We start from the raw sequence: 112015 nt of genomic DNA on the forward strand, positions 1-112015 counted from the left end.
ATCCGCAATCTTCAGACCCTGGTCCTCAACGCCGACATGCAGCCTCTCAGTTGGGGCCCGTTATCGGTCTGGTCCTGGCAGGATGCCCTCGTCGCGGTGCTGCAGGAACGCGTCAACCCGGTGATCAACTACGATGTCGAGGTGCATTCGACGCGCCAGTCGTTCCCGATCCCATCGGTGGTAGCGCTGAAGCGCTTCCACAAGCGCCGCAAGGTGGCGTTCACCCGTTACCACGTGTTCTTGCGCGACCGCTTCAGTTGTCAGTACTGCGGTGACACCCTGCCGGCCAAGGACCTCACTTTCGATCACATCGTGCCGCGCTCGAAGGGCGGGATCACGACCTGGAACAACGTCGTGACCTGCTGCCAAGCGGATAATCTGTTCAAGGGCAGCCGCTCGTTGAAACAAACCGGCCTGCGCCTGCGCTGCGCCCCGTCCGAACCGACCCCACACCAGATCGATGAGGCTGCGAAGTGGCACGTCTCGCGGGAGAACCTGCATCGCACCTGGCTCGACTTCCTGTATTGGGATGCCGACCTGGAAGCGTAGCCGGCGCGGGCCGCCAGGGCCGGCCATTTCTGCTATCCCCGTCTGCTACGTTCTTCTCGGCACGTTCATGTTCACTGTCACATTCTTGCGCTGGGTGAAGCTGTCCAGCATCCCCTCCAGCGAGAACTCGCGGCCGATGCCACTTTGCTTGTAACCACCATAGGAATGCCCGGGCTGCTGCCCCATCCCTTGGTTGACCTGCACCCAACCGGATTCGATCGCATGCGCGGCACGCAGCGCGCTGCCGATCTCGTGCGTCCAGACATAGGCGGCGAGACCATAATGGCTGTCGTTCGCCATACGGATCGCGTCGTCCTCCTGCTTCCACGGGATCGCCACCAGCACCGGGCCGAAGATTTCCTCCCGCGCCAGGCGCCAGTCGTTGGAGGTATCGGCGAACACCGTGGGAAGCGCGAAGTAGCCCGCGCTGAGAGGACCGTCCTTCGGCGGCAGGCCGCCAAATACCAGCCTGGCGTCCTTGCGTTGCAGACCTTCGTCGACGTAGCCGCACACCTTGCGGAATTGCTTCTCGTTGATGATGGCGCCGATATCAGTGGCCTCGTCCAGCGGATCGCCCATTCTTAACGCCTGGGTCTTCGCGGTCAGCTTATCCAGGAAACTGTCAAAGATGTCCTGATGCAGGAACAGTCGCGATCCTGCGGTGCAGGACTGGCTTTGCCGGGTAAAGCGCATGCCGGCGATCACCCCGTCCACCACCCAGTCTTCGTCCGCATCGGGATACACGATCGACGGACTCTTGCCGCCAAGTTCCAGCGAGACCGGAACGATCCGTTCGGCCGCCGCATACATGATGATCTTGCCGACCTCGGTGGACCGGGTGAACGAAAGTTTCCCGATGGTCGGATTCTGCGCCAGCGGACCGCCGCATTCCTCGCCTAGACCGGTCAATACGTTCAACACTCCAGGCGGCAGGAACTCCTGGCAGATTTCGGCCATCAGCAGAACACCCAGAGGCGCGTCCTCGGCGGCCTTCAGCACCAGCGTGTTGCCCGCGCAAAGCGCCGGGGCGATCTTCAGCGCGCCCAGCAGCACCGGCGCGTTCCATGGGATGATGGCGCCCACAACGCCAAGCGGCTCGCGCCTGGTGTAGCTAAGCACGTGTTCACCAAGCGGGATCGTTTCGCCTTTCAACTCACCGCCCAGGCCGCTGAAATAGCGGAAGATATCCGCCGATAGCGTGGCCTCCGCCCGCGCCTGGGTGCGCAGCGCGTTACCGGTCTCCTCGGCGATGATGCGCGCGATCTCCTCGATCCGCGCCTCCATCGCCTCGGCAATGCGTCCCAGCAAGCGTCCGCGCTGGCGGGGCGGAACCTTGCTCCACCCAGCGAACGCCTTGTCAGCGGAGCGCACCGCGCGATCGACATCTTCCTTGGCGCCACGCGGAATCGAGGCGATCGGAGTGCGGCGGCCCGGGTTCTCCACCGTCAGCGTCGCACCCGAGGCGCTGTCCACCCAGGCGCCATCGATCAGCATGCGCGCCTGCCTCGATTTGTCCGTGGTGGCGGGACGGCTCTGCTCGGTGATCGACATCGGGTGCTCCGTTATCTGTATCTCGCGGACATAGCGATCCAAACGCTCGGGTTCCAGGTGCACACGCTGTCGATCGAATTCACAACCCATGGCATCAATGAACCGTCGTGCCCAAGGTCCGCCCCGAACCTCCATACGTGGCGATCGTCGCCATCCCCTCGACCTGCCACGGCTTCATTGCAAATGAAACTGCCTGCCCGTCCGGGGTGCGCAGTGTCAGCACCAGGTCCTGACCCGAGCGATCCATGCTCCAGCTATCAAGCGGGTGCACCCGATCGGCGTCCGATGACCGAGGCAGCGCGTTCCGCATGCTGTTCAGCCAACACGCCGGAAACGTGAACGAGACCGTCCGGCCATCCTGGTCACGAACCCGCAGCCGGAGCCGGGTGCCGTCGGGTGACGCCAGCACGCTGATCAATTCCGTTGCCTCGATCATGGCCGTGCCGCCTGAATGGCCTGCCATACGGCGTGCGGTGTCGCCGGCATGTCGATATGGCTGATGCCGAATTCCGCCAAGGCATCGACAACCGCGTTCATCACCGCCGGCAAGGACCCGGCACATCCAGCCTCACCGCACCCCTTGACCCCCAACCGATTGGTGCGCGCCGGAACCGGATGGCTCTCGAAGCCAAGGCCGGGAAAATCGTTCGCTCGGGGCAGCGCGTAGTCCATGTAGGATCCGGTGATCAACTGACCGTCGTCGTCGTAGGCGACCCTCTCCATCAACGCCTGACCGATCCCCTGTGCAATGCCGCCATGCGCCTGACCTTCCACCAGCATCGGATTGACCAGCACGCCGAAGTCGTTGACCGTCGCGTAGCCGACAACCTCCACCACGCCGGTATCGGGATCCAGCTCGATCTCGGCGATATGGCACCCGTTCGGGAACGCCGACGGCACCCCCTTGAAGACGTGACTGATATCCAGCGTCCGCGGAATCTCATCCGGCAACCCGACCTCCCGCCGCAGCCGTTCCGCAAGGTCCATGATCCCGATGCTCCGATCCGTGCCGACGATGCTGAATCGCCCGCGAGAAAATTCCCCGCGGGAAAATTCGATATCGGCGACCGCCGCCTCCAGAAAATGCGCCGCCGCCTGCCGGCCGCGTTCGATCACCAACTCGCTCGCCGCGACGATGGCCCCGCCGCTCTGCATGATCGAACGCGAACCGCCGGTTCCCCCGCCAGCCACAAGTTGATCTGAATCGCCTTGCAGCAACTTGATCCTTTCGAACGGAACGCCGAGCTGGGCGGCCAGCACCTGGGCAAACGGCGAGGCATGGCCCTGGCCGTAGTCGAGCGTCCCGGTGACGATCGTCACGCTGCCGTCGTCCTCGAAGCGGATGCCGCCCATCTCGTTCCCCGCGTCCGCTGTGACCTCCAGGTAATGGCCGATGCCGCGGCCGCGGGTCCTGCCGCGCGCCCGAGATTCAGCCTGGCGGTCCGCGTAGCCGTCCCAATCCGCGGCAAGCAGCGCGCGTTCCATGATCGCTGGAAATTCGCCACCGTCGTAGACCATTCCCGACGGTGCCTTGTAGGGCATTTGCTCCGGCCGGATGTGGTTACGCCGTCGTAACTCCAGCCGATCGATCCGCAGTTCGCGTGCCGCGGTTTCGACCAGCCGCTCCATGTAGTAGTTGCCCTCCGGCCGCCCCGCGCCGCGATAAGCGCCCACCGGCGTCGTATTGGTGAACATGCACTTGGTGGTTACCTGGATCAGCGGCGTGGCATAGACACCGACGATGTTCTTGACCGCGTTCATGGTTGGCGGAATCTTCGTCGCGTTGCTCAGCCAGGCGCCGAGGTTGCCGTGGCCGGTTACCCGGACCGCGAGGAACTTCCCGCTCGCATCCAGTGCCAACTCAGCCACCATTTCATGGTCTCGCCCATGGCTGTCGGACATGAAGCTTTCGGACCGTTCATCGGTCCATTTGACCGGCCGACCCAGCGAATGCGCCGCATGCAGCAAGCAGACATACTCGGGATAAGCCGAGGCCTTCATCCCGAACGACCCGCCTACGTTGCCGGTCAGGATGTGCAGTTTTTCGACCGGCACGCCCATGATGCCGCTTAGCAGCGCGCGCTGTCCGAACACCCCCTGGCATCCCAGGCGTAGAACCAGGCGATCCTGTTCGGCGTGGTATTCCGCGATTGCCGATCGCGGTTCCATCGGACACACCACCACCCGATTGTTGCGCAGCGACAGTCGCGTGACATGGGCTGCCTCGGCGAATGCGGCGGTTACCTTCTCAATGTCACCGAAATGAAAATCCAAACATACATTTCCTGGCGCATCGTCATGCACCAACGGTGCTCCGGCCGCGGCCGCCTCTGCCGCTGTCGTCACTGCGGGCAACGGGTCGATGTCGGCAAACACCGTTTCCGCCGCGTCCTTCGCCAACTTGCTGGTTTCCGCCACCACCATCGCGATCGGCTCTCCGACATAGCGTACCCGGCCGGTGGCAAGCGGTCGTTGTGCCGGGCGCGGTGTCGGCGAACCATCGCGATTCTTCGCCGCCGCCGCCGGCATGTCGCGCACACCGGCCGCGTCGAGGTCCTCGGCGAGGATCACCGCGCGCACGCCCGGCAATTCGCGGGCCGCCGTGGCATCGATGCCGCGGATGATCCCGTGCGCCAAACGGCTGCGCACCATCACCGCGAAAAGCTGGTCCGGCCGGTTCAGATCATCGGCGTATCGGCCCTCGCCGCGCAACAGCACCGGATCTTCCTTGCGCGATACCGGTTGGCCGACAGCAAACTTCTGGGCCGTCAGCAACGACGGATCGAATGGCGCATTCATCAGGGCAAAGCTTCCACATCAGCCACGTCGCGATATCCAATCGGATATAGCGACCCAGCGCAACCTACAGCCCCAAGACCTCGATCGATGTCGATTTGATCAGCGCCAGCACCGGTTGCCCCGGCGCCAGCCCCAATCGCACCACCGCATCCGCCGTCACCCTCGACAACAGTCCGCCGTTTGGCAGACCGATCTCGACGATTACCGAGCGGCGCACCACGTCCTCGGCGATCTTTCGTACTATACCCGGAACGATATTGTGCAGGCTAATCGCCTCCGGCGGCCGCGCCGCCAGGATCACCTCGCGCGCCGGGATTCGCGCGCGGCATTCCGCCCCCAGCGGCAGATCGAGCAAAGTCACCCACAGCTCCACGCCGCCGCCCTGCAGCCGGGTCAGCCCGCGCGCTGCGTCATGTTGGTCCACCCGGCACAGCAGCAAGCCGCCGGCATCGTCACGCCGAGCCAACGGCAGATCGGCGCGCGACGCGACCTCCGACACCGAACCGAAGCCGATCACAGACCCCGCCTCGATCAGTACCAGGGAATCCGCCAGCCCGGCAACCTCGTCCAGGGAATGGGTCACGTACAGCGCCGGTAGCCGCAACGCCGTCTTCAGCCGCGTCAGGAACGGCAGGATTTCCGCCTTGCGCTCGCTATCCAGACTTGCCAAAGGCTCATCCAGCAGCAGCAGATGCGGCTGCGCCAGCAAGGCCCGTCCGATCGCCACCCGCTGACGCTCGCCGCCGGACAGCGTGTTCGGACGACGGTCCAGCAACCGCCCGATCCCCAGTAGTTCGACGACCTCATCGAAGCGAATCGCCCCCGGCTCGACCCGGCGCATGCCGAACCGCAGATTGGTCGCCACCGACATGTGCGGGAATAGCCGCGAGTCCTGGAACACCAGCCCGACACGGCGTCGCTCCGGTGCCAGCCATACCCCCGAACGGGTGTCGGCCAGCATCGTGCCATCGACCGAGATGCGACAGTTGTCTGGTCGTAACAAGCCTGCGGCGGCATTGATGATGGTCGATTTGCCGGAACCGGACGGGCCGAACAGTGCCGTCACGCCGGGCGATGGAACCTCGAATGCGACGTCCATCTGGATCGAGGGGAAACGATGCCGCAACGCGACCGAGAACGTCATCGTCCCAGCACGGCATTCAAGCGCTTGTTGATCCACTCCGACAGCAGCAGCCCGACCAGTGCCAGCAGCACCGAGACCATCGACAGTTCCGCCGCCTTGGACTCCCCGCCCGGCACCTGCAGCGCGGAGTAGATCGCCAGCGGCAAAGTCTGTGTCTGTCCCGGAATGTTGGCGGCGAAGGTGATGACCGCGCCGAACTCACCAAGGCATGTGGCATAGCCGACGACGCCGCCGACCAGGATGCCGGGCGAGGCCAGCGGCAAGGTCACGTTTATCAGCCGGTCCAGCCACCCCGCCCCCAGCGTCCGAGCTGCCTGTTCCAGTCCACGATCCATCGATTCGAGTGACAGTCGGATCGACCGCACCATGATCGGAAACGTCATCACCGCGCATGCCAGGCTGGCCCCCGCCGTGGTGAAAACCAGCCTGATGCCAAACCAATCCTGCAGCAACGACCCGATCGGGCCACGAACACCGAAGGCGATCAGCAGCAGCCAACCAGTGACCACCGGCGGCAGCACCATCGGCAGATGCACCAGCGCGTTCAGCACCGCCCGTCCAGGGAAACGCCAGCGGGTCAACACCCAGGCTGACATCACCGCCACCGGCAATCCGAAGCCGACCGCGCGCGCGGCAACCGCCAGCGTCAGCCGGACCGCCTCCCACTCCTCCGCCGACAGCATCCTCATGGCCACGGTATAGCCGCGAAGACACAGCGGTCACAATCACTCGGCGGCTTCGGCGATTCTGGCCAGAGCCGGGGCTTGCAGCGCCGCCAGCAGAGACGTCACGCTGGCCGACCGGAGGGGGACGAATCGCTTGGCCGCCTGGCGACACGATGCCTTAACGATGTTGGCTGCGTCGTGGCTGATGCAATCCACCGGAAACAGTGCGGAGTCGCAACGGCTCACCAGTCCGGGCAGCAGATTTTGATGGTTCTCTACCCCGCCGTCGTGGTGGAGAAACTCCGCGCCCAATTGCTCGACCATCGCCCGCATGTGCGCGACCTGGTTGGGACGGCCGCCAACATACAGCAGGACCATGCCATCCAGCCGCAATGCCGGCGCGCTTTCCGGGGGCGCCGCCAGCGAGGCTTCGATCGCATCGACCTCTTGGCGCAGCGCCGCGCCGATCCGCTCCGCCGCAACCCGGCCCGCGCGTTCGCCATCGCGCTCGGCCTGCATCGCAGACAGCCTTTCCTGCAGCGCGATCCGCCGGCGGGTCTCGACTGCCAGGCGCCGTCCGGCGTCAGCGATAAGACCCTGCAACGCGGTTTCGTCGGTCGGCACATCGGTCCCCGCTGCCGAAACGATCCGTTCGGTCAGCGCCTGCCGCAATTGCCGGATCTGCTCATCACGGGTCACCACCGCGTCGTGCAGCGCCTGCTGCTGACGCCCGAGCTTGGCCTCCAGCGTCGCCTTCTCCGCCTCCAACTGGCACAGCCGCCTGATGTCCGCTCGATTTGCCGATCCGATGAGGTGCGAAAGCATGTGCACCTCGCCGAAAGCCTCGCGCACGATCTCCTGACTGGTCAGTGGATGCGTCAGCACCGCCCAATAGGCACCTGGAATGTCGCCACGCCGCACCGCGTCGCGCCACAATGCACGCACCGCGTCCTCGGTGCTGGCTTTGGCGAACTGGCTGACCGCCAGCTTGTGGCGATGATCCAGTGCCTTGTGCAACTGCCTGGCGGCGTCGGCGTGCCGTCCCGCAAGTCCGACCGCGATGCCGTGCAGCTCATGATCGCCGGACCCGGCGGGCGCCATGCCGAACTTCCTCAACACCTGCCGCAGTTCCGCGGTCGACAGACATGTGCCGATGATCGAGCAGTGCAGATTGGTATTGAATTCCCAAATCTTCGTGCGCCGGGGCGCCACCTCACGCTTGACCAGCGTCGGCGGGATGGCGCCGAGGTCAAACGGCCGCGACAGCACCGGGCTGGTCTTGATCGCGATCGACGGCGCGGGTCCCCTCATACGCTAATCCCATTCGGATATAACGACTCGCGTTCGCCCGAGCCGCATCGTAGTATCTAACTGGCTACAACGATATTGGCTCACCGCGCCGCATCTGCCAAGCACGGAGCGGCCGAAACAAGCAGGAGAGGCAATCATTGATACAATCGCGCTTGATCAGCGGTTGCGGTACGCCACCGAATTCCTCGGTCGCCGCGCCGGCATGCTGATCGACGGCAAGCTGGTGCAGGCCGCATCCGGCAAGACCTTTCCGGTCTACAATCCCGCCACCGGAACCGTCATCGCCAACGTGCCGGAGGCCGACAACGCCGACGTCGATCTGGCCGTCACCGCCGCGCGCGGCGCCTTCGATGATGGTGTCTGGGCAAAGGTCGGCCCATCCGGCCGCGGCAAGATGCTGTGGAAGATGGCGGACCTGATCGAGCGCGACCTGGAGCAACTGGCCGAGCTGGAATCAGTCGACAACGACAAGCCTTATGCGGTCGCGCGTGCGGCCGACCTGCCGCTGGCGGCCGATATGTTCCGCTACATGGCGGGCTGGGCAACCAAGATCACCGGCACACAGTTGCCGTTGTCGCTGCCGGGCGAATATCTGTCCTACACGGTGCGCGAGCCGGTAGGTGTCGTCGGCCAGATCATCCCGTGGAATTTCCCGCTGTTGATGGCGGCTTGGAAGCTGGCGCCGGCCCTGGCCGCGGGCTGCACCGTGGTCTTGAAGGCCGCCGAACAGACCCCGATGACCGCGCTGCGCCTGGCCGAGCTGTTCCTGGAAGCCGGCTTCCCGCCCGGCGTGGTCAACATCCTGACGGGCTTCGGCGAAACCGCCGGGGCGGCATTGGCGGCGCACCCCGATGTCGACAAGGTGGCATTTACCGGATCGACCGAAGTGGGCAAATTGATCGTTCACGCCGCCGCGGGCAACCTGAAGAAGGTGTCGCTGGAACTCGGCGGTAAGTCGCCGGCGATCATCCTGCCGGATGCCGATCTCGACATGGCCATAGCCGGCGCAGCAAACGCAATCTTCTTCAATCACGGACAATGTTGCTGCGCCGGGTCGCGGCTCTACGCCCACAAGTCGATCTACGACAAGGTCGTCGCCGGCGTGTCCGACATCGCCGGCAAGATCAAGGTGGGACCCGGCCTTGATCCGACCACGGAGATGGGACCGCTGGTTTCGGACGAGCAGTTCTCTCGCGTCACCAGCTACATCGAGGATGGCCGTCGGTCCGGCGCCCAGGTCGCCACCGGCGGCAACCGGGTGGGCAATCTGGGCTACTTCGTCGCACCAACCGTACTTGAAAAAACCACCCCCGACATGAAAGTGATCCGCGAGGAGATCTTCGGTCCGGTGGTCTGCGCCGAACCGTTCGACGATAACGACCTGGAGCTGATCGCCAAGCGCGCCAACGACACGATCTATGGCCTGGCAGCCAGTGTGTGGACCGCAGACGGAGGCAAGGCGCATAAACTGGCCAGCCGCATTCGTTCCGGCACCGTCTGGATCAACTGCCACAACGTGTTCGATGCCTCGCTGCCGTTCGGCGGCTACAAGCAGTCCGGCTGGGGCCGCGAGATGGGCGCCGAGGTGTTTCACAACTACACTGAAGTAAAAGCCGTCACCGCCGCGTTGTAGGCCCCGCGCCCCTGGACGGGACCCGCCGCGGATGCCACCGTTGGCGCATGTCCGGCCCAGATGACGACAACCAGCTTCGCCAGGGGGAAGTCGCGGTCGCGCTTCCCCCGAACGCCGATGCCGGGGTGTTTTTCATCGGCACCATCCATACCCCCTGGCGCGTCCGCGGCGAGTGCCCGAAACGTGGCACGCTTGATGGCCCGCTCTGCTCGATCGTCGTCGACCCGCGCTGGCAGCAGGCGCTGACCGACATCGCCGAGCACCCCCGCATTCAGGTGCTGTATTGGATGCACCGCGCCCGCCGCGACCTGGTGCTGCAAACGCCGATCCGCACCGGACAGACCACCGGAAGTTTCGCCCTGCGATCCCCGGTGCGACCCAATCCGATCGCATCCTCCGTCGTCGCGCTGGTTGCCATCGATGGCGCCACACTGAAAGTCCGAGGCCTGGACTGCCTCGACGGCACTCCGCTGATCGATCTGAAGCCGGATCGCAGACCCCCCGGATAGACTCGTCGCACCGCCCACGCTATATTCATTTGGGAATAGCGTCTGACACGATGAACGTCATGACACAGGTCCATCCGTTCCTGGATGGCAAGGCCAAGCGCATGCTGATCGGCGGCAAATGGCTGGAAGCCGCCTCCGGCAAGACCTTCGAAACCCACAATCCGGCCACCGGCGAAGTCCTCGCCCGCGTTGCCGAAGGCGACGCCGAAGACATCGACCGCGCGGTCGCCGCCGCCCGCGACGCCTTCAACGGCCCATGGAGCAAATTCAAGCCCGCCCAGCGCCAGGCCATCCTGCTGAAAGTCGCCGACCTGGTGGAACGCGACATCGAGGAATTCGCCGCGCTCGACACGCTCGACATGGGTGCCCCGATCACCCGCACCCGCGCCAACAGGGCACGCGCCATCGGCATGCTGCGGTTCTACGCCGGCATGGCGACAGCGCTGCACGGCGAAACCATCGAGAACTCGCTGCCCGGCGAAATGGTGTCCTTCACCTTGAAGGAACCGGTCGGCGTAGTCGGCGCGATCATCCCCTGGAACGGCCCGCTGACTGCCGCGATCTGGAAGATCGGCCCGGCGCTGGCGACCGGTTGCACCGTGGTGCTGAAACCCGCCGAGGAAGCCCCACTGACCCCGCTGCGCCTCGCCGAACTGTGCCTGGAGGCAGGCGTCCCACCCGGCGTCGTGAACGTCGTGACCGGGTTCGGCGAAACCGCCGGCGCCGCGCTGGCAGGCCATCCCGATGTTGACAAGGTCGCTTTCACCGGATCGCATCTCACCGGGCAGTCCATCATCCGCGCCTCGGCGGGAAATCTAAAGCGCGTGTCGCTGGAACTCGGCGGCAAATCGCCCGACATCGTGTTTGCCGATGCCGACCTGGCGCAGGCCGTGCCGGGTGCGGGAATGGCGGTGTTCGCCAATTCCGGGCAGATCTGCTCAGCAGGCACCCGGCTGTTCGTGGAAAAAAAGATCTACGACGAATTTGTCGGCCGCGTCGCCGATTTCTCCAAGACGCTGCGCGTCGGCGACGGTATCGACCCGCAAACCCAGGTCGGCCCATTGGTCTCGCAAGAGCAACTGACGCGGGTCACCAACTACCTCAACATCGGTCGGCAAGAGGGCGCACGTCCGCTGGCCGGCGGTGACCGGTTGACCGAAGGCGCGATGGCCAAAGGCTTCTTCGTCCCGCCGACAGTGTTCGCCGACGTGCGCGACGACATGCGCATCGCGCAGGAGGAAATCTTTGGCCCGGTGATCTCCGCCATCCCGTTCACCGACATCGAGGAGGTCATCCAGCGCGGCAACCAGACACAGTTCGGCCTAGGCAGCGGCGTATGGACGCGCGATGTCGGCAAGGCACACCGTCTGGCCAAAGCCATCCGCGCCGGATCGGTCTGGATCAACTGCTACCAAGCGATGGACCCGGCAGTACCGTTCGGCGGCTATAAAATGAGCGGCTACGGCCGCGAATCCGGCGTCCAGCACCTGGAAGAATACCTCAACGTAAAAGCGGTCTGGATCAAGACCGACTAGACCCGGAACGCCGTGTCGGGTCGGAACGTTGAAGCCAGGCGATCAACAGGAGGCTGCTGATGAAGTTCGGCATCCATAACCCATCGTTCGTCTTCGGCTCCGACCCGGCCGACGCGTTCGACGCCCTCAAGGCCAAGGCGCAATGGGCCGAGAACCACGGCTTCACCTGGTTCTCGGTGATGGACCATCTGATCCAGATCCCGCCGGTCGGCGCGGCGGACGAACCCTTCATCGAAGGTTGGACCGCACTGTCCGCGTTGGCCGCGGTGACCAACCGAATCCGCCTCGCCACCCTGGCGTCCTCGGTCGCCTACCGCAATCCGGCGCATCTCGCCAAGATCGCCGCCGGGGTCGACCTGATCTCCCGCGGGCGGCTGACGCTGGGGATCGGTGCCGGCTGGTTCGAAACCGAATATCGCCAATACGGTTGGGAATTCCCCGAACGACCGGCGGTCCGCATCCGCCAGTTGGAGGAAGCCGTCCGGCTGATCCTGGAGATGTGGACGGATCGGCGCACCAGCTTCGACGGCAAGTATTTCCACGCCCAGGACGCGATCCTGGAGCCGAAGCCGATACAGCAGCCGCATCCGCCGATCATGATCGCCGGCGGCGGCGAGCAACTCACCCTACGCGTTGTCGCGCGGTTGGCCGACGCCTGCAACGTGTTCGGCGATCCAGCCGGCGTGAAGCGCAAGTTCGACATCCTCCACCGCCATTGCGACGCCGAGCAGCGGCCCTATCAGGCGATCGAGAAAACCAACATCCTCGGCTTGCTGGTGGCACGCGACGAAGCGGCGCTGACCGCGAAACGCCGCCGCCTGAACGTCGCCGAATCGTTTCCCGGTTTCGCCGGCACGATAGCCGGCATCACCGATCTGATCGGGCAATATCAGGACGCCGGCGTCGACCTGATGATCAGCAGTGCCTTCAAGAACGACACTGAAACTCTTGAACTGCTCGCATCGGACGTCATCCCGCATTTCAAGTGATCCGTCGGTCAGGCCGCCGGCAGATAGCCGAAATCGGCGAAAATGCGCAGTGATTCGACGGACCGCAGAAACGCCAGCGCCGCAGCGGCATTCTTGCCGCGGGCGGTACTGGCCAACGCCACCGGATAAACGATCGGCGCGTGCGAGTCCGGCGGGAACACCCCCGCCGCCACCGCTCGCTCATCGCCGTGCAGATCGGTCTTGAAACAAACCGCTGCCTTGGCCTCGCCGTGATCCACCAGCACAACGGCGGCCAGCGAACTCTCGGCGATAGCGATATTACCCTCCACCATCGGCCAGAAGCCCAGCGACTGCAGACTCTGCTTGCCGTAACGCCCAGCCGGGTCGTGCTCGGGATCGCACATCGCCAGCCGGCCACCGGCCAACAGCCCGGCCAGCGCAAAGCCGCTTGTGATCGTCCCGACGGTCGGACTGCCCGCGGCGGCAGCTAGCACAAGCTCGTTGCGTAACAGATCGGACCGCGTCAGCGGCTGCACCAGCTTTTGCCGCACCGCCTCATCCATCCATGCCGGATCGGCGGTCAACAGAATGTCGGCCAGAGCCCCGCCGGCAAGCTGACGGATCAATACCGGCGTCGGGGCATAAGCCGCGACCGCCGACCCGCCGGCGTCACGATAGGCCTGCAGAACGCGTTCCAGCACCGGGCGGAACGTCATCGCGGCATAGATCCGGACCGCCGGGTCCGGCGACGCGGCGACGACCGTCGCGGCCAGGCCGCTGAGCAGAAAACGTCGCGACACCATCCCCGGCCCGCCCTCTCAACGGCGCTGTAGCCATTGCTACATCGCGACCCACCTGCCGGATAACCGAGCCGCCGGCCGCTTGTAGCGCCCATATGTCGAACCGATGTAGCGTCGGTCAGCCACAGGAGACCGAAGATGCTGGAGAAAACCTATCCCGTCACCCATAGCGACGCAGAGTGGCGCCGCCTGCTGACCCCGGAACAATACTACGTGATGCGCTCCCACGGCACCGAGGCACCCGGAAGCTGCGCGCTGCTGGCCGAAAAACGCCCCGGCCGCTTCACCTGCGCCGGCTGCGATACCCCGTTGTTCGAAACCAAACTGAAATTCGAGAGCGGCACCGGTTGGCCCAGCTTCAACGATCCGATCGAGGGTTCGGTCGAAAACACGGTTGACCGCAGCCAGGGCATGATCCGCACCGAGGTCCATTGCGCCACCTGCGGCAGCCATCTCGGCCACGTCTTCCCCGACGGGCCGCCGCCAACCCATCAGCGCTACTGCATCAACGGAGTCGCAATGAACTTCGCAGCGGACCCGGCATGATGCAGCACCCTGCCCTCACCCGCGGCCGCGTCGCGGTCATCACTGGCGCTGCCAGCGGCATCGGACTCGCCGCCGCCACCCGTTTCGCCGGCATGGGCCTGAAGGTCTGCCTCGCCGACCTGTCGCCCGAGGCACTGCGTCGCGCCGCCGACCAGGTAGCCGCCGCCGCGCCCGGCGGCCCCGACGCGGTGCTGACCGTGCCCACCGACGTCAGCCGCCTCGAGTCCGTGCAGGCTCTTCGCGACGCCGCCTATGCCCGCTTCGGTGAGGTCGCGCTGCTGATGAACAACGCCGGCACCGCCCCCGGCGGCGGCCCGTACGATCACATCGACCGCTGGCGGACCGTGCTGGAGGTCAACCTCTGGGGCGTGATCAATGGCGTGCAGACCTTCACCCCACCGATGCTGGCGCAACGAAACCCATGCGCCATCGTCAACACCGGGTCAAAACAAGGCATCACCTGTCCGCCCGGCGACACCGCCTACAACGTTAGCAAGGCGGGCATAAAGGTCATCACCGAGGCGCTCGCCCACAGCCTGCGCAATGAGCAAGTCGCCCGCATCAGCGCCCATCTGCTGGTGCCCGGTTCGACCTTCACCGGCATGACCAGCCGCGGCGAAACCGAGAAGCCGCCCGGCGCATGGACCCCCGACCAGGTCGTGGACATGCTGGTGCAAGGCATGAGCAACGGCGACTTCTACATCATCTGCCCAGACAACGACGTCACCCGCGCCATCGACAACAAGCGCATGCTGTGGGCCACCCATGACATCACCCAGAATCGCCCGCCGCTGTCCCGCTGGCACCCCGACTACCAAGCCGCATTCGAAACATTCTTGCGGCTCTAGCTAATCCCCTGACGCCAGCTTGCCTACCTTGACCGGCGCCGGCTGCCACCACTCGGGAAACAACGTCCGCAACGCCTGCACCTTCGGCAGGTCGTTAATCACGATGTAGGCTGCGTCCGGATGCAGGTCGAGGTAATCCTGATGATACGCCTCGGCAGGATAGAACGGGCCGGCAGGATCGATGCGAGTGGCGATCGGACGGCCGAACGTGTGCGCCGCGTCAAGTTGCGCCACGTAGGCCGTCGCGATCCGCTTCTGCTCCGGCCCATCCACGAACAGCTCGGATCGGTACTGGGTGCCCCAGTCAGGGCCTTGCCGATCCTTCTGCGTCGGATCCAGTGCCACCGAGAAGAAGATCCGCAGCAGCGTGCCATAGCTCACCTGGGCCGGATCAAACGTCACACGAACCGATTCCGCATGGCCAGTGTCGCCCGAACTGACCTGCTCATAATCAGGGTTCACGACATGACCGCCGGCGTAACCCGACACCGCCCGCGTCACCCCCTTCACGTGCTCGAACACGCCCTGCACGCCCCAGAAACAGCCGCCAGAAAACACCGCCGTCTGCTCTCCCGGAGTATGAACCGCTGGCGCATCCACCACCGGGGCCGGCAAGGCGTGCGGCGCGTCCGCTGCCTGGGCCAGACCCATGCTCAGCATCAACCCCAGCGGACCGGCAGCCAGAACTTTCAGCATGCTTGCTCTCCTTTACTCCGGCAGTATCTCATCCTTCGTCTCCCGGCCCAACAGTGCTGCGATGATGCTCAGCCCCGCGAAACACGTGATCACCGCGGTGGCCTTGGTGAACGACCCGCCCATCGCACCGACCAGCAGTCCGGCGACCAGCGGCCCGAAGCTGGTGATCACCCGACCGGTTCCGTTGCAGAACGACACCGCCGTCGCCCGCACATGCGTCGGGAACAGTTCAGGCAGATAGACCGCATGACCCGAGAACACACCGAACACGAAATACCCAAACACCGGCAGCAGGTACGGATACAGGTCGTACGTATCGACCCACAGATACATATACAGACCGACCGCGATAGTCCCGACGTTATAGAATATGATCGTGGTTCGCCTGCCTATCACATCCGCGATGAAGCCGAAGGTGGCGTAGCCAATGATCCCGCCCAGTCCCCACAACATCATGCCATGGCCAATGAACGGGGCCGCCGCCGGCCCGGTGATGCCCTGAAGCGCCAGCAACTGGCCCTGGATGGTCGGCAACCATATCGCGCTGGTCCAAATCGCCAGCAGAGTGCCCAGACAAAACAGCACCCCGATAAAGGTGCTGTAGCGCAACGCCGGCGAAAACAACTGCGCCGGAGTGAACCGCATGTAATCCTGATCCGCCACCGATTGTTCACGTTGCGCTCGGATCGCCTTGCGCCGAGCCTCGACGACCTGAAAGCGCTCGGGCTCGTCTAGCCCGCGGCGCAGCAGCACCAGGATGATCGCAGGCAGCACGCCAGCGAACATGACGTAGCGCCAGCCGTACGGTCCGACCAAGGCATAAAGCTGGCCACCGATCAGGCTACCGAAGCCGCCACCGGTCATCATGATGCCCAGCACTTTCGCGCGATGAACGTCGGCGAACGCCTCGGCCACCAGCGGGATGCCCAGAATGACCTCCGCACCGGTGCCGACGCCGGTCATGAACCGGCAGATGCCGAAGGTCAGGGTGCTTTGGCTGAAGCCTTGCAGCGCGGTGAACACCGCAACCACGGCGACGCTGACCATCAGTGTTCGCACGCGGCCAAAGTAATCGCCGATAATGCCGAACGCGAAGCCACCGAATGCCCAGCCCAGCAGCCCGACCATGCTCAGCAGGCCGCCAACCCGCCCGATATCGGCCGCGGTCGGATGGCCGCCCAACAGCTCGATCGTCGCCGGCCGCAAGACCAGGGCAAACAGGCCGAAATCGGTGTTGTCCAGCGACCACCCTAGCCAGGCAACCAGGAAGACCATCCACTGATAGCGCGAAATGTTGCGAACCCACCCCCACCCGGCAGCCGCAGCGGTCTGTCCCATTCCCATCCTCCGTGCCGGCGCTGCTCTCGACGGCGCGCTCAACAGCGAGCTTACCTAGTATTCCAACCCTTTGGATATAGCGACAAAGTCAATGTCCGTGCCGCACAGGCCCTACTTGATCCGCCCCATCTCGCGCAGCTTCTCCACCACGTTGCCCATCATGCCGAAATACGGCTTCGCACCGGAAAGGTCGCGGATCTGGCCCAGTGCCTCACGCACCATTTCGATCGTGACCGGTTCCGCCGGATCGAACTGCTTGCCCTCAGTGACGAAATACTGCACCCGAGCATAGCCGCCCGCCGTGGCGGCGATGATCTCACCGTTCTGGTCGCACTCCTCGCTGCACAGCCACGCCACCGCCGGCGACACCAACTCCGGCTTCATCCACGGCGCGATATCTGGCGGCAGCAGCGATTCGGTCATCCGCGTATAGGCCGAGGGCGAGATCGCATTGCAGCGGATGTTGTATTTCGCACCCTCGTGCCGCAGCACGTTGATGAGCCCGTTCACCGCCATCTTCGCCGCGCCGTAGTTGGCCTGGCCGAAATTGCCCACCGTGCCGGAGCCGGAGGTGGTCACCACCACCCGCCCATAAGACTGCTTGCGCATGATCGGCCACGCCGCCTTGATACAATAAACGGTACCGAAATGATGGACCTGGTTGACGAATTCGTAGTCTTCGATTGCCATGTTGTTGAATGCCTTGTCACGCAGGATGCCGGCGTTGTTCACCAGGATATCCAGCCGCCCCCAGGCGCCCATGGCCGTATCGATAATGCTCTGCGCCGCCTTTTCATCCGCCACCGAGGCATAGCTGGCCACGGCTTCTCCTCCCGCCGCCTTGATCTCGGCCACCACTGCGTCCGCCGCGGCGTTGGCCCCGCCGGTTCCATCCACCGCTCCGCCCGGATCATTCACCACAACCTTGGCACCGCGCGACGCCAGCAGCAGCGCATGTTGACGGCCCAGTCCGGCTCCGGCACCGGTGACGATCGCCACCCGGTCATCAAAACGAACATCCATCGGTCGGTTCCTCTCTTGTCAGCAGGCAATCCGCGATAGCGCGCCGCACCACGCACGGCAACCCGCCGTCCGGCCGTGCCGCTTTCGTCCGCCCGCACCGCGTGTCATCATCGCCACAACTGGGCGCAACCAAGACACCGTCAGGATACGCCGATGTATATGCATCCAAACGTCAAGACCGCGGCCGACTTCCCGGTTCCCGACACGATGCGGGCCTGGGTCCTAGGCGATCCCGGCCAACTCACACTCGGCGAAAAACCGACCCCGGTGCCGGCCCGCGCCGAGGTGCTGGTGCGCATCGACGCGGTGGCGATCTGCGCCACCGACCTGGAAATCATCCATCACGGGCCGCCGGCGATGATCCAGGGTGGCCTGCGGTTCAACAAACGATTCACCCCTGGCCACGAATACATGGGAACCGTCGCAGCCCTGGGCGCCGGCGTCGACGAATACGCCATCGGTGACCGGGTAACGGTCGAGATCCACGCTGGCTGCGGCCAGTGCAAGCGTTGCCGCGAGGGCATGTACACCTCCTGCCATAACTACGGCCTGAACTATGGCAACGTGAACAAGGGCCACCGCGCCAACGGCTTCACCACCGATGGCGGCTTTGCAGAATACGCCATCAACCACATCAACACGTTAATTCATATCGATGACGATGTGTCAGACGAGGAAGCCACGCTGGTCGTCACCGCCGGCACCGCGATGTACGGCCTGACCGAACTCGGCGGACTGGTGGCGGGCGAAAGCGTGGTGGTCACCGGCCCCGGCCCGATCGGCCTGATGGCCGTAGCCGTCGCCAAGGCACTCGGCGCATCCCCGGTCCTGCTCACCGGCACCCGCGAAAACCGCCTGAAAATGGCCACCGAACTCGGCGCCGACCACGTCATTAACGCCCGCACCGAAGACGCCGTCGCCGCAGTGCGCCGGCTGAACGGCGGCCGCGGCGTCGATTACGTGGTCGAGTGTTCCGGCGCGCCGAACGCGGTGAATGAGGCAGCCCAGATGCTTAACCGCGGCGGCCGCATCTGCCTCGCCGCCTTCCCGCACGAACCGGCGGCGATCGACATCGCCAGTATCGTGCGCAACAACATCACTCTGCACGGCATCCGCGGCGAAGGCAAAAGCGCCACTCACCGCGCAGAGGCCTTCATGCGACAGAAGCGTTTCGACGCCACCAAGATCCACACTCACACTTTCCCACTGGCGGACCTGCCAACGGCGCTGCGCTACGCCAAGGACCGTGTCGACGACGCCATCAAGGTCGTGGTAAAAGCCAACGCCGCCCAAAAATCCCGCATCGCCGCCGAGTAGCCCGCAATCACGCCCCGCGAATAACGTTCCGCACGAACGACCCACCCGAGGCAATCGCGCGCCTCCCCGCGGCCAGCATCGGGAAGTAAATGTGCCAAATGTGGATCATTTCCGGCCAGATCTGCAACTCGACCGGCACGTCCGCCACACCGGCGCGACGCGCCAGGGCAATCGAGTCATCCAACAGCGTCTCCGCCGCCCCGACCTGGATCAGCAACGGCGGCAGCCCGCGCAGGTCGGCATACATCGGCGAGGCATGCGGATGGCGCGGGTCGGCACCGCCGAGATACCACTGCGCCATCATTTCAATGGTCGCCTTCTGCACCGTCGGATCGGTTTCCGCGCGATCGACGAATGACGCGCCCAGCGCCTGCATGTCCACCCACGGCGAGATGCACCAGCCGCACCCCGGCATCGGCAAGCCGGACTCGCGGATCGCCAGCATGGCGGCCACCACCAGCCCCCCGCCCGCGCTGTCGCCCGCCAGGGCGATGCGGTTCGGCTTGATCCCGCTGTCCAGCAGAAACCGATACGCCGCCAGGCTGTCTTCCACCGGGGCGGGAAACGGATGCTCCGGCGCCAGCCGATAATCGATCCCCAGGGTTCGCGCACCAGCCGCGCGCCCGATCTCGGCGATCAGGTGCCGATGACTCTGCAACGAACAGATGACGTAGCCGCCGCCGTGCAGATACAGGACCACGCTCGATGAATCCGCGCCCGGCGTCGACGTCCATTCCGCTTTCACACCATTGGCGTTCACCGGCTGCACCGTCACATCGCTGGGCAGAACGAACGCCTTGGAACGTTCATCGGCATCGATGCGCATCTGTGCGACTTCAGTCGCCCGAGGCCGAGCCGCCAGCATCTGACGCACTTTGATGATTTCGGAATCAGCCATGGCTCTCTCTTTCCAGACCCCTCAGGCTGTCTTTGCGTGTTTGCCGGTCAATTGATGCGTCGGACCTTCCTCGTTCCTCTTCTGCCGATCCAGTCGAGTCTCGCGCGACCAGGTCCGCTTCAATTCGTCGCGGATGTTGAACCGCAGCCGCCCAAGACCCTGGGTTTCCAGTTCCACCACGTCGCCGTCCATGAAACTGGACAGGCCGCGATGGTTGGTGCCGGTGGCCAGAATGTCGCCCGGTTCAAGCGTATGGATCGACGTCACCCACTCGATGCACCGGGCAATGTTGTGGGCCATGTCATCGGTATTGAACGATTGTTTCAGATCGCCATTGACCCACAACTTGATCGGCAGCTTCTGCGGGTCCTCGATCTCTTCCTTGGTCACCAGATAGGGACCGATCGGAGCAAACGTATCGCGCGATTTCATCTGGAAGAACACGTTGCCCGGCGGCGGCAGGCCGCGCGCCGATCCGTCGATGAAATTGATATAGCCGAACACATGCCTCATCGCATCGGCGGCCGACACCGCGGAGGCGCGCTTGCCGATCACCACCGCCATCTCCGCCTCGCCCTCGAAGATAATCGCCGGCACATCCGGCAGCACCATCGTATCTCCGGGCCCGATGATTGCGCTCGGTGCCTTGTGAAACGCGTTGATCGGCGCCGGCTTCGCCAGCGTGCCGTCCTCCATGTAGTTCACCGCCATGCAGACAATATTGCCCGGCTTCGGCAGCGGCGCCCGGATGCGGACACTGCCAAGCTTCGCGCCGGACCCGGTCGCCGCCGCCTCCAGCTTGGACCGATACAGGTCGAACCCTCCGATCAGGCTATTCATCAGATCGCCCGGTCCCGCGTGCGGGATATCCTTCACCACCGCGGACACGTCATGGATCGTGTCGCCCTTGACCACGCCAAGCTTGAACTCGTCAAAAAATGCCAGCTTCATGACCGTCCTCCCGACCTTTGCAGGCTACCCTAAACCACCCCCAGGCTACCGCGCCAGACCGCGCATCGACGCCGGTTGACCGGGCAGCTTGATCGCCGGTCCCACCTGGGTCGGCTTGCCACCGGCCAGCCGGAACACCTGCAGGTCCTGGTCGATGTAGTTACCGACGTAGACATACGCGCTGTCGGGACTGTAAGCGATGCCCTCGGGCAACGCCCCAAGCGGTGCGAAGCCGGAAGCCGCCAGACCGCCGTTCGGCTCGATCGACATGATCGCCAATTCGCCACCCTTGGTCTTGAACCAGTCGCCTTGCTTCGCGCCCGACCCCTGCGCCATCGCCGCCGCGGCCGTCTTGCCGTCAGGGGCAATGGCGAAACCCTCGGGTGAGGTGCCAGGCGACGTGATGCCGACGACGTGCGGATGCGCACCGGTGGCCTCGATCACCACCTCGGCGTCAGCGTTGTTCTTCATCGCACCGATATTGGACGCAATGACATATTTTCCGTCCGGCGTGACATCGATGTTGTACGGAAAGATCGCCGACGGAATGTCCATCGTCTTGTCATAGGTCACCTTCTGGCCGTCGATACTCAGCACGGCAATCTTGTTGACCAGGTTCAGGCAGACGAACGCGCGTTTGCCGTCGGGCGTGATCGCCACCGCGGCCGCTTCCTGCTCCAGCGGCACATCGCCCCGTGACTTCACCGCCCCGTTCTCGATCGATAACACCGAGACGCTCTTGCCCGCTCGGTTTGCAATCAGCGCCAGGTCGCCTTGACGGGAAATCGCCAGCCCCGACGGTTGTTTCCCGACCGTTACGGTATCCGCCAGCCTGGGCGGATTGGCATCCAGGTCGATGACGAACAGCTTGTCGTCCGGCGCGGTCTTCCAAGCGCTGCCCTCTTGTTTCGTCACCACCGAGTTCGCCACCAGCCCCAACTTGCCGTCCGGCGTGATCTGCAGATTGGTCGGCGGTCCGAGCAGCGAATTCATCAGCGGCAACGACGCTCGGATACGCGGCTTTGCAGGATCGGAGACGTCCATCACCAGCACCGCGTCCTTGCCGGGCGCCCCGGTCACCGGGCCATTCGCCTCATAGGTCACCTTCTGGTCCAACCCGATCAGCAAATCATGGACACTGGCAACCGATGGCGTCGGCGCCGTCAAGCAATAGAAGATTAGCTCACCGGACAACATCAGCGCCGCGCGCGTCTTCATTGTTCGCTTCCCCCACTCTATCGTTCCGCGAACGCTAGACGCGCGCCGATTGCAGCGCAACCTGTCCGTGACGCGTGAAGATGTCCGCCTGATAAAACAAATCAAATGTCCATCTCGGTGGTTTTTGATGCGCCGGTGGAGTTGTGTGTAACGCGCTTGCGTTATGCACAAATCCACCGGTGTCTTTCGCCGGAGTGTTGAATGGCATGGTCATGCGGCGGCCCTCGGAACGGTTGGTTGGATGGCTACGGCGTCGCGGTCATAGCGGCCCAAGCAGCGCGGCCCATCGAAGATCGCCAGACCGCCATCAGGGTATTCATGCACCCGGATCGTCGCCCGGACGTAGTGATGGCGGTGTGTCTGCTCGGGGATCTGCAGCGTTTTGCCGCGCCATGACACGCAGTTGTCCCGCCCGACACGGCGATCCTCTTGCAGGCACAGCGTATCCGCCAACGGAGCGCCGACATAGGCGACAAAGGCGGATCCTGCCTCGGATGCCGCGACGCCGAAGCGGGCATTGAAGTCGGGCATGAAGACCTCTCGTAGATACACGTTCGCAACCTCGGCGCTGGCCAGCCCGCGGATCCGCAGTTGCTGAGGAAGACGACCTTGCAGCGTGCCGAAAGCCCGCTCCATGCGACCGCGCGCTTCGGGCGAATAGGACGGGATGTGGCGGATGCCGAGCTGTGCCAGGGCGCGGCCGACCTGGGTGAGGTTCTGTTTGTCGACTTTGCCACTGGCCTCCGGCGTCAGGAAATAATGCGAGCCGCGATCGGTGTAGAACGCCCCGAAAAGCCCGTGCCGCTGGATCGTTTCAGCCAGTCCCCGCAGGCTCGACATGGTGCCTTCTTGCTCGGTCAGGAAGATCGAGGTGATGTGCCCGGTGGCATCATCGAGGGTGACGATCAGGTCCTGCTGGGCGGCGGTGCCGGGTAGCCAGCAATGCGTCGAGCCGTCCTGAAACAGCAGCATGCCAGGCAGCGGCCGCCGCTCGCGCTTCTTGCGGTGCTTGCCCCGCAGCGTCGCCTTTTGCACCAGTCCAGCCGATTGCAGCGCCAGCCGGGTGACCGTGTAACAGAGCTTGTAGTTGTGCTCGCGGCGCGCTGTCTCGTGGAAGTGCTTGACCGAGAAATCCCGATATCGGTCACGATACAGCGCGCACATCCGACCGATCTCCGTGGTGTCAGCACGCCGCGGCGACGCCGTCCGTAGGCGCCGGTCGCGCAGTCCCTCGACGCCTTCGTCGTCAAACCGGACGCACATACGGCGGAACTGCCGACCCGATACACCAAGCAGGTCCCCGGCCTGATCGGCGCTCAGACGCCGATGGCAAAAGCGCTCCAGCGCGGCCTCGAACCGGCTCACGAAAACACCCCACAAAGCCCGTTGTCGCCGCATGTCCTACCTCTCGAACAGGCGGCGAACATTCCGGACATTTCACGCGCTAACAAACACGGACAGATCACGCGCTCCCAACACGATTGCAGCGCAACCTTGACGCTCGCCTGGTCGGGTGCAAGCGTCGGGAAGCAGCGCCATAGGGAGAAGTCTAATGAAATTCGGGGTCTTCTACGAACACCAGTTGCCCCGCCCATGGACGGCGGACAGCGAATATCAGCTATTGCAGGACTCCCTGTTGCAGGTCGAATTGGCCGATCACCTCGGCTACGACTACATGTGGGAAGTCGAGCATCACTTCCTGGAAGAATACTCCCACTCCCCGGCCCCCGAAGTGTTCCTCGCCGCCGCCAGTCAACGCACCAAACAGATCCGCCTCGGCCACGGCATCGTCCAACTAACCACCAATCAACCACACCGCGTCGCCGAAAGAGTGGCAACGCTCGACCTGATCTCCGGCGGACGGGTGGAACTCGGCATGGGTGAAGGCGCCGGCCCCGCCGAACTGCACCCGTTCGGCGTCCGCGTCCGCGACAAACGCGACCGCTGGGAGGAAGCGGTGCAGGCCATCATCCCGATGTTCACAAAGGACAGTTGGGAATTTCACGGCAGATACCACGAATTCCCGGCCCGCAATGTCGTGCCGAAACCGTATCAGAAACCCCACCCTCCGCTATGGGTCGCATGCTCCAACATCCGCACCATCGGCGAGGCCGGCCAGTGGGGCATGGGCGCGCTCGGTTTCAGCTTCGTCTCCCCCGACGCCGCCAAGGCCTGGGTGCACAAATACTACAACATGTTCCTGCACCAGCCGCGCCGCCTTGCCGACTACGCAACCAATCCCAACGTCGCCATCGTCAACGGCTTCATGTGCGCCCCCACCGATCAGGAAGCGCTGGACAAGGCCGCCGGCTGGACCTTCTTCATATTCGCGCTGTCGTATTACGGACGAAAAGGTGTCGATGCACCCGGCAAGGGCGATCTGTGGCGTGAATACCAGGACTGGCGCCACACCGAGAAAGCGCAGGCCGCATTGCGCAACGGCCTGATCGGATCGCCCGAAACCATCCGCCAACGCCTGCGCCAATTCGAAGCCGCCCACGTCGATCAGGTGATCCTGCTGAACCAGGCCGGCAAGACCAGCCATCAGGACATCTGCGAAAGCCTCGACCTGTTCGCCCGCGAGGTGATGCCGGAATTCCACGCCCGGCACGACGCCCAGGACGAACGGAAACAGGACGTGCTGTCCGGCCGCATCGTGCTCCAGGATCTGGACACCGACCGATACGACCTCTACGCCCACCAGAACGAAGACATCGTCCGGATGACTCCGGAACAACTTAAGCAGCGCATGGCGGAAAAAGAGCGAATCGCAGCCGCCGGCTGATCAGGAGTTCGCCATGAAGCTGGGCCTCTCGATCGGATATTCCAAAGCCAAAATGGATCTACCGGTGTCGCTCGTCCAGCGCGCCGAGGAACTCGGCTACGACTCGGTCTGGTCGGCCGAAGCATACGGATCGGATGCCGTGACCCCGCTGGCATTCCTCGCCGCGGTGACCCGGAAAATCCACCTGGGAACCGGCATCATGCAATTGGCCGCGCGCACTCCAGCCAACGCCGCGATGTCGGCGGCAACCATCGATGCGATGGCCGGCGGCGGCCGCTTCATCGCCGGCCTCGGCGTCTCCGGACCGCAGATCGTCGAGGGTTGGTATGGACAGCCGTGGGGACGGCCGTATTACCGCCTGAAGGACTACGTCGCCATCATGCGCAAGATCTTCCGGCGCCAGGAACCGCTGACCCATACAGGGCACGAAATCACCCTGCCATACACCGGCGAAGGCGCCGCCGGCGTCGGCAAACCGCTGAAATCCATCCTGCACATGAACCCCGATATCCCGATCTATCTCGCAACCGGCAGCGAATCGACCGTGAAGCTGACAGCGGAAATCGCCGACGGCTGGCTGCCGATGGGCTTCGTCCCCGGCTGCATGGAAGAATACGGACCCTGGCTGCAGGAAGGCTTCCGCCGCGCCGGCAACGGCAAGAGCCTGAAGGACTTCGAAATCCAGGCCTCGATCCACGTCGAGATCGCCGACGACGTGAAATCCGCCTTGGCCAGGCTGAAGCCCGAGGTCGCGCTGTACGTCGGCGGCATGGGCCACAAGGACAAGAATTTCCACAAGGACCAGATGATCCGCCGCGGCTTTGGCGAAGCCGCCGACCGTATCCAGGAACTCTACCTCGCCCATCGCAAGGAAGAAGCCATCGCCGCGGTGCCCGACGAATGGGTCGATATGAAATCATTGGTCGGGCCACCGGTGCGCATCCGCGACCGTTTCCGCGCCTGGGAATCATCCGGCGCGACCAGCCTCACGGTCCGCTCGCGTCAGCCCGAGGCCATCGAAGTGATGGCGCAAGCCGCCCGGTTGAATTGAAAAACCCAAGGCTACATCATGCGATTTGAAAACAAGATCGCCCTGATCACGGCCGCCGCCAGCGGCATCGGCCGAGCAACCGCTGAGATCATGGTGCGAGAGGGCGCGACTGTGATTTGTATCGACAATCATCCGCAACGACTCGACGCTGCCATCGCTGCGCTCGGTGATCGTGCACATCCCCGCCTCTGCGACGCGCTGGACCAGACCCAGGTCGACGCCTTCGTCGCCGACACCGTCAAGCACTTCTCCCGCATCGATATCCTGGTGAACGCGGTCGGCGGCAGCACCATCATCGCCAAGCCATCGGCCAACGTCGAGGAACATTCGCTGGATGACTGGCAACTGGTGATAAAATTCAACCTCGATGGCACCTTCCTATTCACCCACGCTGTCGTGCCGGTAATGAAACAACAGCGGTCTGGAAAAATCGTCAACCTCGCCTCGATCGCCGGCCGCGGCGTCAGCGTGGCCAGCGGCAGCGCCTATGCCGCCGCCAAGGGCGGCATCATCGCCTTCACCCGCAAGCTGTCCTTCGAACTCGGGCCCCACAGCATCAACATCAACGCCATCGCGCCAAGCCTGACGCTGACCGAACGCATCCGCCCGCACTGGAATCAGCGCTCGCCCCAAGCGCAGACCGCTCAACTCGAGGCTACCCCGCTGCGCCGCGTGGCGGAAGCGTCCGACCAGGCCAAGGTGATCTGCTTCCTGGCCTCGTCGGACGCCGATTTCGTCACCGGACTGACGATCGACGTCACCGGCGGTCAGTCAGGCTGATTTGGCATCCACCAATCGCGGCAGATGCGCCGCCAGTTCGCCATACGCCTCGTCATCGGTCCGATCATATCGCAACGGAGTGACAACGATCTTGCCCGCCCGCATCGCCCGATAGTCACTCTCCGGCCCCTGCTGGATGTTGCCGCGCTTGAAATTCAGCCAGTGATAGGTCATCCCACGCGGATCGACCCGCGTTTCAACGTCCATCCCGGCCACCGCGCCCTCGCCTTGCCGAGCCAACGTCATCGGCCCCGCCTCGGTCGCCGGAACCGGTGGAAAGTTGATGTTCAGTACAGCGCTTTTGCCCCATCCCATCGCCCACAGCCGGCGGATCGTGTCAGGCCCCAGCGTCCGCGCGGTGTCCCACGGCACTGCGTCGCGGTTGCTGAACGCCTGGCTCAGCGCCAGCGCCGGGCAGCCCAGCATCATCGCCGTCATCGCACCGCCCACCGTCCCGGAAAACACCGTCTCCATCCCCAGGTTCAATCCGCGGTTGACCCCCGACAGTAGCAGTTGCGGCGGCGTATCCTTCATCAGATGACACAGCCCGATCGCCGCGCAATCGCCCGGCGTGCCGGTCACCCCGAAGCGCCGCTCGCCACGCTCGCTGATGCGCAGCGCGTGATGCAGGCTGATCGCGTGCGACTGCCCGCTCTGGTCGTGTTCCGGCGCAACCACCCAGACCTCGCGCGCGACCTGCGCCGCGATCTCCTGCATCACCGCCATGCCCGGCGCGTCGATCCCGTCGTCATTGGTCAGCAGTACCCGATCCAGCACACGACACACTCCCTGTTGTCGTCCCTGTGTGGCCCGGTTGCATCCCGCCCGGCAAGGGGCGAACATCTGTCGCAACAACGGAGCAACGCCCGTGCGCATCATCGACGCCCAGGTTCATATCTGGGGCAGCGGCAAACCCAGCGGCCAACACCGCCAGACCTCGGTCTATACCGCCGCCGAACTGATCGGCGAAATGGACGCAGCCGGCGTCGACAGCGCGGTGCTGCATCCGCCAAGCTGGGACCCGCACTCGAACGAAATGGCGATCGACGCGGCGGTCAAATACCCCGAAAAATTCTGCAGCCTCGGCTGGTTTCCGCTCGACGACCCGTCCCAGCGCAAACGGATCGAGACCTGGAAACAGCAGCCCGGCATGGTCGGCCTGCGCTGGTCGCTGACCCGCGACGGCCAGGAAACCTGGCACCAGGACGGCACCATGGATTGGCTATGGCCGGCGGCCGAAAAAGCCGGCACCCCGATCGCCACCATGGCCTGGCGCTTCCTGCCGCGATTCAAGCAGATCGCCGAGCGCCATCCGAATCTGAAACTGATCGTCGATCACCTCGGCCTGGTGCGGTCCGCCCAAGGCCAGGACGCCTTCGCCACCCTCGATGACCTGCTGCCGCTAGCCAAGCTGCCCAACGTCGCCATAAAGGCGACCGGAGCGCCCGGATATTCGCAACAGTCCTACCCGTTCCGTGACATCCAGGATGGCCTGCATCGCATCTTCGACGCTTTCGGCCCCGACCGCTTCTTCTGGGGCACCGACCTCACCCGCATGCCATGCAGCTATCGTCAATGCGTGACGTTCTTCACCGAGGAACTGCCCTGGCTCAACCCCAAAGACCAGGAAAAGGTCATGGGACAGGCCGTCACCAACTGGTTGCAATGGCAACAACCATGACCGCGATCACCACGCCGTCTGATAACCCCGGAACGGCGTCGCGATCCGCTTGATCTCCCCAATCACATCCGTCGGCACATCGCCACCGGCAGCCGACGAATCCGCCCGCAAATTCAACGCGTCGCTCAAGCCCCCGAACCGTTCATCGATACGCGCCGCGATTTCCTGGTGCGTCCCGACGGCGGCAAACAGATGCACCAGATCGTCCGACACCCGACCGGCCATCTCGCCCCATTTTCCCGCCTTCGACATGGCGTTCAGTTCGCGCCCCAGATCGCCGTATCCGTGCAGCTCCAGCACCCCCCAATAGCCCGGCGTCGAGCCATAGAACGCCACCCGACCGCGCACGATCTCGAACGCCTTCGCCACCGCCTCGGCGTCCTTGCCGGTGGCAACGAACCCGCCGCCGGTTATCTCGAAATGCTCCCGCACCCGTCCGGTCCGAACCATACCCTCGCGCACCCTGGGGACGATCGCCTCCTCGATGTAGCGCCTTGTGCAGAACCCGTGCAGGCGCACCCCATCGGCCACTTCCCCAGCCAGTCGCAACGAATGCTCGCCCACCGCCGCCAAGGTAATCGGCACCATCCGCTGACCGGTGGACGGCGGTACGAAATACGGCGGCATCAGCGTGAACGTGTAATGCTTACCGCGAAAATCCAGCTTCTCGCCCTGCCGCCACGAAGTCCAGATCGCCCGCAGCGCCTGCACATATTCGCGGAGCCTCGGCGCCGGCGCGGTCCAATTTACACTGAACCGCTTTTCGTTATGCGGGCGTATCTGCGGCCCGATCCCCAGCACGAACCGCCCCAGCGATGCGTTCTGCAAGTCCCAGCACGCATTCGCCACCACCATCGGGCTGCGCGGAAACGCGATCGCAACCGACGTCCCCAATTCCACCCGCCTCGTGTTCACCGCGGCGATCGCGTGCGCCAGAAACGGATCGTGCTTGTTCTCCATCGTCAGCAGACCGTCATAACCGGCCGCCTCCGACGCGATCGCCGACGCCGCCGTCAGCCGCAGATCCGCCTGCGGCAGCGTATTCAACACCCGCATCGCTTATCGCCCGGTGAACACCGGCCGCCGCTTTTCCTTGAACGCCGCCACCGCCTCGCGATGATCCTCCAACTGCGAGCACCGCGCCTGGTTGAACGCCTCGATGTCCATGCAGCCGACGAAATTGCCGGTCTCCGCCGCCGCCAGGTTCCGTTTGGTGTAACCCAGCGCGACATGCGGCATCGAAGCGATCCGCCGCGCCATCGCCATCGTCGTCGTCATCAGCTCGGCGTCGTCAACAACCTTGTTCACCAACCCAATCCGCAACGCCTCATCCGCGTCGATCATGTCGCCGGTGAAGAACAACTCCCTGGCCTTGGCAGTGCCGACCAGCCGGGTCAGCGTCCATGTCGCGCCCCAATCGCCCGACAAACCAATCTTGATAAATCCGGTCCCAAAACGAGCCGACCGCCCCGCCACCCGCACATCGCACGCAGTCGCCATCCCCAATCCCGCGCCGACCGCGACTCCATTTATCATGCCGATGATCGGCTTCGCGGTGTTGTGCATCAGCATCGGCACCCGGCCCGATTGCAGGATGCCCCCCGCGCGTTCCTCGAACGGCCTGGCTGACCGGCTGCCCATCGTCTTGACGTCGCCGCCGGCACAGAACCCCCGCCCCGCCCCAGTCAGCACGATACAGCCGATTGCCGTGTCCGCGCCCAGCCGCGCGATCGACTCGAGCAGCCCCAGCCGGATCTCGTCCGACAACGCGTTCAAATTCTCCGGCCGATTCAAAGTCAGCGTGGCGACGCCGTCTTCAACGGTCTCGATCAGATCGGCCATCAGCTTCCTCCGCACCATTCCACTCCAGCTTGGCGTGGCAGGTCGTCACCTGCAACACTCCACCCAACAGCGACGGAGCGACCGCATGACCCTGACCCTCGATAGCCGCCTGCGCGTCGGCATCCAGACCATCCATCGCCGCACCGAACCCGCCGACGCGCCCTGGTTGCCGCGGATCGACGAACTGGCCGACCTGGTCAAGCTGGTCGATGACTGCGGCTACGATTCACTCTGGACCGGCGACCACATCTCGTTCCCGGTCGCGATCCTCGATCCGCTGCTGCAACTGGCGCAGGCCGCCGTCGTCAGCCGCCGCCTTACCCTAGGCACCTCGGTGCTGCTGCTGCCGCTGCGTCACCCCACACCGGTGGCCAAGCAAATCACCACGCTGGATCATCTGACCGAGGGCCGCCTCATTCTCGGTGTCGGCGTTGGCGGCGAGTTCCCCCGCGAATACGAAGCCTGCGACGTCCCCCACAACGAACGCGGCGCCCGTCTGGCCGAGGGCGTAACGGTGCTGCGCAAATTCTTCACCGGCACCCCGGTCACCCACCACGGCAAGTTCTACGGCCCGTTCCAGGACGTTGCAATGAACCCGCCGCCACGCCAACCGGGCGGCCCGCCGATCTGGTTCGGCGGCCGCCAAGCCCCCGCCCTGCGCCGCACCGGCCGACTCGGCGACGGCTACCTGGCCTATGTCATCTCACCCGAGATGTATCGCACCGCCCTCGAAACGATAGACCAGGCCGCAACCCAGGCCGGCCGAGGCACGATCCCGTTCGGCACCGGCCATCTGCTGTTCACCCGCCTCGATCAGACCTACCAGGCAGCCTTGGACCACGCCACCGAGACCCTCAGCGTCCGCTACGCCATGGACTTCCGCAAAGCAGCGCAGCGCTACTGCGCGCTCGGCACTCCGGCGATGGTCGCCGAACGCATCCGCGAATTCCACTCAGCCGGCGTCCGCCACGTCATCCTGGATATGCTCGGTCCGTACGAACAAAAAACCGAGCAGATCACCTGGTTCGCGCAACAGGCGCTTCCGCTGCTGGCCGACCTCACCGCCGGCTAAAGCAACTGCCCGCCATCGACCACGATAGTCTGTCCGGTCACCCAGGACGCCAACGGCGATGCCAGGAACATCACCACGTTCGCCACCTCTTCCGGCAACCCCATCCGCCCGAACGGGATCGAGCCCAACGCCGCAGCGTAAAGCTTCGGGTTCTCCGTCTTGCGCCGGTCCCACACCCCGCCGGGAAACTCGATCGACCCCGGCGCAACCCCGTTCACCCGGATCCCGCTCTTCGCATACATCGCCGCCTGCGTGTTGGTATAATGGATCACCGCCGCCTTGATCGCGCCATAGGGCGGCTGCCGCGCCGCCGCCCGCAACGCCGAAATCGAGGACGTGTTCACCACGCTCCCCTTCGACTGCGCCAGAAACGGCAACGCCGCCTGCGTGGCATGAACGATCGCCAGCATGTCGATCGCCAGGCTGGCGACCCATGCCGCCTCGTCATCCGCCGCGCCAAATGCCGAGGCATTGTTCACCAGCACGTCAATCCCGCCCAACGCGGCGCCCGCCTCGGCGATATAGGCCTTGACCGAGCCCTCATCGCCCAGATCGACCGAGGCGGCGTGCGCGGTCCGCCCATGCGCGGCGATCTCCGCCCGCGTCTGCTCCAGCCCCTCGGCCCCGCGCGCGCAGATCGACACGTCAGCGCCGCTGGCCGCCAGCCCCAACGCGATGGCGCGCCCGATGCCTCGGCTGCCGCCGCAGACGATGGCTTTGCGGCCGCTGAAGTCGATGTTCATCGCGATCCTCCGGTTGCGTCGGCCGGATCGAACACTGCTTTGGCGTCGCCGCGCAATGCGGTGGTGACATCACCATGCAATGCGGCGCACGAGGCGTTATCGAAATACGACATGTGCCCACCCGGATAGACCCGCAACGCGATCCGCGCCGACCCGGGCATCCGCTCCGCCAGCCCGAGCATTTGGTGCGTCGTCACCTACTCCGGCAAACCTGTGCCGTCCGCCTCGTGCCCCCCGTCTGCCAGTTGCGCCCAAACCAAATCGGAAAATCCGAACACCATGCCGGTCAAAACCGCATCTATATATTTTGTTGTCAAACTAAAGACCGGCGTTAACCCACTACGGCTGCTGTTACCGTAAACTACAAACTACACATACCCGCGTACTGCGACCCAACACGCGATTGTAGCCCTTAAACTCTCAGACGAATCCGCTAGTTAAGCCATGGCTCACGTAAGTCCCCCCTCGTCCCGACGGAGCATAGGCAAATCATGCGGGGAACTGTTTCCGCCGGAACAGATAAATTTAACTTAACAAGCGAGTATAATTTTCGCGATACACGGGCCGGTAGTGATGAATGGCTGCGGCTCGCCAAATCGGCGATACTTGTCATCGGCGCCGCCCGCTCCGGAACTTCTTGGCTAGCCAAGATATTCGATAGTCATCCCAACATCCTCTACCGCCACGAACCCGATGAGGTAATGCCCCCGGTTCCAGGGCTTGACCCGGCGGAGCAAATCAGAATCTGGCTCCGACAACGCGCACGCCGCGCCGCCGACAAACGTCCGGTGTTCAGAAAAGCCTGGCGTCCACCACCCCTGGACGCAACCCGAGAGACAATATCCGCGGTCATCGCGGCTTCGCAGCGGATTCCTGGCCTCGCCCGCATCGCCCAGCGAGCCGGTGTCCCCGATCTGGTCGCCCCGGCCCGCTGGGGAACGGTCCGAGCCGCCGTCAAGATCGTCAACTGGGATCCCAGTCACGTCGCCCGCTGCATGCCGGAGACACGCTGTGTATTCATCCTGCGCCATCCCTGCGGCCAGGTCGCCTCTGTCATGGCTGGCTTCGCCAAGCGGCAGTTCGACGCCATGCCAAAACACCCAGGTGCCCCGCAAGACCTGATCGCCGCCAACTGGGCCGAACGCCACGGCGTCGATCGCCGCAGCTTCCAGGCGCTGCCCGAACCAGCCAGGCATGCCTGGGCCTGGCGCGCCTTCAACGACCCGGCCGTCGAGGCGCTGCGCGATCTGCCTAATGCGCGTATCGTCATCTACGAAGACCTGTGCCGCCAGCCGGAACACACCGCACGTGACCTGTTCGCCTTCGCCGGCCTCGACTGGCAATCGCAAACCAACGACTTTCTCGGCACCAGCACCCAGCTTGACCGGTCGAACGGCTACTTCGACGTGTTCCGATCGACCAGCCTCATCGCCGACCGCTGGCGCCAGACCATGAAGCCGCCTGATCAGGACGCCGTGCGCGCCGTCATCGCCACCTCCTCGCTCTGCAGGTTCTGGCCGGACCTGACGCCCCCGGCAGCATAAAATTTGGGCCGCCGGGCCGGCCGGCGCGGCATCGCCTCGGACACCTCCGCCGATGCATGCCCGAACCGCCAGGCAATGTCCTCCTGGAACCGCGTCAGGTTCGCCAACCGCGCGCGGCGATCATTCTGCAGCGCCTGCAGCAGGCGGTTGGTCAGCGGTGCGCTCGACAACCGGGGCAACCGCTCCGGCGTCAGCATGTCCACCAACTCCCGCAACAGCATGCGCGCCCGGTTCGCCGGGGAAAAACCGCCATGCACCCGCACCCGGCCCTGGCGATCGGCACGCGCCTGATACAACAGCGCATCGTCGGCCAGCCAACTGACGACACCGTTCGCCGCCGGCGCGAGCCTGGACGTGATCGAGCCGGCAAAGCTGAACGGCCGACCCGCCTCGCCGAAAAACGCCTGGGTGCAAAAATCCGACACCACCACGCCGTCGATCACATACGCCGCCGACACGTCTGGGCACGCCGCGCAGACATCGATCAGATACTCCACGGTGCCCTGTCCCGGCAAGCAAGAAGGCCCCGATCGGCGCGCCGAACCACTAGGATTGACTAAAAGGCGCAACAACTCGTGACTGGCCGCCAGCGACCAGTTCGGGCCATACGGCACCAGCACATAGGGCGTGTCGTCAGTACGCGTGCGATGAAAGCCGTTGGCGTCGTCCGCCTCCAGCGTGTCATGCACGATCAGCGGGATGTAGCCAGCCGGAATAGCCTCGAACCGAGCCGCGACAACCAGCGCCGAGACACCCCATTCCGCCGCGAAATCACGCAGCACCTGACACTGCAACGCCGCCGCGACCGCGGCTAACTCCTCTGGGCAAATTCGATCGGTCAATGTAGTCACCGCGACGTAATGATGTATCATGTTTCGCCCCCGGCCCCAGCACTCAGTCGGGCAGGCATGTATCATTCAGCGTCATGGCAACGTGATTTGGCCTCCTCCAGATCGGTTCGGCATTATTGAAATCGTCCCGCACGGAAGCTTTTCGTATTGGTTTTTTTTGCATTGAACTTTCCGCCCTCGCGAGCGTAGTGACCGACTCGCCCAACCATTAGTAGTATTATCGGCCGAAAATATCGTCGGCCCGATCACCGTTATTCGCGAGGCTGTCAAACCGTGTACCGCCAGATCATCGGCTATATCCCGTCAAACGTGATCCCGGCGCTTGTCTCGGTTGTGATGGTCTACGCCTACACACGGTTGCTCTCGCCGGCGGCATTCGGCGGCTACAGCTACGTGTTTTCCGCCGTACTCATCCTGCAGACCTCGCTGTTTTACGCCCTGCCGATTGCGGTGATGCGGTTCTTTCCCGCCGCCGCGATCGCCGACCGCCAGGATGGCCTGCTGAAAGAAGCCTACTCCGTCTTCTACCTGATGGCTCTCGCCGTCGCAGCGATCTGCGTCGCGGCAGGCCTGATGATCAACCTGCCGGCGGACTATCGCATTGCCGCCTGGCTCGCCCTGCCGCTGCTGCTGTTCCGCTCGCTGGTGCAACTGAACCAGTCGGTCAACCGCTCCGCCAACCATATGCGGCACTACAACACCATCGAATGTATCCACGCCCTGCTCGGCCTCGGGCTGGGCCTCGCAGCCATGTCAGTGCTGGGCCGCGGCGCCGAGGCGATCGTCGTCGGCCTCCTGATCGCCGCCGTGCTGTGCTCCTCGATCGATCTGCGTCTGCTCGCCTCACCGATCCGCCGCACCGCCGGCACCCTGGACAAGACCGAACTGGTCCGGCTGGTCGCATACGCCTGGCCGCTGGTCGCGGTCGCCGCCACCGCGGTCATCCTGCAAAGCAGCGACCGCTTCCTGATCGGATCGCTCGCCGGTACGAGCGCGCTGGGAATCTACGCCGTCGCCTATAATCTGGTGGAGCGCCCAACCACGCTGATCTGCTCCTCGATCTCCACCGCAACCTTCCCCCTCGTCGTCCAGGTGCTGGAAAACCAAGGCATTGATGCGGCCCGCTTGCAAAATGGCCGCAACGGCATCGCCCTGCTCGTGGTCACCTTGCCGGCCTGTGCCGGCCTCGCCCTGACGGCCGATTATATCGCCGCCTCCCTGGTCGGACAGGACTTCCGCGCCGGTGTCGCCGCGCTGCTGCCGATCATGAGCTTCACGGCGCTGGCGCGCGGACTGCGCTCCCATTTCATCGATCACGCCTTCCATCTCTCCGGCCGACCGCTGCAGATGCTGTGGACTTATCTGCCCGCCACGGTGGTGAACATCGCACTCAATCTCTACGTCGTGCCGCGCTATGGTATGTTCGGCGCGGCCTGGACCGCGCTGCTCTGCCAGGGTGCCACGGTGGTCGGCGGCTGGTTCCTCGGCACCTCGCTGTTCCCGGTCTGGCTGCCGATCGGACAAGCGCTGCGCTGCCTGCTCGCGGTCGTACCGATGGCCGTCGCGCTGACCTGGATCCGCTTCCCGCTGAATTGGTTCGGCCTGTTCGAAGCCATCCTGCTCGGCGGCTCTATATATCTCGTCACCGCCATCGCCCTCGATGTCGGCGACGTCCGTTCGATCGGCCGCAAGGCCCTGCGCAAGCGGCTCGCCCCAAATGTCCCGGCACTCACTGACTAGCAAGGCCTAGGCAAGTTACCATCGCGGCCAACGCCATGAACCGCCGCTTTCGCGGGCCGTCCGCTTAAGCCCCGCAAGTTCGCGCAGAGCGGCTCCATCCCGCAGTCGGGAATCAGCCACAACGCGGCCAAGCCGCGACCGCGTAGGAAGCGAGCAGCATGACGAAGGCGAGAATCATGCCCGCAAGATAAGGGAAATGGCGACAGTGGGTGCTTGTCCATCCATGCCGTCGTGAACGGAATCAGCAACAACCAAAACAGCAGAAACCGCACCCTTCACACGCGGCACCAGCTTGAAGAAGGAGTGATGATTGTTGCTTTAGTTCGCGACATGGATGAAGCCCATAGTTCGCGACATGGATGAAGCCCATGAGGCCCAGGAACACAGCCCGGCCAGACTCCCCAGGTCCACCCCGTGCGGCGACTTCATGGTGACAACGACCGCCGACCACCCCATCGGTCAGCGCGATCGGTCGCTCCAAACCTCCTTTCGGGCGGGCATGGATGCAACGGCCGCCCATCGGCCCGCGTCGCCAGCTCCTGATGAAGCCAAGCAACTCCGCGTTGATCTGCTTCGGCGCGCGTGGTGGGCATGCCGTGCGGCAGGCCAGGCTAGGCTTTCAGCGCGGCACCCGGAGCCAAGCGGCCGAGAGTGGACCGGCGTCGGCGACTAATCGGATATTTCCGTGCCCCCCGCGTGGCGATCGAGGGCATTCCCCCCAGTGGATGCGAATGTCAGCCGATGAAGCCAGACTCTGTTGCCTGCGAACTTCGCCGCACTAGGCGGCGTCGACCAGGACGATTTCCGCGTCGTTGAGCGCGGTGACCCGCAGCACGTCCTCCTCGGCGATGGCCGCACCATCCCGGGCGTCAATATGCACGCCGTTGACCGTGACCGAACCCTTGGCCGGGACCAGGTAGGCGTGCCGTGCCTCACCAAGCCGATACTCGGCGGTCTCGCCCGCCTCCAGCGTCGCACCGAGCACGCGGGCGTCGGCGCGGATCGGCAACGCGTCCCCATCGTCGGCGAAGCCGCTGGCCAGGGTGACGAAGCGGCCCGACCGTTCACCCTTCGGAAACGGCTTGGCGCCCCAGGCGGGCGCGACTCCGTGCGTTGTCGGCTCGATCCAGATCTGAAAGATCGTGGTCGACCCCAGCTCGCGGTTGTATTCAGAGTGGCGCACGCCCGACCCCGCGCTCATCACCTGCACGTCGCCCGCCTCAGTGCGCCCGAGGTTCCCGAGGCTGTCCTGGTGGGTGATCGCGCCCTCCCGCACATAGGTGACGATCTCCATGTCGGCGTGCGGATGGGGCGGAAAGCCCGTGCCGGCGGCGATCGTGTCGTCGTTCCAGACCCGGATCGGGCCCCAGCCCATCCTGGCGGGGTCGTGGTAGCTGGCGAAAGAAAAGTGGTGCTTGGCATTCAGCCAGCCGTGGTCGGCACCGCCAAGTTCCAAAAAGGGTCTGCGTTCAATCATCCGGATTCTCCCAGGAGCGTTCATCGCTCGACCCACGAAACATGCAGACGCGGGACGGGCAATGAAATAGAAACGTCCGCACCTGACCGATGCCGGAATTTATGCGACGCCTGCCCGACTTCGAAGCTTGGGCCATCTTCGCCAAGGTAGCCGAACTTGGCTCGTTCGCCCGCGCGGCCGACCAGCTCGGGCTTTCCAAGCCAACCGTCTCAAAGGCGATCACCCGCCTTGAGGCGCACCTCGGCACCTCGCTCCTGAGCCGCACCTCCCGTCGGCTCTCCCTGACCGAAAGCGGACGCACCTCGCTCGAGCGAGCCACCCGCATCCTGACCGACGGCGAGGCGGCGGAAGCAGAGGCCTTCGCCCAGTCCTCAGCGCCCCGGGGGCGGGTGCGGGTCAGCGCGCCGCTATCGTTCGGTATCGCCTATCTCGGCGCCACGCTGCCCGATTTCCTGCAAACCTACCCCGAGGTCGTGCTCGACCTGGCGCTGAGCGACCGTCAGGTCGACGTGGTCGCCGACGGTTTTGACCTGGCGATCAGGATCGCCAGCCTCCAGGCTTCGACCCTGCTGGTTCGCCGGCTTTGCACCGTGCGCATCCTGCTCGTCGGGGCACCATCCTATTTTCAGCGGCACGGCCGCCCCACCCACCCAGGCCAACTCGTCCAGCACCGGTGCCTGGTCTATTCAGGCGGCGCAACGGGCGGGGTCTGGCGCTTCACTCACCCCGCCATCGGCGAAGTGGTGGTCGAGCCGCCCGCGCAACTATGGGCGGACAACGCTGATCTGCTGACCCCGTCACTTGTCGCCGGACAAGCACTCGCCCTTCAGCCGTAGTTCCTGGTCTGGCGAGAACTGCGCCAAGGCGTGCTCGAGGTCGCGATGCCCGACTGGTCGACCGCAGCGCCCGGGCTACACCTGCTGATGCCGCCCAGCCCGCTGCGCCCCTTGCGGGTACAGGTGCTGGTCGAATACTTGGCGCGATCACTCGCCCTGCCACCCTGGGCCGCCGCTCACGACTGAGTGGCAACGCCGCCCACGACTTTGACGGAACGACCGGGAACGTCCCAGATGATATCCACTCGAGCGTCGCTGGCCGGCTCGCCCATCCGTCGCCCGACAGGGAGAGAAACCGCACCATGCCTATCGACCTGACTGTCAATGAATGTCTCGTGTCCGTTGACGCCGACCCCACCACGCCGCTGCTCGACGTATTGCGCAACCATCTCGATCTGAAAGGCACCCGCTACGGCTGCGGACTGGAACAATGCGGCACCTGCATGGTGTTGATCGACGGCGAAGCGCAGCCGTCCTGCGCCCGCGAGCTCAGTTCCCTCGCCCACCGCCACGTCACCACCATCGAGGGCCTTGGCACCGCGCAAGCCCCGCACAAGCTGCAACGCGCCTTCCTGCAGCAGCAGGCCGGCCAGTGCGGTTACTGCCTGTCCGGCATCATCATCAGCGCCAAGGCGCTGCTCGACCGCAACCCCCGACCCAGCCGAGTCGACATCACCGCCGCGCTAAACCGCAACCTGTGCCGCTGCGGCACCCACACCCGCATCATCGCCGCCGTCCAGCAAGCCGCTGAAATGCCATGAGCGACACCCTGCCACTCAGCATCCTCAACAACCGCCGCATGGACAAATGGCTGCGCTTTCAGCCCGGGGGCACCGTCAAACTCGCCGTCGGCAAGGTGGAGATCGGCCAGGGCGTGCTCACTGCGCTGTCGCAGATCGCCGCCGAGGAACTCGACGTCGCCATCGAGCGCATCGACATCCTGTCCGGCGACACCGACGACGCGCCCGACGAGGGCTCCACCAGCTCCAGCCAGTCGATCGAGGTGTCCGGCCGCTCCGTCCGCCTGGTCAGCGCCGAACTGCGCGCCCGTGTGCTGACCCGCCTGGCCCAGCGGCTGAACTGCTCGCCCGACCAAATCTCGGTCGACGACGGCACCTTCCTGCAGGACGGCAACCCCACCGGCCACGACTACTGGAGTTTCGCCGCGCCCGAGGACTTCGCCGCCGACATCGAAGGTTCGGCGCAGCCAAAGCCCCACACCGCCTACAAACTGGTCGGCCAGCCGGTGCCGCGGCGCGACCTGATCGCCAAAACCACCGGTGCCGCCTTCATCCACGACATCGTCCGCCCCGACATGCTGCACGCCCGCACCCTGCGCCAGCCGTCGCGCGACGCCCGGCTGCGTTCGCTGAACGAAGCGGCGATCCAGAAGGCCGGCGGCGGCCCCATCCGCATCGTCCGCGTCGGTGACTTCGTCGCCTTCGTCTGCTGGGATGAAACCGCCGTCCAGCGCGCCGCCACCGCCGCCCCGGCGCACGCCGAGTGGACCGGGGTGCGCGTGCTGACCCCGGCGCAGCAGGAAGCCGCCTGGTTGCGCGACCAGCCGGCCGACGACCGCCACCTCGGCGATCCCATGCCGCGGTCCGCGACCGGCACGATCGTCAGCGAGATCTACTCCCGTCCCTTCGTCGCGCACGCGGCGCTGGCGCCGTCCTGCGCGCTGGCCGAATATCGCGCCGGCCATCTGTCGATCTGGTCGCACACCCAGGGGGTCTACCCGCTGCGCAACGCTGTCGCCGACATCATCGGCCTGCCGCGCGACCAGGTCAGCGTCCGCCACGCCCACGGCGCCGGCTGCTACGGCCATAACGGCGCCGACGACGCCGCGCTCGACGCCGCGGTGATCGCCCTGCAGATCCCCGATCACTGCATCCGGCTGCAATGGCGCCGCGAGGAGGAATTCGGCTTCGAACCGGTCAGCACCGCCCACATGACGCGCCTGTCGGCCGCGCTCGACGAGGGTGGCCGCCCGACCGACTGGACCGCCGAGGTCTGGGCCGGCTCCCACGTGCAACGCCCAGTGTTCGGCGGCACCATGCTGGCGCATGAGGCGATGCCCAACCCGCCACCGCCGCCCAAGGCCAACGATCCCACCGAGGCCAATGGCGGCGGCGGCACCCGCAACGCCTTCCCGTTATACGACTTCCCGGCCAAGCGGGTGATCCACCACCTCGCACTGACCACGCCGGTGCGCACCTCGTCACTGCGCGGCCTCGGCGCATTGCCCAACGTTTTCGCGCTGGAATGCTTCATCGACGAACTGGCTGAACGCGCCGGCATCGACCCGGTCGACTACCGCCTGTCACTGCTGTCCGACCCCAGGGCCCGACGCTTGATCGAGAATGTCACCGAACGTTGCAACTGGACCAGCCGCGGCCCCGCCGGCAACGGCCGCGGCTTGGGCCTGGCCTGGAGCCGATACAAGAACAAAGCCGCCTACGCCTGCGTCGCGGTCGAACTCGATGTCGACCAGGACATCATCTTGCGTCGCGTCTGGTGCGCCGCCGACGCCGGCCTGGTCATCAACCCCGACGGCGCCCGCAACCAACTGGAGGGCGGCATCGTCCACGCCGCCAGCATGACCCTGAAGGAACAGGTGACGCTGGACGGCGACGGCATCACCTCCCTGGATTGGGACAGCTATCCGATCCTGAAATTCTCCGAGGTGCCGGAAATCGACGTCGCCATCCTGCCCAACCCCGATCTGCCCACGCTGGGAATGGGCGAATGCACCTTCGGGCCCACCGCCGCCGCCATCGGCAACGCCGTCGCCCACGCCCTAGGCGCGCGCATCCGCGACATGCCGCTGACCCGCGAACGGATCGCCGCAGCACTGGTGCGCTGACCCACGATGTTGTCGCCGAGATAACGCGCACCAGCATTCTCACCCGCGGCGGTGCGGCCTCGATCCTCGCATAACTCCGTGATCCTCCGCCTGCTCCGTGTGCAACCATAACAAACCCGAAACGGCTCCGCCGTCACCGAGGTGGCTCCGATCAAGCCCTGGGGAGCTCACAAGCCCCCACCAAAACCATCGACCACCCCGTTGCGCCGGCAGTTGACGCGCCACACCATGCCGGTGTTGCGTTGCGTCAAACAGGAGCACCATCGATGTCGAGCGACCTCATCACCCTGTCCGCAGTCGCCGCCGCACGCATGATCCAGGATGGGCGGCTTAGCATGTCGGACTTGCTGGATGCCTACCTCGACCGCATCGCCAGCCGCGATCCCACCGTCCGCGCCTTCGCCCACTTCGATCCCGCCCAGGCCCGAGCCGCGGCAGCCGCGACGAAACCCGGCCCCCTCCAAGGGATCCCCATCGGCGTCAAGGACGTGCTCGACACCGCCGACATGCCCAGCCAGTACGGCTCCCCGATCTGGGCCAACCACCGCCCGAAAGCCGACGCCGCCCCCGTCGCCTGGGCCCGCGCCGCCGGCGCCATCGTCATCGGCAAAACCGTCACCACCGAGTTCGCCACGCGCAAACCCGGCGCCACCACCAACCCGGTTAATCCCGCCCATACCCCGGGCGGCTCCTCCTCGGGGTCGGCCGCCGGTGTCGCCGCAGGGATGTTCCCGCTGGCCTACGGCACGCAGACCGCCGGCAGCGTCATTCGCCCCGCCGCCTATTGCGGAGTCGTCGGCTACAAACCGACCTACGGCCTGATCAACCGCAATGGCATGAAGATCATGTCCGACAGCCTAGACACGGTCGGAGTCATCGCTCGCGGCGTCGCCGACTGCGCGCTGTTCGCCGCCGCCGTGTCCGGCCGAGACCTGGGCGATCCCGACGCCAGGCCGGCAACGACGCCGCGCATCGGCATCTGCCATTCCCCGGCCTGGGACCTCGCCGCGCCGGAAACCCAGGCGCTGCTGGCCCGCGTCACCGAGGCCCTCAGCCGAGCCGGCGCCCAGGTCAGCCAACGCGAACTGCCCGCCAGGTTCAACCAACTTGTCGAAGCCCATCCCATCATCATGAACAGCGAAAGCGCCCGCGCCCTGGGCTGGGAACTGGCGCGCCACCCCGACCAGATCAGCGAAGGCCTGCGCGAACGGCTGGCATTCGGCCTCAATCAGCCGCCGGCGGCACTCGAACAAGCCTACCATGTGTTCGAAACCACCCAGCGCGGCTTCCCCGACGCGATCGAGGGACTAGACGTACTGGTCACGCCGTCCGCACCCGGCGAGGCTCCAAGCGGCCTGGAATGGACCGGTGACCCAGCGTTCAACCTGATCTGGACCTCGCTGCACGTCCCCTGCGTCACCGTCCCCGCCGGCAGCGGCCCGAACGGCCTGCCGCTGGGGATCCAGATCGTCGGCCGCCAGGGCGGCGACAAAGCCGTGCTGGCCTGGGCGCGCTGGGTGGAGGCGGCGATTGCATGACCCGGCGACGATCCTGTTCGCCGGCGACCCGCACCGCAATTTCACCCCGATCCTGCGCGCCTGCCTGGAGCATTCCCCCAGCACCCTGATCCTGGTCGGCGACTGCGACTGCCCGGCGCCGCTATCGCGCTTGCTGGCGCCGGCGATCGAACGCGGCTGGGACGCGCGCTGGATCCTCGGCAATCATGATACCGAGACCGAGGCCGCCTACGACAACCTGACCAGCCATCAAGGCGATCTAGGTCTCTGTGTGACCAGCATCGAGGGCCTGCGCATCGGCGGCCTGCCCGGAGTGTTCAAACCCAGGGTCTGGCAACCCGACGAACCGCCAAGCTACCCAACCCGAGCCGCGTTCCAGGCGGCCTTGCGGCCGAACGAAGCGTGGCGCGGCGGCCTGCCGCTGTTCCACCGCGATACGATATTTCCTGAGGATTTCGACCGCCTCGCCGCCCTCGGCTGCGACATCCTGGTGTCGCACGAAGCGCCATCCAGCCATCCGAATGGGTTCGCCGTCATCGATGCCCTCGCCGCGGCGTGCGGCGCCACGCTGATTGTGCACGGTCATCACCACCAGTCCTACCGTGCCGTGCTGCCGAACGCGGTCCATGTCCGCGGCCTGGGGCTGGCGGAGCCGTGGCTGCTTGGGGGCAGACGGAACAAGTCGAACCGAAACGCGGGATCAGGAATGTGACAAAGCCTGGCTTACGTTCACGATCCCTTGTTCATCCGAGAACTCCGCTGGGCGACCGGCTTAGGTCATCAGGCATCGCTTTGCGTTTCCAGGGCACGCACGCGGTTGGCAAGGCGGCTGTGTTGTGAGTGGATCGCACGCACCTCGGTCAGCAGTGCGGTCTGCGTGCCGTCAAGGCGCATGGTGATGGCGGTCAGCACAGTTATGTCGTCACGCAAGCCGCCGACATCGGTCAGAAGCTGCTTGAGCTGGTGGCCAATTAGACTGAGGTCTGGGCCCGGTGTGTCGCTCATGGCGGGAATTGCTTATTTGGCACCGGCTGAGCATAAACTGACCATACCGGATTAGCAACTGGTTCTTCGCTCAGCCGTTTCCGCTCCCGTCTGGCCGGCGTGGACGCCGACGCATGGCGGGCGATCAAACCGGGCATTGGTTTTCACCGTCATGGTATCGTAGTGTTCGGCCGCTCGACCCGTCCCCCCCACCTACGAGACAGACGTGAACCAGATCGCAATTACCCGAACCGCCGCCCCCCAGCAGACCCCGGCCGACGAAACGCTGGCGTTCGGCAGGGTGTTCTCCGACCACATGTTCCTGATGAACTACGAAACTGGCAAGGGCTGGCACAACCCCCGGATCGAGCCGTATCGCCCGTTCACCCTCGACCCCGCGACCTGCGTGCTGCACTACGGCCAGGCGATCTTCGACGGGCTGAAGGCGTTCCGCGGCGCCGACGGCCGCGTCCGGCTGTTCCGCCTGCCCGATCACGCCCGCCGGCTCAACACCTCGGCGCGCTATCTCTGCATCCCCGAACTCGACCCGGCGATGGTCGAGCAATCGATCCGCGCCCTGGTCGAGGTCGACCAGCGCTGGGTGCCGTCGCTGCCGGGCACCTCGCTCTATATCCGCCCGACGGTGATCGCCACCGAGACCTTTCTGGGGGTGCATCCGTCGGACAGCTATTTGTACTACGTGATCGTCGGCCCGGTCGGCGCGTATTACAAAGAGGGCATGAATCCGGTCAGCATCCTGGCCTCCGACACCCATGTCCGAGCCGTGCAGGGCGGTCTGGGCGCGGCCAAGACGATGGCCAATTATGCGGCCTCGCTGTTCGGCGCCCAAGCGGCCGACAAGGCCGGCTACACCCAGGTGCTGTGGCTCGACGGAGCCGAACACAAATACCTCGATGAGGTCGGCACCATGAACATCATGCTGAAGATCGGCGACGAGGTGATCACCCCGGCACTCAACGGCGCCATCCTGGCCGGCATCACCCGCGATTCGGTGTTGACGCTGCTGCGCGACTGGGGCCTGCCTGTGTCGGAACGCCCGATCGCCATCGATGAGGTGCTGGCCGCCGCCCGCGCCGGCACGCTGGAGATGTGGGGCACCGGCACCGCGGCGGTGATCTCTCCGGTCGGCGAACTGGGTCACAAGGGTGAGCGCTACACCATCAACGGCGGGCGCACCGGGGCGCTGACCCAGAAGCTATACGACACCATCGTCGGTATCCAATACGGCACCGCCGCCGACCCGCACGGCTGGGCCCGCCCGCTTGGCAACCGGCTGGGCGGATAGGCGACCGCGAGCCCGGCATCGCAGATGACCTGGCGTCGTTTGTCATTCGCTGGCTGGGCAGCCAGTCGTTTGTCACTCGCTGGCTGAGCAGTTATCTGTGGCCGAAGCCTGCGACGCCCGACCTCGCGGTGCCGAAACGGCGGCAAATGTGGCCGCTTCTAAGGGCTGCCACTGACACGATGGTCACAAACGATCAGTCGTCGGCAGTCGCGCCGACCAATGCCCATAGTTCCATGTCACCGTCCGCGGTCCCGTGGCGTTCGGGTGGCAACCCGTCCCGATCATCATTCTCGACCAAGCCATCCGGATCGAGGGGAAGCGGTTCGCTGGCGACGCCAAAGTGTGTTTTCCGCTTGATGGCCTCGACGACCCGCCATTCCTTCACGCTGAGGCCGACGACCGGGCCGCCTAACCTGCGCCTCAGATTAGCCATGACGTTCTCTTCCAGCGAGGAAACCCTCCCATCGCCGGTGGCGTAACGAATGACTGCGGCCAACTCCGCGATCTCCGCGCCTCGCAAATATACGAACGGCGCATCTGAGAATGCTCTCTCAAGGATTGCTTCGGTCGTATCGCGCTGCTTTTTCGACAGCCGGACCATGGGCGCTCGGAGAATGCTCCGAATACTTTGCAGGAAGTCGACCGCTTCGATTCTGAGACGCCACCGCCGCTCACCGGTGAGCACGTAATCAATCTGTCCGCGCAGTTGTCCCGCGGCCTTCTTTGTCAAAGTCGCCTTGCGAACGCCGCGCGGCTTGGCCGGCTCTAATTCGATCGTGATCATCCACAACCCCTTGTGGACGATGCGGGCTGTTTTTCTCGATTCGTCAAGACATTGGATTGGTTGGCCCAGCTTTGCCCACAGAGTTATGCCGATTCCGGCCGGCGCACCGCCGAACTGCAATCCCACACTGCGTCCAAATGTAGATGCTCGTGATGCGTCCCCGATCGAACGACGCGTATCGACAGGCGCCAGTCTTCACCTAGAACCACCCCATGCTCCGCCTGACCGAACTCAAGCTACCGCTCGACCATCCTGCCGACGCGCTGCGCAACGCGGTGCTGAGCCGCCTCGCCATCCCGCCAGATGACCTGCTGAGCCTGGCCACCGCCCGCCGGGGCTACGACGCCCGGCGCCGCTCCCGCATCAGCTTGGTCTACGCCGTCGATGTGGCCCTACGCGACGAAGCGGCCAGCCTGGCTCACCACGCCGCCGACCCCCGGGTCCGTCGCACTCCCGATACCTCCTACCGCCCCCCAGTCACCGCCGCACCCAAACGCTTCCTACCCAAACGCCCGGTCGTCATCGGCACCGGCCCGTGCGGCCTGCTCGCAGGTCTCACCCTGGCTCAGCTTGGCTTCAACCCCCTCATCCTGGAACGCGGCAAGCCGGTCCGCGAGCGCACCGGCGACACCTGGGGCCTGTGGCGCCGCGGCAGCCTCGATCCCGAATCCAATGTGCAGTTCGGCGAGGGCGGCGCCGGCACCTTCTCGGACGGCAAGCTGTATTCCGGCATCAAGGACCCCCGCCACCTCGGCCGCCGCCTGCTCCAGGCTTTCGTCGAGGCCGGCGCGCCGGAAGACATCCTCACTGCCAGCAAACCCCATATCGGCACCTTCCGCCTGGTCACCGTGGTGGAAGGGTTGCGCGCCAAGATCCAGGCGCTTGGCGGCGAATACCGTTTCTCGGCCCGCGTCGAGGACATCCAGCTTGACCGCCACCGCCAGATTCGCGGCCTGACGCTGGCCGGTGGGGAGCAGATCGAGGCCGACGCCGTCATCCTGGCGATCGGGCACAGCGCCCGCGACAGCTTCGCCATGTTGCACCGACGCGGCGTCCGCATCGAGGCCAAGCCGTTCTCCATCGGCGCCCGCATCGAGCATCCCCAGGCGCTGATCGATCGCGCCCGGTTTGGTGCATTCGCCGGCCACAAACAACTGGGTCCGGCCGACTACAAGCTGGTGCATCATGCCGCCAATGGCCGCTCGGTTTACAGCTTCTGCATGTGCCCCGGCGGGCGGGTGGTCGCGGCAACCTCCGAACCCGGCTGCGTCGCCACCAACGGCATGAGCCAATATTCCCGCGCCGAGTTCAACGCCAATGCCGGCATCGTGGTCGGCCTCACCCCAAGGGACTGCGCAACGGACTATGCGGCGGACCATGGCGCGGAAGGCGACCCGCTGGCCGGCATCGGGTTTCAGCGCCACTGGGAACGCCGGGCGTTCGACGCCGGCGGCGCCGCCTATGCCGCGCCGGCCCAACTTGTCGGCGACCTGCTGGCCGGCCGAGCCTCGGTGCAATTAGGCGAGGTGGCACCGTCATACCAACCCGGCATAAAACCGGCCGACCTCGCCGCCTGCCTGCCCGGCTTCGCCATCGAGGCGATCCGCCAGGCGCTCGGTCGGTTCGCCCACGACATCCCCGGCTTTGCCATGCACGACGCGGTGCTGACCGGGGTGGAGACGCGGACCTCCTCGCCGATCCGCATCGTCCGCGGCACCGACGGCCAAAGCCTGAACACCCAAGGTCTGTTTCCCGCCGGCGAGGGCGCGGGCTACGCCGGCGGCATCCTGTCCGCCGGGGTTGACGGGATCAGGATCGCCGAGGCGGTGGCCTGCCGGTTGCTTGGCATACCGTTGGCGGAGCGGATGACCCGGGCACCGGGGGCGGTCGCCTACGGATAGAGGCCTCGCCTCTTATCGCGCATGACGGGCCAATATTGCCGCCCGGCTAGCGTCCGAAAGCAATCAATTGGCTCCGCTGTTGCGGCCAATCGATGGTGTACCATATAATGCCAAGCCAGCTAAAGGGCCCGCAATGAACATGCGTGAGCAACAGCTTCGTGACGGTTTCGCCAGCCTCATCGCCCGCTCCGCTCGGCAGTGGCGGCGCGCTGTGGACCGCCGCCTGCAGCCGTTCGGACTCACCGAGGCGACCTGGCTGCCGCTGATCCACCTCGCCCGCGCCCCGGCCCCGGTGCGCCAGAAGGATCTCGCCGGTTCGCTCGTGCTCGATGGATCCTCCGTCGTGCGGCTGCTCGACGCACTTGAAGCGGCCGGCCTGATCGAGCGGCGCGAAGAAAGCGGCGATCGCCGAGCCAAGACCATCAGCGTGACCGAACGCGGACTGTCGATCATCGATCGGGTCGAATCCGCCTCACGCGAGGTACGCACCGCCACCTTCGTCGGGCTGTCGCTTGACGATATCGAGGCCGCCACCCGCGCACTTGAACTGGTCTGCCGGAATCTCGCGAAACAGCAGGGCACCGAGGAGTGAGCGCGTCCAGCGCCGACCCCGATACCAGGCCGCGGGCAAGCCCGCCCAGGACCGCTCCCCCCGCACCTCCGCTTGCCGGCCTGACCCCGGGTCACCGGCTGGTGATAACGATATGCACCATCATGGCGACGCTAATGCAGTCGCTCGACAGCACCATCGCCAATGTCGCGCTGCCCTACATGCAGGGCACCATGTCGGCCAGCCAGGAAGAGATCAACTGGGTGCTGACCAGCTACATCGTGGCAGCCGCGATCATGACCACGCCCACCGGCTTCCTCGCCGCAAGGTTCGGCCGCACACGGCTGTTCGTGATCGCCGTCGTCGGCTTCACCCTGGCCTCGATCCTGTGCGGCCTGGCCGAGTCGTTGAACGAGATCGTGCTATTCCGAGTGCTGCAGGGCATGTGCGGCGCCGCCCTGGTACCCCTGTCACAGTCGGTGATGTTCGACATCTATCCGATCGAGCAACGCGGCAAGGCGATGGCGCTGTGGACCATGGGGGTCATGATCGGGCCGATTTTCGGCCCAATCCTCGGCGGTTGGCTGACCGAGAACTATAGCTGGCGCTGGGTATTCTACATCAACGTCCCGTTCGGTGTGGTGACCGCGATTGGATTGCTGACCTTCCTGAAAGAAACGTCATACGGCAAATCGGTCCGCCTCGACTGGATCGGCTTCGCCACGCTCAGCCTGGCGATCGGCGCGTTTCAGACCATGCTCGACCGCGGCGAGACGCTGGACTGGTTCGGTTCCGCTGAAATCATCGTGGAAGCATTCCTGGCCGGTATCGGCCTGTATTTGTTCCTCGTGCAATTTTTCCTGGCACCGAAACCGTTTCTGTCGCCCAAACTGTTCACTGACCGGAATTTTGTCGTCGGCATCACCCTGTATTTCACCATGGGGTTGATCATGTATGCGACGCTGGCGCTGCTGGCGCCCTATCTGCAGACATTGATGGACTATCCGGTGGTGACCGCCGGTGTCGTGCTGGCGCCACGAGGCGCCGGACTGATGCTGGCCGCATTGGTCTGCGGACGCCTGATCGGCAAGATCAGCGCCCGCGCACTGGTCGGCTTCGGCTTCGCCACCGGTGCCTACGCACTGCACCTGATGACCGGCTGGACCCCCGCCGTGTCGGAATGGACCATGGTCAGCGTCGGCTTTCTGCAAGGCCTCAGCATCGGCTTCCTGACCATCCCGATCAATATCATCACATTCGCGACCTTGCCGTCGGTGCTGCGGACCGAAGCGGCCGGCATCTACAGCCTGATGCGCAATCTGGGCAGCGCCATCGGCATTTCGGTGACCGGCGCGCTGCTGGCGACCAATACGCAGGTCAATCATGCCATCATCGCCGGCGGGGTGACCCCGTTCAATCGCGCGCTGCAAGCCCCTGCCGTCGCGCGATACTGGAACCCGCTGTCGGTTCGCGGCGCCACGGCGCTCAACCACGAGATCACACGCCAGTCGCAAATCATCGCCTACATCGATGACTTCAAGCTAATGCTGATCCTGGCCATCGTGGTGCTGCCGCTGTTGCTGCTGACCCGTCCGCCCCAACGGGCGGTGAAGCCGGCGGCGTCGAGATCAACGGACTGATCGCCGCAGCGGCTGACCTCCGTCTCAGGGCACTAATTGTAGGATATTCGCTGCCGCTCAGGGTCCGCAACCATAGCGGGCGGCACCCCGCTGACCCACATCGCGGCCATGATCCAAAGTTCTTGCTCGAGCCGTGCGCGCCCCGTCGCCCACAGGTGCCATCGGAACGAAGCGGGATCGATGGCGAGCTCCGGAGCACCGCCTCGCACCTGCAGAAAGGCAGCAACCGTTCGCTGCCGCTCGACCCAGACCTTGTGCGTGGCGGGAAGGTCCACGATCAAGGCTTGGAACGCCGGATAGTCGGCTTCGTCAATCCAAGGCAGGGCAACAGCTTCCAACTCGACCTCCGGTAACCGAGGGCCGCAGTTTTTCGCGGAACGCAGGTTGAAGTCGAGAAAAAGTTGCAGCGGTAATTGGAAAGTTATCGCAAAAATAGACATGACGATTCTCGGGTCCGGGGCGAAACCATCCGCCGGAGTGTAGCTTTTGTCCCCCGGCAGGCGATTTTCAGCCCACGTGTCCAACGTCGATTTGCACGATCCCGCCCTGCGCAAGCTGGGTCAGCGGTATCGCCGACGGCTGATCCAGCCCCCAGGGGTTGAGCAACTGCACGCTGGCCGCCGTCCCGCTGCCGGTCAATGTGTCGAACATGTAGCAATGACCGGCGACGAGGCCATAGGGCAGTGGCCCGGTCGATGACGTGTCCATGGCAATCAGGTCTCGCGCCGCGACGAATTGCTGCAGCGACGCGAAGCTCAGCGCCGCCGGTGCGATGGCGGTCGCGGCGTGCCCGGTCAGTTCCTCCATCGCCAGCACCGGATAGCCGCCGTCGGCAATCGCGGCATAGCCGCCGTTCAGCGTCGCGACCGCTTTCTCCACCACCTGAGGCCAGATCTCCTTCTGCTGGGCGAACACGTCCTGGGTCGGGCCATTGTTGACCGATGCCGCGGAAAAGCTGTCGTCGACGGTCACCGCGGCAGCCTTGAAGCCGACACTGCCCAATACTGGCAGGCCCCCACTCTGGTCGGTGTAGAGGGTTACGGTCTGGGTGCCGTTGCCGTTGTCGTGGATCATGCCGGTGATCGAAGTCGGATGGAACAAGGCTGCCTCGCCCAATGGCGAAAGCAGGAAGCAGTCGCCAAGCTGCCCCTGGTTGATATCGAACACACTGACCGGGGCGGCGGTGCCCGTCTCGGTCAGATACATCCTCGGCGTGGGGGCGGCGGATGCGGTAGCCGCCAGCGAGGTCGCGATCGGGTCAACCGACAAGCCGGGCAGCGAACCGGCATCCGTATCGGCTGACCCGGAAACACCATCATCCTGCAAGTGGCGCGCATGCATTCCGGTTGTCATGGCCACACCCCTTCAGGATCGGAACTGGTATCGCATCAATGACTCAAGGAACAAATAGCGAACAACGATCCTTGCATGCTTTTTGTGAAGTATTCTGGGCGTTTGATTATGGCGATATGAAAACTGACCGTTATGACGCCGAACGTCAAACGCGCCGCTGCCGCCTGTGCTATCAGGCGTCCCGGCAACCACACCGGCAGCGCGATACGATGACCAACCCCTACACCACCCTTTCCAGCCGGATCGCCTATCAGAACCGCTGGACGCGGATCCGCGAAGACCGCATCCGCCGCCCCGACGGGTCCGACGGGCTCTACGGCGTGGTCGAGCGATCCGACTTCGCGGTGATCGCGCCGTGGCAGGACGGCCGGCTGACCCTGGTGCAGCAATACCGCTATCCGGTCGGCACCCGGGTATGGGAGTTCCCGATGGGCATGTGGGAGCAGGCGTCCGACATCGACCCGATGCGCCTGGCGGCAGGCGAACTGCGGGAGGAAACCGGGCTGACCGCCAAGACCATGGTCCATGCCGGGCAAATCTTCCAGGGCCCCGGCTACTGCAACCAACGCGGCCACATCTTCCTGGCAACCGACCTGACCCAGGGTGAACCCGATCGCGAGCCGACCGAACAGGACATGGTGTGCCGGAGCTTCACGCTGGCCGAGTTCGAAGCAATGATCGGCGACGGAACGCTGCAAGAGGCAATGACGATCGCGGCGTTCGGGCTGCTGCGAATCAAGCGTTTGCTGTAATCACCGGCGCACCGCCCGGTCGCCCCGCCAAGGCCGCCACGCCATCGCGTCGCCTGCCCAAACGCGACCGCGGTCCGCATGCATCGACGGCAAACCCGGCTCCGTAGCGCGCTGCCGTCCCAGCACAACGTCGGTCCGCACCGCCGTATCGCATCACCGTCCCGGCGCAACGTCAGTCCGCCTCATCGCACCGCCGTATCGCGTCGCCGAGATCCACGCGTCCGGCGCGGACGATCCGTGCGGTCATCCCACCATGGCCGCGCACCGCGTTGTAGCCGCCGACACCCAGCACCTGCTCCATGCGCGAGCAGGGATGGCATTCGCCGGTCGCCTCCAGCAGCGCCGACCCCAGGCTGAACCGCCGCCCCTTCAGTGCATGCAGGTTGATGCCCGACACCACGACGTTGCGACGCAACAGGTCCGGCTCGATCGGCCCGATGCCCAGGTAGGCGCCGATTGCGGCGATGTGTTCGGCTTGGATCAGCGTGACCTGCCGGGCACGACTGGCGCGGCCCTGGTAGTGGTCGCCGATCAGGCCGAGATCGGGGTCGAGTTCGGCCCGCGAAACGGCGATCAGCCCCTGCCGCCGTGCCGGCCGCAAACCGATCCAGGCAACCACGCCCGGACGCATCGGCGCATTCAGCAGTCGTCCGAGCGGTGAGCATGGCTTCAGCCCGCCGATATCCCTGTTCATGCCGCAACCACCGCTCCCATGCACGACCGCACCCGCGACCCGCTGGCCGCGCTTCCGTCCGACTTGCCGCCGCGCGATAGTGATCCTATCGAAGCCCGCAACATGATCAGGCTGAACGGACCGCCCCGCGCGGCCATCATGCGACGCAAGGAACTGCCCGATGAGCCGCCTTGTCTACGTCCTGAACGGCCCAAACCTCAACCTTTTGGGCAAGCGCCAGCCGCACATCTATGGCCATGAGACGCTCGCGGACATCGAGCGCGAGTGCCGCGCGCTCGCCACCGAACTCAAGCTCGAACTGCGCTTCTTTCAGAGCAACCGGGAATACGAGCTGATCGACTGGATCCACCAGGCACGTGATGCCGCCGGGGCCATCGTCATCAACCCGGCGGCGTTCACGCACACCTCGGTGGCGATCCTGGACGCGCTGAACAGCTTCGACCCGCCGGTGATCGAGGTCCACATCTCCAACGTGCACAAACGCGAGGAATTCCGTCACCATTCCTTCGTATCCAGCCGCGCCGACGGCGTGATCGCCGGATTCGGCACCCAGGGCTATCTGCTGGCGCTGCGCCGGGTCGCCCGTCTGATCGACGCGAAGGCCGCATAGGCCGCCCCCCCGGCGAGGGTGACCCCAAAGGCTGACATCGGCGCGATGTCCGCCGCGCGATGCCAGGACGGATTTGCGCCCGCCCACCACCCGGTGTTACGCCCCACGCCGCCGCTTCACCGCCCATCCAGGAGCCCGCCGATGATCAAGATGTACGGCTTCTGGCGTTCCGCCGCCTCGTTCCGGGTCCGGATCGCCCTGAACTTGAAGGGTCTGGCGTTCCAGGAGGAAATGATCGACCTCGACACCGGCGAGCAGAACGCCCCCGCCTACCGCGCGGTCAACCCGCAGGCCGCGGTGCCGACGGTGATCTTCGATGGCGGACCACGGCTGACGCAGTCGCTGGCGATCCTGGAATACCTGGAGGAGACGCATCCCTCACCTGCCTTGTTGCCGCCCGGTCCCACAGCCCGGGCGCGGGTGCGATCGCTCGCGCTGCTATGGGCGGCGGACCATCATCCGTTGATCGTGCCACGCATCCGCAGCTACCTCGCCGACGTCCTGCGCCAGGACGAGGCCTCGCGTGCCGCCTGGATCCGGCACTGGTTCCGTGAAGGGCTGGCGATCGGCGAACAACGCCTCGCCGGCGACCCCGAGACCGGCGCCTACTGCCATGGCGACGCCCCGACGATCGCCGATCTCTGCCTGTTCAGCCAGGCGATCGGCGCACGCGGCTTCGGCGTTGATTTCTCCGATCTGGGAGTGGTCAGCCGGATCGTCGAAACATGCATGTTGCGAGACGAATTCGCCCGCTCCGTGCCGTTGCGTCAGCCAGGCGCGCCGGCGCGCCATTGAACCGGAAACGGCTGCCGCACCGCCCGCCCAGACGCGGACCAAATTGACCCGCCGATCCGAAATCTCGCGCAGCGACCACCCCTTCGGCTTGACCCCGACGCAACCACAATCACTCGATCGGACGGGACGAAATCCTATCCCCGGTTGGCCCCGACCGTCTGATCGAACTCCGCGGCCGAGATACCCAACGTCTCGGCGGCCGCCCGAATGTCCCGCCAGGTGACGTCGTCCACCTCGATGCCCTGTTCGGCACGCACTGCGGCATGGCGCTGTTCAGGTTCGCCGGGGGTCAGCACCTCATTGAAGCCAGGCGCCGGACGGGCGGATTTGACGTGCGACTTCACCGCCTGGACGTTGGCCGCGATCGCTGCCGGATCACCCAGCTTCGAAACGTCGATCAGCGTCGCCAGCATCGAGTTCAGCACGCCGCCCTTGGCATCGTTGAACGCGCCCTGCCCGCCAGCCACGGCGGAGGCCATGATCTCGCACATCACCGCCAGCCCCGACCCTTTATGCGTGCCGAATGCACGCAATGCGCCGGTGTGGTCGCGGATGAAGCCGGCGGGATCGTTGGTCGGGTTGCCGCTGGCATCGATCAGGCAGCCGTCGGCAACGCTCACCCCTTTGTTGAAGGCCACGCGCGCCTTGCCGGCGGCGATCGTGGTGGTCGCCATGTCCAGCATCACCGCCGGCCCGTTCGGCCCAGGCACGGCGGCGCAAAACGGATTGGTGCCCAACCTCGGTTCCGCCGCTGCCCAAGTCGCCTGCACATCGTGATGATCGGCCACGTTGACGAAGGCGGTAAATGCGCATCCCTCCGACGCCGCGAGTTCGGCGTAGGTGCCGATGCGGCCGATATGGGAGGAATTTCGCAACGCCAGCACGCACGCGCCGAGTTCTTTCGCTCGGGCGATGGCGCGGCGGACGGCGTCGGCCGCCATGCGCTGCCCGTAGCCGCGGCGCGCATCGATCACCAGCACCGCCCCGGCATCGAGCACGATGTCGGGACTCTGATTGGGCACCAGCAGGCCGTCGCGCAGCAGACGCACATAGGTCGGGATCATCCCGACCCCATGGCTGTCGTGGCCCGCCAGGTTGGCTCGGACCAGATGGTCGGCGACCTGCGCGGCTTCTGCCTCCTCGCTGCCCATGCGGCGGGCGATCAGGTGGGTCAGGGCTTTCAACGCATGAGGTGGAAGCGTCGGCATGGCGGGGCTTTCAGGTAGGTCGATGAACCCCGAACGGCCCGCTCTTCACGGTCTGGCAGCTCGGGCTGGTGGCAACGCCGTCGCTTACCAAGGCGATGGTGACGGAAAATCGCGGATCACCGATCCAGGCCCAATAACGAGACGGGGATGATGGGAATGAACAGCACGCGATGTCCCGGCAAGTCAGCAAAAGACGTGGCGGACGGAAAGCCGGGTCAGGCCGCCGACGCGACGCGATCACCGCGGCGACAGCACCATGACCATCTGACGGTTCTCCATCCGCGGCATCTGTTCCACCTTGGATGTCGTGTCCATCTCGGATCGGATGCGTTCCAGCACCCGCACGCCGATGTCCTGGTGGGCCATTTCGCGGCCACGGAAGCGTAGCGTCACCTTGACCTTGTCGCCTTCATCAATGAACGACTTCATGGCGCGCATTTTCACCTGATAGTCGTTCTCGTCGATGTTCGGACGAACCTTGATCTCCTTGATTTCGATGACCTTCTGCTTTTTCTTGGCCTCGTTCCGCTTTTTTTGCTGTTCGTATTTGAACTTGCCGAAATCCAGGATCTTGCAGACCGGCGGATCGGCGTTCGGGCTGATCTCCACCAGGTCGAGGCCGACCGCGAAGGCCCGCTGGATGGCCTCCCTGGCGGTCAGCACGCCCTGCATTTCACCATCCTGATCGATCAGGCGAACCTGCGGGATGCGGATTTCCTCGTTCACGCGGGGGCCGTCGCGGGTTGGCGGGGCGGCCATTGGTCCTCTGGCTATTGCTCTCTCCTGTGTCTGTTACAGCGATCGGTGGCGGCGGCGAAGATCCGCCCAAACTTGCAATCTACCGGCATCCGCCATTTCGCGGTTTGCCAGCATGCGCGAATGCTCAGTGTGGGCGAAACACCAGCCTAAAATCAAGCCACCCTGCCTTGAATTAAATCGGGCGGTGTTGCCTCGGATGCAAGTCTCGCAACGGCTTCCTCTAAAGACAGCACCTCTTGGGCCTGGCTGCCCAGTCGCCGCAGCGCCACGGTGCGGCCCTCGGCCTCCTTGCGGCCGACCACGGCCAGGATCGGAACATGCGCCAGACTGTGTTCACGGACCTTGGCGTTGATCTTCTGGTTGGTCAGGTCGGTGCTGACCGCCAGCCCGGCCCGAGCAAACGCCGCGCTGACCTCGCCGGCATAGGCGTCGGCGTCGGACACGATGGTTGCCGCCACCACCTGCACCGGGGCCAGCCACAGCGGGAACCGCCCGGCATATTGCTCGATCAGGATGCCGATGAACCGCTCGAAACTGCCGAAAATCGCCCGATGCAGCATGATCGGGCGGTGACGTGCGCCGTCCTCGCCGACATACTCCGCATCCAGCCGCTCCGGCAGGTTGGGATCGACCTGCAGCGTGCCGCATTGCCAGTCCCGCCCGATCGCGTCGCGCAACACGAACTCAAGCTTCGGCCCGTAGAACGCACCCTCCCCCGGGTTCAACTCGTATTCCACGCCGGCAATCGCACAGGCCTCGCGCAGCGCCCCCTCGGCCTGGTCCCAATGTTCATCACTGCCGATCCTGGCCTCCGGCCGGTCGGCGAACTTGATGCGAAAATCCGCGAAGCCGAAATCCTGGTAGACCTGTGACAGCAGCGAGATGAACCCCGCAGTCTCCGGCGCGATCTGGTCGGCGGTGCAGAATATGTGCGCATCGTCCTGAGTAAACGCGCGCACCCGCATGATGCCGTGCAACGCCCCCGACGGCTCGTAGCGGTGGCACGACCCGAACTCCGCCATGCGCAGCGGCAGTTCGCGATACGACCGCACGCCCTGGCGGAAGATCTGCACATGGCAGGGACAGTTCATCGGCTTCAGCGCCAGGAACTTATCCTCCTCTTCCACCTGGGCGATGAACATGTGCTGGCGATAATTGTCCCAGTGGCCGGATTTCTCCCATAGCGAGCGATCCACCAACTGCGGCGTCTTCACCTCCTGATAACCCGCCGCATCCAGCCGCCGGCGCAGGTAGGCCTCTACCGTCCGGTACAGTCGCCACCCCTTCGGATGCCAGAAGATCGACCCGACCGCCTCCTCCTGGATATGGAACAGGTCCATCTCCTTGCCGATCTTGCGATGATCCCGCCGCTCGGCTTCCTCCAACTGGTGCAGGTAGGCGTCGAGCTCCTTCTGGTCGCGCCAGGCGGTGCCGTAGATCCGGCTCAGCATGGCGTTGCGGTGATCGCCCCGCCAATATGCGCCGGCGACCTTCATCAGCTTGAACGCGGTGCCGACATCGGCGACGGAGCGCATGTGCGGCCCGCGGCACAGGTCGATCCAGTCGCCCTGGCTGTACAGCGTGATGGTCTCGCTGGTGGGCAGGTCCTGGATCAACTGGGCCTTGTATTTCTCGCCCTTGGCCTGGAAGAAGGCGATCGCCTCGTCGCGGTCGATCACCCGGCGCTCGAAGCGGGCGCCGCGGCCGATGATGTCGCGCATCTTCTGCTCGATGGCGGCGAAATCGTCCGGGGTGAACGGCTCGTTGCGAGCGAAGTCGTAGTAGAAGCCGTTCTCGATCGCCGGGCCGATGGTGACCTGGGTGCCGGGATACAGTTGCTGCACCGCCTCGGCCAGCACGTGGGCGGCGTCATGGCGGATCATCGCCAGCGCCTCGGGGTCGCGCCGGGTGATGAACACGACGCTGGCATCATGCTCGATCGGCGTCGCCAGATCGACGGTGTCGCCGTCGAGCTTCATCGCCAGCGCGGCGCGCGTCAGCCCGGGGCCGATCGCCTCGGCCACCGTGGTGCCCGTCACCGCCGCATCGAACTGGCGCACGGAACCGTCGGGCAAGGTGATAGCAGGCATCGATCGCAGGTCCTGAAGGTTGCTGGGCAAGCTGTCTATGAAGTCAAACATGGCGCCGAAGCAAGCGCCAGCGGCCATCACGGTCGCCGACCGCCGGCCCGGCGCCGACATCAGCTCGCCGCCGACCCAGGCGACATAACCCGCTTTCAAGCGGCTTCAGAACGAGGCGCACCCACGAACAATAGCGCCAGAAAGGCCACGCCGGTTAGGGTTCCCGACAGCAGCAGCGCATAGCCTGGTCCGCCCCGATCCAGCACCAGGCTGAACAGCACGGGTGCGCCCCCCTGCAGGATTCGGGCTGGCGCGGCGAGCAATCCCGTTCGCAAGCCATAACCGGCGGCGCCAAACATCGCGAGCGGCAACGTCCCCCGCGCGATGGTCATCATCCCGTTTCCGCCGCCGTGCAGCAACGTAAACAGCACGGCCGCCGGCGCACCGAATATCGCCAGGATTGCAGCGGCTATCGGATGCAACGCCGTCGCCAGCCGGGCCGAGACGAGCGGCGAGACCCGGCGCAGGATCCCGAACTCGATCAATCTTGCGCCAACCTGGGCCGGACCGACCAGGGCGGCCGCCGTGACGGCCGCCGCCGGCGTCGCCCCGAGCGCTTCCAGCAGCCGGGGCAGATGCGCCGCCATCGCCGTGGCAACAAACCAGCTCGCCGCGAACACGCCGGCCAGCACGATCATCGTCCATGGCACGGATTCCACCCTTTCGACCGCCGCGGTCTCGACAACGCGGGCCTTCACTTTCGGCACCAGCAGCCGGTTCAACGGCAAACCGAGCAGAAGATGAAGCGCCGCCCAAATCAAGCAGGCACCGCGCCAGCCAAACCCATCCATGAACAGCGTGCTTGCCGGCCAGCCCACCGTGCTGGCAAAGCCGGCGAACAGCGTAATGCCGGTGATCGCATTGCGGGCGTCTCGGCCGTAGAGGCCGGCGACAGTCGCGAAGGCCGCCTCGTAGAGGCCGAAGCCCATGCCGACCCCGATGACCATCCAGGCGAGCGCCAGCCCAATGCCGCCGGAGGCCGCCGCTAGAAGCACCAGGCCGGTCGCAAAAGCCAAATTCGTGCAAGCCAGCACGTCACGCCCGCCGTGACGATCGATCATCCGGCCGGCAGCAGGGCCAAGCAGTCCGGAGAGCAACAGCGAGGCCGAGAAGATGCCGAAAAACCACGAGCGGGACAGGCGGAGACTGTCACAAATCGGATCGGCCATTACCGCCGGCAGATAGTAGGTCGATCCCCAGGCGAGCGTTTGGGTGACGCCCAGCGTAGAGACGATGACACTCCGCCGCGACCGGACTCCAGGCGTGTCAACCACCCCCGATAATGGCTCGCCGCCTCATGCCGCTTGCCCCCGCTCATACCAGCCCCGCGATCGACGAACGATCTGCACCACCGACAGCATGACCGGAACCTCCACCAGCACGCCGACGACGGTTGACAGGGCCGCTCCGGACTGGAAACCGAACAGGGCGATAGCCGTCGCCACCGCCAGCTCGAAGAAGTTGCTGGCCCCGATCAGCGCCGAAGGGCCGGCCACGCACCATTCCACGCCAAGCCTGCGGTTCACCAGGTAGGCCAGTCCGGCGTTGAAATAGACCTGGATCAGGATCGGCACCGCCAGCAACGCAATCACCACCGGCTGGCGCATGATCTGTTCGCCTTGCAAGCCGAACAGCAGCACGAGCGTCAGCAGCAGCGCCGACAGCGACAGCGGGGCCAGCGTGCGCAACCTGCGCCCGAGTGCCGCCTGTCCACCCGTCGCCAGCAGGCTCCGCCGCCAGAGCTGAGCCACGATCACCGGCACCACGATGTAAAGCACCACCGAAAGAAGCAGCGTATCCCACGGCACGGTGATCGAGGACAGGCCCAGCAGCAGCGCCACCAGCGGGGCAAAGGCAAACACCATGATCGTGTCGTTCAGCGCGACCTGGCTCAGCGTGAAATGCGGCTCGCCGTCCACCAGGTTCGACCAGACGAACACCATCGCCGTGCAGGGCGCCGCCGCCAGCAGGATCAGCCCGGCGATATAGCCGTCGATCTGGCCGGCCGGCAGATAGGGCCGGAACAGGTGCGCGATGAACACCCAGCCAAGCAACGCCATCGAGAACGGCTTGACCAGCCAGTTGATGCCCACCGTCGCCGCGATCCCGCGCCAATGAGCTTTGACCTGGCCGAGCGCCGCGAGGTCGATCTTCAACAGCATCGGGATGATCATCAGCCAGACCAGCACGGCGACCGGCAGGTTGACTTGCGCCACCGTCGCGGCGCCCAGGGCGTGGAACACGCCCGGCACCGCCTGCCCAAGCGCGATGCCGACGACAATGCAGAGCGCGACCCACAGCGTCAGGTATCGCTCGAATGTCCCCATGGAAGGGGCCTTCCCGGGGGCGGTAACGGCAGCGTCACTCATGGCGTCGGCCTCCCAATACGGTTGCCGAGCGCATCGATGACCGCTTCGCCATCTTCCTTGGCAAAGGCGCCACGCTGCGGCGGCGGGAGTATGTCCAACACTGCCTCGGACGGACGGCAGAGCTTCACCCCCCTGTCGGTGACGACGATCGGGCGGTTGATGAGGATCGGATGCGCCATCATGGCATCGAGCAGTTGGCTGTCCGTCAATTCGGGATCATCGAGCCCAAGCTCATCGTAAGGCGTCCCCTTCCGGCGCAGCACATCCCGCACCGGGATGCCCATGCGGGCAATCAAGGCCGCCAGTTCGTCCCGGGTTGGCGGGTTCTTCAGATACTCGATGATGCGCGGTTCCTCGCCGGCGTCGCGGATCAGGCCCAGCACGTTGCGCGACGTGCCGCAGGCCGGGTTGTGATAGATCGACACAGTCATGATGCGCGGTCCTCGGCTTCGTCGGGCCGCATCCGGCCGATCGCCTGAACCTTGCTGGCGAGCGACATCCGATCCAGCGAGGCGACAGGCAGCGCCACGAAGATCTTGATGCGGTTCTCCAGCCCGCGGAAGGTCGCGCGAAACGCCTGCCACCGCTCGACATCGGAGCCATCGACGGCCGCCGGATCGGGCATCCCCCAATGCGCGGTGATCGGCTGTCCTGGCCAGATCGGACACACTTCCCCGGCGGCCTGGTCGCACACGGTGAAGACGAAATCCATCACTGGTGCGCCTGACCGGGCGAACTCGTTCCAGCTCTTGCTGCGCACCCCTTCGGTCGGCAGCTCAAGCGAGCGCAGCAGACCGAGAGCGAATGGGTGAATCACGCCGCTGGGGAAGCTTCCCGCGCTGAAACCCTGGAAGCGGCCCTGTCCCCAATGGTTCAGCAGGGTCTCGGCCAGGATGCTTCGAGCGGAATTGCCGGTGCAGAGAAACAGTACATTGAACGGGGCGCGCGTCATGTCATCGGCTCTCACTACCCACGGCAGCACCCTCAGCGGCCAGTTCCGGCCTGGGCGCGCAGCATGCGCCTTGTGCGGTTTCGGCCTTTGTGCGGATTGGACCGAGATCGACGCTATCGCCATAGACCGTGCTCTCGCCCGAGGTCAGGAAAGTTTCCCAGGACAGCCCTTGCGGATCGGCGATCCAGGACTTTTCCGATCTGGCGTAACAGCAGGTGGTCGCACCCTCTTCCAGCACCGGCCGGTCGGCCCGTTGCAGCCGGCCATAAACCTCCTGCAACTCGTTCTGCGTTTCGACCTGAATGCCGAGGTGATCGAGGCCGGTTGCCCCGCCGCGGGTCGAGATGGCGAAGTTGACGCGGGGATCCTCCAGCATCCATTTCGCATAGTCGGGTTTGGTAATGGTCGGCTCAGCCGCAAAAAGCCTTGCGTAAAACCCGATGGATTGGGCCAGATCCTCGACGGAGACATGAACGTGCAGGCGCTTCATTGCATGATTCCTTTTTTGGATGTAACAAGAATCGCGCCGTCGCATACCCCAACGTCGCAGCCGGCGACATCGCCCCGGCAGCAGTTCTCGGTGAGATAGCCCAGCAACTCATTCATCGCCGGATAGACGGCCGAGTAGATCAGCGAGCGGCCATTGCGCTCGAACGTCACCAGACCCGCGTTCTTCAGTTCCTTCAGATGAAAGGCCAGGGTGGCCGACGGCAGGCCCAGCCGTTCACCGATCTGGCCTGCCGGCATTCCCTCGGTCCCGGCCCGCACCAGCAGGCGAAAGATATCGAGGCGGGTCTCCTGCGCGAGTGCCGACAGCGAGGCTATCGCAACTGACTTTTCCATATCTCCATAATAGTGGAAATATAGAGCGCGTCAAGCGCCGTCTCATCCTTGCCCGGTCGCGGCGTCCCGGCGGATCTTGGCCTTGCCATAAACCGCCAAACGCTGGCAATCCACCGCCGGCGAACTCCACCGGAAGGGAACGATGGCCGACACATTCACCGCCGCACCCGGCACGATCGGGGCGGGCGCCCGCCTCGACCGGCTGCCGCTGGGCACCTTCCACCGGCGCATCCTGGCACTGATCGCGGCCGGCATGTTCTTCGATGCCTTCGACATCTACCTGCAGGGCAGCCTGCTCGGCGCCCTTGTCCACGACGGCTGGTCGACCCCGGCGATCAACGCCTCGTTCCTGTCCAAAACCTTCCTCGGCATGCTGATCGGCGCCTGCGCCGCCGGACTGATCGGCGACCGCTTCGGCCGCCGCGCGTCCTACCAGATCAACCTGGCGATCTTCGGCCTGGCCTCGCTGGCGGCGGTGTTCGCCCCCAACATGGACACCTTGATCGCGCTGCGCTTCGTGATGGGCATCGGCCTCGGCGCCGAGATCGTGGTCGGCTACGGCACCCTGGCCGAGTTCATCCCGCCCTCGCATCGCGGCCGCTGGGTCGGCCTGTTGTCGCTGTTCACCAACCTTGCGGTCACCGCCACCGGCTTCGTCAGCCTCGCGGTGATCCCCACCCTGGGCTGGCGGGCCATGTTCGTCATCGTCGGCCTCGGCGCCATGGCGGTGTGGGTGGCGCGAAAGAACATGCCGGAATCGCCCCGCTGGCTGGAATCGCGCGGCCGCCTGGCCGAGGCCGAAACCATCCTCTCCGCCATCGAAGCCGAATGCGGCGGCACTGCCAACCTGCCAACTCCCAACCCCTCCCCCGCCGCTGCGGCACAGGTGCCGGACCGCCTCTCCTACCTGTTCTCCGCCCAGATGCTGCGCCGCACCTTGCTGGCGCTGCTGACCGGGGTGACCTCGACCACGGTGCTGTACGGCTTCAACGGCTGGTTGCCGACCTTCCTGGTCAAGCAGGGCCACGGCATCGTCGCCACGCTGGCATTCACCGCCGTGATGGGCCTGGGTGCGCCGGTCGGCTCGCTGCTGGGCAGCCTGATCGCCGACCGCTACGGACGCCGCCCCGGCATCGTCGCGCTGTCGTTGTCCTGGGCGGCGTTCGGCGTCTGCTACGCCTATGCCGGCAGCAACGCGTTGCTGATGGCGATCGGCTTCGGCGTGATGGTGTCAGCCTACGGACTGGTCTCGGTCGGCTACGCGATCTACATCCCGGAACTGTTTCCCACCCAGGTGCGCATGCGCGGCGCCGGACTGGCCGGCGCGGCCGGACGCCTGGCCGCCGCCGGCGCACAGTATGGCGTGGTCTGGGCATTCGCGTTCGGCGGCGTCGCCGCGGTATCCGCCGGCATGGCCGCGCTGCTGGTGATCCTCGCCCTCGTCGTCCTGTTCGCCGGGGTCGAGACCCGGCAACGCTCGCTCGAAAGCCTTGCCTGCAAGCTAGGCGAGGCCGCTCCTGACCCCGTTGGGTTGCTTCTAGTCCGGGAAAATCCATGATGCACACCGCTATCGAAAGTCCCGCCGCCTGGCGCGCCGCCGAGGTCTCCGCCGAGGGGCGCTGGCTGCGCCACCTGACCGCGCCGGAAACCGACGCCGTCACCGCGATGCTGCAAGCCGTCCGCACCACCGGCAAACCAATGCTGCAACTGACCCGCAACGATGTCCCGCTAGGCGCCTTCGCACCCGTGCTGGCCGAAGTGACCGACGAACTGGAACGCGGCATCGGCTTCAAGACCATCCGCGGCCTGCCCGCCGACCGTTTCAGCGCTGACGACAACCGCCTGCTGTTCTGGGCCATCGGCACCCATCTCGGCGTCGCTCGGCCGCAAGACAAGGCGAGCCAATTGATGTCGGATGTGCAAAGTGCCGGAGGCCAATACCGCGGCGCCGGCGGCCGCGGCTACAACACCAACGCCGAACTGGACTACCACGTCGACGGCACCGACGTGGTCGGACTGTATTGCCTGCAGACCGCCCGCAGCGGCGGCTTGAGCCGGGTCGCGAGTTCGATTGCGATCCATAACGAAATCCTCCGCCGCGACCCCGCACTGCTCGACAGGCTGTACCGGCCGTTGCCGCACAACCGCCAGAACGAAGAGGCCGACGACGAACCGCCGTTCTACATGGCCCCGGTCTACAGCCGGCGCGACGGAAATTTCGCCGCCCGTTACATCCGCAACCATATCCGCGCCAGCCAGTTGCGCGACGATACGCCGCGGCTGACCGAGGCCGATCACCGCGCCTTGGACATCATCCAGGACCTCGCCGAAACCGACGCGTTCCGCTTCGACATGGTGCTGGAACGCGGCGACATGCAATTCGTCAACAACCACGTCCTGGTCCACTCCCGCACTCATTTTCAGGACTTCGACGAACCCGAACGCAAGCGCCACCTGCTGCGCCTTTGGCTTTCCATCCCCGACGGCCGCCCGTTGCACCAGGCCCTGCGCGACGCTTACAAAAGCGTCGAGCGCAACACCGTGCGCGGCGGCTTCAAGGGCCAGAACGTTGGCCCGGAGTTGCGCGCCTACCAGGCCCGCTCGGCGCTTGCCCTGGGCATGAGCGATACGCCGTACTGAAAGGGACCACCGACATGACCACCGCCGCCCTGCGCGACATTCTTCGCCCGCCCGGCATCCTGACCCTGCCCGGCGTCTATGACGGTATTTCCGCTCGTGTCGCCAACACCTTGGGCTTCCCGGCCCTCTACATGACCGGCTACGGCGCGGTCGCATCGGCGCTCGGCGTCCCCGATGCCGGCCTGGCCAGCGTGACTGAGATGCTCGACCGGGTGCGTTGCATAGCCGCCGCGATCGACGTGCCGTTCATCGCCGACGGCGACACCGGCTACGGCGGGCTGCTCAACGTAGACCGCACCGTGCGCGCCTACGCCGCCGCCGGCGCCTCGGGCATTCAGCTCGAAGATCAGGAAGTGCCAAAAAAGTGTGGCCACACAGAGCACCGCCGCGTCGTCCCGCGCGAAGACGCGGTGCGCAAGATCAGCGTCGCCGTGGCCGCTCGTCCCAGCCCCGATTTCCTGATCGTCGCCCGCACCGACGCACGCTACTCCGAGGGTCTGGACGAAGCCCTCCGCCGCGCCGAGGGCTTCCTCAAGGCCGGCGCCGACATGCTGTTCATCGAAAGCCCCGAATCGCTCGAGGAACTGCGCCGCATCGGCGAGACCTTCGGCGGCGCGACACTGCTCGCCAACATGGTCGAGGGCGGCCGAACCCCGTTCATTTCGGCCTCAGAATTGCAGAGTCTAGGCTACAAGGTCGCCCTGTTCCCTGGAACCGGGTTCCTGACGGCGGCGAAGGCGCTGCGCGACGGATACACTTACCTGCGGCGCAACGGCACCAGCATCGGCGGTCCGGCGCAGCTCCCGTTCGCAGAGATGAACGCGATGATGGGTTTCCCCGCGGTGAACCAGTTTGAAGCTGAATGGGCCGGTTCCCAAATCCGACTGAGCCGCCTCCGCCAAGTTATTTCACCGCGATACTGCCAACCATCCCGTCCCAGTCGTGATCGGCGCAGGTCAGGTCGTAATGTCCCTTCGGCGGCGCGATCAGAAACACCCGAGCGGTGTTGCCCGACTGAACCACGATGTCGCCGGTACTGCTCAAAACCCCCTTGTCCCTGATCGTGGCGGCCTTGAGAAACTCCGGCGCGGTGAACTCGTGCATGTCCTTGCCACGGTTCTTCAGCACCAGTTCGTATGCCTTGCCATGCTGGAAGGTCAGATGGTCGGGCTCGAAACGATTATCCACCATTACCACCGTCAACGGCGTGGCGTGCGACCAATCGGCGGACTGGGCCGTGGTGGCCACGGCGACACCCAGCGCCGCGAGGGCAAGGCAAAAGACAGCTTTCATCAGCTTACTCCATCCGCCCCATTCAATTACGCCGGATCACTTACGCCCGATCGGTGCGACTCCAATGGGCCACCTCAGCGAACCGCGGCTCCGGCAAACCCTCGTTCCCGCCACCGCCCGATCTATCCGCTGCTGGACAACGGCTGCGCCACGTCCTCCAGCGACTTGCCGGCGGCCTCGACCCCCAGCACCACCTCGCACACGGCGGCGGCGATCATCAGCGCCGCAGCCCCGGCATAGCCGCTAGCGACCGCCCATTGGCTGCCCGACCCGATCAGGTGGCCGAACAGGAACGGCGCAGTGACCCCGCCCAGCAGCGTGCCCAGCGCATAGAACAGCGCGATCGCCATCGCTCGGGTCTCCAGCGGGAATATTTCGCTGGCGGTCAGATAGGCCGAACTGGCGGCCGCGGAGGCGACGAAGAAGATCGCCATCCAGCAAAAAGTCTGCGTCCAGGCGGTCAGCACGCCCATGCCGAACAGCACCGAGACCCCAACCAGCATCACCCCGGACAGGCCGTAGGTCCCGGCGATCATCTTCTTGCGCCCGACAGTGTCGAACAGATGTCCCAGCAGCAACGGCCCAAGAAAGTTCCCCGCCGCCAGCGGCAGGATATAAACCCCCGCTCGGGCCTCCTGGACATGGTAGAACGTCGTCAGCACCAGCCCATAGGTGAAGAACACTGCGTTGAACAGGAACGCCTGCGCCACCATCAAGGTCAGCGCCAGAAAGCTGCGGCCGCGGTTCTTGCCCAGCATCGCACCGAGGATCAGACCAAAACCGAACACTTTTCGCGGATGCACCTTCAGCGTGTTCTTCGCCGGAGGCAGCGGCTTGCCCACCTTGCGCTCGATCTCCTCGGTGTTCCGTTTCGCCTCCGCCTCACGCCCGTGCGTGATCTGCCAGCGCGGACTCTCCGGCACATAGCGTCGCAGATACAGAATGAACCCGCTCAGCACCGCGCCGATGCCAAAACCCAGCCGCCAGCCCAGGGCGATGCCGACGAACCGGCCCGACAGCAGCAACAAAGACCCCGCGGCACCCACCGCGGCACCGGCCCAATAGCTGCCGTTGACGATCAGGTCGATCCGCCCGCGCAACCGCGCCGGGATCAATTCGTCGATCGCGGAGTTGATCGCCGCGTACTCACCGCCGATGCCCAGCCCGGTGATGACGTTGAATCCGGCGAAACTCCAGAAATTCCAGGAAAACGCCGTCAACAGCACGCCCACCATGTAGATCCCAAGCGTCAGGTTGAAGATCAGCCGCCGCCCGAACCGATCGGTCAGCCAGCCAAACACCAGTGCCCCGCACACCGCGCCGCCGACATAGCAGGCCGCGATGCTGCCGATATCCTGGTCGGTCAGCCCCAGCGTCGCCTTGTCCTTCAGGATCGGCCCGATCGACCCGACGATGGTCACCTCCAGCCCATCCAGGATCCAGGTCACGCCGAGCGCGACCACCACCAGGAGATGGAAGTTGCTCCACGGCAGCCGGTCGATCCGGGCCGGGATGTCGGTGGTGATTTCCGCGCCGCTCATGCAGTATTTTCCTCCCCGTGCCGGGAGACAGCGCAACAGGGGCGGCGTGGGTTCCGTTCGCGCGCGGTAACGTGGCCGGATCAGGACACCGCCAGTTGTTCCCCGACCGCCGCAAGGTGCTCAGCAATCCGTTCGGCCAGAAAACCGGCATCCCGGCCGACACCGACAAACCGGCCGGACCCCCAAGTGTAGAGCCACGGCAGCCCCATCACATAGACCCCCGGCATCGAGGTGACGCCCCTGCTGTGGCTGGGATAGCCGGTGCCGTCGAAAATCGGCAGCTCGACCCATGACCAATCGGCGCGAAACCCGGTGCACCAGATGATGCTGGTGATGCCCTGCACGGCCGGGTCCAGTGCCCCCACCGAAGCCCGAGGCCACCAGGCGGCGGTGTAGCGATGACCGGCCGCCGCGGCGATGCCCCGGGCGTCGATGTATTTGTCGATCGTCGCGCAAATATTATTGTAGCTGGCGTCGGCAGCGTCGAGGTTGCCTTCGAGGTCGTCGGCGAAGCGCAGCGACCCTTCGGCATAATCCGTCAGCCGGCCATACAGCCGCATGCCCTGGCGGGCGAATTCGCGCAGGTCGATGTCGTGGCCGCCGTCCCGCCCGGTCAGGTAGTGGTTGGCCTTCTTGCGCACCTTCTCGCGCATCGGATGCTGGTCCACCGGCAGGTCGTATTGACCAAGGTCAGAGAGCCAGTCCACCGCGTCCCGGCCGCGGTAGCCGCGCGGGCAGCGCGGCGCGCTGCCGACCACCAGGTGGACCTTGCGGCCATCCAGATGCAGGTCCTCGGCGATCTGGCAGCCGGACTGGCCGCTGCCGACAACCATCACCTCGCCCGCGGGCAGCGCACCGCTGTTGCGGTAGCTCGACGAATGCAGTTGCCGGATCGACCCCGGCAGGCGTTCGGCGAGGCGAGGGATGTTGGCCTGATGATAGCCGCCGACCGCCAGCACCACAGCGTCAGCGGTATAGATGTCTTGCGCGGTCTCGATGCGGAAACCGCGTTCGCCGCGGGCGAGCCTGGTGACCCCGGTTTCCTGTTTCACCGGCGCCCCGATACGCCTTGCATAGTCCTCCACATAGGCAACGATCTCATCGCGCACCATGAAGCCGTCGGGATCGTTGCCGGGATAGTCGTAGCCCGGCAGCTTGCATTGCCAGTTCGGCGTGACCAGGCAAAAACTGTCCCAGCGCTGGGTTCGCCAGGAATGCGCGACCCGCTCCTTCTCGAACACCATATGCTCGATCGCCGTGGCCGACAGGTGATAGCTGATCGCCAAACCGGCCTGGCCGCCGCCAATGACAGCAACGCGGAGATGCTGGGCCATCGCGGTTATTCCCCGAACGATCTGAAAACGACCAGGGCGCTGGCCGGGTAGCGGGCGGCAGCCACCTCGATGCCGGCCAACTGAGCCAGCGCCAGGGAACACGGGGCACCACGGCGTTGCCGCACCCGCTCGCTGGCGGCAATCAGCGCGGTCCGGCTGCGGACCAAAAACTCCGCGATCGGATAACGCGCTCCAGGCTCGAAATGATCTCGCACGATGGTGGAGGGCGAATAGCACGTCTGTGGCGTGCCGTCGGGCCAATCAATCACAAAATGCAGTTCAGGCATGGATGCAGCCCATCAGTGGTTGGCGAGTGAAATCCCAGATCGTCTCCGCCTCACCGGCAAGGCCAACGCGCACCGCGCGGTCCGAGGTGACGCCGCCGATATCAGCGGCCCCGATGCCGCGGTCGGCGAAGCGGGCGATAACGCCGGCAGCGTCGTCCGGCGCAACCGACAGGATGAAGCCGAAGCTCGGAAAAGTCCGCACCCAGCGTTCCAGCGACACCGATTCCGGCCTCGGGATCGCGGCAAGATCAATCGCAAGACCAACCGAGGAGCACTCCGCCAACATCAACGCGGTGCCGATAATGCCACCCTGACTGATGTCTTTCGCCGCCGCGGCCAAGCCCGCTTCAGCGATCAGCGGCAGGATCTCGAGGTCGCCGCGCAGCCGCCGTCCAGGCGCATCGATCACAGCCTCCCAGTTGGCAAACGGCTCACGGTAGCGGCCGCGCAGGTCTATGGCGGCAATCAGCCGTTCGCCGGGACGCGCGTCGAAGGAAGTAAGCAGCCGTTTTGCCCGGCCCAGGATGGCTACGGACAGTTGCGGGCGATCGTTGCGAAGATTGGTGTGACCGCCCACCAACGGCACCGCGAACGTTTCGGCGGCGGCACGCATCCCCCGCAGCACCGGATCGGCGGCGGCATCGCCGGCGGCCCAGATCGCATCCACCACGGCAATCGGCCGGCCACCCATCGCGGCGATGTCGGACACGTTGACCATAATGCCGCACCACCCGGCGAACCACGGATCGGCGGCGACGAATTCATTGATCAAGCCCTCGATCGCAAACAGCAGGTAGCCGTCACCATCCGGGATCGCCGCACAGTCGTCACCCACTCGTATCGCATCGTATTGCGATAGACCAAGCCGGCTGGCAACGTCGGCGATATCGGCTTTCGCGGCGATGCCTTGGCTGGCACGCAAGGTCTCCACAATCCGGGCGAACATCAGGCAGCCTGTTTCAAATGAGACAAGAAGCCGGTCTCCGGTGTCGTCAGCGCCGGATAATGCGCAAGGTCGGCTTGCATGAAATGGTGCGGCCGACCGTGCAGCATCACCTCCTCAAGGGTCCGCCAACGCAGCGCATGGAACAGCGGCGCATTGCCACTTTGCACATGAGCCAAAAAGCGCTGGCAGCCGAACCCGCGCGCCGATCCGACGGCGAGGCGGATCAGCGATGTACCGATGGCGCCGACTTTGCGGTACGGCCTGGCAACGGCAAGCCGGGACCCCCACCACAGCCCGGGTTGTTGCTGGTGGATGCGCACCGTGCCGACAACATCCTCATGGGTGATCGCCAGCGACGACAGCGCGACCAGCGCGATGGCGACGTCGTCGATGGAGTCGCGGTCGTCGTCGCCGAACAGGCCCTGCTCCTGACAGAACACCTCCCGGCGCAGCGCCCAGGCGCGATTTCGCTCCCACGCCTCGGTCGCGGACTTGACGCGAAACTCGCACGCCAGGAAAGGGCGAACCGGCTCGATGATCATGCGACGTCGGCGCGTTCATGGGTCGACAACGCCGAACAAGCACCGCACTTGCCGCAGCCGGCCTTGATGCCGGCGGCCAGCAGATCGGCGCGCCGCAGCATCGCCGCCAGCGGTGCCAGGATCGCGTGCATGAACGCGGCGGTCGGGGCCGGGTGGCCCTCCAGCGGCGTGCCGGAGATCGGCACGAACGGAACGACAAACGGATAGACGCCAAGCTCGATCAGCGTCCCCGCGATATCCAGGATCGCCGCCGCGCTATCCCCCAGGCCGGCAAGGATATAGGTCGAGACCTGGCCGCGTCCGAACACCGGCACGGCGGCGGCAAAGGCGTCCAGATAGCGCGCCAGCGGCACCGTAGCCTTGCCGGGCATGATACGCGCGCGCACCGACGGCGTTACGGCTTCCAGGTGCATGCCCAGCGTGTCTATACCCGCGTCGTGCATACGGGCGAACCACGCATCGTCGTCGGGGGGCTCGCATTGGCCTTGGATCGGCAGATCCACCACCGCTTTGATGGCAGACGCACTGTCCGCCAGAATGGCGGCGCCACGATCGCCGCCGGCGGGCGTTCCGGTGGTCATCACCATGTGCCGGACACCGTCGAGTTCGACTGCCGCCTTGGCGACGGCGGCAAGCTGGGCCGGGGTCTTGCGCTCGATGGTGCGCCCGGCGGCGAGCGACTGCCCGATGGCGCAGAACTGGCAGGTTTTGGTGCGGCTCCGGTAACGGATGCAGCTCTGCAGAACGGTCGTCGCCAGCACGTCATTGCCGTGCAGCACGGCGATCTTCCAGTATGGTATGCCGTCCGCGGTGCTCAGGTCATAGAACCGCGGACGTTGCGGAAAGCTGATGGTGCCCAGGGCGATGCCGTCGCGCAGGATGCGCCCGCGCCCGGTGGCATCGGGGGCTTCGGCGACGTAGGGACTGTCGAACGCCGGCGCGGTATGCACCGGCACCATGACTGTGATGCCGTTGACGGTGATCGCCTTGTGATCGGACGGACCCGCCCCGCCGCGGCGGCTCTCGACCCCAGCCTTGGGGTCAATCAGCCGGACTCCGCTCGACTGCAACTCGTTGATCAACTGTTCGGTGCTCGGCCTCCCGGCCGGCGCGGCTGGCGAGTTCATCCTGAGTGCTCCCAAAGGGCAAAACCTGCATCGCAGGGGCCGGACGATCATCGAGCAGAAGCCGCAACAATTCGGGGCGGGCATAATGGCCGACCGAGTCCATCATCCGCTTGCGCTTGGTGATCAGCCCCATGTCGAGTTCCGCGATCAGCAATCCCTCACCCTCGGTCAGCGGCGGTACGACATGGCTGCCCTCGGGTGAGATGATGGCGGTGAAGCTGCCGCCGCTGATCGCCTTGTGCAGCTTGGGGTCGGCGGCGATGGCGGTCTTCTGCTGCGGCGTCAGCCAGCCGGTGGCGTTGACCACGAAGCAGCCGCTTTCCAGTGCGTGGTGGCGGATCGTCACCTCGATCTGTTCGGCAAAGATCGGCCCAACCAGCGATCCGGGAAATTGCGCGACGTGGATCTCCTCGTGCTGTGCCATCAGCGCGTAGCGTGCCAACGGATTGTAGTGCTCCCAACACGCCAGCGCGCCGACGCGGCCAACACGTGTATCGACAACCTTCAATCCCGATCCGTCGCCCTGGCCCCAGATCATGCGCTCATGGAAGGTGGGGGTGATCTTGCGCCGGGCGAGTTTCAGCGTGCCGTCGGCATCAAAAATGATCTGCGTGTTATACAGCGAACCGTGGTCCCGTTCATTCACCCCCAGCACCACGACGATGCCATGACTTCTGGCCGCGGCGCCGACCGCATCGGTGACCGGTCCGGGAACGACCACCGCGTTGTCGTATAGACGAACGTGGTCCTTGCCGGTCGAAACGGGTGGGTAAATAAAACTGAAATACGGATACCAGGGGACAAAGGTTTCCGGGAAGACGATCAGGTCAACGCCCTTCTCGCCGGCCTCGGCGATGGCGCCCAGCACTTTCGTGACGGTTCCGCCGGGATTGACCAGGTCGGGCGAAAGCTGCGCCGCCGCCGCTCGAATCATATTCGTCATCGGGTCATCCTGGGATGCTCATTGGTTCAATCGTCGCATGACCGGCCGCGCCCAAGGGAAGCGACCGGCCATGACCGAACCAGTCGGGGTTAAAGCGTCCAGGTATCCAGGATGAAGGCGTTCGCCTTCTTGTGCAGCAGCACCAGGTCAAGCACGTCCAGCGGATTGATCGGGCGGATCCCCTCGATCAACGACGGCTCGCCGTGTCCGTACAGCGCCTGCAGCGCGAACCGGCAGGCATAGACCTTGCCGCCCTCGTCCATGAACCGCTTCAGTTGATTGTAGAAATTCTGCGCACCGGGAAACGCCTCGTCGCCGATCTTGGGAAAGCCGCGCTGGATCCCCAGGGTGACGCCGGGCCCATACAGCAGGATCGAGGTCTCATAACCCTTCCGCGACAGTCGCACCGCCTGCAGCAGGTTGACCAGTCCGATCGAGCCTTCAAACGCAACGGTGTGAAAGGTGACCAGCGCCTTTTCGCCGGGTTCGGCTTTGACGTCCTCGAACACCTTTTCCTCATAGTCGACAAAGAAGTCGCCCTTTTTGTGCGCGGGGGCGGTGACGGTCGCCATCAGTATCCTCCTTGCTTGAGTGGCGGAGGATCTGCCAGCAAGCCGCGTGCCACATTGACCGCAAACTAGGAGGTCAGGAATACCATCACTGATACAGTCAATTATCCAGTCATTTGACCGCATGACGCCCACGATATGATCACAAATCTTGTGCAGAAGCCTAATTGGACGTCATCCTCTCGCCTGATGCGCAATCCCTCTACACAAAAAAACGTGACCCTCGCGCGCGACGCGACCTACCGACCGCCAGTGCTCGAATCAAAGGCGCGACTGGATCAAATCCATCCAACAATCTACAGTCAATTCACCCACAGCGCCGAAGACCTGACCCTTGACCGAATGGATCCCCGACCTGTCCCGCCGCGGCACCCCGCGCTATCTGGCAATCGCCGATGCCATCGCTGGCGACATCGACGCCGGCCGGTTGGCCGCGGCCGACCGCCTGCCGGCGCAGCGCACGTTGGCCGCCGTGCTCGGCATCGACTTCACCACCGTCGCCCGCGGCTACGTCGAGGCCAAGCGCCGCGGCCTGATCGAGGCCCGCGTCGGCCAGGGCACCTTCGTCAGCAAAGCCATCCGCCGCCGCCACGCCGCGATGATCCGCCACCCCGAGATCGTCGATCTGTCGATGAACCTGCCCCCCGAACCCGACGATCCCGACCTGCTGGACCGCATGCAGGATGGCTGGAACGCGATCAGCCGCGACCTCGTCTCGCTGATGCGCTACCAGGGTTTCGGCGGCGTGGCGGCCGACAAGGAAGCGGCATCGGCCTGGCTCAGCCGGCGCGGCCTGGTGCCGCGACAAGACCGCGTGTTCATCGCCCCCGGCGCGCATCCGGCATTGCTCGGCATCCTAGGTTTGCTGGCGCGTCCCGGCGACGTAGTCTTGTCCGAGGCGATCACCTACCCCGGCGCCCGCTCGATCGCCGGCCAGCTCGGCCTGTCGCTGGTCGGGCTGGCGATGGACGACCACGGCGTGGATCCCGAGGCGTTCGCTTCGGCCTGCACCAAGCTGGCACCCAAGGCGCTTTACCTGAACCCCACTCTGCTCAATCCGACCACCCACACCATTTCTCAATCGAGACGTCTGGAACTGGCCTCGATCGCCCGCCGCTTCCGCGTGCCGATCGTCGAGGATGACCCCTACGGGCTGCTGCCCGACCACGCCCCGCCCACCTTCGCCGCGCTGGCGCCAGAACTTACCTGGCACATCGGAGGCCTGGCCAAATGCCTCGGTGCCGGGCTGCGGGTGGCCTATGTCGTGGTGCCGGACGATCGCGCCGGCTGGAGCTTCGCCGCGGCGTTGCGCGCCGCCACCGTAATGGCCTCGCCGGTCACCGTGGCCCTGGCCACGCGCTGGATCAGCGACGGCACCGGCGACGCCCTGCTCGCCGCCGTCCGCCGCGAATCGGCCGAACGCCAAACCCTCGCTCGGTCGCTGCTAGGCGGGCTAAACTTCCGCGCCGACCCGGCCGGCTTCCACCTCTGGCTGAGCTTGCCGCCACCGTGGACCCGGTCGGCCTTCGCCGGCCACATGCGCGCCCGCGGCATCGGCATCGTCGCAAGCGATGCCTTCACTACCGGGGCTAATCCGACCGAGGCGGTGCGGGTCTGCCTGGGTGGGCCGGCCGATCGCAACCAAGTGCGCGAGGCCCTCGATTTCATCGCCCACGCGCTGGCCGAATCGCCCTCACTGGCGTCCAGTTTCCTATAACAACCGCCGCCATCGCCTGATAACTCCCTTCACAATTTCCCGCTTTGCCATCGCGCCGGAAACCTGCTCCAATTTGGCTCGTTCACTGCGATCCGAAGGGGAGGTCCGATCCGTTGGAAAACCATGAACTTGATGAAATCGATGCAACCGCGCGGGCCATCGTCCGGCGTGCCTACGACCTCGGCCGCAGCGAGGCGCTGAAGCGGGTCGTCGATGTCCTCAGCGCGGATCGTCCGTCCGCCGACCAATTGGTGCTGACCGCACCGGAAGAGACCGAACCGACGCCCCCGCCGGCGGCAATGAACGGTTCCGCATCATCCGACAAGCCCTGGTGGGCCTGGCCGGTTCGCTGACCTGAAACATCGCCCCGGGCAACTAACCCGAACAACCCGACGTGAAAAACACGCCCTGAAGAAACCGCGCTGAAAAAACCGCCCAGAATCAACCGCCCAGAATCAACCGCCCAGAATCAACCGCAAGGAGCGAAAAATGTCATTCGCCGAACGCGTGGTGCAGTGGAACCGCGGATATGACAACCTCCCCGAACAATGGCGATTCCAGTTCGTCGTGTGGGGCTTGCTCGCCGTCGGCGCCATCAACATGCTGCTCACGTTGATGGCGCATTTTCCGTTCGCCTTGCTGGTCGTGCTGGCGCTGATCGCCATCACCGCCATCCGCCTGCCTTATGTACTGAATTGGGTCACACCGGCCGGAGCAACCGCAACCGACGCCAAATTCCAGATCGGCGGCGCCAACTGGCTGCTGGATCTCAACCGCCGCTACGACGCGATGTCCGAGGTTCGGCGCTTCTGGGTGTATCCGGCGGTGCTGCTGATCGGTGGAGCGATCAACATGATCCTCACCATCGCCTACGGCTTTCCGTTCGGTCTGCTGTTCCTGCTGGTGCTGCTGTGTCTGGTGGCGTTTCGCGCGCCATACGCCGCCGGATGGCTGCGAACCGGCGATGCGCACGCAGTCGAGTCATACGGCACTCAGGCTGCCCCCGAGGTTGCCCACGAGCCGATGCAGGCAATCGGGTCCGAATCGCTGGCGCCCGATGCCCGCATCCCCGATCCGGTGCACCCGGTGCAACATCCGGAAGACCCGCCGGCGAATTCCAATTCGCTACCGCTGGATTAAGCTCTACGCCCGCCGCCGCGCCTTCCTCGGCGCCTCCACCACCGGCACCAAAGGCGCCAGGAACCGCCCGGTGTAGCTATCGGGGTTGACGACGATATCCTCCGGCGTCCCTTCCGCCACGATCCGGCCGCCGCCGTCGCCGCCTTCCGGACCGAGGTCAAGAATCCAGTCCGCGGTCTTGATCACCTCCAGGTTGTGCTCGATCACCACCACCGTGTTGCCCTGCTCGACCAGCGCGTGCAGTACTTCCAGCAGCTTGCGAACATCCTCGAAATGCAGCCCAGTGGTCGGTTCGTCCAGGATGTAAAGCGTCCGTCCGGTCGCACGCCGAGCCAGTTCCTTGGATAGCTTGATCCGTTGCGCCTCACCGCCGGACAAGGTGGTGGCCTGCTGGCCCAGCGCGATGTAGCCCAGCCCGACCTGCTGCAAGATCTTCAGCCGGTCATGGATCCGCGGCTGAGCGCTGAAATAGGGCACCGCCTCGTCCACCGTCATCGCCAGCACCTCGGCGATCGACTTGTCGCGGAACTTTATCTCCAACGTTTCGCGATTATAGCGTTTGCCCTTGCACGTATCGCAGGTGACATAGACGTCGGGCAGGAAGTGCATCTCGATCTTCAGCAGCCCATCGCCCTGACACGCCTCGCAGCGGCCGCCCTTGACGTTGAAGCTGAACCGGCCCGGCTTATAACCCCTGGCGCGCGCTTCCGGCAGTTCGGCAAACCAGTCGCGGATCGGCGCGAACAGGTCGGTGTAGGTCGCCGGGTTCGATCGCGGCGTCCGCCCGATCGGCGACTGGTCGATGTCAATGATCTTGTCGAGCTGGTCCAGCCCCTCGATCCGGTCGTGCGCCGCTGGCACCAGGCCCGCGCTCATCAACCGCCGCGCCGCCGCCTTGTACAGCGTATCCACCACCAGCGTCGATTTGCCGCCGCCGGAAACCCCGGTAACGCAGGTGAACGTGCCCAGCGGAAAATTCGCCGAGGTCGCCTTCAGGTTGTTGCCACGCGCGCCAACAACCCGCAGCACCCGGTCCTTCTGCATCGGCCGGCGCATCGCCGGCACCCCGATCTGACGCCGGCCCGACAGATAGTCCCCGGTCAACGATTTCAGGTTCGCCGAGACCTCCGCCGGCGTGCCCTCGGCAATGACGTGCCCGCCATTGATCCCCGCCGCCGGTCCCATGTCGATCAAATGGTCCGCCGCTCGGATCGCGTCCTCGTCGTGCTCCACCACCAGCACGGTGTTGCCCAGGTCGCGCAGCCGCCGCAACGTTCCCAGCAGCCGTTCATTGTCGCGCTGATGCAGCCCGATCGAGGGTTCGTCCAGCACATACAACACCCCGGTCAGACCGGATCCGATCTGACTGGCCAGCCGGATCCGCTGCGACTCGCCACCCGACAACGTCGCCGACCCACGCGACAAAGTCAGGTAATCCAGTCCGACATCGACCAGGAACCGCAGCCGATCGACGATCTCCCGCAAGATCCGCCCGGCGATCTCCTGCCGCTGAGCGGTCAGTTGCGGCAACACCGCGCCGAACCAATCCAGCGCCGCGCGGATCGACAGATCTGACGCCTCGGCGATGTTCTTGCCGGCCACCCGGACCGACAGCGCCTCCGGCTTCAGCCGAGCGCCATTGCACACCACGCAAGGTTTCTCCGCCTGGTAGCGCGCCATCTCCTCGCGTACCCAGACGCTGTCTGTCTCCTGCCAGCGGCGCTGCAGGTTGCGCAGCACACCCTCGAACGGCTTGGTCACCGTGTAACTGCGCACGCCGTCCTTGTAGGTGAAGGCGATCGGCGCATCTCCGGTGCCGAACAGGATGGCGTGCCGCACATCCGCTGGCAGGTCGTGCCAGGGCGTCTTGGTGGTCTGCTTGTAATGCCGCGCGATGCTCTGCAGCGTCTGGTCATAGTAGGGCGACTGCGACCCCGCCCAAGGCGCGATCGCCCCATCAGCCAACCCGGCTCGGTCATCGGGAACCACCAGCTCGGGGTCGAAAAAGCTCTCGACCCCCAGCCCGTCGCAAGCCGGACAGGCACCGTGCGGAGAATTGAAGCTGAACAGCCGAGGCTCGATCTCCTCGATGGAAAAACCGCTCACCGGACAAGCGAAGCGCGAGGAAAACACCGTGCGCTCCCCCGAATCCGGGTTTTCCGCATGCACGATCCCATCCGACATCGCCAACGCGGTCTCGAAACTATCCGCTAGCCGCGACGCGATACCCTCGCGCACCACCAGGCGGTCCACCACCGCCTCGATGTCGTGCTTGGTCTTGCGGTTCAGCGCCGGCACCTCGGCGATCTCGTACAGCGTGCCGTCCACCTTCACCCGAGTGAACCCGCGCCGCTGCAACTCGGCCATTTCCTTGCGATACTCGCCCTTGCGATCGCGCACCACCGGGGCCAGCAGCAGCAAACGCGTGCCTTCCGCCATCGCGGTGACCCGGTCCACCATCTGCGAAACCGTCTGCGCCTCGATCGGCAGCCCGGTCGCCGGGGAATACGGCACCCCCACCCGAGCCCAGAGCAGGCGCATATAGTCATGGATCTCGGTCACTGTCCCGACCGTCGAGCGAGGGTTCTTCGACGTCGTCTTCTGCTCGATCGAAATCGCCGGCGACAGCCCGTCGATGCTGTCGACATCAGGCTTGCCCATCAGTTCGAGGAACTGCCGCGCATAGGCCGACAACGACTCGACGTAGCGTCGCTGCCCCTCGGCATAGATCGTGTCGAACGCCAATGATGACTTGCCCGACCCGGACAGACCGGTAATCACCGTCAGCGAGTCGCGCGGAATGACCACGTCGACGTTTTTCAGATTGTGTTCCCGCGCGCCGCGCACGTGGATGGAGCCGGCCATAAATCCTGTTGTCCCCAAAACCTGTTTTCGAAGTGCGCCCACGGTTGTTCTGCGGATGTTCCCGATATGCCACGCCCTGGCCGAGGTTGGAAGTGTTTTAACCCACCTGGATATCAATGTGGCTTGGATCAGCGCCGGGGCTAGTGCGCCGGTGCCAAAGTTCGTCCTGCTTCAAGCGGAGCCAAGACAACGGTCCCTTCGACGTTCGCCACCCTCGCGGCGGACGCGGACAATAAGCTGCCGTTGAACAGTCCGCCCGACCGCGTCAGGCTGCGCCCGACCCATCGGAGCCCCGCAAGATGCCGAACGATCGCATTGTCATCCACGGCGCCTTGGTGCTCGCCTACGGCGACACCGCCGCCCGCCCCGCCGACATCGTCGTCTCAGGCGACAGCATCGAGGCGATCGAACCAGCCGGAACCGCGCAGTCCCCGCGGCAAATCGACGCCACCGGACGGCTGATCATCCCCGGCCTGGTCAACGCCCACACCCACGGCCACGGCGGCCTGGCCAAGGGCGTCGGCGACCGCTGGTCGCTGGAGCTGCTGCTTAACGCCGGACCCTGGATCAACGGCGCCCGCACCGGCCAGGACCGCTACCTCTCCACCGTGATCTCGGCGGTCGAGATGATCCGCAAAGGCTGCACCGCCTGCTACGATCTGTCGGCAATGTTGCCTGTGCCAAGCGTCGAGGCCCTGAACGATGTAGCCCAAGCCTACGCCGATGTCGGGATGCGCGCGGTGATCGCCCCGATGATCGCCGACCGCACATTCTACCAGGCGATCCCCGGGCTGCTTGACGCCTTCCCCCCCGAACTGCGATCGCTGGCCGAGGCGATGCGCGCCGCCTCGCCCGACGCGACCCTGGCGCCGATCCGCGAAGCCGCCCGCACCTGGCGCCATCCCGCCGACCGCATCCGCCTGGGCATCGCACCCACCATCCCGCTGCACTGTTCCGACGATTTCCTCGCCGGCTGCCGCGATCTCGCCGCCGAGTTCGGCCTGCCGGTGCACACCCATCTGGCCGAATCGGCGGTCCAGCGCACCGGCGCGCTGAAACGCTACGGCACCACCCTGACCGCCCACCTGCACCGCATGCGCCTGCTGGGCCCCGGCTTCAGTGCCGCCCACGCGATCTGGATCGACGACGCCGAGATCGAACTGCTCGCCCGGCATGGCTGCGCGTTGGCGCACAACCCCGGGTCCAACCTGCGGCTGGGCAACGGCATCGCCGACATCCGCCGAACCATTGCCGGCGGCGTGACGGTCGGCGTCGGCACCGACGGCTCGTCGTCCTCGGACAACCAGAACATGTTCGAGGCGACAAGGCTGGCCGCCTTCGTCTCGCGCGTGTTCGACCGCCCGCCCGAAGACTGGATCGCCGCCCCCGAAGCGCTCCAGATGGCAACCGAGGGCAGCGCCGCGGTGCTCGGCATGGCTGACCGGATCGGCCGGATCGCCGTCGGCTACAAGGCCGACCTGGTGTTCCTCGACCTCGATCACGTCAACCTCGTGCCGTTGAACGACGCCATCAACCAGTTGGTCAACGGCGAGGACGGCGCCGCAGTTCGCGACGTCATGGTCGGCGGCCGCTTCGTGCTGCGCGACGGCAAATTGCCCGACCTGGACTGGCCGCGCATCGCCGCTCAGGCACGCGACGCCGCTTCACGCCTGGCCGAGGTCAATGCCGGCGCCCGCCACACCACGGACCGCCTGGCACCCATAGTCAGCCATTTCTGCGTCGGCCTTGGCCGCTGCGCCCACGACCTGCCCCGCAAGCTGGCCGCCGAATACGTCAACCTTTGACCGGCGCGCCTATCACTTCTGCCCGCGCCGCAATGATTCCCGCGGCCCGTGCGGACCATCTTAAGATTGTGGCCCTACACTGCTATTTGAGCTAGGGTCGTAGTCTCGGAAAGGATTGGGTCGATGGCAGGTTCGGTGAACAAGGTGATTCTGGTCGGCAACATGGGCAAGGACCCGGAAGTGCGCTCCACCCAGGATGGCAACAAGATCGTCAACCTCACGCTGGCGACCAGCGAGACCTGGAACGACCGCGCCTCCGGCGAACGCAAGGAAAAGACCGAGTGGCACCGCGTGGTGATCTTCAACGACCGCGTCGCCGACGTGGCCGAACGGTTCCTGAAGAAGGGCGCCAAGATCTACGTCGAGGGCTCGCTGCAGACCCGCAAATGGACCGATCAGCAGGGCCAGGAGCGCTACACCACCGAAGTGGTGATCGGCCGCTTCAACGGCCAGCTCACCATGCTGGACGGACGCTCCGGAGGCGTTGAAGGCAGCGGCTACGGTGGCTCCGACAGCGGGTCAGCCAGTGGATCAGCCGGCGGCGGGTACACCCCGCGTGAGCGCGCCCCCGCCAGCGCCGCCCGCCCCGCCGGCGGGACTGCGCGCGGCGGCGCCCCCACTCCGTCATGGGATGCGCCTAAGGGCGGCGATCTGGACGACGAGATTCCGTTCTGATCACCCGCCTCCGGCGCTGACCCCGCTCGCCTCCGGCACCGTCAACCGCACCGACACCGGGCAGTGATCGGACAACCGGTCCTTCATAGCCCGGTCGGTCTCACTATAGGTCAGCACCCGCAGCGTATCGGGATGCATCCACCCCGCCGCCGGTCCGCCGGCCAGGATGTGATCGATGAAATTCTCCCCGCCCCAGCACGGTGAGCTATGCCCCTCGGTCGCCCGCACCAAAGGTGCGGCCTGCCGCAGATCCGCCAGCAGCGTGTCCCTGCTGTCCATCCAACGATTGAAATCGCCAAGCACCAGAAAAGGCACGCCGTCCTGCCGCCGAGCGGTGATCCAGTCGGCCAGCACCGGAACCTGATCGCGAAGCTCCTCGCAGACGTGGGTTGTCGCCTTGGTCAGCGGGACTTCGCGGCAGCCCTTCTTCAGATGCACCGCCAGCACGCGCAGATCCGAACCGCCAAGGTGCAACGTGATATCCGCCCCGCTGCGCAGATGGTGCTCACCCAACCCCGTCACGTCCGGATTGATATCGTATTTCAGTCCGCGCCGAACCACGATCCCGACCCGCTGCACCACATGATCGTGGGTCATGTGGATCGAGTAACGGTCATGCGGAAAGACCTTCGATGCGGCGCGAAACCCATCCACCTCCTGGATCGCGATCAGGTCGGCGTCCAGCTCCTGCGCATACTGGGCAAGGCGGTTGAAATCCTCATCCGACCGAGGCGTCACGTCGCTTGGCAGCTCATGATCTCCGGCCGCACGGGTTGTCAGCCAATCCAAATTCCAGGTCGCGATTTTCAGCTCTGCGGCAACCGCGCGCAGAGGCAGCAGCAAGGCAAACAGCATCAGCACAGATTTCACGACCATCGGCTCCGAGGCGAGGATCGCTTGGGTGCGCCCAGCCGCCGGCAACATCGCACAACCGCCGACCGAAGGGGTTAACGGCGCTCGGACACCTACGCCGCGATCGGCTGCACCTCCGTCCGCGCGGCCTCAAGGCACGCCTCCACAGCCTCGCGCAGCGAACTGATATAGACATCCGCCCCCACCGCCGCGCGCAGCCGATCGTCGGTCAGGATCGCCTGCTCCACCGGCCACAGCCCCACTAGAAGCTTGGCCGCCGGCAGCCGCTGACGCAGCCGCCGCAGCATATAGCGCAAATGCGACGGCGTGCCGTCGAGGTCCAGATAGCACAGGCAAACCATCGACACCCCCTCCCCGTCCAGGCTGCCGATGCGCAGACGTGACGCCGCTTCATGCTGCAACACGCGGGCCTTCAACCCGCTCTTGTGCAGCAACTGCGACAACATGCTGGCCGCCGCTTCGTCCAGCACCCCGCGACCGGCGATGCACAGCACGGGCGCGCCGCCGCGCCACCCCGGCGCCAGCGCATCCTCGGCGACCTTGCCCGGCGGCGGATGCCGGGGCAGGTCCTGCTCGCTGCGCGACAGCGCCGCCGAGGCACCCTCCAGCGACTCCTTGGCATCGGGATCCTTGTCGTCATGCTCGTCCAGGTCGTCGATCAGTTCCTGCATCGAACTCTTGATCTTGCCAAGCTGCACCTCGGTCAGCACCCCGCGCGCGGCATCGTTGGCGGCGAGTTGCAGCCCCTTCAACGCGACCTCGTCGTAATACGAAGACAGCGGCCGCTCCCGCAGCAGCACCTCGGCCTGATCGCGCGCCTCGTCCGGGTCACCGGCCAGCATGCGCTGGTAAAAACTCTCCACCGGAGTCAACGCCGGCCGGTCACCCAGGATCACATCGAGGAACTCAAGCCGCTCGACATGCCGGCCCAGCACCACCAGGCACAGTGTCAGCGGCGTCGACAGGATCAGCCCGATCGGCCCCCACAGCCAGGTCCAGAACGTCGCCGACACCACCACCGAGAACGGCGACAGCCCGGTGCTGTGGCCATACAGCAGCGGCTCCACCACCTGGCCCATGACCGCCTCGGTGACCACGTATAACCCGCCGGTCCACGCTACCATCGACCAGCCCGGGCTTACCGCGGCAGCCAGCGCCAGCGGCAGCACCGCGGCCAACGGAGCCCCGATATAGGGCACGAACCGCAGCAGCAACCCGATGATCCCCCACAGCAGCGGCGACGGCACACCGATCAGCAACAATCCGGTGCCGGTGATGACCCCGAACGCCGCGTTGATGCCAAGCTGGGTCAGGAAATAGCGCGACAATCGCCTGGCGGCATCGTTCATCGCCGCGGTGGTGCGGTGCAGGTCCGACGACCCGAACAGCCGGATCAGCCGGTCGCGCAGATCCTCCCGCTGCAACAGCACGAAAATCGCCACGATGACCACGATGGCGGTGGTCGACAACGGATCGACGATCGGCGCGATCACCCGTTCGGCGATCTGCATCGGGGTCGGTTCCGGCTGCTGGACTTCCACCTGCATCGGTTTCTGCTGGCCGCCGGCGTTGGGCGTCTTCGGCTGCATTTGGCTCCGCGTCTCGACCGGCTGACCAAGGCCGCGCATCACCAGGTTCAACCGGCTGGTCGCAAACCCCTGGACGGTATCGAGCTTGGTTCGGATCGTGCTGGCGTATTTCGGCACGTCCTGCGCCAAGCCCGCGATCTGGATGCCGATCAGGCCGCCCAACGCCAGGATCACGGTCAACGCCAGCAGCACCGCGACGATCACCGAAAGCACCCGGCCAAGATGGATGCGCCGCAGCAGGTTGACGATCGGCGCCAGCAGGAATGACAGCAGAACCGCCAGCGTGATCGGGATCAGGACGGTGCGGCCCAAATAGAGACCGGCCACCACCACCACCGCCACCGCCAGCGTCAACAGCCCGCTGAGACCCGGCGTCTCCGCCGCCGTCACCACCGCCGGCCGTCGCTCAGCCGGCCCGCTGTCATCGGCCATACGTTCCGCCTCATACATGATCAGCGGTAATGCCACGGCAGCCGTGGCATTCCAATCACTTTGTCAACAGGATCGCCGCAAGCTGCGCACGCGCGCGCTGTCCGGCATCCAGCGCCGTCGCGTTGATCACCGCAAGCCGGAAACCGCCCGGAGGCATCGAATGCCGCGCCGGATCGCGGTCCTGGTGAAACGAGATCTGCACGCTGGACACACCGGTAATCGCCCGCGCCCGCGCAACCGCCTCGGCCGAAGGATGGCGGTATGACGGTCCATGCGGCCCGAACAAAACCACGCTGTAGCCGTCGGTTCGCCCCCGATCGTCGAACACCCACTCCCCGCACGCATACAGCCTCACAAACGCCTCGACCCATCCGGGTCCGTACAGATCGGGCCATTGGTCGGCGAAGCGCAGATGCGCCTCGATGATGCGGCTGCCGATGGTTTCAAAATTAACCATTCCGGTGTAGCCGGCCAGGTGCCGCAACGCCCAGGCCCCGCACCACTGCTCGATCTCGGGCATCGCCGCGGCATGGATGTGCCAGTAATCGAAGGTGCCCCCAGGCGCGGTGGCCCCTGTGGCATGGCGCCACCACACCGCCCGTCCGTCGACGATCGCGGCATCGGTGCTGACATGCGCGCCCGTCAGCAAGGTGCACCAGAAATGCCCCGGATTCAGCGCCGCCTGGTAGCTGTCCGGGTCGGCGATCGCCAGGCTGCCTGCCCCCATGCTGCGCAGGTTCATCATCGGCTTGGAAAACACCGGAAACCGCGGCGGGATCACCCCATGCGGCGCCGCCTCCAGACCCTGCGACAACGCCACCGCCAGCTTGTCATAGATCCAGCGGTGGCGCGGATACAAAGTCCACACCTCCCAGTCCTTGGTCGGAATGATCACGTCGTCCGGGCAATCGACATGCTCAAAGAACTGCGCCCGCCACGGATCGGTCTGATAGATCGGCATCGCCGGTACCCCGTCACGCCTTAATCCGGCACCGGCGCATTCGGATGCAACAGCCCCTCGCTGCGCAAATCCGACCACAGCCCCGGCGGAATCTTCATCGTGAACAGCGGCAGGTTTGCCTCGAACTCCGCCGCATCCCGAGGCCCCGGAATCACCGCCGCCACCACCGGATGAGCCAGCGGAAACTGCAGCGCCGCAGCCGGCAACGGCACGCCATGCGCCTTGCACACCGCCTCGATCTTGCGCACCCGATCCACGATCTCCCCCGGCGCGGTATCGTAGTTCCAGGTCTCCCGCCCGGCCAGGATGCCCGAGTTCAACGGACCGCCGATCACCAGCGACGTGCCGCGCGACTGGCACATCGGAATCAGGTCATCCAGCGGCGCCTGCTCCAGCAGCGTATAGCGCCCGGCCAGCAGGAAAGCGTCCCAGTCGCCGAACCCCAGCGCCTCGATCAGCACCGCCTTTTCGTTCACTCCGATGCCGATGGCGCTGACCGCGCCGCTGTCGCGAAGCTGCCGCAGTGCCTTGTAGCCGCTGTCGCGCAGTTGCTTCAGATACCGCGCGTTCAGCTCCGGCCCGTGCTGATAGACCCCGATATCGTGCACATAAAGAATGTCGATCCGCGCCAGTCCAAGCCGCTGGTAACTGTCCTCCACCGACCGCATGATGCCATCATAGCCGTAGTCATAGACGACATCGAACGGCATCGGCGACAGCCGCCCATCCGCCGACGGCACGGTATCGGTCTTTGGACGCAACAACCTGCCGACCTTGGTGGACAGCACCCACTCGTCACGCGGCTTGCCCCGCAACGCATCGCCCACCCGGTGCTCAGCCGCCCCGACACCATAGAACGGAGCCGTATCGACATAGCGCACCCCGGCGTCCCACGCCGCGGTCACGATCGCTTGGCCCTGCTCCTGGGTGATCGGAATGCGGCTACCCCCCATCGTCGCGGTGCCAAGACCCAACGCGGTGACCCGCAACTTGGTCTGCCCGACCTGACGCTTCTCCCACATCCCGGAAAGCTCCCTTTTTCTGTCCGGCAAACACTGAAGCCGTTCGCCCCACCGTGCAACCGCCGCACGATGCAACCGCCCCATCACGCAAACCGCCGCGCCGGCCCAATCCGATGCCACCCCGCAACAACACCGGATCGACGCGCCCCACCCCTTGTGCCACGCTCAGCGCCGGAGGACCGCGTCATGACCTATGAACACATCCTGCTCGACCGCCAGGACGGCGTCGGGATCGTCACCCTCAACCGACCCGACGTGCTGAACGCGATGAACCGCAAGCTGTCGGGCGAACTGGCCGACGCGGTGAAAGCGCTCGACGCCGACGACGCCATCGGCTGCATCGTCATCACCGGAGCCGGCGATCGCGCGTTCTCCGCCGGCGGTGACATCCATGAACAGCGCGAAGACGATCGCCGCTACACTCCCGAACAGCTCGATGCCATGATCGACCCGCGCCGCGGCTACGAGATCAGCGCCAGCCGCAAGCCGACTATCGGCATGATGAACGGGCTGGCCTATGGCGGGGCCGCGGTGCTGTCGTCCTCGCTCGACATGCGGGTGGGTTGCGAACAAACCAAGTTCCGCTTCCTCGCCGCCGCCTACGGCCGGATCAACAGCACCTGGACGCTGCCCAACCAGGTCGGCTGGCCGATCGCCAAGGAACTGCTGTTTAGCGCCCGCGTGGTGGAAGCAGAGGAAGCCTACCGCATCGGCCTGCTGAACCATCTGGTGCCGCGAGCCCAGCTCCGCGCAAAGACCATGTGGCTGGCCGGCATGATCGCGAACAACCACAGAGGCGCGGTCACCGGCATCAAGTCGTTGCTATTGCAACAACTAAGTCAGGACCTGGAGGCGCAGTGGGCAGCCGAGAAGGCCTACACCACCAACGTCATGCGCGGCGCCAAGGCCGAGGACGCCTTCCCCGACTTCATCGCCCGCAGGGGCCGCGGCTAGTATCCGATCGCAGGGAACCGCGAGACGCGCCGCGTCCGCGATTCGGCGCGTGAGTCGGATACTTAAACAAGGGTCGACGTGTCGCGCTTCACTGATGCGCGGTACTAGAGCAGGTCCCTTCTGAACCGGCGAACACGCGCGCTAAACAAAGGGGCCGCCCCCAGGCTTGCCAAATCGTGAACCCTGGCGCCGCTTGCTTCACCGACACCGAATCCATACAGTTCGATCGCTGTTCGTATCGGGCCCCCCATGGAAGATCCTCGGTGGGACATCGTCGGCGGGAGATCGTTTGCACCATGCACCCTCATGCACCGCGCCACGCCGCCTTGCTCGTTCTGCCGCTGCTGCTCTCCGCCTGCGGCTGGTTCGGCCCGACGCACACCGCACGGAACCTCGATAATCGCCTGCGGCAACGGCTGGCCTCCGATATCGCATCCGGCAACGCCGCCCTGCAGCCGATTCCCGATGGCGCGAGGGTCACCCTGCTCAGTCCGTCATCGTTCCCGGTTGATGAACAGGCGCTGGACGACCAACGACGCGACGTTCGCGCCAGCGTCATCGAGGGCCTGCTCGATCCCAGCCTGATGCGGATCCAGCTCACCGATACCTCCGCCCTGCCCGCCTACCAGCGCGACCTTCGGGTCAGCAATATGGCGCGCTACTTTCAGGTCAACGGTCTCGACTCCACCCTCCAGCCGGCGCCGATGCAGCAGACCGCGCCGCCCGGAGCACCTCCCGGCCTGCTGATCGACGTCACCCTGCAATGCCCGCCTAATCGCGGTGGCGCCGGATATAGCGACGGCAAATCGAAGCCGATCTGCGACTGACGTCTTCTCAGGCGACCGAGCTTCCCCCCGGCGCTGTTTCCCACTATTGCGACACATCTTGGCAGCGCCACGCAGGCCGTCACAAGCCAAACGCTGAACGAAGAGCGGCACCGCCCGCGGGAGGAAACCATGTCAACCACCACAGGCACGGCCCCATTCGGCGCCGAGGTTCAAACCGCGTCCGCCATCCTGGCGCGCCTCGACCGGCTGCCGGCCACCCGCCACATCTGGGTGATGGTCACGCTGCTGTCGTTGGGCGGCATGTTCGAGTTCTACGACCTGTTCATGACCGGCTACATCATCCCGGGCCTGGTCAAGGCCGGCCTGCTGACCGGCGTTTCGCTCGGCATATTCTCCGGCCCGGCGGTGTTCGTCGCCTCCACGTTCTTCGGCCTGTTCATCGGCACCTTCGTGTTCGGCTTCGTCGCCGACAAATACGGCCGCCGCGCGATCTTCACCTTCTCCATGCTGGCCTACTGCGCCGCCACCCTGGTGATGGCGTTCCAGACCACCGGGTGGGGCGTCTGCCTGTGGCGCATGATCGCCGGCATCGGCATCGGCGTCGAACTGGTCACCATCGACACCTACGTCGCTGAACTGGTGCCCAAGCACATGCGAGGCCGAGCCTTCGCCTTCAACCAGTGCGTGGCGTTCGGCGTGGTGCCGGTGGTCGCCCTGCTCGCCTACATCTTGGTGCCGCTCAAGCCGCTGGGCTGGGACGGCTGGCGCTGGGTCGTCGCCATCGGCGCCATCGGCGCATTGTTCGTCTGGTTCCTGCGCCGCGCCATCCCGGAAAGCCCGCGCTGGCTGTTAACCCATAACCGCCTGCGGGAAGCCGAGATCATCACCACCCAGATCGAGGCCAAGGTGGTCGCCGACCGCGGCGGCCAAGCCCTGGCACAGGCCGCCCCGCATGACGTCGACGACCTGTCCGCCCGCGGCGCCTTCAGCGAGATCTGGCGGCCGCCCTATCGCAGCCGGACCATCATGCTGATGGTGTTCCAGTTCTTCCAGACCTTCGGCTTCTACGGCTTTGCCGCCTGGGTGCCGACCCTGATCGCCAAGCAGATCGGCATCAACCTCGCCGGCAGCCTGCAATACGCCTTCATTATCGCCATCGCCAACCCGTTCGGCCCGCTGCTGGCAATGACCTTCGCCGACAAGTTCGAGCGAAAATGGCAGTTGGTCGGCGCGGCGATCTGCATCGCGGTGTTCGGCGTATTGTTCTCGCAACAATCCACCATGCCGCTGCTCATCCTGTTCGGCGTGCTGATCACGCTGTCGAACAACATCCTGTCGTACTCGTTCCACAGCTATCAGAGCGAGTTGTTCCCCACGCGCGTGCGCGCCCGAGCGGTCGGCTTCACCTACGCCTTCAGCCGGATCAGCACGGTGTTCGCCAGCTTCATCATCGGCTTCTTCTTTTCCCACTTCAACGGCACCACCGGCGTGTTCAGCCTGATCGCCTTCGCCATGCTGATGGTGGTGCTGTCGATCGGCATCTTCGGCCCGCGCACCAGCAACCTGGAGCTAGAGAAGATCTCGCACTGAACCACCCGCCCCGGCATCATCCTCGGCCATGCAAACGCAGCAGCGCCACCAGCTCGGCGACGCTGTCCCACTGCTCGCAACCGTCAACCGCCGCCTCAACCGCGCGGGTCCCCTCCGGGGTCAGCACCTCACCCGCCAGCTCGCGGAATTTGGCGCGGATCTCCGACTCCGCGAACGGCTGGTTGAAATCGCCTCGGTGGCTCTCCACCGCCCGCGTCGCTTGCCGTCCATCGGTCAGCGTCACGCTCACTCGGGCCGGTTTCGCGTCCGGCAAACGCGCGGTCATCGCCGGATCCTCGCTGATCCGCACCCGGCCACGCAGCGCCGCGATTGCCGCGTCGCTCAGTGCCGCATCATCCAACGACCCATGGCCGGCGCTCCCATTGACCACCATCGCCGCCGCCGCATGCGGCAGCGAATACTTCGATGCGAAATAGTTCGCCGGTGCAGGATTGCGCATGACCGAGGCAAAGCCATACGTGTCGACATCGATCCGGTCGATCTCACCGGCCGCCGGCCGCAGCTCCCCCAGCAACTCCGCCAATGCGTCGAGCGCCGGATGGATCGGATTGCAGCAGGCATACAGCCGAAAGTAATTCCGTGTGATGTGCCAGGTCGAACCCAGCTTATCCAGCAGGTGGTCGGGATCAAAGCCGGCGCCCACCAGGTTTCCAAGCGCCTGCTCGATGGCGTCGGCCTCGGCCTCAAAGCCGGACGCGGCCAGCTCGGGCGCCAGCACCGCGGCGAAACCGCTCATGCCGCCCGCCACGTTCAACGCCGTCGCGCCCGCCACTACGTTGGTATAGCTGGGCGTCAGCATCAGCGTGACCCCGATCCGCATCGTCCGGCTGATCCCGCCGGCGTCCAGACCCTGCAGCCGAGCCCCCGCGGCGACCGCTGCCAGCAGGCAAGCCTGGCCATTCTGGTGCGCCAGCTTCCACGGAGTGAACGCCCCGCAAAGCCGAGCGGCGATGTCGTAGCCCAGCACGAACGCCGTCATCATCTCCTTGCCCGAACGCCCGAGGGCTTCACCGATGGCCAGCACACCCGGCAGCACCTGAACCGCCGCCTGCCCGGATACCAACCGCAAGCCCTCGCACAACTCGATCGAGCGTCCGGCGATCCCGTTCAGCAAAGCGGCGCTGCGCGCATCGCCCCCCGGCCAGCCTCGGCCATAGATCGTCGCACCCCGCCCAGCCGAATTATCCAGACGCTCGCGCAACGCCCGAACCTCGGGCCGCTGCGACCCGGCGAGAATGACGCCCAGCGTGTCCAGCACCACCAGCTTGGCGTGCCGGCGCACCGCTGGCGGGATGTCGTCCCATTCGGTCCGCGCGGCGAACCGCGCCAGTTCCTCGATCTGCTCGCCCATGCCTCGATCCCCCTTGTCCACTGCACTGCCAGGCCGAATTCGAAGCCGCGATCATGCGGCAGGCGCGGCGACAGCAGAAGCCGCCACCGGCCGCACGCCAATGCAGCGGACTGCGGCGAACAGGAGTTGGGGGCGAACAGGACTGGGGGCGAACAGGACGGGACAAACCCATTGCTTGGGTAAATGTTCACACTATGTTACATCGTGACAACCGGGCACGATCTAGATTATGCCGTCAGGCCGTTCGGTATGGCTGTCTTCGGATATCGGTTCGGGAATCCCTCACATGACACGCGCGGTTTCGGCACTCGGCATCATATCGGTTCTGGCGGTCAGCGCTTGCGCGGTGGCGCCACCGCAAGGGCCCAGCGTCATGGCACTGCCGGCGCAGGGAAAACCGTTCGACGCATTCCAGCAGGATGACGCCACCTGCCGCGGCTATGCCACGCAGCAGACCGGGGGCGCGTCGGCGACCCAGGCAGCCAACAGCAGCGCGGTCGGCAGCGCCGCGCTCGGCACCGCGCTGGGGGCCGGCCTGGGCGCGGCACTGGGTTCGGTTGGCGGTGCGGTCGGTGCCGGCGCGGCGATCGGCGGCGCGACCGGCCTGCTAGCCGGCAGCGCGATCGGTGCCAACAATGCCCAGGCGGCCGGCGGCAACGTGCAGGCCCGTTACGACACCGCCTATACCCAGTGCATGTATTCCAGGGGCAACAGCGTGCAGAGCGCGCCGACCGGATATGCCGCCGGTTACCCGCCCGGCTACTACCCGGCTCCGGCGCCATACTACGGCTACGGCCCAGGATATTTCGGCCCGTCAGTGGTGATCGGTGGCGGTTGGGGTGGCGGCTGGGGCGGCGGCTGGCACGACGGTTACCACCACTGGTAAGCAGCGATAGCGCCACCCGGGCAGATCGCCGACCGGCCAAGGCGGCGCCTGGACAGCGCCCCCGGCCGGCCGGCACACCCTACGTCAACGCGTATACCCGTCGAGTTCGTCCTGCGCCCAGGAAACCACCTGGGGTATCGTCTGGCCCTCGCGCAGACGCGCGAAGATCTGATTGTGCACGCCGCGATTGTAGATCTGCACCGCAACGTCGGGCGAAGCTTCCATCGCGGTCAGCGACGGCTTCTGCCCGCTGTCCGAGCGCAGCGGATAATTGTACACGGTGCCGGTCGGCGGCCCGACCTGTTCCCAGATCTTGAAGTCGTTCAGCTTGGCATACGGCGGCAGGTCGTAGCCATCGCTGGTGATGTCGCGCGCCTCGATATTGTCGCGCTGCATCAGGAACTCCACCAAGTCCTTGCCGGCGCTCTTGTTCGAACTGAAATTGTAGACCCCCCAGAAATAGTCCTGCGTCGGCACGAAGCGCCCCTTCGGCCCAGACGGCGCCGGGAACGTCCAGCAATCCGCCGCCACCGCCGGAGCATCGCGCTTGGCAACCGCCCAGGCCGAGGGCGGATTGAAGATCAGCGCCGACTTGCCGGAGATCAATGCTCGGTTGTTCGACGCGTCGTCATAGCTGACCGCATCGGCCGGATAGAACTTGACCAGCCGCTGCGCATATTCCATCGCCTGGCGGGTGCCGTCGGACTTCAACTGAGACTTGCCCTCGGCATCGATCAAAGCGCCGCCGAACGCGGCAAAGATCGCGCCGTGGGTGTCGGTCGCGTCGGTGTTGAGCCCGCCGCCCATGCCCATCCCGAAGGTCATCTTGCTCTTGGCGGCAAGTTCGGCGAACTTGAGGAAAGTCTCCCAGGTCCAGTTGTCCTGCAGTGCATTCTTCTCGTTCTTCGCCGGATACATCGCCTCCAGGTCCAGCCCGTTCTGCTTGAACCAACTGATCCGCGCGCACGGCGGCTTGGTCTGGGTGCCGCTGCTCGATGGCACCGCCGCCCAATGACCCTTCGACTTGGCCAGGTAGGTGACCACGCTGTTGGTTTCGCCGTTGGCCGCGATCAGCCGGGCCATCACGTCGTCCACCGGCTCCAGCGAGTCGGCGTAGTTCTGCACGTCCCAGGTGATGAACGTCATCACGTCGTGGCCGGCCTTGGCCTGGGTCTCGGCCGCGGGGGTCAACTGCAGCTTGCCGCCCGAGGTGGTGATGAAGTCGGCCGTCACCTCGACCTTGTTCTTGTCCGCCCAGGCATTGACCTGCTTCCTCATGGTATCGTTGGCGCCGGGCACCCAATGGTCCCAGAACCCGATATTGAGTTTTCCGGCGGCGCCCGCGGTGCGGATATGCACCAGCGGCAGCGCGGCCGCCGCGGCGGCCAATTTAACCGCGCCGCGGCGCGAAATATTTCTCGATTTCGACATTTACAGGCTCCCAGTACTGTACGGTTGTTCTACCCTTCTACGGCAAGGCGGGTGCCTTTGGGACTCAAAACCGCCGTCCCCGGGCCGGTTCGGTGCGATTTCGGCCCTAACCCATCAGCTTCTTCAGGTTGGCGGCGATCTGATCGCCCGACTGGTCGGCTCGCACCGGCGCGATGAACCGCCCGTCAGGGCCCATCAGGTAAAGCACCGAACTGTGGTCCACCGAGTAATCGTCCGTCCCGGGCCCGGTCGGATGATCGGCGTAGTACACCCGATACTCCTTCGCCGCCGCGGCAATCTCCTGCGGCGTCCCGGTCAGCCCGGTGAATTCCGGTCCGAACGCCGCGGCATACTGCTTGACCACCGCCGGCGTGTCCCGCTTCGGATCGACCGAGATGAACAACGGCCGAATGCGGCCAGCCGCCGGACCAAGCTTGTCCATCGCATCGGCAACCGCATTCAGCGTGGTCGGGCAGACATCCGGACAGAACGTGTAGCCGAAATACACCAGCATATACTTGCCGCGGAAATCCCGGTCGGTGACCGTCTTGCCGTTGCCGTCCTGCAGCGTGAACGGACCACCGATCGAGATCGGGCCGTTGGCGCCGTTGCCGCTAAGCCACAAAAATCCCCCAGCGCCGATCAGCAGCACCGCCAGCAACACCCCCATCGTCGCATACAGTATCCGGTTCGGCGGGCCCTTCGGCCCAGGGGTCGCGTTCATTTTGAGCTCCGCTCGGTCGCCTGATCGGGTTGACGCGGATGCCACGCACCGCGGTTGTCGTCGGCCCGCCGCCGCCGCCACCACAGCAACGCCGCGCCCACCAACGCCACGCCCAGCACCGCCAGCAGCGCGCCGATCGCCGCCACCTCGCGCCAGGCCTCCGGATTCGTCACCGGGCCGGGCAGCCAGGCAAACGGCCACACCGGCGTGCTTTCGGCGGCCGGCGGCGAAGCGGCCATGAACGCCGCCGCGGCAATGATCGCCAGGCCGATGCCGGTCTCGATCAGCACCGATACACGCAAACGTCGAGCGGCGCCGGGTGCTTCCGCCGTCAGTCGATCGGTCAGCCAAAGCCGGTTGATCGTGGCCAGCATCAGCGCCAACAGAAACAGCGCGATCTTCAGCAGCGCGAAATGGCCATAGCGGGTGCCGAACAACGCCGGCAGGCTGCCGATCAGTTGCATCCCTTGGGCCAGGCCGGTGCCGGCCAGCAGCAGGACACAGCCCAGGCCGATCGGCGAAAACCGCTCGCACACCGCCGCCGCCGCCCCCGGCGGCAGCGCTCTTATGCTGAACCACAACGGCGGCAGCGCTCCCAGCCAGATTCCCGCCGCCAGAAGATGCAGCGATTCCGATAGCACCAGCCCATCGCCCAGCGTCCCCGCCGTCGCCCCGGCATGACCGATTAGGCCCTCGAGGCTCAACGCCGCGGCGGTCAACACGATGGCGCCATAAAGCCTGGCGCGCGCCCCGCCCCGGCGGGCTGCTTTCGTCGCCGGTAGCGGCGCTTGCCGCGTTGCCGACCTCGGCGCTACCAGCAAAACCGCGCCCAGCAGCAACCCCAGCCGTGCCATCAGCACATGGCCGTATCTTGTGTGCAGCGCGACCACCGGCAGCGCGCCGCCCGCGTCAGCCAGCGTGCCGGCACCAGCGATCGCCGCCGCCTGCAAAGCAAACCACGCCGCCCCGGCCAGCAGCGCCACGCCGCCGCTGACCAGGCACACCAGCCGCAGCCGGTTAGCCAACCGGTCCGCCACCACCCAGGCCGCCGGCAACATCCAGGCGATGAAGCCGCCGCCGCCCAACAACGACAGGCAGCCGGCAAGGTGCAGCCCGCGCAGCAGCGCGATGGTGGTGGCGAGGCCGATCATTCAGGGTTTGACAGCGAAGCTGAAATGCCCCTCGGTCTTATGGGTATCGACCGAGGTAACATGCCATTCCACGCTATAAGGCCCTGGCGCCAGGTGCTTCAGCGTGACCCGCAGCACCCGTCCATGGTTCTCTGCCACCGGCTTGCCCTGATCCACTCGGCCGCCGCCGGCATCGGTCACCTGCACCGAACTGAACAGCGGCTCCACCGGTTCGGTGTAGGTCAGCAAGACCGCCGGCGGCGACCCCGAAACCGTCGACCCGACAGCAGGTGAGGCATGATCCAGGAAGGCATGTGCCCACGCCGCCTGACCGATCAGGCACGCGGCGGCGGCAATGATGATTGCTTTCATGGCATCAGAACCAGTCAACGATGGGTTTGCCCAGGCTGTGCGGCAGCAGGTCATCGAAATACAGATGGAACTGGGCGATGACGCCCAAATGCGACCCACTGTCGCGATTACCGGGAACCAGCGCCTCGACCCCGACGGCATAGGTGGTGGCGGTGTAGTTCAGCCCAACACCCCACAGATACTGAGTGCTGTCCTGGTTCGGCTTGCTGGCCGGCGATGACCAGGCCAGCTCGACCACCGGTGTCAGCTTGTTGACGAAGTCGGGCAGGCCGTAATCCTTCACCTCAGCCGACAGATAGCGGATGCTGTATTGCAGCGACAACCCGCCGGTCCAACCATTGGCGATGCCGTTGTTGATCGGCGTGCCGTCGACCGGATCGACCTTCAGCTTCTTGTCGGCGATCTGGTAGCCAAGCTCGCCGGTCAGCGCGAACGGGCGCAGCCAGCCCACCGGAATGTCGCCGAAGCCCTTGGCGAAATACAGCGTCGGGGTGGTCGACCCGCTGTCGTCATTGTCGAGCACCGCGCCGTTGCTGCCGTTGGCGCCGGTGCGCGCGAACTCGCGTTGCACGCCGACCGACAGCAGGATCTCATGCCGGTCGTTCACGTAAGGCTTGTATTTCAGCGTAACGACAAGGTTCTGCCAGCCATTGGCGGTCTTCGCGCCTGGCTGCGTCAGCCAGTTGTAGCCCTGGTTCAGCGCGAACCCGAAATTCTCGGTGATCCGCTTGTCGAACTCGAAGCTTGCCCCATACAGATTGGGCGTCGGGCCGCCGTCGGCCGATTGCGGCTGGTAGCTGAAGGTTGGCAGGCTGGCCTCGTCGGCGACGTTGGCATCGTCGATCAGCAGCGTGCTGATGAACATGTGGTCTCCGGCGAAGCCGTGGGCATCGGCGTGATGGCTCAATGCCAGCGAGCCAACGGCAAGCGAAGCTAACAGGGACAGCGGTCTCATAAGATGGACTCCTGACGCGACAAAGATCAGGCCCGAACGCGACGGGCCGGCGGATGTGCTCAGGAAAGGATCGGCGGTGCCCTTGGCTGCCCGGGCGCCCGATCGGTAATCGGCGGCGCGGTCGCGGGCGGCGGCAGTGCGGTCTTGTCGACCACCACGAGCGCCGGCGGCGACGGACGGTCGATGACCGGAACCAGGACGAAAGCGGCAGCGTTCAGCGCGGCGCAGAACGGGCACGCCAGGCAGTCGGCGGGATGCAACGGTGCTTTCGACGGTCGCCCACCGCCGTCATGTTCCCCACCGCCGTCATGTTCAGTGTGGCACAGTGCGGCAACGCCAGTCAGCGGATCGATCCGCGGCACGCTGGCGCCCACGCCAAGCTGCACCATCAGCGCCAGCAGCACCGCGAACAGCCCCGACGAATGGAAGCGACGGTTCAGCATCCCCGGGCGTCTTACCCCGGTTCAGCGCCGCAGGGAAAGACCGTAAGGCACGCTATTCCGCCGCCGGCTTCAAATGCTCCTGCAACCGAGGCATCAGCTCGACCAGGTTGCAGGGCCGGTGGCGGCTGTCCAACTGCGACACCAGGATATCGTCCCAGCCGTCCTTCACCGCACCCGTGCTGCCTGGCAGCGCGAACAGATACGTCCCCCCGGCGACGCCGCCGATGGCTCTGGATTGCATCGTCGAGGTGCCGATCTTCTGGTAGCTCAGCATGCGGAACAACTCGCCGAAGCCCTCGATGCGCTTCTCGATCACGTGCTCGAACGCTTCCGGCGTCACATCGCGCCCGGTGATTCCGGTGCCCCCGGTGGTGATCACCACGTCGATCAGGGGATCGGCGATCCAGCGCCGCAGCACGCTCTCGATCGCCGCCGTGTCGTCCTTCTCGATGCCGCGTTCGGCGAGCCGATGGCCGGCCTGCTCGATGCGTTCGACCAGCGCGTCGCCCGAGGTGTCGTCGGCCCGGGTGCGGGTGTCCGACACCGTCAACACCGCGATGTTGATCGGGATGAACGGATAACTCTGCTCTGGACGGGCCATGCCTGATACCTCCGGCGGATAGACGCCGAACGGTCACTGCGGGTTCGGCGTCAGGAACGCCAGTCTGCGCCCCTGGCGTGGCGGCGTGAAGCGGGGGAATTCGCCGGCCGCGAGCGCATCGAGGCTGGCCGCCGGCAGGTGCATGCGCGCGGCGTAGATCCACGAATACACCAGGGCGTGCTCTACGAAGCCGCGGGTCTCGGCGATCGGAATGGCTTCGATGAACAGCAGCGGATCGCCCTGGTCGCGCAGCTCCGCGCCCCAGCGGTTGAAATTCCCCGGCCCGGAATTGTAGCTGGCAAGCAACCGTAACAGGTCGTTATCGATACCATCCAGCCCGGCAAGATAGCTGACGTAACGCTGGCCGACGTCGAGGTTGAACGCCGGCTGGTGCAGGCGATCGCCGGCTTCGAGCACATCGCCGGTGATGTACTGCGCCGTCGCCGGCATGATCTGCATCAGGCCGCGGGCGCCGGCCGGCGAAACCGCCCGCGGGTCGAAGTTGGATTCCACCCGGGTCAGCGCATAGACCAATGTCGGATCGATCCTGAACCCGCCGGCCGGCCGCAATCGCGGCAGCGCGAAGTGCAGCTCCGCCTGCTTCAAACCATCCCGCGCATGCAGCGACGCCGCCATCTGCGCCGCGCAGTCCATCATGCCGCTGGCTGAGGCAACCCGCAGCACTGACCGCGCCAGCGCCGGAGCGGCGACCGCATTCGGCCACAGCGCCCGCAGTTCCGCCTCGGCGCGTTCGGGTTGGCCGACCTGCAGCAAGGCGAAGGCGCGCCTACCCCTGGTGGCGGCCGCCACGGCATCGACATCGGACTGGGTCAGCGCCTCTCCCCCTGGCCGCGGCGAGGTGTCCATCCGCAGGATCCGCCGCGCCAGCACGCCGTGAAAGGTAAAGCGCTGCTCCGCCGCGACATGCAGCCAGTGCAGCGCGGCGACCGGATCACCCGTCGCGCGGCCGGCACGCCAGGCCCAGAACGCCGACGCCGAGCGGGTGCGCGCGGGCCCGCTGTCACCGTTCGCGCCGGCCTCGAACAAACCACGTGCCAATGCCAACCGATCCAGCCGCCAGGCCGCCAGGCCGGCGATATAAAACCCCAGTCCGGGCCGATCCGCCGCACCGGCCACCGACAACCGCGCGACACGCAGCGCCTCGGCATCTTCGTTCCGCGTGAACAACACCTGCGCCACCTCGGCGCGCAACTGACCGCCATAGGCGGTATCGACGCCCGGCGCGCGGCCGATCAGGCGTAGTGCCGCCACGGTGGCGCCACGTTGCGCCAGTTCGAGAACGGTTCGATCCAATAACGGCTGCCGATTGATATCGTCGCGCGGCGGGTCGATATCCTCCGGCATCGTCGCCGCTGGGCTGAAACGGCTCAGACTGGCGACGTCCGCCGCCGGCGGCGGAGTCGCGGTCCTCGGCAGCCGGGTCAGCAACAGCGACCGGATCGCCGGCGCCTCGGGCTGATCGCCATAGCGAAGCAGCCAATCCGAGAGTTCGTCCGGCGTGGACCAGTGGTGGCGGCCAAGATAGCGATCCGCCAGCACACTGCCCAGCAGCAGCGGGTCGCTCAGCGCTGCGAGCGAACGGATCGCGTTCGGAATGTCACCACGCGCCTGGAACGCAAACGCGCGCCGTATCAAGTCCGCGTCGCCAGCCTCCAGCGGCCGCGGCAACGCCACGCTCGGCGCGCCGTCCGGCGCCACCGCCGGCGCGGCCTCGCCCAGTGCAATACTGTCAGGTCGCGTGCCATCAGGCCGCGCGCCATCTGTGGCTGCCCCTATGCCGTTCCCCGATTCGGAGCCCTGTCCGTGCGCGGCAGACGCAATCGCCCCCACGAGAATCGTCGCCCCAGCGAGAACCGCCCGGACCCTAGGAAGGCGGGAGAGCGTATAACCGATCCCTCGCATGGCCGTTCCGCTAGCCGCTCCGCCCACGAGACGCAACCACTTGCGATGAGACGAATAACTATTGCTGCGACGGATCGCGGAAAACGGCGATTTAATCTCTGGTTAATCCGCAGTCACGTTTCTGTAGGCGGTTGGTCGATCGCGCGCCGCAACAGCCGCAGTCCTGCCCATGCATCCCGCCGTAGAGGCGGGTTCTTCAGCATGTCCGCAAGCCCCGGCAGGGCCAGCACGGCAAGCGCCGCTGGCATGCCTGGTATGGTCCCCTCGACCCAATTGCGCGGACCGCGCCGCCGAAGCTGCGATTGCGGCAGCATCGCCCGTACCGCGGTGGCTCCGAACAGCACGATCCGCCGCGGCTTCACCAACGCCACCACGCGGTGCAGGAACGGCAGGCAGATGGCGATCTCCCCGGGCGAGGGCGGCCGGCCGCCCGGCGGGCGCCAGGGCAGCAGCGGCGTCAGCATCAGTTCGCCCCGACCCAGCCCGATGCTGGCCAGCATCTGATCCAGCAACTGGCCCTCGGGTCCGGCAAACGGATGGCCGCTGCGGTCCTCTTCGCGGCCCGGAGGCTCACCGATGATCAGCGTGGCGCTGTCGGGATCACCCTCGGCGAACACCAGGTTGCTGGCGGTATCGCGCAAGACGCAGCCGTCGAACCCGGCCAGCGCGGCGCGCAGCTCGTCCAGCGTCGCCGCCCGCCCCGCCAGCGCCAGCGCCCGCTCACCCGGTGTGCCATGACTGCCCGGCGTGCCCTGAGTGCCCTGACTGCCCGGCGGCAACACCCCCACCGGCAGACCGCGCGGCGCTGCACTGGCCGCGGCCGAACTGCCCGCCACCGGACTGCCCGCGACCGGACTGGCCTCGACGGGTCGCAGCCGGTCGACCGGCTCCACCCCAATGCTTTCGTCGGCACCCCATTCAAGCTGCAGCGTCAGCAGGGCTAGCGCGTCATCCAAGCAGTGCGGACCTAAAACGATCTCGCTCTACGTGCGGAACGAGATTCTTCTTGCCGTCATGCGTCGCCGGGCCCTCGGTGACCCGCAGCAGGATGAACGACAGGCCGCCACCCTCGCGCACCAGTCGGCGGCCCTCCGCCATGTCGGCCTCGGCGTTGATCACATGCACCACCGGGAAACCGCAGCCGGCGGCGATCAGGTCCAGCCGCACGCCCAGCCCGGTGTGGCTGTCCTGGTTGCCGGTCTCGCCATAGTGACCATTGTCCACACAGATGATGGTCAGGTTGGGCGGGTTCTGCAGCGCGATCGTTGCCAGCGCGCCGACATTCATCAGCAGTTCGCCGTCGCCGGTCGCCACCAGCACGCGCCGCTTCGGCTGCGCCAGCGCCAGCCCCAGGCCCATCATCGGCGCCGCCCCCATCGCACCGCCAAGCCCGAACAGGCTGGGCGATTCGTGGGTCAGCGCCGACAGCTCCCACGCCGTGCCGGCCAGCCCCGCGACCATCAGGAAGTCACCCGGACGTTCGATCAGCGCCGGCACCGCGCGCCGGCGATCCAGCACGGCATCGGGCAGGCTCGCCGTCTGCAGCTTGTTCAATTTGGCCATGACCGAGTGTCCCTAAAACTTCTTGGCGCCGATCAGGCGCTGAGTCAGCAGCACGGCGACCTGCTGGCCGGACTGGAACGCCATGGTGATCGCGGCGCCCACGGTCGCCGCCACCTCATGCGGATATTCCGCCCGCAATACGATAACCCCCATCGCCCGCAGCACCGGCTCAACCGCCTGGCCCATGGCGAACTGCCACGGATTGCCCTCGCCATACTCGCCCCGCATCGACACCAGCGTCAGCAGCGGAAACCGCGCGCCCTGGGTCAGCGAAAGCATGTTGATGCAGTTGCCGACGCCCGAGGACTGCATCAAAAGCACCGCCCGTGCCCCACCCAGATCGGCGCCGGCAACCATCGCCACGCCTTCCTCCTCGGTGGTCAGCGGCACCGAGTGCGCATCCGGATCCGCCAACGACCGATCGATCAGAACCTTATGCCCGGCATCGGGCACATAGCAGAACTGGGTGACGCCATTGGCCCGCAGCAGATCGTAGATCGCGCCTTGCCAGTTGGTCTTGCCGTCCATACCCGAGCCCGACGCATTCGCCATCATTGTCTTCCTGTTTCGTTACCAACTTGCCGCACCCACCCAAACGACCCGCGGCAACACCCCCGACTACACTGATGCCCCCCGGGGCATCAGTGTAGTCGCGCCGCCGCCGGCGGCTCAACCTAGGCAGAAAGCCAGAACCTGGACGAACGCCCTGGCCCGATGGCTGACCGCGTGCTTGGCGTCCGGGTCCATCTCGCCGAAGGTCGCCTGGGTGCCGCCAGGCAGGAACATGGGATCGTATCCAAAACCCTTATCGCCCCTCGGCGGCCAGACTACCGCACCGTCGGTCCGGCCAAGAAACGTCGCCGTGTGGCCGTCGGGCCACGCCAGGCACAGCGCCGCAACGAACCAGGCGCGCCGGTCAACAGTATCGCCAAGGCGTTGATGCACCTGCTCCATCGCACCGGCGAAATCCTTCGACGGACCGGCCCAGCGGGCAGAGTGTACGCCCGGCGCGCCGCCCAATCCGGCGACACAAAAGCCGGAATCGTCGGACAGTGCCGCTAGCCCGCTTGCCGTCGCCGCCGCCACCGCCTTGATCCGAGCATTGCCGGCGAAATCCGCCGCGTCCTCCTCCGGTTCGGGCAATCCAAGCGCGGCGGCCGACACCAGCTTGATGCCAACCGGGCCAAGCAGCGCGGCGAACTCGCGCAGCTTGCCCGCGTTGTGACTGGCCAGCACCACTTGCTGACCCTGGCTGAGCGTGCGCACCGTCAGCCCACAAGCGCGCCGCGCTGCTGGGCGAACAGCACTCCGGTGCCGGCGCGGGCAAGCGCCAGAAGCTGCTGGAACTGCGCCTCGGTGAACGCACTCTTTTCCGCCGTGGCCTGGATCTCCACGAGGCCGCCGGCATCGGTCAGCACGAAGTTGGCGTCGGCATCGGCGCCCGAATCCTCGTCGTAGTCCAGGTCCAGCACCGTCTCGCCGGACACGATGCCGCAGGACACCGCGGCGACCTGCCCGGTCAGCGGCACCGTCTTCAGCACGTTTATCTTGACCAGGTGGCGAAACGCCAGCGACAGCGCCACCCAGGCGCCGGTGATCGCGGCGCAGCGCGTGCCGCCGTCGGCGTTCAGCACGTCGCAGTCCAGCGTGATCGACATCTCGCCCATCGCGGCGCGGTCCACCACGGCACGCAGTGACCGCCCGATCAGGCGCTGGATTTCCTGGGTGCGGCCGGATTGCTTGCCGCGCGCCGCCTCGCGATCGCCCCTTGTGTGGGTCGCCCGCGGCAGCATGCCGTATTCCGCGGTGACCCAGCCCAGCCCGGTGTTGCGCAGGAACGGCGGAACCCTAGTTTCCACGCTGGCGGCACACAACACCTCGGTATTGCCCATGCGGATCAGCGCCGAACCCTCGGCGTGGCGGGCGAAGCCGGTGGTGATCGACACCGCGCGGAGTGCGTCGGCGCCACGGCCGGATGGGCGCATGGATCTGGGTCCCTGGATGGTTTCGGCCCCGACCATACAGCCTGGCGGGATGCCCGCAACACCACCCCCGCGCACCACCACCGGTGCACCACCCCCCGCCACCACCACCGGCACCACCCCGGGCGGCCCGTCCGGTATGCCCGCCTGGACAGCGGGCCAGCCACCGCCTAACGCTGCCACCCAGCAATCATATGAGGCCGTCATGCTGTTCGACTTTGTCGACATCGAGAACGACAATATCTACAAGCTGCTGACCTCGACCGTCGGGCCGCGGCCGATCGCGTGGGTCACCACGCAAGACACCGACGGCACGCTGAACGCGGCGCCGTTCTCGTTCTTCAACGCCGTCTCCGGCAACCCCCCGGTGCTCGCCTTCGGCATCGGCGGCCGCGCCCCCGGCGACGTCAAGGACACCGGCGGCAACATCCGCCGCACCGGGCAATTCGTCATCAACCTGGTCAGCTACGAACTGGCCGAACCGATGAACGTCACCGCGATCGATTTCCCCAAGCACGTCGACGAACTGAAGGAAGCCGGCCTGACCACGGCCGCCTCGCACCACGTCAAGCCGCCGCGCATCGCGGAGGCCCCGGTCTCGTTCGAATGCGAACGCCTGGTCGTCGTCGAGGTCGGCATCGACCGCGCCGTGGTGCTCGGCAAGGTGCTAGCGGTCCACGTCCGCGACGACTGCGTGCTGGACAAGGATCGCTGCTACATCGACACGCCGAAGCTCGACCTGATCGGGCGCATGCATGGCCGTGGCTGGTACGCCCGGGTGACCGACCGGTTTGAGTTGCCGCGCATCCCGCTCGACGAATGGCCGGCACGCAAGGCCAAGGCCGCCGAATAGCAGGTTGTCCAACGCCCAGCACGGGCCGGCGTGATTCTGGATTTGGCGGAGGTAACCGCCAGGACCGCTTTTTTTCTCTATGCCAACATCGGCTTGAATGGAAAGTCAGGCCGATAAAGTTGCTCGCTCAAAACACAGAGCAGAAGTTACGGCCACCCTGAAACCGCTCTGGTCTACCCGACCCACGACCGGAACAGCGCAAGATCGATATTGCCGCCACTGGCGATCAACCCGACGCGCTTGCCGCGCATCACCTCGCGCTCTTTGATCAACGCGGCCAACGGGGCCGCTCCGGCCCCCTCGACGAGGTTGTGCGTGTCGGTCCAGTACACCCGGATCGCTTCCGCGATGGCCGCGTCCTCGACCGTCACGACGCGGGCGGCGGCGCCGAGGATAATGCGCAATGCCTCCGGGTCGGGTTGCCGCACCGCGATGCCATCGGCCCTGGTATCCGCCCGGTTGCCGGCAACGACGCAGCCGGCTGCGAACGATCGCGCATAACAGTCGGCGCCGACGCTTTGCACCCCGATGACCTCGGTGCCGAGGCCCAGCAGGTCGCGCGCCAGAATTGTGCCGCAAATGCCGGACCCAAGCCCGATCGGCACATAGACCGCGTCCAGCGGCGGTGCCGAACGGAACAGTTCCAACGCATAGCTGGCCACGCCCTTGACCAGGTCGGGCGCGAATGACGGCACGAATACCAGGTCCTCGGCAGCGGCGCGGCGCTGCGCGGCCTCACGGGCCTCCTCGAAATCAGCACCGTGCTCGATCAGCGTGGCGCCCAGCGCCGCCATCGCCGCGTTCTTTTCCGCACTATTGCCGACCGGGACGACGATCACCACTGGCAGGCCGAAGTGGCCGCCGGCCCAGGCCAGCGACTGACCGTGATTGCCACGCGTCGCCGAAATCAGCCCGCGCCCCCGATGCCCTCCCGCCTCGTCGCTGCTTGTCCGCTCCTGGCGTGAATACCCCTCGGCGAACACCACCCCGCCGCGAACCTTGAAGGCGCCGGTCGGCAGATGGTTCTCGTGCTTGACCCAAACCTCGGCACCGATCCGCTTGCGCAGTAGCGGCCAGGCGATTTGCGGCGTTGCGGACAGATGGACGTGGACCACGTCGGCGGCGCGTTCAAGCTCCGACAAAGAGAACATGGAACCACCTCGCGGGCATGGATCTGACCTGGTGCCGTCTGCCAACGGCCCAGCCGGGGAATACTGTCGGGGAAGCGGCGCTAGGTCAGGCCAGCTTCAGGTTGGTGGCCGCTGCCTTGCCACGTTCCATCGCTACTTCGTAGCTGACCTTCTGCCCATCGTTCAGCCCCTTGAGGCCGGCGGCTTGAACCGCCGTGATGTGAACGAAGACGTCCTTGCCGCCGTCCTGCGGCATGATGAAGCCATACCCTTTTGTCGCGTTGAACCATTTAACCGTTCCGACGGCCATGGTCTTATCCTCCTCAGAATTACGACCGGCTGTCCCACCAACCGGCCGCTTAGCCGAAGCCTCCCAAAGCCTCGCGGCTCGTCTCCGAGGTTCGACGCGCAACACGCCGGACGTGGACGACAAGCAAGCCACTACGAGCAACGCACCAATGGCGCGAGACTGGGGTCCGCCTGCTGGGGCGAACTCAGACCCGGGTCACTAGGCAGGCTTCAGGTTCGTCGCCGTCGACTTGCCGCGCTCCATTGCGACGTCGAAGGTGACTTTCTGTCCTTCGTCCAATCCGCGCAGGCCGGCAGCCTGAACCGCGGTGATGTGGACGAACACATCCTTGCCGCCATCCTGCGGCATGATGAATCCATAACCCTTGGTGGTGTTGAACCACTTGACTGTGCCGGTCGTCATGTCTGCGTCCTTCTCCGTCCATGCATCGTCGCAAGATCACGCGATGCTTAAGACAACCGGGTCTTTGGACCTCCTGAGGCAGCCGAAGACGGGAGCGCAGAAAGGCAAGCCAAATACGATTGCACGGGATAGTTGGCACTAAATCCGGGTATGCTGTCAATCACACTACCGATAGCGAATCCGCTGTCAGGCAACCCGATGATACGGGCGAAATGGCCCGACGCGGCCCCACGAAAGCCCGATCATCGCCAGCCGCTTCAGATTCGGCGCATCGCACAACGACCGTCCAAGCCAGCGCTGGCCGTCCCGCAATCGGCCATGTCGAATCAATTCGCGACCCACCGCCCACGCGGTTTCCGCCTCCGCCCGGCGCTTCAGATAGCGCATCCGAGCCTGACCCAGCCGGTCGGCGAAAGCCGGGTTGGAATGGATCGCATCCATCGCCGGGCGATAGGCGGCGGGGTCGGTGGCATGCGACAGATAGGCGCTGCCGGGGCGTTCACGAACGAACAGCAACGGCCCGTCGGATTGGACCGCATGAAATTCGCCGCGCAACGCCAAGCGCGTCCAATACTCCCAGTCCTCGCCATACGACAGGTCGGTGCGAAACCCACCGGCGTCGGCGATCGCCTCGCGCCGGATCAGCAGGTGGCCGCCGTTGGCAAACAGGTTGCGGATCATCAGACGCTCCAGCAGGCACCCGTCAGGCGCGGCGGGGGACAGCCAGCCGCCCCGGTTCGCCCCGACCCGGGCGTAGCGTCCGCATGCCGCGACCGCCCACGGCGCGGCGTCGAGTGCTGCCGCCAGCAGTGACAACGCGTCCAGCGCCAACCAGTCGTCACCATCCAGGAATAGCACCGCGTCGTGGCCAGCGCTCAAGGCCTGATCAATACCGCGATTGCGCGCGCTGGAGACCCCTGCGTTGTCTTGCCGGATCAGGCTGATGCGAGGGTCCCGGATCTCGCCGGCCACCGCGGCGGTGGCATCGGTTGACCCATCATCGACGACGATCAGCGACCAGTCGGCATGGGTTTGATCGATGACCGACTGCAAGCTACGGCGCAGGAACGCCGCAACGTTAAACGCGGGAACAATGACGCCGATACGCAACACTACTCGCCTCCGATGGCGGAAGGCCAAGTATCGTGCGCATTGAGTGAAGAAGCGGTTAACGCAGCCAAGATGCCGCGTTTGCGCCGGGCTAAAACGTCACGTCAGAGCCGGACCATGCCGGGCCGGACGATGCCAGGCCGGACCATGCCGGGCTTGACCGAAGCGATACACCTCGCCTCGGCTAGCAACTCGTGTCGCCTTGTTCAGGCCTTGACCGGCAAGCCCTGCTGCTTCATCAGCGTCTCCAGCTCACCGTCCTGGAACATTTCGGTGATGATATCGCACCCGCCGACAAACTCGCCCTTGACGTAAAGCTGCGGGATCGTCGGCCACTGCGAGAACGCCTTGATGCCCTCGCGCAGTTCGGCATCCTCCAGAATGTTGGCGGACTGGAACGCAACGCCCATGTGGGTCAGGATCTGGATCACCCGCGCCGAGAACCCGCATTGCGGAAACATCGGCGTTCCCTTCATGTAGAGCATCACGTCGTTCTGCGTGATGTCGTTCTGGATTCGCTGGGAAACTGTGTCAGCCATGCTGCGCAACTCCTTGAAATAGAACTCTGTGTCACGGCCGGAATTCGGCCCGGTCAACCCACGCCCTCGCCGATCTTACGACCCGATGTCACAACCGTCCCGGGCCGATCCAATCAGGACCAGCGCCAACTCACCTGATTATTCGGGTGCCGAGGTCTGTAATGCAAGGGCATGGAGCTCACCACCCATCCGGCCACGCAGCGCCGCATAAACGATCTGATGCTGCTTGACCCGGGAAATCCCGCGAAACGACTCGCTGACCACGCTCGCGGCATAGTGGTCGCCGTCGCCGGCGAGATCCTCCACGGTGACACTTGCATCCGGCAACGCCGCCCGGATCAGCGCCTCGATCTCGTTGGCCGCCATCGCCATCAGGTGCTTTCCTTCCAGCTTCCGTCCATCCACGACGGCAGAAACCGCTCGTGCGCCGCGCGCAGCGCCGCAATCGATATCGTGCCGCCATCGGGCAGAGTCAAATCCTGCCCGCCCGAGGTGCCCAGCCGCAGCGCCGGTATCCCGGCCGCCTCGGCGGTGCGGGTGAAGTTGGCATGATCCGGCACCGCGACGATGTAGCGCGCCTGGTCCTCGCCGAACCAGAAGGCGTGGCCAGGGACATCGCGCGGGTGGGTGGACAGTCGGGCACCGATCCCGCTCAGCATCGCCATCTCGGCGATCGCCACCAGGATGCCGCCGTCGGAGACGTCGTGGCAGGCGCGGATCGTGCCGTCCAGGATGTGACCGCGGATGAAGTCGCCGTTGGCCTTCTCCACCGCCAGATCGACCGGCGGCGGCGCGCCGTCCTCGCGTCCAGCGATCTCGCGCAGCCAGATCGACTGGCCCAGCCAACCGGTGGTGGCGCCGATCAGCACGATGTCCAGCCAGGGCGGCAGCCCCAGCCCGACCGCCTTGGCCGCGTCATCCAGCACGCCGAGGCCGCCGATCGCCGGCGTCGGCAGCACCGCTCGGCCCTCGGTCTCATTGTAGAGGCTGACATTGCCCGACACGACGGGGAAATCCAGCGCCTCGCAGGCCGCCGCCATGCCGCGAATCGCGGCGGCGAACTGGCCCATGATCTCGGGCTTTTCCGGATTGCCGAAATTCATGTTGTCGGTGATCGCCAGCGGCCTGGCACCCACCGCGGTCAGGTTGCGCCAGGCTTCGGCGACCGCCTGGGCACCGCCGGTTTCCGGATCCGCCAGGCAGTAGCGCGGCGTGCAATCGGTGGTCAGCGCCAGCGCCCGCCGCAGCCCTTCCAGCTTCACCACGGCGGCGTCAGCGGCGCCGGGACGCTTCACCGTCTGGCCGCCGACGGTGCTATCATACTGGTCCCACACCCAGGCCCTGGAGCACAGATCCGGGCAGCCCACGAGTTTCTCCAGCGCCCGGGTCAGCCCGAAACGATCCTCGATCCGCGCCGGGTTCAGCTTTTCCGATTTCGGCGTATCGACCGTCGGCCGCGTGTACAACGGCGCCTGATCGTTCAACGGCGCCAGCGGAATGTCGGCCTGCACCGCACCCTGGTGGCGCACCACGATGCGCCCCGAATCGGTAATCCGCCCAATCACCGCGAAATCCAGATCCCACTTGTCGAAGATGTCGCGCGCCAGTTGCTCGCGGTCCGGACGCAGCACCATCAGCATGCGTTCCTGGCTTTCGGACAGCATGAACTCATAGGCGGTCATCCCGCTCTCACGCGCCGGCACCCGGTCGAGGTCGAGCTCGATGCCGACCCCGCCCTTGGCGGCCATTTCCACCGACGAGCTGGTCAGCCCCGCCGCCCCCATGTCCTGGATGGCGACGATCGCGTCGGTGGCCATCAGTTCGAGACAGGCCTCGATCAGCAGCTTCTCGGTGAACGGGTCGCCGACCTGGACGGTGGGACGCTTGTCCTCGGACTCCGCGGCGAACTCGGCTGACGCCATGGTCGCGCCGTGGATGCCGTCACGCCCGGTCTTCGACCCGACATAGACCACCGGGTTGCCGATACCGGCAGCGGCGGACAGGAAGATCCGGTCCTTCGCCGCGATCCCGACGGTCATCGCGTTGACCAGCGGATTGCCGTCATAGGCCGGGTGAAAATTGATCTCGCCACCGACCGTCGGCACGCCGACGCAGTTGCCGTAGCCGCCAATGCCGCGCACCACGCCATCGACGATCCGTCTGGTGCGCGGATCGCCGGCGCGGCCGAAGCGCAGCGCGTTCAGGTTGGCGATCGGCCTGGCACCCATGGTGAAAACGTCGCGCAGGATGCCGCCCACGCCAGTCGCCGCGCCCTGGTATGGTTCGATGAAGCTCGGGTGGTTATGGCTCTCCATCTTGAACACCGCGGCCAAGCCGTCGCCGATATCGACCACGCCGGCATTCTCCCCGGGGCCGTGGATCACCCAGGCCGCCTTGCTCGGAAGCTGCTTCAGCCACACCCGAGACGACTTGTAGCTGCAATGCTCCGACCACATCACGCTGAACACGCCGAGCTCGGTCAGGCTGGGGGTGCGCCCCATGATGGCCAGCACGCGGCCGTACTCCTCGGCGCTAAGGCCGAAACTGCGGGCGGTGGCTTCGTCGACGGTTGGGTCCATGCCCCAGTGTCTACGCCGCGGCGAGCGCGTCGAACAGCTTCTTGCCGTCAATGCCGCCCATCAGCGGATCGACCAGGTCCTCGGGGTGCGGCATCAGCCCCAGCACGCGCAGGTTCGGGCTGAGGATGCCGGCGATGCTGCGCGCGCTGCCGTTCAGGTTTGCCTGCTGGATCACCTCCCCCGATCGCGTCGCATAGCGCAGCGCCACCAGGTTCTCACCCTCTAGTCGGTCGAGCGTAGCGGCATCGGCGAAATAGTTGCCGTCACCGTGCGCCAGCACGGCGCGGAACGTCTGGCCCTGCCGGTAGTGGCGAGTGAACGCGGTGTCGGCGCGCTCGACCCGCAGGTGGCAGTCCATCGACAGGAACCGCAACGAGGCGTTGCGCAACAGCGCGCCCGGCAAGATGCCCGCCTCGGTCAGGATCTGAAAGCCGTTGCACACCCCAAGCACGTAGCCACCGCGCGCGGCATGATCGCCCACCGCGCGCATGATCGGCGAATGCGCGGCCATCGCGCCGCAGCGAAGGTAGTCGCCGAAGCTGAAGCCGCCGGGGATGACGATCAGGTCGACGCCCGACAGATCGCTGTCCTTGTGCCAGATCATTTTCGGTGCGCGGCCAAAGGCGGCCTGCAACGCGATCGCCATGTCGCGTTCGCGGTTGATGCCGGGGAAGATGATGATTCCTGCTTGCATGGGACCCGTTGGTGCGTTGTGAGCGGGTCATTAGCGTTGTTCGGCAATGGAGACAATCAACAGGTTACGCGGTTGGCTTGGGGAGGTAGCGGACGCCGTAAAGGTTTTCGAAGTGCCGGTCGCAGGTCAGCAGGTCGCCGTCATACGCCCTTGCGGTTGCGTATATGATCGCGTCCGCGGTGGGCAGTTGATGTTCGGCGCCGAGTTCAGCAGCGTAAAGCGCAACGGCGGTGGTCAAATCGATGACGACGCAGGTCGTGGTGAACGCAACGAGTTGGTCGGCTATGTCCGAACGGGAGTCCCGGCGCGCCCATTTGGCGAGTTCCAATTGAACGATGGTCGGCACCAAACATTCGTTTGGTTGAGGTAACTCGTTATCGAGTGCCTCGCCAAGTCGCGAGCCTTCGAGCCATTCAATTCAGGCTGAAGTGTCGACGAGTCGCATCAATATCGGTCATTCCGGTCCCGGTAGTTTTCGGTATTGGCCCCTCGCATCGATCCCGCGAGGTCGTCCCGTCGCGGGACCGGAACAAGCATGACGCCACCATCTTTCGGAATGATTGCAAATTTTTGGCCCGGCTGCCACTTCCGTGAAGAGCGGATGGATGCCGGGATCGAAATCTGGAACTTGCTGGACAGGGTGGCAGCGTCGGACGGCGGCATGACACAATCTCCA

113 protein-coding genes and 1 pseudogene (1 of these 114 cut by a window edge) are annotated in these 112015 nt (G+C 65.5%); 41 read left to right on the top strand and 73 right to left on the bottom strand.

The features are described 5' to 3' along the window. On the top strand, positions 1–549 hold the 3' portion of the coding sequence (locus tag ACQY4T_RS23635; protein WP_428535663.1) for an HNH endonuclease. Its footprint begins 9 nt before the window's first position; 549 of the gene's 558 nt are visible here — the last part of the coding sequence; its start codon lies beyond the left edge, outside the window; the stop codon is at positions 547–549. A gap of 45 nt (positions 550–594) precedes the next feature. Here ACQY4T_RS23635 and ACQY4T_RS23640 read toward each other — a convergent pair whose 3' ends face one another. The 6 genes from ACQY4T_RS23640 to ACQY4T_RS23665 form a co-directional block, all read right to left on the bottom strand. Further along, positions 595–2100 carry an aldehyde dehydrogenase family protein gene (locus ACQY4T_RS23640; protein ID WP_428535665.1) on the bottom strand — a complete coding sequence of 502 codons (1506 nt, stop codon included), beginning with the start codon at positions 2098–2100 and terminating at the stop codon, positions 595–597. 94 nt (positions 2101–2194) lie between these two features. Further along, on the bottom strand, positions 2195–2536 hold the full coding sequence (locus tag ACQY4T_RS23645) for a hypothetical protein (protein ID WP_428535667.1): 342 nt from the start codon (positions 2534–2536) through the stop codon (positions 2195–2197). Next, positions 2533–4899: a xanthine dehydrogenase family protein molybdopterin-binding subunit gene (locus tag ACQY4T_RS23650; protein WP_428535669.1), complete on the bottom strand. Its 2367-nt coding sequence runs from the start codon at positions 4897–4899 to the stop codon at positions 2533–2535. The genes ACQY4T_RS23645 and ACQY4T_RS23650 overlap by 4 nt, the downstream gene beginning before the upstream one ends. Positions 4900–4963: 64 nt before the next feature. Continuing rightward, positions 4964–6043: a molybdenum ABC transporter ATP-binding protein gene (gene modC / locus ACQY4T_RS23655; RefSeq protein ID WP_428535671.1), complete on the bottom strand. Its 1080-nt coding sequence runs from the start codon at positions 6041–6043 to the stop codon at positions 4964–4966. Beyond that, complete coding sequence (gene modB, locus ACQY4T_RS23660) at positions 6040–6732, bottom strand: molybdate ABC transporter permease subunit (protein ID WP_428535673.1); 693 nt, start codon at positions 6730–6732, stop codon at positions 6040–6042. Before modB ends, modC begins: the two co-directional genes overlap by 4 nt. Positions 6733–6768: 36 nt before the next feature. Continuing rightward, on the bottom strand, positions 6769–8019 hold the full coding sequence (locus ACQY4T_RS23665; RefSeq protein ID WP_428535675.1) for a DUF2325 domain-containing protein: 1251 nt from the start codon (positions 8017–8019) through the stop codon (positions 6769–6771). A gap of 163 nt (positions 8020–8182) precedes the next feature. Here ACQY4T_RS23665 and ACQY4T_RS23670 point away from each other — a divergent pair, with 163 nt between their 5' ends. From ACQY4T_RS23670 to ACQY4T_RS23685, 4 genes are read left to right on the top strand one after another with little or no spacing between them, the layout of a single operon-like run. Then, the gene (locus ACQY4T_RS23670) at positions 8183–9652 is read left to right on the top strand and encodes an aldehyde dehydrogenase family protein (RefSeq protein ID WP_428535677.1); all 1470 of its coding nucleotides are present in this window, start codon (positions 8183–8185) and stop codon (positions 9650–9652) included. A 47-nt stretch (positions 9653–9699) separates the two neighbouring features. Next, the gene (locus tag ACQY4T_RS23675) at positions 9700–10161 is read left to right on the top strand and encodes an SAM-dependent methyltransferase (RefSeq protein WP_428535679.1); all 462 of its coding nucleotides are present in this window, start codon (positions 9700–9702) and stop codon (positions 10159–10161) included. Positions 10162–10220: 59 nt separating this feature from the next. After that, a complete protein-coding gene (locus tag ACQY4T_RS23680) occupies positions 10221–11696 on the top strand; it encodes an aldehyde dehydrogenase family protein (protein WP_428535681.1) in 1476 nt (491 codons plus the stop codon). Between the two features lie 59 nt (positions 11697–11755). Then, positions 11756–12685 carry an LLM class F420-dependent oxidoreductase gene (locus ACQY4T_RS23685; protein ID WP_428535683.1) on the top strand — a complete coding sequence of 310 codons (930 nt, stop codon included), beginning with the start codon at positions 11756–11758 and terminating at the stop codon, positions 12683–12685. 8 nt (positions 12686–12693) lie between these two features. On the opposite strand, the gene modA is transcribed toward ACQY4T_RS23685, so the two are convergent. Further along, positions 12694–13449, bottom strand: a complete 756-nt coding sequence (modA, locus tag ACQY4T_RS23690) for a molybdate ABC transporter substrate-binding protein (RefSeq protein WP_428535685.1) — start codon at positions 13447–13449, stop codon at positions 12694–12696. Positions 13450–13584: 135 nt separating this feature from the next. Between modA and msrB the strand changes: the two genes are divergently transcribed. Next, positions 13585–13992: a peptide-methionine (R)-S-oxide reductase MsrB gene (gene msrB / locus ACQY4T_RS23695; RefSeq protein WP_428535687.1), complete on the top strand. Its 408-nt coding sequence runs from the start codon at positions 13585–13587 to the stop codon at positions 13990–13992. Next, entirely contained in the window at positions 13989–14840 is an 852-nt protein-coding gene (locus ACQY4T_RS23700; RefSeq protein ID WP_428535689.1) for an SDR family NAD(P)-dependent oxidoreductase, read from the top strand. The genes msrB and ACQY4T_RS23700 overlap by 4 nt, the downstream gene beginning before the upstream one ends. Here ACQY4T_RS23700 and msrA read toward each other — a convergent pair whose 3' ends face one another. The 3 genes from msrA to ACQY4T_RS23715 all read right to left on the bottom strand — a co-directional run bounded on the left by msrA (position 14841) and on the right by ACQY4T_RS23715 (position 17897). Next, positions 14841–15536: a peptide-methionine (S)-S-oxide reductase MsrA gene (gene msrA, locus ACQY4T_RS23705; RefSeq protein WP_428535691.1), complete on the bottom strand. Its 696-nt coding sequence runs from the start codon at positions 15534–15536 to the stop codon at positions 14841–14843. It abuts the gene before it with no gap. Between the two features lie 12 nt (positions 15537–15548). After that, on the bottom strand, positions 15549–16874 hold the full coding sequence (locus ACQY4T_RS23710; protein ID WP_428535693.1) for an MFS transporter: 1326 nt from the start codon (positions 16872–16874) through the stop codon (positions 15549–15551). A 111-nt stretch (positions 16875–16985) separates the two neighbouring features. Next, complete coding sequence (locus ACQY4T_RS23715; protein ID WP_428535695.1) at positions 16986–17897, bottom strand: SDR family NAD(P)-dependent oxidoreductase; 912 nt, start codon at positions 17895–17897, stop codon at positions 16986–16988. 153 nt (positions 17898–18050) lie between these two features. On the opposite strand from ACQY4T_RS23715, the gene ACQY4T_RS23720 reads away from it, so the two are divergent. Continuing rightward, complete coding sequence (locus ACQY4T_RS23720; RefSeq protein WP_428535697.1) at positions 18051–19214, top strand: zinc-dependent alcohol dehydrogenase; 1164 nt, start codon at positions 18051–18053, stop codon at positions 19212–19214. A 7-nt stretch (positions 19215–19221) separates the two neighbouring features. Here the strand turns inward: ACQY4T_RS23720 and ACQY4T_RS23725 are convergent, their stop codons facing one another. The 4 genes from ACQY4T_RS23725 to ACQY4T_RS23740 all read right to left on the bottom strand — a co-directional run bounded on the left by ACQY4T_RS23725 (position 19222) and on the right by ACQY4T_RS23740 (position 23646). Further along, positions 19222–20112: an alpha/beta hydrolase gene (locus tag ACQY4T_RS23725; RefSeq protein WP_428535699.1), complete on the bottom strand. Its 891-nt coding sequence runs from the start codon at positions 20110–20112 to the stop codon at positions 19222–19224. A 21-nt stretch (positions 20113–20133) separates the two neighbouring features. Continuing rightward, positions 20134–21063, bottom strand: coding sequence for a fumarylacetoacetate hydrolase family protein (locus tag ACQY4T_RS23730; protein WP_428535701.1), 930 nt, complete (start codon positions 21061–21063; stop codon positions 20134–20136). 45 nt (positions 21064–21108) lie between these two features. After that, the gene (locus ACQY4T_RS23735) at positions 21109–22281 is read right to left on the bottom strand and encodes a YncE family protein (RefSeq protein ID WP_428535703.1); all 1173 of its coding nucleotides are present in this window, start codon (positions 22279–22281) and stop codon (positions 21109–21111) included. A 210-nt stretch (positions 22282–22491) separates the two neighbouring features. Next, on the bottom strand, positions 22492–23646 hold the full coding sequence (locus ACQY4T_RS23740) for an ISNCY family transposase (RefSeq protein ID WP_428535705.1): 1155 nt from the start codon (positions 23644–23646) through the stop codon (positions 22492–22494). A 187-nt stretch (positions 23647–23833) separates the two neighbouring features. On the opposite strand from ACQY4T_RS23740, the gene ACQY4T_RS23745 reads away from it, so the two are divergent. Genes ACQY4T_RS23745 through ACQY4T_RS23755 form a run of 3 tightly spaced genes read left to right on the top strand, consistent with a single transcriptional unit; the run spans position 23834 to position 26897 of the window. Further along, entirely contained in the window at positions 23834–25066 is a 1233-nt protein-coding gene (locus ACQY4T_RS23745) for an LLM class flavin-dependent oxidoreductase (protein ID WP_428535707.1), read from the top strand. A 13-nt stretch (positions 25067–25079) separates the two neighbouring features. Then, the gene (locus tag ACQY4T_RS23750; protein ID WP_428535709.1) at positions 25080–26117 is read left to right on the top strand and encodes an LLM class F420-dependent oxidoreductase; all 1038 of its coding nucleotides are present in this window, start codon (positions 25080–25082) and stop codon (positions 26115–26117) included. 18 nt (positions 26118–26135) lie between these two features. Continuing rightward, a complete protein-coding gene (locus ACQY4T_RS23755) occupies positions 26136–26897 on the top strand; it encodes an SDR family NAD(P)-dependent oxidoreductase (RefSeq protein ID WP_428535711.1) in 762 nt (253 codons plus the stop codon). Here the strand turns inward: ACQY4T_RS23755 and surE are convergent. Beyond that, positions 26889–27674, bottom strand: a complete 786-nt coding sequence (gene surE / locus ACQY4T_RS23760) for a 5'/3'-nucleotidase SurE (protein ID WP_428535713.1) — start codon at positions 27672–27674, stop codon at positions 26889–26891. The genes ACQY4T_RS23755 and surE overlap by 9 nt on opposite strands. Before the next feature lie 91 nt (positions 27675–27765). Here surE and ACQY4T_RS23765 point away from each other — a divergent pair, with 91 nt between their 5' ends. Beyond that, positions 27766–28578, top strand: coding sequence for an amidohydrolase family protein (locus ACQY4T_RS23765; protein ID WP_428535715.1), 813 nt, complete (start codon positions 27766–27768; stop codon positions 28576–28578). Positions 28579–28584: 6 nt separating this feature from the next. Here ACQY4T_RS23765 and ACQY4T_RS23770 read toward each other — a convergent pair whose 3' ends face one another. Next, positions 28585–29634, bottom strand: a complete 1050-nt coding sequence (locus ACQY4T_RS23770; RefSeq protein WP_428535717.1) for a TIGR03617 family F420-dependent LLM class oxidoreductase — start codon at positions 29632–29634, stop codon at positions 28585–28587. A 3-nt stretch (positions 29635–29637) separates the two neighbouring features. Further along, positions 29638–30420 carry an enoyl-CoA hydratase gene (locus tag ACQY4T_RS23775; protein WP_428535719.1) on the bottom strand — a complete coding sequence of 261 codons (783 nt, stop codon included), beginning with the start codon at positions 30418–30420 and terminating at the stop codon, positions 29638–29640. 85 nt (positions 30421–30505) lie between these two features. On the opposite strand from ACQY4T_RS23775, the gene ACQY4T_RS23780 reads away from it, so the two are divergent. Continuing rightward, entirely contained in the window at positions 30506–31492 is a 987-nt protein-coding gene (locus tag ACQY4T_RS23780; RefSeq protein WP_428535721.1) for an LLM class flavin-dependent oxidoreductase, read from the top strand. On the opposite strand, the gene ACQY4T_RS23785 is transcribed toward ACQY4T_RS23780, so the two are convergent. Further along, positions 31489–32235 carry an SDR family NAD(P)-dependent oxidoreductase gene (locus ACQY4T_RS23785; protein WP_428535723.1) on the bottom strand — a complete coding sequence of 249 codons (747 nt, stop codon included), beginning with the start codon at positions 32233–32235 and terminating at the stop codon, positions 31489–31491. The two genes, ACQY4T_RS23780 and ACQY4T_RS23785, sit on opposite strands and share 4 nt — an antisense overlap. After that, positions 32232–32432: a hypothetical protein gene (locus tag ACQY4T_RS23790; RefSeq protein ID WP_428535725.1), complete on the bottom strand. Its 201-nt coding sequence runs from the start codon at positions 32430–32432 to the stop codon at positions 32232–32234. The genes ACQY4T_RS23785 and ACQY4T_RS23790 overlap by 4 nt, the downstream gene beginning before the upstream one ends. Positions 32433–32726: 294 nt before the next feature. On the opposite strand from ACQY4T_RS23790, the gene ACQY4T_RS23795 reads away from it, so the two are divergent. Continuing rightward, positions 32727–33779 carry a sulfotransferase gene (locus ACQY4T_RS23795; RefSeq protein WP_428535727.1) on the top strand — a complete coding sequence of 351 codons (1053 nt, stop codon included), beginning with the start codon at positions 32727–32729 and terminating at the stop codon, positions 33777–33779. Here ACQY4T_RS23795 and ACQY4T_RS23800 read toward each other — a convergent pair. Next, on the bottom strand, positions 33701–34651 hold the full coding sequence (locus ACQY4T_RS23800) for a hypothetical protein (protein ID WP_428535729.1): 951 nt from the start codon (positions 34649–34651) through the stop codon (positions 33701–33703). The two genes, ACQY4T_RS23795 and ACQY4T_RS23800, sit on opposite strands and share 79 nt — an antisense overlap. A gap of 252 nt (positions 34652–34903) precedes the next feature. Between ACQY4T_RS23800 and ACQY4T_RS23805 the strand changes: the two genes are divergently transcribed. Continuing rightward, positions 34904–36370, top strand: coding sequence for an oligosaccharide flippase family protein (locus ACQY4T_RS23805; protein WP_428535731.1), 1467 nt, complete (start codon positions 34904–34906; stop codon positions 36368–36370). Between the two features lie 778 nt (positions 36371–37148). Here ACQY4T_RS23805 and ACQY4T_RS23810 read toward each other — a convergent pair. Beyond that, a complete protein-coding gene (locus tag ACQY4T_RS23810; RefSeq protein WP_428535733.1) occupies positions 37149–37847 on the bottom strand; it encodes a pirin family protein in 699 nt (232 codons plus the stop codon). Positions 37848–37936: 89 nt separating this feature from the next. On the opposite strand from ACQY4T_RS23810, the gene ACQY4T_RS23815 reads away from it, so the two are divergent. The 6 genes from ACQY4T_RS23815 (at position 37937) to ACQY4T_RS23840 (ending at position 43778) form a co-directional block, all read left to right on the top strand. After that, positions 37937–38683 (top strand): LysR substrate-binding domain-containing protein, encoded by a 747-nt coding sequence (locus ACQY4T_RS23815; RefSeq protein WP_428535735.1) that lies wholly within the window; start codon positions 37937–37939, stop codon positions 38681–38683. A 45-nt stretch (positions 38684–38728) separates the two neighbouring features. Next, positions 38729–38869, top strand: coding sequence for a hypothetical protein (locus ACQY4T_RS23820; protein ID WP_428535737.1), 141 nt, complete (start codon positions 38729–38731; stop codon positions 38867–38869). Positions 38870–39018: 149 nt separating this feature from the next. After that, complete coding sequence (locus tag ACQY4T_RS23825) at positions 39019–39444, top strand: (2Fe-2S)-binding protein (RefSeq protein WP_428535739.1); 426 nt, start codon at positions 39019–39021, stop codon at positions 39442–39444. Continuing rightward, positions 39441–41549, top strand: a complete 2109-nt coding sequence (locus ACQY4T_RS23830) for a molybdopterin cofactor-binding domain-containing protein (protein ID WP_428535741.1) — start codon at positions 39441–39443, stop codon at positions 41547–41549. Before ACQY4T_RS23825 ends, ACQY4T_RS23830 begins: the two co-directional genes overlap by 4 nt. Before the next feature lie 266 nt (positions 41550–41815). Further along, a complete protein-coding gene (locus tag ACQY4T_RS23835; protein WP_428535743.1) occupies positions 41816–43087 on the top strand; it encodes an amidase in 1272 nt (423 codons plus the stop codon). Next, entirely contained in the window at positions 43080–43778 is a 699-nt protein-coding gene (locus ACQY4T_RS23840) for a metallophosphoesterase family protein (protein ID WP_428535745.1), read from the top strand. The genes ACQY4T_RS23835 and ACQY4T_RS23840 overlap by 8 nt, the downstream gene beginning before the upstream one ends. A gap of 68 nt (positions 43779–43846) precedes the next feature. On the opposite strand, the gene ACQY4T_RS23845 is transcribed toward ACQY4T_RS23840, so the two are convergent. Further along, on the bottom strand, positions 43847–44071 hold the full coding sequence (locus ACQY4T_RS23845) for a hypothetical protein (RefSeq protein ID WP_428535747.1): 225 nt from the start codon (positions 44069–44071) through the stop codon (positions 43847–43849). A 205-nt stretch (positions 44072–44276) separates the two neighbouring features. On the opposite strand from ACQY4T_RS23845, the gene ACQY4T_RS23850 reads away from it, so the two are divergent. Then, a complete protein-coding gene (locus ACQY4T_RS23850; protein WP_428535749.1) occupies positions 44277–45356 on the top strand; it encodes a branched-chain amino acid aminotransferase in 1080 nt (359 codons plus the stop codon). 193 nt (positions 45357–45549) lie between these two features. On the opposite strand, the gene ACQY4T_RS23855 is transcribed toward ACQY4T_RS23850, so the two are convergent. Further along, a complete protein-coding gene (locus ACQY4T_RS23855; RefSeq protein WP_428535751.1) occupies positions 45550–46140 on the bottom strand; it encodes a hypothetical protein in 591 nt (196 codons plus the stop codon). Between the two features lie 212 nt (positions 46141–46352). Here ACQY4T_RS23855 and ACQY4T_RS23860 point away from each other — a divergent pair, with 212 nt between their 5' ends. The 3 genes from ACQY4T_RS23860 to ACQY4T_RS23870 all read left to right on the top strand — a co-directional run bounded on the left by ACQY4T_RS23860 (position 46353) and on the right by ACQY4T_RS23870 (position 50231). Then, complete coding sequence (locus ACQY4T_RS23860; protein WP_428535753.1) at positions 46353–48041, top strand: NAD(P)/FAD-dependent oxidoreductase; 1689 nt, start codon at positions 46353–46355, stop codon at positions 48039–48041. A gap of 133 nt (positions 48042–48174) precedes the next feature. After that, entirely contained in the window at positions 48175–48633 is a 459-nt protein-coding gene (locus ACQY4T_RS23865; RefSeq protein ID WP_428535755.1) for a MarR family winged helix-turn-helix transcriptional regulator, read from the top strand. 101 nt (positions 48634–48734) lie between these two features. Next, positions 48735–50231, top strand: a complete 1497-nt coding sequence (locus ACQY4T_RS23870; RefSeq protein ID WP_428543049.1) for a DHA2 family efflux MFS transporter permease subunit — start codon at positions 48735–48737, stop codon at positions 50229–50231. A gap of 32 nt (positions 50232–50263) precedes the next feature. Here ACQY4T_RS23870 and ACQY4T_RS23875 read toward each other — a convergent pair whose 3' ends face one another. Beyond that, complete coding sequence (locus ACQY4T_RS23875) at positions 50264–50671, bottom strand: hypothetical protein (protein ID WP_428535757.1); 408 nt, start codon at positions 50669–50671, stop codon at positions 50264–50266. A 67-nt stretch (positions 50672–50738) separates the two neighbouring features. Next, a complete protein-coding gene (locus ACQY4T_RS23880; RefSeq protein ID WP_428535759.1) occupies positions 50739–51584 on the bottom strand; it encodes a C2 family cysteine protease in 846 nt (281 codons plus the stop codon). A gap of 209 nt (positions 51585–51793) precedes the next feature. Here ACQY4T_RS23880 and ACQY4T_RS23885 point away from each other — a divergent pair, with 209 nt between their 5' ends. Continuing rightward, the gene (locus tag ACQY4T_RS23885; RefSeq protein ID WP_428535761.1) at positions 51794–52336 is read left to right on the top strand and encodes an NUDIX domain-containing protein; all 543 of its coding nucleotides are present in this window, start codon (positions 51794–51796) and stop codon (positions 52334–52336) included. Positions 52337–52508: 172 nt separating this feature from the next. Here the strand turns inward: ACQY4T_RS23885 and ACQY4T_RS23890 are convergent, their stop codons facing one another. Next, positions 52509–53030 carry an MOSC domain-containing protein gene (locus ACQY4T_RS23890; protein WP_428535763.1) on the bottom strand — a complete coding sequence of 174 codons (522 nt, stop codon included), beginning with the start codon at positions 53028–53030 and terminating at the stop codon, positions 52509–52511. A 160-nt stretch (positions 53031–53190) separates the two neighbouring features. Here ACQY4T_RS23890 and aroQ point away from each other — a divergent pair, with 160 nt between their 5' ends. Further along, positions 53191–53640 (top strand): type II 3-dehydroquinate dehydratase, encoded by a 450-nt coding sequence (gene aroQ / locus ACQY4T_RS23895; protein WP_428535765.1) that lies wholly within the window; start codon positions 53191–53193, stop codon positions 53638–53640. 141 nt (positions 53641–53781) lie between these two features. Continuing rightward, entirely contained in the window at positions 53782–54435 is a 654-nt protein-coding gene (maiA, locus tag ACQY4T_RS23900; protein WP_428535767.1) for a maleylacetoacetate isomerase, read from the top strand. Between the two features lie 134 nt (positions 54436–54569). On the opposite strand, the gene ACQY4T_RS23905 is transcribed toward maiA, so the two are convergent. The 9 genes from ACQY4T_RS23905 to ACQY4T_RS23945 all read right to left on the bottom strand — a co-directional run bounded on the left by ACQY4T_RS23905 (position 54570) and on the right by ACQY4T_RS23945 (position 62707). Further along, complete coding sequence (locus tag ACQY4T_RS23905; RefSeq protein ID WP_428535769.1) at positions 54570–55643, bottom strand: malate/lactate/ureidoglycolate dehydrogenase; 1074 nt, start codon at positions 55641–55643, stop codon at positions 54570–54572. A gap of 237 nt (positions 55644–55880) precedes the next feature. Beyond that, complete coding sequence (infC, locus tag ACQY4T_RS23910) at positions 55881–56402, bottom strand: translation initiation factor IF-3 (RefSeq protein ID WP_428535771.1); 522 nt, start codon at positions 56400–56402, stop codon at positions 55881–55883. Positions 56403–56554: 152 nt separating this feature from the next. Next, the gene (thrS, locus tag ACQY4T_RS23915) at positions 56555–58492 is read right to left on the bottom strand and encodes a threonine--tRNA ligase (protein WP_428535773.1); all 1938 of its coding nucleotides are present in this window, start codon (positions 58490–58492) and stop codon (positions 56555–56557) included. A 146-nt stretch (positions 58493–58638) separates the two neighbouring features. Next, positions 58639–59817, bottom strand: a complete 1179-nt coding sequence (locus tag ACQY4T_RS23920; RefSeq protein WP_428535775.1) for an MFS transporter — start codon at positions 59815–59817, stop codon at positions 58639–58641. A 21-nt stretch (positions 59818–59838) separates the two neighbouring features. Continuing rightward, positions 59839–60870: an ACR3 family arsenite efflux transporter gene (gene arsB, locus ACQY4T_RS23925; protein WP_428535777.1), complete on the bottom strand. Its 1032-nt coding sequence runs from the start codon at positions 60868–60870 to the stop codon at positions 59839–59841. A 38-nt stretch (positions 60871–60908) separates the two neighbouring features. Next, positions 60909–61343 carry an arsenate reductase (glutaredoxin) gene (arsC, locus tag ACQY4T_RS23930; RefSeq protein WP_428535779.1) on the bottom strand — a complete coding sequence of 145 codons (435 nt, stop codon included), beginning with the start codon at positions 61341–61343 and terminating at the stop codon, positions 60909–60911. After that, a complete protein-coding gene (locus ACQY4T_RS23935; protein WP_428535781.1) occupies positions 61340–61864 on the bottom strand; it encodes an arsenate reductase ArsC in 525 nt (174 codons plus the stop codon). The genes arsC and ACQY4T_RS23935 overlap by 4 nt, the downstream gene beginning before the upstream one ends. A 1-nt stretch (position 61865) precedes the next feature. Continuing rightward, on the bottom strand, positions 61866–62354 hold the full coding sequence (locus ACQY4T_RS23940) for an ArsI/CadI family heavy metal resistance metalloenzyme (RefSeq protein WP_428535783.1): 489 nt from the start codon (positions 62352–62354) through the stop codon (positions 61866–61868). After that, entirely contained in the window at positions 62351–62707 is a 357-nt protein-coding gene (locus ACQY4T_RS23945) for an ArsR/SmtB family transcription factor (protein ID WP_428535785.1), read from the bottom strand. Before ACQY4T_RS23945 ends, ACQY4T_RS23940 begins: the two co-directional genes overlap by 4 nt. Before the next feature lie 142 nt (positions 62708–62849). On the opposite strand from ACQY4T_RS23945, the gene ACQY4T_RS23950 reads away from it, so the two are divergent. Genes ACQY4T_RS23950 through ACQY4T_RS23960 form a run of 3 tightly spaced genes read left to right on the top strand, consistent with a single transcriptional unit; the run spans position 62850 to position 66408 of the window. Then, positions 62850–64265, top strand: a complete 1416-nt coding sequence (locus tag ACQY4T_RS23950) for an MFS transporter (RefSeq protein WP_428535787.1) — start codon at positions 62850–62852, stop codon at positions 64263–64265. Next, positions 64262–65347 (top strand): TauD/TfdA family dioxygenase, encoded by a 1086-nt coding sequence (locus ACQY4T_RS23955; RefSeq protein WP_428535789.1) that lies wholly within the window; start codon positions 64262–64264, stop codon positions 65345–65347. Before ACQY4T_RS23950 ends, ACQY4T_RS23955 begins: the two co-directional genes overlap by 4 nt. 14 nt (positions 65348–65361) lie before the next feature. Next, a complete protein-coding gene (locus ACQY4T_RS23960; RefSeq protein ID WP_428535791.1) occupies positions 65362–66408 on the top strand; it encodes an isocitrate lyase/PEP mutase family protein in 1047 nt (348 codons plus the stop codon). On the opposite strand, the pseudogene ACQY4T_RS23965 reads toward ACQY4T_RS23960, so the two are convergent. From ACQY4T_RS23965 to ACQY4T_RS24005, 9 genes and pseudogenes are all read right to left on the bottom strand, one after another. Further along, positions 66320–66640, bottom strand: a pseudogene (locus ACQY4T_RS23965) (cupredoxin domain-containing protein); the annotation flags it as partial. The gene ACQY4T_RS23960 and the pseudogene ACQY4T_RS23965 sit on opposite strands and share 89 nt — an antisense overlap. 122 nt (positions 66641–66762) lie before the next feature. Then, complete coding sequence (locus tag ACQY4T_RS23970; RefSeq protein ID WP_428535793.1) at positions 66763–68181, bottom strand: MFS transporter; 1419 nt, start codon at positions 68179–68181, stop codon at positions 66763–66765. Positions 68182–68261: 80 nt separating this feature from the next. Beyond that, positions 68262–69524, bottom strand: a complete 1263-nt coding sequence (locus tag ACQY4T_RS23975; RefSeq protein WP_428543052.1) for an MSMEG_0569 family flavin-dependent oxidoreductase — start codon at positions 69522–69524, stop codon at positions 68262–68264. Continuing rightward, the gene (locus tag ACQY4T_RS23980; protein ID WP_428535795.1) at positions 69521–69802 is read right to left on the bottom strand and encodes an MSMEG_0570 family nitrogen starvation response protein; all 282 of its coding nucleotides are present in this window, start codon (positions 69800–69802) and stop codon (positions 69521–69523) included. Before ACQY4T_RS23980 ends, ACQY4T_RS23975 begins: the two co-directional genes overlap by 4 nt. Then, positions 69795–70748, bottom strand: a complete 954-nt coding sequence (locus ACQY4T_RS23985; protein WP_428535797.1) for a sll0787 family AIR synthase-like protein — start codon at positions 70746–70748, stop codon at positions 69795–69797. The genes ACQY4T_RS23980 and ACQY4T_RS23985 overlap by 8 nt, the downstream gene beginning before the upstream one ends. Then, positions 70748–71290, bottom strand: a complete 543-nt coding sequence (locus tag ACQY4T_RS23990; RefSeq protein ID WP_428535799.1) for an MSMEG_0567/Sll0786 family nitrogen starvation N-acetyltransferase — start codon at positions 71288–71290, stop codon at positions 70748–70750. Before ACQY4T_RS23990 ends, ACQY4T_RS23985 begins: the two co-directional genes overlap by 1 nt. After that, a complete protein-coding gene (locus ACQY4T_RS23995) occupies positions 71287–72417 on the bottom strand; it encodes an MSMEG_0568 family radical SAM protein (protein ID WP_428535801.1) in 1131 nt (376 codons plus the stop codon). Before ACQY4T_RS23995 ends, ACQY4T_RS23990 begins: the two co-directional genes overlap by 4 nt. Further along, positions 72332–73360: a Nit6803 family nitrilase gene (locus ACQY4T_RS24000; RefSeq protein WP_428535803.1), complete on the bottom strand. Its 1029-nt coding sequence runs from the start codon at positions 73358–73360 to the stop codon at positions 72332–72334. Before ACQY4T_RS24000 ends, ACQY4T_RS23995 begins: the two co-directional genes overlap by 86 nt. Positions 73361–73449: 89 nt before the next feature. Beyond that, positions 73450–73932, bottom strand: coding sequence for an MSMEG_0572/Sll0783 family nitrogen starvation response protein (locus ACQY4T_RS24005; protein ID WP_428535805.1), 483 nt, complete (start codon positions 73930–73932; stop codon positions 73450–73452). A 331-nt stretch (positions 73933–74263) separates the two neighbouring features. On the opposite strand from ACQY4T_RS24005, the gene ACQY4T_RS24010 reads away from it, so the two are divergent. The 3 genes from ACQY4T_RS24010 (at position 74264) to ACQY4T_RS24020 (ending at position 76786) form a co-directional block, all read left to right on the top strand. Beyond that, positions 74264–75646 (top strand): PLP-dependent aminotransferase family protein, encoded by a 1383-nt coding sequence (locus ACQY4T_RS24010; protein WP_428535807.1) that lies wholly within the window; start codon positions 74264–74266, stop codon positions 75644–75646. Between the two features lie 113 nt (positions 75647–75759). Next, on the top strand, positions 75760–75999 hold the full coding sequence (locus ACQY4T_RS24015; RefSeq protein ID WP_428535809.1) for a hypothetical protein: 240 nt from the start codon (positions 75760–75762) through the stop codon (positions 75997–75999). A 136-nt stretch (positions 76000–76135) separates the two neighbouring features. Beyond that, positions 76136–76786, top strand: coding sequence for a hypothetical protein (locus tag ACQY4T_RS24020; protein ID WP_428535811.1), 651 nt, complete (start codon positions 76136–76138; stop codon positions 76784–76786). Between the two features lie 3 nt (positions 76787–76789). On the opposite strand, the gene uvrA is transcribed toward ACQY4T_RS24020, so the two are convergent. Continuing rightward, on the bottom strand, positions 76790–79651 hold the full coding sequence (uvrA, locus tag ACQY4T_RS24025) for an excinuclease ABC subunit UvrA (protein WP_428535813.1): 2862 nt from the start codon (positions 79649–79651) through the stop codon (positions 76790–76792). A gap of 299 nt (positions 79652–79950) precedes the next feature. On the opposite strand from uvrA, the gene ACQY4T_RS24030 reads away from it, so the two are divergent. Together ACQY4T_RS24030 and ssb are read left to right on the top strand one after the other, a co-directional pair. Then, entirely contained in the window at positions 79951–81456 is a 1506-nt protein-coding gene (locus ACQY4T_RS24030) for an amidohydrolase family protein (protein ID WP_428535815.1), read from the top strand. Between the two features lie 123 nt (positions 81457–81579). Continuing rightward, complete coding sequence (gene ssb, locus ACQY4T_RS24035) at positions 81580–82131, top strand: single-stranded DNA-binding protein (protein WP_428535817.1); 552 nt, start codon at positions 81580–81582, stop codon at positions 82129–82131. Here ssb and ACQY4T_RS24040 read toward each other — a convergent pair whose 3' ends face one another. From ACQY4T_RS24040 to ACQY4T_RS24055, 4 genes are all read right to left on the bottom strand, one after another. Next, positions 82132–83001, bottom strand: coding sequence for an endonuclease/exonuclease/phosphatase family protein (locus ACQY4T_RS24040; protein ID WP_428535819.1), 870 nt, complete (start codon positions 82999–83001; stop codon positions 82132–82134). Positions 83002–83096: 95 nt separating this feature from the next. Continuing rightward, on the bottom strand, positions 83097–85061 hold the full coding sequence (locus ACQY4T_RS24045) for an AI-2E family transporter (protein WP_428535821.1): 1965 nt from the start codon (positions 85059–85061) through the stop codon (positions 83097–83099). Between the two features lie 19 nt (positions 85062–85080). Next, complete coding sequence (locus tag ACQY4T_RS24050) at positions 85081–85986, bottom strand: hypothetical protein (protein ID WP_428535823.1); 906 nt, start codon at positions 85984–85986, stop codon at positions 85081–85083. 20 nt (positions 85987–86006) lie between these two features. Next, positions 86007–87008, bottom strand: a complete 1002-nt coding sequence (locus tag ACQY4T_RS24055) for an aldo/keto reductase (protein ID WP_428535825.1) — start codon at positions 87006–87008, stop codon at positions 86007–86009. Positions 87009–87194: 186 nt separating this feature from the next. Between ACQY4T_RS24055 and ACQY4T_RS24060 the strand changes: the two genes are divergently transcribed. The 3 genes from ACQY4T_RS24060 (at position 87195) to ACQY4T_RS24070 (ending at position 90340) form a co-directional block, all read left to right on the top strand. Further along, entirely contained in the window at positions 87195–87962 is a 768-nt protein-coding gene (locus ACQY4T_RS24060; RefSeq protein WP_428535827.1) for an enoyl-CoA hydratase/isomerase family protein, read from the top strand. A gap of 296 nt (positions 87963–88258) precedes the next feature. Next, positions 88259–88789 carry a hypothetical protein gene (locus ACQY4T_RS24065; protein WP_428535829.1) on the top strand — a complete coding sequence of 177 codons (531 nt, stop codon included), beginning with the start codon at positions 88259–88261 and terminating at the stop codon, positions 88787–88789. Positions 88790–88918: 129 nt separating this feature from the next. Further along, on the top strand, positions 88919–90340 hold the full coding sequence (locus tag ACQY4T_RS24070; RefSeq protein ID WP_428535831.1) for an MFS transporter: 1422 nt from the start codon (positions 88919–88921) through the stop codon (positions 90338–90340). 16 nt (positions 90341–90356) lie between these two features. Here ACQY4T_RS24070 and ACQY4T_RS24075 read toward each other — a convergent pair whose 3' ends face one another. Beyond that, positions 90357–91712, bottom strand: coding sequence for an MmgE/PrpD family protein (locus ACQY4T_RS24075; protein WP_428535833.1), 1356 nt, complete (start codon positions 91710–91712; stop codon positions 90357–90359). Positions 91713–91998: 286 nt separating this feature from the next. Between ACQY4T_RS24075 and ACQY4T_RS24080 the strand changes: the two genes are divergently transcribed. Then, a complete protein-coding gene (locus ACQY4T_RS24080) occupies positions 91999–92598 on the top strand; it encodes a YMGG-like glycine zipper-containing protein (protein WP_428535835.1) in 600 nt (199 codons plus the stop codon). A gap of 84 nt (positions 92599–92682) precedes the next feature. On the opposite strand, the gene ACQY4T_RS24085 is transcribed toward ACQY4T_RS24080, so the two are convergent. From ACQY4T_RS24085 to rph, 13 genes are all read right to left on the bottom strand, one after another. Continuing rightward, entirely contained in the window at positions 92683–94029 is a 1347-nt protein-coding gene (locus ACQY4T_RS24085; RefSeq protein WP_428535837.1) for an ABC transporter substrate-binding protein, read from the bottom strand. Positions 94030–94135: 106 nt separating this feature from the next. Next, the gene (locus ACQY4T_RS24090) at positions 94136–94753 is read right to left on the bottom strand and encodes an SCO family protein (protein ID WP_428535839.1); all 618 of its coding nucleotides are present in this window, start codon (positions 94751–94753) and stop codon (positions 94136–94138) included. Further along, positions 94750–95904 carry a copper resistance D family protein gene (locus ACQY4T_RS24095; protein WP_428535841.1) on the bottom strand — a complete coding sequence of 385 codons (1155 nt, stop codon included), beginning with the start codon at positions 95902–95904 and terminating at the stop codon, positions 94750–94752. Before ACQY4T_RS24095 ends, ACQY4T_RS24090 begins: the two co-directional genes overlap by 4 nt. Next, the gene (locus ACQY4T_RS24100) at positions 95905–96255 is read right to left on the bottom strand and encodes a copper resistance CopC family protein (RefSeq protein WP_428535843.1); all 351 of its coding nucleotides are present in this window, start codon (positions 96253–96255) and stop codon (positions 95905–95907) included. 4 nt (positions 96256–96259) lie between these two features. Continuing rightward, the gene (locus ACQY4T_RS24105) at positions 96260–97210 is read right to left on the bottom strand and encodes a hypothetical protein (RefSeq protein WP_428535845.1); all 951 of its coding nucleotides are present in this window, start codon (positions 97208–97210) and stop codon (positions 96260–96262) included. Between the two features lie 59 nt (positions 97211–97269). Beyond that, positions 97270–97653, bottom strand: coding sequence for a DUF2946 family protein (locus tag ACQY4T_RS24110; RefSeq protein WP_428535847.1), 384 nt, complete (start codon positions 97651–97653; stop codon positions 97270–97272). A gap of 52 nt (positions 97654–97705) precedes the next feature. Beyond that, positions 97706–98254 carry a molybdenum cofactor biosynthesis protein B gene (gene moaB / locus ACQY4T_RS24115; protein WP_428535849.1) on the bottom strand — a complete coding sequence of 183 codons (549 nt, stop codon included), beginning with the start codon at positions 98252–98254 and terminating at the stop codon, positions 97706–97708. A gap of 33 nt (positions 98255–98287) precedes the next feature. Then, positions 98288–99973 carry a transglycosylase SLT domain-containing protein gene (locus tag ACQY4T_RS24120; RefSeq protein WP_428535851.1) on the bottom strand — a complete coding sequence of 562 codons (1686 nt, stop codon included), beginning with the start codon at positions 99971–99973 and terminating at the stop codon, positions 98288–98290. Positions 99974–100290: 317 nt separating this feature from the next. Beyond that, complete coding sequence (locus ACQY4T_RS24125; protein WP_428535853.1) at positions 100291–101133, bottom strand: uracil-DNA glycosylase; 843 nt, start codon at positions 101131–101133, stop codon at positions 100291–100293. Continuing rightward, positions 101126–101740, bottom strand: coding sequence for a thiamine pyrophosphate-dependent enzyme (locus ACQY4T_RS24130; protein WP_428535855.1), 615 nt, complete (start codon positions 101738–101740; stop codon positions 101126–101128). The genes ACQY4T_RS24125 and ACQY4T_RS24130 overlap by 8 nt, the downstream gene beginning before the upstream one ends. A gap of 12 nt (positions 101741–101752) precedes the next feature. After that, positions 101753–102292: a thiamine pyrophosphate-binding protein gene (locus ACQY4T_RS24135; RefSeq protein WP_428535857.1), complete on the bottom strand. Its 540-nt coding sequence runs from the start codon at positions 102290–102292 to the stop codon at positions 101753–101755. A 117-nt stretch (positions 102293–102409) separates the two neighbouring features. Further along, positions 102410–103006 (bottom strand): non-canonical purine NTP pyrophosphatase, encoded by a 597-nt coding sequence (locus ACQY4T_RS24140; RefSeq protein WP_428535859.1) that lies wholly within the window; start codon positions 103004–103006, stop codon positions 102410–102412. 2 nt (positions 103007–103008) lie between these two features. Continuing rightward, entirely contained in the window at positions 103009–103725 is a 717-nt protein-coding gene (rph, locus tag ACQY4T_RS24145) for a ribonuclease PH (protein WP_428543055.1), read from the bottom strand. Positions 103726–103927: 202 nt separating this feature from the next. Here rph and ACQY4T_RS24150 point away from each other — a divergent pair, with 202 nt between their 5' ends. After that, positions 103928–104575 (top strand): flavin reductase family protein, encoded by a 648-nt coding sequence (locus ACQY4T_RS24150; RefSeq protein WP_428535861.1) that lies wholly within the window; start codon positions 103928–103930, stop codon positions 104573–104575. A gap of 173 nt (positions 104576–104748) precedes the next feature. Here ACQY4T_RS24150 and ACQY4T_RS24155 read toward each other — a convergent pair whose 3' ends face one another. The 10 genes from ACQY4T_RS24155 to ACQY4T_RS24200 form a co-directional block, all read right to left on the bottom strand. Then, positions 104749–105726: a threonine dehydratase gene (locus ACQY4T_RS24155; RefSeq protein ID WP_428535863.1), complete on the bottom strand. Its 978-nt coding sequence runs from the start codon at positions 105724–105726 to the stop codon at positions 104749–104751. A gap of 85 nt (positions 105727–105811) precedes the next feature. Next, the gene (locus ACQY4T_RS24160) at positions 105812–106015 is read right to left on the bottom strand and encodes a cold-shock protein (protein ID WP_104522754.1); all 204 of its coding nucleotides are present in this window, start codon (positions 106013–106015) and stop codon (positions 105812–105814) included. A 198-nt stretch (positions 106016–106213) separates the two neighbouring features. Then, on the bottom strand, positions 106214–106417 hold the full coding sequence (locus tag ACQY4T_RS24165) for a cold-shock protein (protein WP_428489589.1): 204 nt from the start codon (positions 106415–106417) through the stop codon (positions 106214–106216). Between the two features lie 186 nt (positions 106418–106603). Beyond that, positions 106604–107530, bottom strand: coding sequence for a glycosyltransferase family 2 protein (locus ACQY4T_RS24170; RefSeq protein WP_428535866.1), 927 nt, complete (start codon positions 107528–107530; stop codon positions 106604–106606). A 203-nt stretch (positions 107531–107733) separates the two neighbouring features. Continuing rightward, on the bottom strand, positions 107734–108066 hold the full coding sequence (grxD, locus tag ACQY4T_RS24175) for a Grx4 family monothiol glutaredoxin (RefSeq protein WP_428535868.1): 333 nt from the start codon (positions 108064–108066) through the stop codon (positions 107734–107736). A 138-nt stretch (positions 108067–108204) separates the two neighbouring features. Next, positions 108205–108438, bottom strand: coding sequence for a BolA family protein (locus tag ACQY4T_RS24180; protein ID WP_428535870.1), 234 nt, complete (start codon positions 108436–108438; stop codon positions 108205–108207). After that, positions 108438–110645, bottom strand: coding sequence for a phosphoribosylformylglycinamidine synthase subunit PurL (gene purL, locus ACQY4T_RS24185; RefSeq protein ID WP_428535872.1), 2208 nt, complete (start codon positions 110643–110645; stop codon positions 108438–108440). The genes ACQY4T_RS24180 and purL overlap by 1 nt, the downstream gene beginning before the upstream one ends. A gap of 10 nt (positions 110646–110655) precedes the next feature. Next, on the bottom strand, positions 110656–111339 hold the full coding sequence (gene purQ / locus ACQY4T_RS24190) for a phosphoribosylformylglycinamidine synthase subunit PurQ (protein ID WP_428535874.1): 684 nt from the start codon (positions 111337–111339) through the stop codon (positions 110656–110658). Positions 111340–111403: 64 nt separating this feature from the next. Next, positions 111404–111757 (bottom strand): type II toxin-antitoxin system VapC family toxin, encoded by a 354-nt coding sequence (locus ACQY4T_RS24195; RefSeq protein ID WP_428543058.1) that lies wholly within the window; start codon positions 111755–111757, stop codon positions 111404–111406. Positions 111758–111783: 26 nt separating this feature from the next. Then, on the bottom strand, positions 111784–112002 hold the full coding sequence (locus ACQY4T_RS24200; protein WP_428535876.1) for an AbrB/MazE/SpoVT family DNA-binding domain-containing protein: 219 nt from the start codon (positions 112000–112002) through the stop codon (positions 111784–111786). Between the last annotated feature and the right edge of the window lie 13 nt (positions 112003–112015).

This window comes from Rhodopila sp., assembly GCF_965277825.1.
GTDB lineage: Bacteria > Pseudomonadota > Alphaproteobacteria > Acetobacterales > Acetobacteraceae > Rhodopila.

Bases quoted from the DNA above. Each gene is read 5' to 3' on its own strand.
- ACQY4T_RS23700 (WP_428535689.1), top strand. From the start codon at position 13,989: ATGATGCAGCACCCTGCCCTCACCCGCGGCCGCGTCGCGGTCATCACT.
- ACQY4T_RS23775 (WP_428535719.1), bottom strand. From the start codon at position 30,420: ATGGCCGATCTGATCGAGACCGTTGAAGACGGCGTCGCCACGCTGACT.
- ACQY4T_RS24075 (WP_428535833.1), bottom strand. From the start codon at position 91,712: ATGGGCGAGCAGATCGAGGAACTGGCGCGGTTCGCCGCGCGGACCGAA.
- ACQY4T_RS23785 (WP_428535723.1), bottom strand. From the start codon at position 32,235: ATGAACATCGACTTCAGCGGCCGCAAAGCCATCGTCTGCGGCGGCAGC.
- modB (WP_428535673.1), bottom strand. From the start codon at position 6,732: ATGAGGATGCTGTCGGCGGAGGAGTGGGAGGCGGTCCGGCTGACGCTG.
- ACQY4T_RS24070 (WP_428535831.1), top strand. From the start codon at position 88,919: ATGTCAACCACCACAGGCACGGCCCCATTCGGCGCCGAGGTTCAAACC.
- ACQY4T_RS23820 (WP_428535737.1), top strand. From the start codon at position 38,729: ATGCCCGACTGGTCGACCGCAGCGCCCGGGCTACACCTGCTGATGCCG.
- ACQY4T_RS23800 (WP_428535729.1), bottom strand. From the start codon at position 34,651: ATGATACATCATTACGTCGCGGTGACTACATTGACCGATCGAATTTGC.
- ACQY4T_RS24030 (WP_428535815.1), top strand. From the start codon at position 79,951: ATGCCGAACGATCGCATTGTCATCCACGGCGCCTTGGTGCTCGCCTAC.
- ACQY4T_RS23875 (WP_428535757.1), bottom strand. From the start codon at position 50,671: ATGTCTATTTTTGCGATAACTTTCCAATTACCGCTGCAACTTTTTCTC.
- ACQY4T_RS23860 (WP_428535753.1), top strand. From the start codon at position 46,353: ATGCTCCGCCTGACCGAACTCAAGCTACCGCTCGACCATCCTGCCGAC.
- ACQY4T_RS24020 (WP_428535811.1), top strand. From the start codon at position 76,136: ATGTCATTCGCCGAACGCGTGGTGCAGTGGAACCGCGGATATGACAAC.
- ACQY4T_RS23935 (WP_428535781.1), bottom strand. From the start codon at position 61,864: ATGACGCGCGCCCCGTTCAATGTACTGTTTCTCTGCACCGGCAATTCC.
- ACQY4T_RS23745 (WP_428535707.1), top strand. From the start codon at position 23,834: ATGAAATTCGGGGTCTTCTACGAACACCAGTTGCCCCGCCCATGGACG.
- ACQY4T_RS23890 (WP_428535763.1), bottom strand. From the start codon at position 53,030: ATGAACAGGGATATCGGCGGGCTGAAGCCATGCTCACCGCTCGGACGA.
- ACQY4T_RS23845 (WP_428535747.1), bottom strand. From the start codon at position 44,071: ATGAGCGACACACCGGGCCCAGACCTCAGTCTAATTGGCCACCAGCTC.
- ACQY4T_RS23835 (WP_428535743.1), top strand. From the start codon at position 41,816: ATGTCGAGCGACCTCATCACCCTGTCCGCAGTCGCCGCCGCACGCATG.
- ACQY4T_RS24155 (WP_428535863.1), bottom strand. From the start codon at position 105,726: ATGTTCTCTTTGTCGGAGCTTGAACGCGCCGCCGACGTGGTCCACGTC.
- ACQY4T_RS24055 (WP_428535825.1), bottom strand. From the start codon at position 87,008: ATGTGGGAGAAGCGTCAGGTCGGGCAGACCAAGTTGCGGGTCACCGCG.
- ACQY4T_RS24050 (WP_428535823.1), bottom strand. From the start codon at position 85,986: ATGCCGATCTATCAGACCGATCCGTGGCGGGCGCAGTTCTTTGAGCAT.
- ACQY4T_RS24165 (WP_428489589.1), bottom strand. From the start codon at position 106,417: ATGACGACCGGCACAGTCAAGTGGTTCAACACCACCAAGGGTTATGGA.
- moaB (WP_428535849.1), bottom strand. From the start codon at position 98,254: ATGGCCCGTCCAGAGCAGAGTTATCCGTTCATCCCGATCAACATCGCG.
- ACQY4T_RS23780 (WP_428535721.1), top strand. From the start codon at position 30,506: ATGACCCTGACCCTCGATAGCCGCCTGCGCGTCGGCATCCAGACCATC.
- ACQY4T_RS24065 (WP_428535829.1), top strand. From the start codon at position 88,259: ATGCACCCTCATGCACCGCGCCACGCCGCCTTGCTCGTTCTGCCGCTG.
- modC (WP_428535671.1), bottom strand. From the start codon at position 6,043: ATGACGTTCTCGGTCGCGTTGCGGCATCGTTTCCCCTCGATCCAGATG.
- ACQY4T_RS23725 (WP_428535699.1), bottom strand. From the start codon at position 20,112: ATGGCTGATTCCGAAATCATCAAAGTGCGTCAGATGCTGGCGGCTCGG.
- ACQY4T_RS24200 (WP_428535876.1), bottom strand. From the start codon at position 112,002: ATGCCGCCGTCCGACGCTGCCACCCTGTCCAGCAAGTTCCAGATTTCG.
- ACQY4T_RS24160 (WP_104522754.1), bottom strand. From the start codon at position 106,015: ATGGCCGTCGGAACGGTTAAATGGTTCAACGCGACAAAAGGGTATGGC.
- ACQY4T_RS23730 (WP_428535701.1), bottom strand. From the start codon at position 21,063: ATGAAGCTGGCATTTTTTGACGAGTTCAAGCTTGGCGTGGTCAAGGGC.
- ACQY4T_RS23980 (WP_428535795.1), bottom strand. From the start codon at position 69,802: ATGCCTGAACTGCATTTTGTGATTGATTGGCCCGACGGCACGCCACAG.
- ACQY4T_RS24095 (WP_428535841.1), bottom strand. From the start codon at position 95,904: ATGATCGGCCTCGCCACCACCATCGCGCTGCTGCGCGGGCTGCACCTT.
- ACQY4T_RS23990 (WP_428535799.1), bottom strand. From the start codon at position 71,290: ATGATCATCGAGCCGGTTCGCCCTTTCCTGGCGTGCGAGTTTCGCGTC.
- msrB (WP_428535687.1), top strand. From the start codon at position 13,585: ATGCTGGAGAAAACCTATCCCGTCACCCATAGCGACGCAGAGTGGCGC.
- modA (WP_428535685.1), bottom strand. From the start codon at position 13,449: ATGGTGTCGCGACGTTTTCTGCTCAGCGGCCTGGCCGCGACGGTCGTC.
- grxD (WP_428535868.1), bottom strand. From the start codon at position 108,066: ATGGCTGACACAGTTTCCCAGCGAATCCAGAACGACATCACGCAGAAC.
- msrA (WP_428535691.1), bottom strand. From the start codon at position 15,536: ATGCTGAAAGTTCTGGCTGCCGGTCCGCTGGGGTTGATGCTGAGCATG.
- rph (WP_428543055.1), bottom strand. From the start codon at position 103,725: ATGCGCCCATCCGGCCGTGGCGCCGACGCACTCCGCGCGGTGTCGATC.
- maiA (WP_428535767.1), top strand. From the start codon at position 53,782: ATGATCAAGATGTACGGCTTCTGGCGTTCCGCCGCCTCGTTCCGGGTC.
- arsC (WP_428535779.1), bottom strand. From the start codon at position 61,343: ATGACTGTGTCGATCTATCACAACCCGGCCTGCGGCACGTCGCGCAAC.
- ACQY4T_RS23985 (WP_428535797.1), bottom strand. From the start codon at position 70,748: ATGTTCGCCCGGATTGTGGAGACCTTGCGTGCCAGCCAAGGCATCGCC.
- ACQY4T_RS23665 (WP_428535675.1), bottom strand. From the start codon at position 8,019: ATGAGGGGACCCGCGCCGTCGATCGCGATCAAGACCAGCCCGGTGCTG.
- ACQY4T_RS24000 (WP_428535803.1), bottom strand. From the start codon at position 73,360: ATGACGAATATGATTCGAGCGGCGGCGGCGCAGCTTTCGCCCGACCTG.
- ACQY4T_RS24150 (WP_428535861.1), top strand. From the start codon at position 103,928: ATGCTGTTCGACTTTGTCGACATCGAGAACGACAATATCTACAAGCTG.
- ACQY4T_RS23770 (WP_428535717.1), bottom strand. From the start codon at position 29,634: ATGCGGGTGTTGAATACGCTGCCGCAGGCGGATCTGCGGCTGACGGCG.
- ACQY4T_RS23815 (WP_428535735.1), top strand. From the start codon at position 37,937: ATGCCGGAATTTATGCGACGCCTGCCCGACTTCGAAGCTTGGGCCATC.
- ACQY4T_RS23945 (WP_428535785.1), bottom strand. From the start codon at position 62,707: ATGGAAAAGTCAGTTGCGATAGCCTCGCTGTCGGCACTCGCGCAGGAG.
- purQ (WP_428535874.1), bottom strand. From the start codon at position 111,339: ATGCAAGCAGGAATCATCATCTTCCCCGGCATCAACCGCGAACGCGAC.
- ACQY4T_RS24085 (WP_428535837.1), bottom strand. From the start codon at position 94,029: ATGTCGAAATCGAGAAATATTTCGCGCCGCGGCGCGGTTAAATTGGCC.
- ACQY4T_RS23940 (WP_428535783.1), bottom strand. From the start codon at position 62,354: ATGAAGCGCCTGCACGTTCATGTCTCCGTCGAGGATCTGGCCCAATCC.
- ACQY4T_RS24110 (WP_428535847.1), bottom strand. From the start codon at position 97,653: ATGCTGAACCGTCGCTTCCATTCGTCGGGGCTGTTCGCGGTGCTGCTG.
- thrS (WP_428535773.1), bottom strand. From the start codon at position 58,492: ATGCCTGCTATCACCTTGCCCGACGGTTCCGTGCGCCAGTTCGATGCG.
- ACQY4T_RS23865 (WP_428535755.1), top strand. From the start codon at position 48,175: ATGAACATGCGTGAGCAACAGCTTCGTGACGGTTTCGCCAGCCTCATC.
- ACQY4T_RS23640 (WP_428535665.1), bottom strand. From the start codon at position 2,100: ATGTCGATCACCGAGCAGAGCCGTCCCGCCACCACGGACAAATCGAGG.
- ACQY4T_RS23675 (WP_428535679.1), top strand. From the start codon at position 9,700: ATGTCCGGCCCAGATGACGACAACCAGCTTCGCCAGGGGGAAGTCGCG.
- ACQY4T_RS23755 (WP_428535711.1), top strand. From the start codon at position 26,136: ATGCGATTTGAAAACAAGATCGCCCTGATCACGGCCGCCGCCAGCGGC.
- aroQ (WP_428535765.1), top strand. From the start codon at position 53,191: ATGAGCCGCCTTGTCTACGTCCTGAACGGCCCAAACCTCAACCTTTTG.
- arsB (WP_428535777.1), bottom strand. From the start codon at position 60,870: ATGGGGACATTCGAGCGATACCTGACGCTGTGGGTCGCGCTCTGCATT.
- ACQY4T_RS23710 (WP_428535693.1), bottom strand. From the start codon at position 16,874: ATGGGACAGACCGCTGCGGCTGCCGGGTGGGGGTGGGTTCGCAACATT.
- infC (WP_428535771.1), bottom strand. From the start codon at position 56,402: ATGGCCGCCCCGCCAACCCGCGACGGCCCCCGCGTGAACGAGGAAATC.
- ACQY4T_RS23885 (WP_428535761.1), top strand. From the start codon at position 51,794: ATGACCAACCCCTACACCACCCTTTCCAGCCGGATCGCCTATCAGAAC.
- ACQY4T_RS24005 (WP_428535805.1), bottom strand. From the start codon at position 73,932: ATGGCGACCGTCACCGCCCCCGCGCACAAAAAGGGCGACTTCTTTGTC.
- ACQY4T_RS24100 (WP_428535843.1), bottom strand. From the start codon at position 96,255: ATGAAAGCAATCATCATTGCCGCCGCCGCGTGCCTGATCGGTCAGGCG.
- ACQY4T_RS23680 (WP_428535681.1), top strand. From the start codon at position 10,221: ATGACACAGGTCCATCCGTTCCTGGATGGCAAGGCCAAGCGCATGCTG.
- ACQY4T_RS24060 (WP_428535827.1), top strand. From the start codon at position 87,195: ATGACCTATGAACACATCCTGCTCGACCGCCAGGACGGCGTCGGGATC.
- ACQY4T_RS23645 (WP_428535667.1), bottom strand. From the start codon at position 2,536: ATGATCGAGGCAACGGAATTGATCAGCGTGCTGGCGTCACCCGACGGC.
- uvrA (WP_428535813.1), bottom strand. From the start codon at position 79,651: ATGGCCGGCTCCATCCACGTGCGCGGCGCGCGGGAACACAATCTGAAA.
- ssb (WP_428535817.1), top strand. From the start codon at position 81,580: ATGGCAGGTTCGGTGAACAAGGTGATTCTGGTCGGCAACATGGGCAAG.
- ACQY4T_RS23650 (WP_428535669.1), bottom strand. From the start codon at position 4,899: ATGAATGCGCCATTCGATCCGTCGTTGCTGACGGCCCAGAAGTTTGCT.
- ACQY4T_RS23880 (WP_428535759.1), bottom strand. From the start codon at position 51,584: ATGACAACCGGAATGCATGCGCGCCACTTGCAGGATGATGGTGTTTCC.
- ACQY4T_RS24135 (WP_428535857.1), bottom strand. From the start codon at position 102,292: ATGGCGAATGCGTCGGGCTCGGGTATGGACGGCAAGACCAACTGGCAA.
- ACQY4T_RS23795 (WP_428535727.1), top strand. From the start codon at position 32,727: ATGCGGGGAACTGTTTCCGCCGGAACAGATAAATTTAACTTAACAAGC.
- ACQY4T_RS23750 (WP_428535709.1), top strand. From the start codon at position 25,080: ATGAAGCTGGGCCTCTCGATCGGATATTCCAAAGCCAAAATGGATCTA.
- ACQY4T_RS23715 (WP_428535695.1), bottom strand. From the start codon at position 17,897: ATGGATGTTCGTTTTGATGACCGGGTGGCGATCGTCACCGGTGCCGGA.
- ACQY4T_RS23995 (WP_428535801.1), bottom strand. From the start codon at position 72,417: ATGAACTCGCCAGCCGCGCCGGCCGGGAGGCCGAGCACCGAACAGTTG.
- ACQY4T_RS24080 (WP_428535835.1), top strand. From the start codon at position 91,999: ATGACACGCGCGGTTTCGGCACTCGGCATCATATCGGTTCTGGCGGTC.
- ACQY4T_RS23955 (WP_428535789.1), top strand. From the start codon at position 64,262: ATGATGCACACCGCTATCGAAAGTCCCGCCGCCTGGCGCGCCGCCGAG.
- purL (WP_428535872.1), bottom strand. From the start codon at position 110,645: ATGGACCCAACCGTCGACGAAGCCACCGCCCGCAGTTTCGGCCTTAGC.
- ACQY4T_RS23970 (WP_428535793.1), bottom strand. From the start codon at position 68,181: ATGAGCGGCGCGGAAATCACCACCGACATCCCGGCCCGGATCGACCGG.
- ACQY4T_RS23950 (WP_428535787.1), top strand. From the start codon at position 62,850: ATGGCCGACACATTCACCGCCGCACCCGGCACGATCGGGGCGGGCGCC.
- ACQY4T_RS23830 (WP_428535741.1), top strand. From the start codon at position 39,441: ATGAGCGACACCCTGCCACTCAGCATCCTCAACAACCGCCGCATGGAC.
- ACQY4T_RS24090 (WP_428535839.1), bottom strand. From the start codon at position 94,753: ATGAACGCGACCCCTGGGCCGAAGGGCCCGCCGAACCGGATACTGTAT.
- ACQY4T_RS23685 (WP_428535683.1), top strand. From the start codon at position 11,756: ATGAAGTTCGGCATCCATAACCCATCGTTCGTCTTCGGCTCCGACCCG.
- ACQY4T_RS23735 (WP_428535703.1), bottom strand. From the start codon at position 22,281: ATGAAGACGCGCGCGGCGCTGATGTTGTCCGGTGAGCTAATCTTCTAT.
- ACQY4T_RS24130 (WP_428535855.1), bottom strand. From the start codon at position 101,740: ATGGCCAAATTGAACAAGCTGCAGACGGCGAGCCTGCCCGATGCCGTG.
- ACQY4T_RS23720 (WP_428535697.1), top strand. From the start codon at position 18,051: ATGTATATGCATCCAAACGTCAAGACCGCGGCCGACTTCCCGGTTCCC.
- ACQY4T_RS24180 (WP_428535870.1), bottom strand. From the start codon at position 108,438: ATGGCGATGGCGGCCAACGAGATCGAGGCGCTGATCCGGGCGGCGTTG.
- ACQY4T_RS23855 (WP_428535751.1), bottom strand. From the start codon at position 46,140: ATGATCACGATCGAATTAGAGCCGGCCAAGCCGCGCGGCGTTCGCAAG.
- ACQY4T_RS23810 (WP_428535733.1), bottom strand. From the start codon at position 37,847: ATGATTGAACGCAGACCCTTTTTGGAACTTGGCGGTGCCGACCACGGC.
- ACQY4T_RS23905 (WP_428535769.1), bottom strand. From the start codon at position 55,643: ATGCCGACGCTTCCACCTCATGCGTTGAAAGCCCTGACCCACCTGATC.
- ACQY4T_RS23960 (WP_428535791.1), top strand. From the start codon at position 65,362: ATGACCACCGCCGCCCTGCGCGACATTCTTCGCCCGCCCGGCATCCTG.
- ACQY4T_RS24105 (WP_428535845.1), bottom strand. From the start codon at position 97,210: ATGAGACCGCTGTCCCTGTTAGCTTCGCTTGCCGTTGGCTCGCTGGCA.